Raw genomic sequence first — 115,343 nt, 5'->3', positions numbered from 1 at the left:
GCTCCTTTCATTGTTCAAAAACTACAAATTTACTCTCAGACAAGTTCCAAAAAGGACCTGCGTGTGAGCAGATCCTCTTCAACTGTACATCTTACCGCTTATTCTATTATTATACAGGCTCTGTCAATGTAACTTCCTGAACATCTCGTTCCTTCTTCATATCCGTGTCCTTGTACGTGAATTGGTATCTCCCAGATCCAAGTGTGACTTCAACATCGTCTCCAATGTTTTGAATATCCTGAACTCCACTTATCTGATCCAACGGGTTCCCTTGCTCCAGAACGATCTGTGAACCTGCTCCAGGAAGACGTACCGTACCTCTTGTGTTGGCAGGAATATGCACCCGAATCTCCATTTCACCCTCCGCCAGCCGTTGCCAGCTTGAAGCAACTTGACCATACATCGTCTCCAGACTCGCTTCTACCCAATCCAGTCCAGGTCCGGGTTGCGGCTCGATATGCACCATTCGGAATCCTGGCTGATGTTCATCGGACCGAATGCCAGCAACATAACGATACAACCATTCTCCAATCGCACCGTACGCATAGTGGTTAAATGAGTTCATATCAGCACTCCAGAGACTTCCATCCTCTTTGATCCCATCCCAATGTTCCCAGACAGTCGTTGCGCCTTGAGTCACCTGATATAGCCAGGATGGATAATCCTCTTGAAAAAGTAATGTATAAGCCAGGTCGTGAAGTCCCACATCACTCAGCACCGGATTTAGATAAGGTGTGCCCACGAAGCCTGTAGTAAGATGATTCCCCGCCTCTTTCACGAGTTTCGCCAATTGATCAACAGCACGAGTTCGGGCAGTGGCGTCCAGCAGCTCAAATTGGAGCGCAAGAACATGTGCTGTTTGCGTAGGAACAGCAATTTTGCCAGCTGGAGTCACGAATTCATTTCGAAACGCATGAACAATGTTTGTATGCAACTGCTTGTAATATTCTGCATCGTCTGTCTTTCCAAGTACCTCAGCCGCTTTTTGTGTTAACGAAACCGAATAGGCATAGAATGCAGTTGCCACATAATCCGTGTCCGTTGCGCCGACATAACTATCGGGCTTGGAGTCCAGTCCCAGCCAATCGCCAAAGTGGAATCCCGTGTTCCACAGGTACGGATTGTCACCCTGCGCGTGAATATACTCAACCCACCGCTTCATACTCTCATATTGTTCGGCCAGCAATCTGGCATCCCCATACATCTCATAGATGGTCCAAGGACAGATGACTGCTGCATCACCCCAAGCGGCGGAGGAATGACTGGTGTCTCCCCACCCTTCTGAGGTGGAACTTCTCAGATCCGGAACAAAGAATGGAATACCGCCATCTTCTCCCTGATCCGCTTCCAGATCCCGCAGCCATTTGGTGAAGAAGGGAGCCGTATTCATCAGGTAGGAGGACGTGCGGATAAACATCTGTGCATCCCCGGTCCATCCGAGCCGTTCATCCCTCTGTGGACAGTCTGTCGGCACATCAAGGAAATTCCCCTTTTGCCCCCACAATATATTGTGATGCAGTTGGTTCACCAGTGGACTGGAGCATGAGAACTGGCCTATTTGCTCCATATTCGAGTGCAGCACTATTCCGGTGAATTCATCCAGACAAACGTGTTCCGGGAAGCCAACCAGCTTCACATATCGGAACCCTTGGAACGTAAAATGCGGCTCAAATGTTTCCACTCCATCCCCCTTGCAAGTGTAGCGAATACACTGCTTGGCGGCGCGAAGATTATTGGTGTAGAAGTTGCCTTGATGATCCAATATCTCAGCATGGTGCAGCTCAACCGTCTGACCCTCCTTACCTTGAATGCTGAATCTCACCCATCCCACCATATTCTGCCCCATATCTATTACACGATCTCCCTGTGGGGTTGTTAACAAAGCGATTGGCTGTAGCTGTTCTACTTGGGTGACGGGTACGTTCTCCTGCGCAACGATGATATCTTTGGGATGATCCAGTACGTTCACAGGTGCCCAATTCGTCTGAGATGAATCCGACCAATCAGACTCCATTTGTGCATCATACGTCTCCCCCATATAGATGTCCGACATACGAATCGCACTAGGAGCAGCGGTCCAATCCCCACCAGATAAAATCCATTCCTCCGATCCATCTGCGTATTTCATATGCAGTTCCAGCAGCAATGCGGACGTTGAACCAAATATCTCCCGTTCTTTGTTCCAGCCGAGATACCCTCGGTACCAGCCATCACCCAGATAAGCGCCTAATATGTTCTGCCCATCCTGAAGTAGATGAGTTACATCATAGGTTTGATATTGTAATCGCTTACGATAAGAGGTCCAACCAGGTGTAAAATAATCTTCTCCTACTCTTGTGTTGTTCATATGCAACTCGTATAATCCAAGTGCTGTCACATATATTCTGGCAGACGTAACAGGTTGTTTCACATTAAACTGCTTGCGCATACGTGGGCATGACGTATCTCCATCATCTGATGGTTGAGCTGTGATCCATTCTGCTTGCCACTTGTTATGACTATCCTTAAGTCCCATCTCGAAATAAGCCGTTTCGGACCAGCCCGAATCACTTCCTGCATCATCCCATGCCTGAATTCGGTAGTTGTATCTCGTTCGCGGAGAAGGCTGAAAATGGTTTAATTCCACATGTATGGATTGATCCGTGCTTATCTTGCCAGAATCCCATGCAATCTCATCAAAATCTTCTGACAGGCAAAGCTGGATCTGGTATGCGGATTGCATGCAGTTTCGACGATCAGACTGCAACTGCCAGCTTAATCTCGGTGATTTGACATCAAGGCCTATCGGATTGATTCTATACTCACAGCGAAGGTGACTAACGTTGAACATTAGCAGATCGTCCTTTCCATCTTGGCTTCCCATTCGGGGTTACGATATAATTATATCGATCCTGTTGCCCTAAATACCCGGTAATCAGGACTATTTCATCCGGTGATTCAGCCATTTGTGCGAGGAGGTTGCTTGTGAATTCATCTGTACAACTCATGAAAAGCGAATACTTTCTGCATAATCATCTGCAACTTTTTGTCAATCGTTGCTCTGAAGATTTTGTGCTTCCTTTTCACGCACATGATTTTATTGAGTATAGTTATGTTGCCGAAGGAAAGGGCTTTCATCATATCGGTGAAGATGTCATTCCGGTGACAAAAGGGATGCTGTTTGTTATTCCTGTCGGCGTTCCTCATGTCTTTCGTCCTGTGAGTACAAACGTAACCGAACATCCGTTAATTCTATATAATTGCTTATTTAATGCTGAATTGATCAACACGCTGACAGCGATCATTCAGGAAAAAGAAATCATCCATCATCTGTTGGATCTGGCACAAAATCAAGTTCCTTATATATCCGTTGTGGATCACAACGATCGGATTGAAGAACTAATGGTGAAGATGTACCGTGAATCCTCCGTTCCCGGAATCGGTTCGTCTACCATGTTATACACCCTGGTGAGCCAGTTGGTATTGATGACCTACAGACAACTTTATCAAGAGGTTCAGGATGAAGCGATTCATTCCACTGATTTTGAGTACATTCTTCACTATCTCAAACAACACGTGAGCGACCGAATCCGAATATCTGATCTGGTACGTGTATCAGGCTGGAGCGAAAAGCAAATTGGACGAATGTTTCTTCGGCATACCGGACAGACCTTTAGCGCCCACCTGCAACATCTCCGTATACAAAAAAGCTGTGAACTGCTTAAGAGTTCACGGCACAAAGTCAGCCTGATTGCCGAGCTGGTCGGATATCGGGATATGGATTCATTCTATGCTGCATTCAAAAAAATAACAGGCGAAACACCTCTCGCCTATCGCAAAAAATCCAGAGCACAGCACTCTGGACAATAAGGCTTTCAGACACCAACAACCTGTAACACTTCATCTATGTATGCCTTGGCCTCTTTCCATGAAGACATCAAAGGAAAGTTGTATCGCTCACGCTCCTGTATATTCCATGGATGCGGGATACAGATGACCTTTTTGCCATCCTCATGCGCGGGAATCAAATTATGTGCCCCATCATCAATAAGCAAATCAAAAGCGAGCAGATTTTTTCTTTTGCATGTAATAAACTGTTCTGCGGTTATAAAAGGCATGTGCTGCTGAAGCCAGTTCCACTTCTCAACAACTGTTCTTGGTTCTGCTGCCGTCACAACAATAACATCATAAGCATCGTTCAGCTTTCGCATCTCATCTACAACATATTCGTCGTATAACTCCAATTCCTCGAACAGACCCGGCCGACCATAAAATACATCATGCGTGCTCTCTGGATGACGCAAATGGGATGTATCCCAATGAATCATATCCTCATAGCGCAACGGATGGGTCGGGAAGTTGAGGTTGTTGTGATATATAGCCCGCTTGACCAGATGACATATCGTGTCATCCATATCTACAGCAATTATAGGCTTCTTCATGGTTATCCCTCCCCCAATACGATCACAGTATACCATCAAGAATGTTATGTAGTCATCTTTTTTACCTTAAAATGCCAATAGCGTTGATGAGAATTCCACCTGATTATATTAAAAAGGCGCCCCGGCGCCGTAATACCAGCTACGTCCGGGGTGCCTATATAGGTTGATCTATTCCAAGTTCTCGCCATTTGAGGCAATGACTTTTTGGTACCAGCCAAAGCTTTTTTTCTTATACCGATTCAATGTGCCTTGTCCGTTGTCATCCTGATCCACGTAGATTACGCCATAACGCTTGGACATTTCTGAAGTGGATGCACTGATGATATCAATTGCTCCCCAGTTGGTATATCCCATCAGGTCCACACCATCCATAACGGCTTCTTTCATCTGTGTGATATGTTTTCTCAGATAATCAATACGGTAATCATCGTTGATGGAACCGTCTGCTTCAACGGTATCTTTGGCACCAAGGCCGTTCTCCACCACAAACAATGGCAGTTGATAACGATCATACAGCTCTTTCAGTGCAACGCGCAGACCGATTGGATCAAGCTGCCAGCCCCACTCCGTACGCTCCAGATTCGGGTTCTTAATCGTACTGTACAGGTTACCACCCGTCACTCCATACTCCTCTGGGTTCACTGCGGACACCAAGGATGTGTAATAACTGAACGAGATGAAATCAACCGTGTGCTCACGCAGGATCTGCTCATCTCCTGGTTCCATGGCAATCGTAATCCCGTTCTCTGCCCAGTACCGAGCCATGAACGTTGGATAACTACCACGAACTTGTACATCCGTATGCAGCAGGTTCAGCTGGTTATCAATCTGTGCTTGCAGTACATCCTCTGGCTTCGACGTCGCCGGGTAGTGAATCATACGTGCAAGCATACATCCAATCTGGAAGTTCGGGTTAATCTGACGTGCTTTCTCTGTCACCAGGCTGCTGGCTACAAATTGATGATGAAGTGCCTGATAAGAAGCCTGCATCGTGTTTTCAACCCGGTCTTCAATAATACCGCCGCCTGTGAATGGTTCAATAATCGTTGTGTTAATCTCATTAAACGTCAACCAGTATTTGACTTTGTCCTTGTATCGGTTCATCACGGTTTCCGCATATCTTACAAAATGTCCAATCACTTCACGGCCAGCCCAGCCGTTATATTTCAGAACAAGTGCCATAGGCATCTCATAATGCGAGAGGGTTACAAGTGGTTCGATATCGTATTTCCGGAGTTCATCGAACACTTCGTCATAGAAACGCAGTCCCTCTTCATTTGGCTCGGCATCATAACCGTTCGGGAAAATACGCGGCCAGTTGATGGACAGACGGAATGTCTTGAAGCCCAGCTCGGCGAACAGCGCAATATCCTCTTTGAAACGGTGGTAAAAATCAATCCCGTAACGCTTCGGATAACCTTCTGCACTGTGATGTGCCATCGCTTTCTCGACCGTTGCACTCGTAACATGCATCAGTTCTCTAAGGTTGGTATAATCCTTTTTTTCAAAATAAGGAACCATGTCGGCTGTCGACCATCCTTTGCCACCAGCGTCAAATCCACCTTCAGCCTGGTTAGCGGCAATAGCGCCGCCCCATAGAAAACCTTCTGGAAACCCTTGTCGATTAATCATCCGTATCTCTCCTTCTTTTGTTGATGTTATTAGTCCTAAGACGAACAGTTTAGATCTCAGCTTTCAATACGTCTTCACCGATCGTGATTTCGCCCAATTTCACAGGTAGAACCTGCTTGTAATCAGCCGTATTGGTAACAACCATAGCGGTTGTGATGTCGTATTCTTTTGCAATCTCGGCCAGTTCAAATGTGAGTAACTTGTCTCCAGCATGAACACGTGCTCCTGTAGTAACATGTGCATCAAAATACTGTCCACGCAACTTCACAGTGTTAATTCCAACATGAATCAACAATTCCATTCCGTTATCACTGCGGACAACGATCGCATGTTTTGTTTTGAACACATTCATGATGGTACCTGTCACTGGAGATACCAATTCGCCCACCGTTGGAACAAATGCCACACCTTTACCCATCAATTCATCACCAAACGTTGGATCGTTAACTTCTTTGAGCGGGATGGATTTACCTGTCATCGGTGCAACAGCTATTGCATCACTCGTTGGTGTTGGATCGCCCATGTCTTCCACGTTCACGGTTGCTGCATCGTTGGAAACAGCTTTCGCTGGTGCTGTAGAAGCACCAGGTGAGAATTGAGCTAACGCCTCTGCGTCTCCTTCTTCTTCCTTAATACCAAATATCGTAGACATGATTGCACCCACGATAAAGGCCAAAATCATACCCCCAAAGGAATACCAGAAGGTCTGTCCGATCAGGGAAGGAAGTCCTGGGAGACCACCGTTACCCGCAAGAACGTAAGCTTTCGCGCCAAAAGCAAGGGCGAATCCGCCACCCACTGCACTACCAATCATGGCTGCGGCAAATGGTTTTTTATACTTCATGTTAACCCCGTACATAGCCGGCTCCGTTACACCCATCAGAGCTGTGAAGCTCGTTGACAATGCCACGGTTTTAAGTTTTTTATCTTTCGCCCGGAAGAATACGCCGAGTGTTGCACCAGCCTGACCCATATTGGAGATAAAGGTCAATGGCAAGAATTTATCAAAGCCCAGTGTAGCGATATTACTCAGGATGATCGGCACAAGTGCATAGTGCATTCCTGTCATAATAATGAGCGCCATCGCGCCGCCAAGAACAATACCTGCAATCAATCCGCCTTCATTCAACAGCCAGTTGATACCGCCAGACAATCCGCTACCTACAAATGTACCCAATGGACCAATTGCAATCAGCGTTACCGGAACCATTACAAGCAAGGTAATCAGTGGCACAAGCAATAGCTTGAGCGCAGCAGGGATAACACGGTCAACCCATTTCTCAACATAGGACATCAACCATACTGCAAGAAGAATCGGGATAACCGATGAAGCATAACTTACTGCTGTAACCGGGATTCCCAAAAATCCAACCGATTCACCGCTAGATAACAATGCTGTCATGTCTGGATACATGAGTGCCGTACCTAGTGCAATCGCAACAAACGGGTTACTGCCGAATTTACGAGCAGCGCTGACTGCAATCAGTAAAGGCAGGTAGTGGAATACGCCGTCACCGATGGCTGAAAGAATACGATACGTATCCGTTCCGGCAGACATCCAACCTACGGACACGAATAGTGCAAGTAATCCTTTGAGCATACCTGCGGCAGTAATCGCTGGAAGCATTGGAGCAAAGACACCTGCGATTGTTTCAAAAATTTTCAGCACGACATTTTGTTTTTTATCCGACTTTGGCTCTTTGTTTTCTGCAGTTTGCTGGATTGCCGGATTTTCCTTCACCATAGCGTCGAATACTTTCGACACGTCATTACCGATAATGACCTGGAATTGATCACCGGAAACATTCGTTCCCATGACTTTATCCAATTTCTTGAGTGAGCCGTTATCAACTTTCTCGTTGTCTTTCAGATCAAAGCGCAAACGTGTGACGCAGTGATAAACTGAGTTAATATTGTTTGTTCCCCCAACGGCTTTAATGATTTCCTGCGCCGTTTCCTGATGTTTCATGATGTTTTCCTCCTCATTTTTCCAATAAAAAATACCCGAACGAATCTAGCGCATATTGATGGCGCCATCTCATTCGGGTATTGCCTGATTGAACAGTAACAAGCCCATAGGATATCCAGTTGTGATTTGATTCTATTGCGTGGACTTTTCGTCCCGCTTGGTTTTCATCAGACGTTCCAGATGGAGCGTTAGATATAACTGCTCAGAGTGAGTCATGTCATACTGATAGTTCTTATGGATAAAAGTCTCGATCTTGCCAATACATTTGAATGTCTCCGGATAGTTTTTCCGAACCACTTCATATAAATACTCCTCGGCATCATCATGTGAAGAATGGGTAATGACACGCTGACAGAAATATTTCAAATGGGTGATGAAGCGGAAATAGTTGACGCTATCTTCATCCAATTCGACGTTGAAGTGATATTTGATGATATTCATAATCTCCTGCAACAGCTGCATCAGATGAGTGACATCGTTCATGGAATCATTGACTTCCGCATTGATGAAATGTAAGGCAATATTACAGATTTCATCTTTGGGAAACTCAATATCCAGTCTTTCCTTCAGCAAGGTCAGTGCTTCTCTGGCCACATCATACTCCGCCTTATAGAAATGCTGAACTTCCCAAGAAAGTGGATTACGAGTAATCATTCCTTTTTCCAAGCGTTGAACGGCAAAGTGAATGTGATCAGACAGCGAGACATAGATCCCGTCACTGATGGTTTTGTTCAATTGCGTTCGTGCCAGTGTCACAATATCATCTGTTGCCTGCAGAATCTCAATCGGCACTTCAGCTACGATGGATTTGAATTTCTCATAAATCGATGCATCCTGAAGACGAAATATCTTCTCAATCCGCTCTTCATCAATCTCATCGCCTGCTTTGAACTTAAATCCGATACCCCGGCCGAGGATCAGTAGTTCCTGATTTTTGTCATCCACGGTACTGACAATATTGTTATTAAATATCTGTTTAATAATCATTATGGACCCACCTGGTTTTTTTTGAGGAATAAAAAAGGGCAAAACCAAAACAGAAATAATAAAATCATTTCCATAGTGGTTTTGCCCGCATTACCGGTAACAAGCCTCGGATCTAATTTATCATAACCTGAAAACGGTGTCAACAGGAAACCGATGTTTGGGTTATTATGTTTATGCAACATTTTACTTTTATGTTACATTAAATGATATGTAAGCATTATTTAGTATGGCCTAAACTAAACAGGAGGATTCATTTTGAAAAAAATCGTTTCAATGACTGTATTCATTGCTGCCATGTCACTCTTATTATCTGCGCCACTCACCTTGGCCGCAAACTCCAATGACCTCTCGTTGATTGAGAATCAAGAGTCTGCTGACCAGCTGGATCGGAAGACACAACAACTTTTAAGTGATGAACTAGTTAAACTCGTGGGGAAACAGAGCATTCAATTCACCACAATAGACAGATCATTTGATCCGTGGGTCATTAACGGAACTATTGATGGAACCGGGTTCGCCTATTTCACACAAACATACGATCCTGATACAAATCGTGTCGCGTCCACCCATATCATGTATGATAACGCTGATCTGAATAAAGTCATGGATAATGCGCTGCGCCTGAAGCTTGATGCCTTCTTAAAAACGTTTGAAGATGAAGATATCTTCATTAAAGGTGGTTTCTGGCGTTTCAAAGCCAATGATCCAGAACATGGACATTTACTTCAAAACTACTGGGTCATCTTTGGACCAAGTCAACAACTTTACATCGATGTGGACAAAGGTAATCAAATGTCGGCAATTCTGCAATATAAAATCGATGATTCCTATGCCTGGATGACAAACATAGCACGAAATTCACTCAAAACACTTGGAATACCCTCAGTAAAAGCTTTTGATTACACCTTATTTACCGTAGAAGGAAAAGATATGTTATGGCAGTATAGGGATGACGACAATCTAAATTACGTACATATCGGCAGCAAGACCGGAAAGGTATGGAAAGTCACCAACGAACTAGGTATCAACTGGAAAAATGATACTGATTTCAAAAAGTCTTTTGCCAAGCCCAAGCTCAGCAAAAACAAAGCACTATCCATTGCTGCACCTACAGTCAGATCTATATTTGATATTGAGCTAAAAGGTTATTCCGTTCGTATCCAAGAAAACGAATACACCTTTACAAAAAAAGGAGCCACAACGCTTATCGGTAAAATCAATACAAAAGGCGCATTTTATTCGTTTGAAGCCATTCCTTCAAAAGGGGTAAGAAACTAACTTACATAATAAAAAACAGGCGGCTTGAAGCGCCGATTTAAAATTGCATAAGAAATACTCCGCTTTATGACGACAGTAGATTTAATCTTGTCATCATAAAAGCGGAGCCGGTATCATCAATCTACGCTTGACGTGCTTATAAGGCAGCCCTCCTCTCGAAGGGCCTTTCATCATTGCTGGAACGTCACATTAATCTGTACAATCTCCGAACGACTACTAGTACGAATTGGAGGTCCCCAGAAGCCAAATCCTGAGGTTACGATGGAGTGCATAGAACCTTTTTGCAGATAACCCCAATCATTCTCGTAAATAGCCTGTGTGATGAACTGAGCCGGTGCAATTTGACCACGGTGGGTGTGACCGGATACCACCAGATCTACATTGTTCTGTTCCGCAATATCCAGATCATACGGCTGATGATCCATCATAAGTACCGGTTGGCTCAAGTCCGTATTTTGCATTAATGAAGCTACTTCTGCTCGATCCTTCTCTGTGCGATCTTTCCGACCAATGAGGGTGATCTTGTCATCCAAAACGATTTTGTCATCGTACAGAACTTGCATGTTGCTCTTCTCCAGCGCAGCAATCAGATCTTCAATCGGACCATCGAACTTATCGTGATTCCCGAGTGAAGCATAGACGCCGTATGGAGCCTGAATGTCACTGATAATATCGGCAATTCCGCTATTGAGGTACATATCCAGATTGTCATCAATAATATCTCCAGGATACAGCACCAGATCCGGCTTCAGTGCATTAATTTCCTCCACCATGCGTTTGGCATGTGCAGGGCCAGACAGAAGTCCGAAGTGCATATCGGCAGCCATGACAATGTTGAGCTTGTCTACACCTTCTACTTTTTTATCAATCTGGATATTATATGTTCTCACTACAGGGCTGTAGGCGTTGAAAATTCCGTAACCCAATGTGGACACTAACAGCACCAGCGTAACAACTCCCGCCCATTTCTGTGTGTGATGTCTTGGAATACGGGTTAATCTCAGCAACCACATCGTGAGGTGAACGACGGGCAGGATCAACAATAACAACGAGAAGATTGCCAGCCAGTAAGAACCGATGATACCGAGGAACGAAATGCTTCCAAATACCCGTGCCAGAATGAAGGAAATGGCAAGGAATACAAGTGCTATAATATAAAACCATCGAAATCTGGCGGACACAACTGGTTTCATCCAACTCCAACCGCTCCAGCCTATGTAGAACACTAATAAACCGTATACGACCAAAAACAATATCCCTGCTAATACAAACATGCCCGGTCTAACCTCCACGTCAATAAGTTGTATTCTGAATTTTCATCACGGACAACGGTCCGTCTGAACAAGTATAACGTAGTTGAAGGGTCAGATCATCTGTTTGCCAAACCCAGATTCGTACATTTTATTACAATTTGATGATATTCAAATTCGAACCATTAACGAGAAAAAGCATTCCCGCAGCCGCCCTGAATAGCTAAATTCAAGGACAACTGCAGGAATGCTATATTTTCTGAATTAAAATTACTCGTTTGTGTCCATCCACTGGAAGTGGAATGAACCTTCTTTGTCCACACGTTTGAATGTGTGAGCACCGAAGTAGTCACGTTGTGCTTGCAGCAAGTTTGCTGGCAAACGCTCTGTACGGTAGCTGTCGTAGTAAGAAAGAGCGCTGGAGAAGCCTGGTACCGGAATACCTTGTTTTACAGCAGCTGCTATAACTTCACGCCATGCACCTTGATAAGACTCAACGATGTTTTGGAAGTAAGGATCCAAAAGCAGGTTTTTCAGAGCTGCGTCCTTATCATAAGCTTCTTTGATATTTTGCAGGAATTGCGAACGGATGATACAGCCGCCACGGAAGATCATGGCAATGTTACCGTATTTCAGATCCCAGCCGTATTCATCGGAAGCTGCACGCATTTGTGCAAATCCTTGTGCATAGGATACGATTTTACTTGCAAACAATGCTTTACGCACGTTCTCGATGAACGCTTTTTTGTCGCCAGAGAATGCTTCAGTTGCTGGTCCACTTAGGATTTTGCTAGCTGCTACACGCTCGTCCTTCATCGCAGACAGGAAACGGGAGAATACGGATTCCGTAATCATGGACAATGGTACGCCGAGATCCAGCGCGCTTTGGCTTGTCCATTTACCTGTTCCTTTTTGTCCAGCCGCGTCCAGAATAACGTCAACCATTGGTTTACCCGTTTCAGGATCGTATTTGGAGAAGATATCTGCAGTGATTTCAATCAGGTAGCTGTCCAGCTCCCCTTGATTCCACTCAGTGAAGATCTCATGCAACTCTTCAACGGAAACGTTCAATACGGATTTGAGCAAGTGATAAGCTTCACCAATCAACTGCATATCTCCGTACTCGATACCGTTATGCACCATTTTCACATAGTGTCCGGCACCGTCTGGTCCGATATATGTGCTGCAAGCGTCATCGCCAACTTTAGCGGAGATCGCTGTCAGGATCGGTTCTACCAACTGATAAGCACTTTCCTGACCGCCTGGCATGATTGCCGGGCCTTTCAGTGCGCCTTCTTCACCACCGGATACACCTGCTCCGATGAATCGGAAACCTTTTTCTTCCAGTTCTTTACTGCGACGTTGTGTGTCAGGGAAGTAAGCATTACCTCCATCGATAATAATGTCGCCTTGATCTAGATGAGGAAGCAGTTGCTCGATCGTTGCATCTGTTGCTTTACCTGCTTGCACCATGATCAGAATTTTACGCGGAGACTCCAGGGATTCCACGAATTCTTCAATGGTGAACGCACCTGTCAGGTTTTTACCTTCAGCTTCTTTCAGAAGATCGTTCGTTTTCTCTGGGGAACGATTAAATACCGATACCGAGAAACCTTTACTTTCAATATTCAAAGCCAGGTTTTTACCCATTACTGCCAATCCAATAACACCAATCTGTTGTTTACTCATTATGTCCTCCCAATGCTCCATGATTTATATAGTTTTATAGAGGGTGTTCAAAAAGTCCGCTTTTGATTACGAAGAATGCCTAAAGGCATCATCAGCATCGAATATGGGATTCAGCCGAAATGTCCGTTGCTCACGTAGTTTCCTACGCTCCGCTACTCCATTTCTAGCTTCATTCCATCTTCTCGATACTGAAAACCGACCTTTTTGAACACGTATTTATTGTAAGTTGAAACGAATAAATGTTCAGTGATTATTGTACTGTTTTTTTCCAGTCAGCTGCAAATTTGTCCATACCTTGATCTGTCAGCGGGTGTTTGGAGATCTGTTCAATGACGGAGAATGGAACAGTAGCGATATGTGCTCCCGCCATTGCTACACGTGTAACGTGATCCGGATGTCTTACAGAAGCCGCAATAATCTGTGCATCCAGGTTATGTGTACGGAACAATTCAGCAATTTTGGTAACCAATTGTACGCCATCTTCGGAGATATCATCAAGACGACCCAGGAATGGAGATACATATGTTGCACCAGCACGAGCAGCCAGAAGCGCCTGGTTCACAGTGAAGATCAACGTTACGTTGGTTTTCACGCCTTTTTTGGTCAAGTAACGGCAAGCTTCAAGTCCTGCAAGTGTCATTGGCAATTTGATCGTAATGTTTTTGTCACTGTTGTTAATTTTGATCAATTCTTCTGCTTGCGCGATCATTTCTTCAGCAGTAAGGGCATCTGGTGTCACTTCCGCAGAAACGGACTCCACTTCAGGTACCAAACGCAAGATTTCTTCAATACGATCTTCGAATTTCACGCCTTCTTTGGCTACCAAAGATGGGTTTGTTGTTACGCCAGACAATACGCCGATTTTGTATGCTTTTTGGATATCTTCCACGTTAGCTGTATCGATAAAAAATTTCATGATTAAAATACCTCCAGATATATTTTTTATTTTGGTTTAGAGATTCGCATTAACCGCCAAGGGTATGCTATTTGTAACTACAGACTCCTGATCCGCCGGCTCATCAAACCACCAGTGGTGACCTTCTTCTTCAAGCATAACATCTGATTCAACCGGTCCATAGCTACCCGCAGGATACAGGTGAAGTGGCAACAGATTTTCCTGGAATGCATCCAGAATTGGCTGCACCCATGCCCATGACAATTCTACTTCATCCCAGTGGGCAAAGAAGGTTGGATCACCCAGCAAAGCATCACGAATCAGATTCTCGTAAGCTTCCGCAAGGTCACCTTTGTCCGGAGAAAGATCAATATGAACCGGTTTGAATTCACCTTTATTCTCAGGATCACTTGCATTCAGTTGCAGTGTCATGCTCTGATCCGGACTCATCTCAATGACGAGCAGGTTTGGTTTGGAACCCTTGTTTTTCAGCACATTTGTCTGTCCTGAAGGTTCTTTGAATTCAATCACGATACGTGTTGATTTCTCCTTCATTCTTTTACCCGTGCGAATGTAAAACGGAACACCACGCCAGAAGAAATCATCAATTTGCAATTTGGCAGCAATGAATGTGTCATTCATCGTGTTCTCCGCTACACCTGGTTCAGCAACATAAGCATTAACCGGTTTGCCTTGAATGTTGCCTGCCGCATACTGCCCACGGATGATGTTTGCGCCCACAGTTTGTTTTTGTAACGGCTGGATCGATTCCATGATGTGCTTTTTCTTCAATCCAACTTTTTCGGAAGTACTGTTGTAAGGAAGCTGAATCGCCATCATCATGAGCAATTGCAACATATGATTCTGGAACATGTCTCGCACAGCGCCTACATGATCATAATAGGATGCACGTTCTTCGACACCTACAGTCTCATTCGCCGTAATTTGCACATTGGAGATGTAACGATTGTTCCATAACGCCTTCATGATTGGGTTACTTTGATGCAACGTCTCCAGACGCTGTACCATCGGTTTGCCCAAATAGTGGTCAATCCGATAAATCTCTTCCTCCGTGAACGATTCGCTTAATTTGCGATTAAGGTCTCGGGCGGATTGCAGATCGTGACCAAATGGTTTCTCGATGACGAGACGCTTCCAGCCCTCTGTGGAACCCAGCCCACTTTGTTGAATATTCTCGGCAATCGGTTCGAAGAATTCCGGACCAACCGAGAGATAAAACAAGCGATTGGACGGAATGCCAAGCTCAGCTTCTCTTTGTTCAACTAATCCCAACAGCTTTATATAATCTTCCTTATGGCTTATATTCAATACACTGTAGCGAAAAGCTTTCACAAATGACTTCACAACTTCAGGATCAGCCTGGCGTCTGGAAAATTCATTAAGTGATTTTTCCACTTGTGCCTGAAAGAATTCATCAGACCACTCTCTACGCCCCAGACCAATCAATGAGAAGGTTTCAGGAAGCTTCTGCTCAAGATATAAGTTATATAAGGCAGGATATATTTTTCTTTTGGCTAAATCGCCAGTAGCACCAAATAAAACAATGGTAGTTGGTTCCATCTCACCGTTCTCCTTCCAAGTAACTCTGGTTTCTTTGTTGTAGTTACACTATAATACGTTTTATAGCTATACAAGTAATTAATATATTTCACAGGAGCTATAGACCACATCTATGACAACAAATTACGAACTATATAAAGTCTTTTATTGGGCCGCCAAAACGGGAAGTTTGACACAGGCTGCAAAAGCACTGTATATCACTCAACCCAGCGTCAGTCATGCCATTAAGCAATTGGAAGAGAGCTTTGGTCTTACCTTGTTTTATCGAAATTCTAAGGGTGTAGCGTTGACACAGGAAGGTGCCAGTCTATACTCCTATATTGAACAATCCCAGATTCTGATCTCACTTGCGGAAGAAAAAATGGCCGCACTGAAGAATCTCGACAATGGTGAACTCCGGATTGGTGGCAGTGACTCCCTGTTCAAGCATTACATGCTGGCATATCTAGAGGAATTCCACACCTTGTACCCTAACATCAAGCTGCATCTGAGTCATGGAACTACGCCGGAAGTCATCACCTTTCTAAAAGAAGGCAAGATCGATCTTGGTGTTGTTCGGATGCCCATTGTTGATCCACAGCTTGAAGTCAGAGAAAGTATTCAGTTGAAGGACTGTTTTGTAGCTGGGGAACGATATGCTCAGTTGAAGGGTAAAGTCATGACACTTGAGATGCTTCTGGAGCATCAACTGATCCTCTTCTCTCGGAACAGCCGGGTTCGGATGGCTATAACCGAGTTGTTTAACAGCTATAATTACACGTTGAAACCTGAGATTGAGGTTGGTAGCGTTGATCTGTTGATTGAGTTTGCGCGTCGAGGACTGGGGATTTCCTATGTCACACGTGAATTTATATCCAAAGAGCTGGAGGAAGGTTCTCTCTTCGAAATTCAGCTTGATGTCCCGCTCCCCCCTTCCCATGTGGGGATTATGACCAAACGCAATATGCCAATCTCTCTGGCTGCCAACCGGTTTATGGATCTCATTTTCAAATCCTGAGTGGTCACAATGTCAAAAGGTACAACAAAGAGCCCCACCATCCAGTCATGGATGATGAGGCTTTTTGGCCTGCATAAAAATTTGTGTTTATCTAACGATTAAAGACTCACCAGATAGGACGCGTCCAATATAAGGGCAACCTTACCATTACCGAGGATCGTTGCGCCAGATAGATGGTTCATCGCTCCCAGATACGTACCAAGCGTCTTAATAACGACTTCCTGATTTCCTATAATCTCATCTACTGCGTATGCTGCAATTTTGTCAACGGAACGCACGATCACCAGTGGAATGGTTTTGGATTTGCGGTCTGTTCGTGGATAGTTGAGCCTGTCGCACAGTCGGTGAAAAGGTACAATTCGTCCATGATTCAGAATCGCTTGTTGCCCCTGAATCATCTGAATATCCTCAGGTGAAATTCGAACAATCTCTGCGACGTTGTACATCGGCAAGATCAATACACGACCCGATACTTTGACTAACAGACCTTTAATAATTGCCAATGTAAGGGGTAGACGGATCGTAAACGTGGTGCCCACACCAACCTCTGTATCAATATCAATGATACCGTTGAGTCGTCCGATCTGACTACGCACGATGTCCATTCCAACGCCACGTCCTGATACTTCACTGACAGAAGAAGCCGTAGAGAAGCCAGGCTCAAATATGAGATGCACAGCTTCCTGTGTCGTTAGTCGCGCAGCCTGTTCCTCACTAATAATACCTTTGCCCAAAGCGGAAGCCTTGATCTTCTCACCATCGATGCCTTTGCCATCATCTGAATAACGAATGACGACATGATTTTCTTCGTGAAATGAGGTTAATGTAATACGTCCTTTGGACGGCTTACCGTTCTCCGCCCGAACCTCTGCATTTTCAATGCCATGATCAGCACTGTTGCGGATGAGATGGATCAGCGGGTCACTCAATTCTTCAATAATCATCCGGTCAAGCTCAGTCTCTCCACCTTGAATAACCAGTTCCAGATCCTTACCCAGCTTCTGTGATAGGTCACGAACCAATCTCGGGAAGCGACTGAATAGTTGATCAATAGGTAACATCCGTGTCTTCATTACACCTTCTTGGAGTTCCTTGATCACCCTGCCCATATGATCGGATACACCACTAATACTCCGGATTAGTGGTGAAGACTCCTTACGCGCACCCGATCCACTAAGATCTGCAAGGGATGTCTGATCAATTAACAGTTCACCGACCAAATTCATCAAATGGTCCAGACGTTCAACACTCACACGAACCGTAGGTTGAGCAGCTTTCACTTTCTCATCCGGGCCAGTTGTATTCACGGTAGGCAAGCTTTGTTTCGTTTGCTCTGTTTCAGAGATTAATTCAATTGGTGCAGACGTCGCTGCAACCTCATTGGATTCCAGCAGATATGGATCAATCTCCAGCATATGAATATCCGAGTCTGAAGACAGCTCTGCCTTAAGCTGCTGTGTGTCCTTTGACGTTGCTACGATGATGATGAACTGACCATAATGATCATCTTCATTCTGCGCGCCCGGTTGACTCTCCATGAGCGAAGTAGCGACAACCGTACCACAGATCTCCTCAATGCGTTGTCGTAAAATATGATATCTGGCCGCTTTCATCATGCACTTCTGCTCCAGCACGATATGAATGGACAATAACTGCTTGCCTGACACTATAGCCACCTGTGCCACAATCGATTCTGCTGGTTGCAATTGAGGTACTTTAAGTTGCCCAACTACTGCCGGGGTTTGAATTAAATCTTTTATTTCTCGTACTACTGCTCGAAAGTCTGCATAAGCTTCCCCACGGATGTACTGATCACGAAGCACCTTCATGGCGTCCAAAGAGCGAAACAACGTATCAATTAGCTCCGAAGTCATCTCCGGTTTTTTCTCCCGGACCCATTCAAGAGCATACTCCACTTCATGCGTGAGGTCGCTTAATTCACGGAAATCCATTGTGGATGCTGATCCCTTGATGGTATGGGCTGCCCGAAACAGCGTCTGAACCAGTTCTACAGAAGGCGAAAGCTCCAATGCCAATAAAGACTGATCCATACGTTCCAATTGATCATTCAGTTCTTCGATAAAGATGTCACGGTAGGCAGACAAATCCATCATTCGTATATACCTCCCTAACCGCCCAATATTTCGTCCAGTTTCAAAATGCCCACAAGCTTGTCTTCCTGTTGACCCACACCATGGAATAAACCTTCACGGTTACGACCATATCCGCCGGTTGGCGGATGTATTTCTGAATATGTGGTTACCTTGTTCACGCGATCCACGATCAAGCCAATATATTCCTCCTGATGTCGAACTACGATAATACGCGTCGCTCTGGTGTCCGGTTCATCCGGCATACCCAGCAGGTTACGCAGACTCATCACACATACAACCTTGCCACGCAGATTAACTACCCCTTTGATCTCTGGGCGACTGAATGGGATATCTGTAATGCTGAGCATTTTAATAATTTCGTGAATTTCTTCGATTCGAATGGCGCAGGTCTCTGCACCTACAGACAGCTCAATATATTGTTCCTTCTGAAGTGAAGACATCAATTCACCCTCAATTCAATGTGTTTTATTGGGTTTTGAAGGCAGCTGCCGAAATCGCCAGCTCTTCCGCCAGGTGTGCCAAAGACTGACAGGTTGCTGCAGTCTCTTCTGACGCAGCGGCGGATTCCTCACTGGAAGCCGAGATGGATTCAACAGAACTCATTACCTCCGCCGCTTGAGCTGCCTCTTCCTCACATGCAGCTGCAATTTCGTTTACTTTCTGAGAAGAGTTATTGACCATATCAATGATCTGATCAAACGCCTGCCCAGTCATGGAAGACTGCTCAACACTGGCTGCTACTGCCTGTACACTCTGTCTCGTGTTTTCCTGCATCGCTTTGATGATGGCTGTAATTTCTTTGGTCGCCTCACCACTTCGTTCTGCAAGCTTCCGGACTTCATCTGCGACTACGGCGAATCCTCGTCCTTGTTCTCCCGCACGTGCCGCTTCAATAGCAGCATTCAGCGCGAGCAGATTGGTCTGCTCAGCGATATCGTCAATCACTTCGATGATGTCACCAATTTTACGAGAATCATCTTCAAGCTTGGTCATTTTTGTATTAACAGCTTGCATACCTTCCAATGAAGTCTGTACAACAAGTCCACCTTCACGTGCAGTCTTCACGGTATCGTTGGACAACTCAGCAGCTTCTTCCGCACTTGCAGCGACAGAGTTAATGGCAAGCGAAAGCTCCTTGAACAATTCGGAGATGTTTCCTGCCTCACTGGATTGGCTTGTGCTGGTACTTGCAATTTCCTGTGTGCTAGCTGAGATCTGTTCCGAAGAAGCGGCAACACTTTGAGAGTTCATCACGATATTGTTGATTAACTCTTTCAGGTTGTCGACCATACGATTCAATGCCGCAGCCAGTTGACCCACTTCGTCTTTGCTAGAGATGTCTGATTTAAGGGTCAGATTTCCGTTGGCAACTTCCGTAGCTAGACCCAGCATGGCCATGAGTGGCTTCGAAATGGAGCGAGAGATGATGTATCCAATGAGGACACTGAAGAGTACGGATGCAACGACCATAACAATTGTTACTGCAAAGGAAGTTGTGTAGGCTTCTTCAGACTTCGTGTTAGCCTGATCTGCCAATGTTACATTGAGATCCACCAGGTCTGCGAGCGTTTTTACAACCTCATCACCCGGAGGTTTCAATGTTGATTTCAGGAATGTAATGAAAGCTGCATCATCATCTGATACCGCCATAGTGACGCCTTGATCATAAAGTTTCATATAGCTGGTATATTGGGTATCTAACTTACGAAGCAATTCCGCTTCTTCCGGGGTAGTAGCAAGAGGACGATACGTAGCAAGTCGCTCCTCCATGGATTGACGAATTGTAGCGATATTTTCCGTAACTCTGGTCTGTTCTGCTGCTACCGTTTCATAATTCAAATCTCGCACGTTAACTCGCAATCTCTGATAATCAACCTGAGCAGAGGACAGTTCCCTAACTGAGATCAGATTGTTGTTATACATCTCTTGCATTCGTTCATTTGTACTTCTCAATGTTACTACCGAGTAGACGCCAAGCGACGCGAGGATTATCGACACAATTAAAAATGCTGAGATAATCTTTGTTGCTGTTTTCAAGTTTCCAAACCACTTCATGTAATCTCCTCCTAGGCATCGTAGTGTCCAGTTATGTATATAACGCTTAGTAAACCCTTCTCTAGGTCGCGCTCCAGACAACTTACGATCTATTTCGACATAAATATATTAAAACTGAATAGGAAATTTTTATTTCTATAAATTTGCACTATTATGAATTTTTATTTCAGATATAAAGAAACTTCTTTTTAATATAATTTATACTTTTTACCTATTAAATTTCTTTTTCCACTTACATATATATGTATAATCTACATTCTGCATTGATTTGCAAATACATCTCCATACAAAATTTCATGTGATATGATCTTCTTATATTTACATAAGAAGTTGTATAGTTCTTACGTCTAACAAATATCATTTTCCATGCGTAAAAATTATGTATTTTGCTGCACACACTCAACATTTCAAGACTTAAGTCTAATAAATCCTTACTCATACTGAGTCCATTTTCCCATAAAAAAAACCAAACCCGAATTAACAAAGTTTGGTTTTGAAGCAAAAAAACACACTTTAAATTAACATAAAACCCGTTTAAAACTAATTACTTATGTGTTATATAACTGCTCCAGTTCCATCAAGCGGTCCTTAATCCTGTGCGGAATAATATCAAACAGATTATCCCACGTCATGAACATCTCCGGTTTTAGTAAATATTCTTCGAACTCCATGGTAGGTACAAACGCTTTGGTCTGCAGATAACGCTCCACCTGAGCATCGATCTGTTCGTTCGTTTCAAAATAATCTTGAAACAACTCATTCACAAGTAGCCCATCACATCCAGCTTCGGCACCTGCTGCACTATACAGGTTTGGCAATAACTCAAATACAACCGGAAGTGGTGAGAAAGCATGTTTGCCAGGCTGCGAGTACAGACATACATGATGTCCAACCACATTGACCCGTTCCTTCAACAATCCACGCAGCACTTTCCCATGAAAGCTGGCTTCACAGTCTACTACCTCTCCATCATGACCCACATAAACCCATACATGCTCCATTTCATACAGATGTCCAATCTCATAATCCCACCAGATTGCATATTCAATTACATATTGTACTGCCTCGGTCGGAAACTTTATGTCCCTTCTGAACGATGGTGAAGGCCCTGATTGATGCAACACAGAAATGCCAACAAAATCAGGATAAAAGGGTTCGGCTCTGTCAAACATCAAAATAGGTGCATAACTCATTGCAGTTTCAAGCGTATTCATTTCTGACATGTTCATTCATGAGTCCTCCGTTTTTTTTGGATGTTCATACTATACTAACAGAGATCGTAATACACTGACTCAGGCATTTTGAATTTTTATCATACGATCATTACATCTACACATCAAAAAGCCTGCAACTGTTATTCTCCAGTTACAGGCTGTGTACTTTGATAATGAATAAGGAATCTTGAATTAAGACTTCAGCTTACTGGATGGCGACACGGACGTCTCGGAAGGTGAAGTCGATTGATCAGAAACCTGCGTATCACACCCTATTGGAGGGCCCAGAATGGCATCATTTTTAATGGACGCAACAGCTCTCGCATATGCCTCTTCATCCAAACAGTACGCGCGGTGAGCCACCTCCGGCGGTGTAGCTGCCAAGAAATCCGCTCCAAACACAATATCAGGCGTTGGTTGATCAAAAATAGTTAATACATATACATCATCTGTCTCAGCGACAAACCAGTGAAACCAGCCTTTCGGAAATACCACAACCTGACCTGGTTTCAGACGATATGTCAATCGTTCACGCGTAAACGGATTGAAGACTGACGCTGTAACTTCACCGGTGATGACCACAACCATCTCCGTAACATTGGTGTGCCAGTGCGGCTGCACAATGATTCCTTTGCTTAAGTACACGTTGAAGAAACCATTTGCAATGGTCGGCAGCTGTTCTCCAAATAACTGGGTTACATAGTTGCGTGAATCCCTCTGATAATTGATAACCGCATTGGAATCGGCTGCCAGCGGAACATTCGGGGCTTGTAAAATCGGATTCATCATACGATCATTTCTCCTCCTTGGGCATACATCTCATTGTTGTACTGTATGCCGGAGAATAGAAAGATAATACCGTTGACACATGTTATATATTGTTTTTAATCCTGAACTTTAGGTTTCTTAGAATCATGTATAAACAAACTAGACTTGACCAGGGAATCTGCCTCCGGCTGCAATGCCTTGGGGTGATATGCGATCTATCTGGTTCATCTCATCATCCGTAAGCGAAACCTGTAGCGCTCCTAAGTTCTCGTGAACTCTTTCCAAGTTGCGAGTCCCCGGGATCGGAACGATATGTTCCCCCTTTCCAAGCAACCAGGCCAGAGCAAGTTGAGAGACCGTGCATCCTTTTTGCTTAGCCATCTCTTGGATCAATCCAACAACCTCCAAATTTTTCTGAAAGTTCTCACCTTGGAAACGCGGATAGTGGCGACGATAATCATCCTCCGGCAGATCGTCTATGGAACGGATCTGACCTGTCAGGAATCCCCGCCCCAATGGGCTGTATGGAACCAAGCCAATGTTCAATTCATGCAGGACAGACATAATCTCATCCTCAAGCTCTCGACTCCATAATGAATATTCGGTCTGCAACGCTGTAATCGGATGAACAGCATGTGCACGCCGAATGATCTCTACTGGCGCTTCGGACAAACCGATATATCGAATCTTCCCCTGTTGAACCAGATCGGCAAGCGTGCCTACCGTCTCTTCAATAGGTGTATTCGGATCAGGACGATGTTGATAATACAGATCGATATAATCCATTCCCAGGTTGTAGAGACTCGCATCTACTGATTTTTTGATGTAGGCTGGATCTCCCTTGGGGCCCTGCGTGTGTGTTATACCAAATTTGGTGGCAACGATTGCCTTGGATCTTCGACCTTGAAGCGCGCGTCCAAGCAGTTTTTCATTCCCTCCAAATCGCTGTTTTTCATACTCTCCATACAGATCCGCCGTATCAAACATGGTAACTCCTGCATCTAGCGCACCCTGAATGGTATGTACCGATTCGTCATTATCCGGCATCATCATCACACCCAGGCCGAGCGCAGATATTCGTAATTTATCATTTCCCAGTGTTCTTGTTTTGAGCATGAGGCTCCCTCTTTTCATCTTGAAATAGAAACGTTAACTAGATACGTATGAACTTGAGTTCATTCTATTTCACTCCCGAGACCCCAACCACACTCTGTTTATGCTAGTAAAGAAATTACTAGTTTGATTAACCTTCTATATGGCAACAGGAACGTAAATACAACAATGAATGCCTGATTGGCTGTTCAGATTATTCATGGAAAAGATATCGTATGCATGCACAACGCCATCTGCCCGATCCGTCGTTTCAAGCAGGACACGATTGACTTGTTTTAATTCAACTTGGTGCAGGTTCCAGATCGTTCGGAAGTCTACACTTTCTTCACTCAATTGTTTCACGATTCTGCTGAATTCGGGGTCACTCGGATACTTGTCATAATACGTACGGAATACGGCTACCGAGTGCCGCGCGAATTCCTCCCAGTTGTGCATACGCTCCCTGAGCGCTGGATCCAGAAATAAAATCCGCATCATTAGACGCTCGTTCACATTCATCGATGAGAAGTTGAAAAGGTTCGTATCAGCAGCTTCATTCCAGGCAAGTACCTCAGAACGTTCATTGGTAATAAAGGAAGGATGAGTCAACTGGCCAATAATGCTCTGCCACCCTGGCTCCAGTTGTGAATACGAAGCAAGGAATTCATGTTCCGTATTAGGGTCCCATAAGTCAAACAGATGACTCTTCTCTTCCAGGGTTAAACGGAGCGCATTCGCTATACTCTGCATCACTTCTCGTGAAGCCGCCAACTCCCTACCCTGTTCGAGCCACGTGTAATACGTTGCACTGACACCAGCCAATACCGCTACTTCTTCCCGCCGTAGACCGGGTGTTCTTCGCTGTCCATAAGATCCTGACAATCCAACCTGTTCCGGTTGAATGCGGCTTCTCCGTGATTTCAAAAACTCCCCCAGTTTTTTGTTACGGCTCATACTTGTATCCATAGACATCGTTCCTTTTTATAAAAGTATTCAAGCCTATTCGGCTCTATCCAAAATGGTAGTCTCTGAATGACTTTGATATAATTCATCTATTATGTGTTCTGCAGAATACTTGGTTTACAAGTAAGCTTAGCATCGATTGGTGCAGAACGAAAGGAGCATAAGATGATCCCCAATGTTGGAGATGTGTACTGCGTGTATGTCGAAAAATTACAACAATATACAGCCTGCCAGGTAACTGGACTGAATGAAACGGAGGGTAAAACTTCCGACACGCTTGCCTCCGTCCTTCAGTTGGATTGGACTGGTGATCAACTGCCTAATGAGATGCAGCTTCATCAGATGAAACCGCTGATCTGTAACTTCTATTTCTGGCATGATCGACTTGCTCATAGTTTCGTAAATGCTAATGTCCCTTCACAGTATGTGCTTGCAGGCAATATCCCTCCTCTCTACACCGAGGAAACAAATACGTATGGGGGAGGCTGGCCGATCGGAGAAAGTCTATATCTCCAGCGTGAATGGGAAGGTATCGATGCGATCCGAAGAGCGCAGTTCAAACAAGCTGCGAATGATGACAAAGACGTGATGGTTGGCGATCGTGTAATGCGGCGCAGTACGAGTACACTCCGCGATTTCAGCCCTAAATCTTCTGAAGATGTAGCCGAACTCGCAAAGCTTCCTTGTCTGACACATATTGAAATGGATGGATATACGGAATCGATCTTTTCATTTATAGAGGACAATCCGTTCATTAATGAACTTCATATCTTACATCATGGTCAAACGATGCTCGATATCAGCAAGAGTCACCTGACCAGACTTATTGTGGATGTCAGCGGGTTGAAGGAGTTAATTTTGAACACAAAGATGAAAAGTCTGAATTTCACAGGGGAGTTGTCTCCTGATCTGCGTATCGTGGCTTATGAAGACGGTAAATGCATCACTCTCAATGTTCCATCGGGCCTGCCACAGGTTACGGGTATCTCACGACTTGATGGTCTGTATATCAGAGATATCACGGAGCTCAATCTGGACCCACTTGTGCAGTATTATCCTGAGCTTTCAGAGTTGCGATTGTGGGGTAAACCCGGCAATGTATCCCATATAGAATCAATTCAGCATTTGGCAAATTTGCAAACCTTCACTACATATGACCTATTCGGCTTCAATGGTGGACAATTCCCTGATCCAGAACAACTTCCGAAATTGACTACGCTGTGGCTAACCAGCCTGCCTGCTGATGCAGCCAAATCGATCAAAACAAGATATAAAAAATTCGCTGCTACCGGACTTGATATGGAAATCACCAAAGCACGCAAACCCGAATGGCTTGCGGAGAACCTGAACAATCCGTTTCGGGATTGGGATGGGCGGGACCACATTAAGGCAGCTCACGCCAAAAAAGCAGCGCAATTGTACAAGCAGTGCTTGAAGGAAATCCGTCAGTTAAGTCAAGATTTTAACAATCAGGAAGCTCTGCACAAACAGCTCGTTCCCATGGTTGAGAACTACACACAGACCTTCAACAAGATGGATGCCAAGACCGGCTTTATTGAAACTGTTGAGCGGGAAGAGATTTATGTTGTTCTAACGGAGTTGCTGGATCAATTACAGCAGTATTTGGAACTGCGTCAAGATGATTGGGTTAAGGTTAATCACGAGGAATTATATGAGGTATTTGATCGTTTGAGGGATTTTTAGTTTACGTAAAAAGGGTCCTGTTATGAAAATGGCAGGACCCTTTTCTGCACCGCCGACCTCAAGTGTCGTAACTAACCAGATAATGATGAAGTTCCGTGTTATAACAGCCGATACTGTGCTCAATTAATCTGCCTTCTCCGTCGAAGGAGTTACGGAGGCGCTTAAGCACATACGTCCCCGGGGGGATCTTCAGTAGTTGGCATACCTCATGAGCTGCCGGCTCTACAAAGAAACGGTCTTTGAAGTTCTCCAGCAAAATGTTGTTCTCCTCCAATGAGTCATACAGCGATTGGATGTCTCCATTCATTTCTTCCATGCCTCCGCCGGGTAATGCAGCTGCTGCCAAGAAGTGTATCAGATGAATATAAGGTTGTCCGTTAAGAATGTAGAGCCTTTCAATCCGCTGGCAATACGGCCCGTAGCGACCATATTCCTCCGTTCCGGTATCATTGGTGAGTAAACGGGAATTCAGAACTTTCTTTTCCAGCTTATGGCCCTCTTCTACGAGCAGCTCCGTAAACCGTTTGCCCTTTGAGAGCTTCTGATGAGAGGTATTGCGCAACACAATTGTGCCAACACCACTTTTCTTCTGCACGTAACCTTCCTGCGACAGCTCTTGGACCGCACCGCGGACTGTCATTTTACTGACGCCAAATTCTTTCTCCAGCTGTGGTTCAGAGGGGATGATGCTTCCAAGAGGATATACCCCATGTAGAATCCGATCTTTGAGAATTTTTTGGATTTGCTGATATAAAGGACCTTGCTTGCGCTTCAGAGACACTCACTGTTCACTACCTTTCAACATCTGAGGGATGGTCCGACAGCGCGCGGAGCACCTCATTCTCGGTAAAAAGCGCTGTATCGCCTTGAGTGGTATGGGCCAGCATCGCTGCCGCCACTGCCATATTAACCGTATACTCGTGTGGGTATTGCTGCAATTCCCCATGGATGATGGTGCTAGCAAATACATCCCCTGCACCGATCCGGTCATACACTGGGAATATCAGCTTTCGGGAAAATACGAACGTACCTTGATGATAGATATATCCTGTCAAGGAATGCGTATGGTCCGCGTTAATCACACGGTGGGTTCCTGCTACCGTTCCGATTCCGAAGCGCTTTGCAACTTCAGGAATCGCTTGCTTCATCTGTGTTATTCTATCATATTCTCCGGTTCCGATGCCAAGAATACACTTTGCATCCTTCTCATTCATTAACACCAGATCTGACAGCCCCAGCAGTTCCTCATAATGCGGGCGGGCCTTGACATAACCATCTGTCCCCCATAACGCAGGACGGTAATTACAATCAAAAACAACCTTGCCCCCAGCACTCCTCACTTCCTCAGCAAGCCGTTTCATCTGCTTGCGCACGCCATCATTCATAGCCAGCGTAATGCCACATAAATGAAGAACATCGACTCGGGAGGCAAGATCTTTCATATCATAATTATCTGCCTCCGCGGTATTGAAACTGCTGCCCAGCCGGTCTGTGTAAGTAACTCTGCCAGGGCGGGCTCCAAAGCCATTCTCCAGAAAGTACATCCCAAGGTGTCTACCTCCCTGGCTAATAAGAGAGGTATCTACCCCCAGCTTGCGCAGATAAGCGATAGCCGCTTCGCCCACCGGAGTTTCCGGCAAAGTCGTAATAAGAGCACCGTTATGGCCGTATCTGGCTAATGCTGCCGTTACATTCACCCCGCTGCCGGAAAACGAATAATCCAGCCTGCTGCTCTGGACCAGTGTTTCGTAGCCCGGAACCTGCAGCCGCATCATCACTTCACCAAATGCAGCAACCCTAGGCATATCGGTCTACCAGCGATTTCATTGTTTCGAGCAGTCTGCGGACATCCTGTACGTTTGTACTCCCGGTCTGCGACTCAATAATTGAAGAATAGACATGTGGTATAACCTGAGGTACGCCTGCCTGTAGTGCAATCTCTAGAATGGGTCCAAAGTTGTCCAGATCGATTCCGCCTGTAGGCTCCAGAGCAAATCCCGCTTCTCCACAAGCCTTGGCAACAGCACGGTACTCCCCTTCCAGCTTCAACCCCTGCATCGGATAATATTTGAGCGCGTTCCCTCCCATGTCACGAACCAATGCAATGGCGGCATGAACCGGAACAATGGCCTGCGGAGTCGTTACTGAACTGATGGGGCCAGTCGATATATTTACATAACCTGGCTGACCGCACGGAGATACCAGGCAGTTAATCCAACTATCTTTAGGTCCCAGATTGGCACGGGTTGCCCCGACTGCCGGGAATACCTGATTGATATGGCTTCCCGGATAGCTGGCGACAATCTCCGCCACAATTGCAGCCTGACGGCTGTCTCCGGCCCCAAGTCCGATAGATACGGCATCTTGAATAGCCTGACCATATTCAGTCATGGCAACTACAGCTTCTTCCGACGTAGCATAATTTTTGGAGAGCACACCAATAAGTACATATCCTTCCGCAGCCTCGTACACATCCTTGGCGTTCCCGATACTCCCGGCCAGTACATTAATTGCGGCCCTATTCTTATACAGACACTGCTGAATATGACTCATTCTGGTTTACCTCCCACGATTTCATGTATTCTGCTGACGATGACCTGCAAATCATCTCCTTGCAGCGACCTTGGATCAATATCGAAATAACCCTGCTTGACGCCATAGTCTCGGGTATATACCGCAATTACACCTTCACGTAGCTGGTCATTCATTTTCTTCGCATCCACCCCAGCAAGAGAGGAATCAATCTGGACGCGCCCCCGGAAAATCGATCTGCCGGCTTCATCCTGCACGATGCGGACCGAAACACCAGGAAGTCTATCCAGTGCCTGAAGAGCCTTCAGCGTCTGCTTCTCTCGTTCACTATTATCGGCTTTGTCCTGGTATTCCTCTAGCGCTTGAAGTAACCCAAAAATGGTCTCTTTGCCAATCTTCATGCTGCGGCCAATCCCGTGTAGCTGTACCTTAAGCCACTCCACGTATTTCTTTTTACCGGCGACAATGCCGGAAGTAGGGCCTTCAATAGCTTTCGACCCGCTGTAAATGGCCAGATCCGAAAGTTGGATATATTTGTGCAGATCCTCTTCCGCTGCCGCATCAACAATCAGCGGCACCCCTCTTCGCTGTGCAACCTCCCAGGCCTCTTCCACAGAAATCATGTTCTTCTGGACAGCGTGATGGGATTTAACATAAAAAATGGCTGCAGTGTGTTCGCCGATTGCCTGATCGATATGCTCCTTGCGGCCTTCATTGGCGTATCCAACTTCCACTACCCGGCCGCCGCCAAGGAATATCATGGTTTCAACCGGCGCTCCATATTGCACATTATGGCCTTTTAGCATAATAATTTCATTTTTCAATATCGGCTCTTGGTGCAGACGAAGGCTGAGATGTGGATCTCCGGCAGTCACAATGGCTGCCACTGACAGTGCAATACCACTGGATGCGGAGTTCACCACAACCGCGCTTTCCGAACCAAGTAGCTGTGCAATATATTCTCCGGATTTGTTCACAAGATCCGCAATTTCCACGTACTGCTGTCCGCCCTGTTTCATCGCATCCATGACTGAATCCGTTGGTGCGGAAACGCCAAGGATGCTCATTCTTCCACTGGCATTAATAACACGCTTCAATCCATATTTAGCCTGTAATGAGTGACCCATTAGCATAAACTCCTTTAGCCTCAATATAGTATTGCGTGACCCGGACATCTCCTTCCGAGTCCTTAAGTTGCTTTTCGCCTGCTTCCAGAGAAAACAAAGTCAGGTTCGCCTGCTGTCCCACCCTAATCTGCCCGAGCTCCGGCTTACTGAGCCACTCCGCTGGACTTCTTGTAACCGCACGGATCACCTCTTCCAGACTGTAGCCGAGGTACAGAAATTTCGTCAGTACATTCGACATACTGTATACCGGACCATTCATACGGTTGCCTCGGTAAATGTCCGTACTGATTGTATTCAACGCAATGCCTGCAACCTTGGCCTGTTCTGCAATCCGGAAGGAGAAGCTCGCTGTGCCATGCCCCACATCCAGATGAACTCCCCGAGCAGCTGCATCCAGCAGTTCTTGCAGCGGTGTGCCGTCCGCATGAAACAGATTGTTGGACTTGCCGTTAAGATAATGGGTGATTACATCACCCGACTGTAGTAGCTCCAGCACATCAGAGATCGCGGGCGGAGCAGAACCGATGTGAACCATGAGCGGAAGTTTCGTTTCTTCCGAGAGTGTGCGTGCCAACTTGAGTGGCTGTATGCCGCTGTCTTTGACCACACTTTGGCTGATGCGGGCTTTCAGACCAACAATGAAATCAGGATAAGCCGCTGCTGCCTCCAGTACCTTGGCCCGGTCAATCCATTCCAGCTGCGACAGTTCATCCGTCCGTTCGAGCCCGATGCTTGAAATGTTCAACAGAGCAAATACTTGTGTAGCAGCCTGTAGTCTTGCGGTATAAAAAGCTCCAATTCGATCTGCACCGCAGCTTCCGGCATCTACAAGCGTTGTTACCCCCTGCTTCACACCAATTTCGTCGATATCATCGCCATAGGGATCAAGCTCCTGGACGGCATGCACATGCAGATCAATCCACCCACTGGACACATATAAACCTGAACAATCCAGCTCATTTTCTCCTTCAGCCTGGCCTGGCGGTGTAATGGCGGTGATGATCCCGTCCTGAATGGCGATATCCATAATTCGCCCGTCAACAAGCTGCAAATTGCGCAGCACATTCTCTGTGCCCACTCATCCCATCTCCTTTTTCAACCCCGGTTTACAGGCAAAATTCAAAAAATGATTCATGATATGAAATCTGTACTTCTAATTAGTTGAAAATAAGCCTGATGATCTACTTTATTCTAAAGATTATAATGTTATAATGTTTATACTAGCACAAGAGTAATCCAGAAGAGAACACTGATTTCTAATTCAAAAGTTTAATCCGAATATCCTAACACTGGAGGGACTGCTTCATGGCAAATTCGGCACTCAAGCCATCCTTGCTCAACAGATTCAAGCTCAGCTGGAATCATTTCAAATCAAGGCTTCTGCTGAAGTATGCCTTTTCTTACATTCTCATATTTCTTATCCCTCTGACAGGTGTAACTATTTTTGTATATGAAAACGCTGTCAAAGGATTGCGTGTAGAGATTGAACAATCAAATGTCAATCAGCTTAACCAGGTGAAGAGCACTATAGATAACCGTATGAATGAGCTTCAGGAAATAGCAGGAAGAATCGCCTATGACAAACACCTGACCCCTTATATGGTACAGCATCCCTATTACAGTTTGGAGGCGATTCAGGCGCTGGCCAATTACAAAGCTAGCAGCAGCATTGCAGAGGATCTGCTTCTCTATTTCCATAACGATGCCAACATCTATTCGTACCGCGGTCTGGCTAATCTTGACGTCACCTTTGATAGCCTCTATCAGTTCGAGCATTGGAATCCGGAAGAGTTGCGGCGGGACTTGAATGAAACTAGGCAGCCCCTGGTCCGTCCCGCTGAGAACGTGAAGGTTAATTCCCGAGTGGAGTCGATGCTCGTCATGCTTGTGCCCGTTAAACCTAATGACCCGTTTCCATATGGGACCGTTGTTTATTTAATGAAAGAATCCAACCTTACCGGGGTCATGGATTCGATTTTGAGTGATTTTTCAGGAAGCAGTTATATTTTCAGTCCCTCCGGAGAGGTGTTGACCGCAAATAGCCATGGCATCAGCCTTCCCCAGGACGAAATTGAGAATTTAGCTACACTTGAGCCCGGTATTCATAATTTGAAGATGGATGGAGAACAATACTCCGTTGTTTCAGTCCAATCTGAAGAAAATGGCTGGACCTATGTGACCACGATGCCAAGCTTCCAATTTTTCAGCCGTGTCGCCCATGTCCAAACCCTCATCCTGATCGTCTTCTGTATTACCGTCATTACCGGCATAGCTGCTGCGCTGTTGTTAGCCAAACGGCAGTACCATCCGATCAGGGATTTGATGGACAAGATGAAAGGCAGCGGCGATGATGCTCCCAAGCTCCGCAATGAATGGGAATGGATACGCCAGACCCTCCACAATTACAGTGTGAAAATTGATTTTCAGGAGCCCTTTGTCCGCAATCAGTGTATGCTACTGTTACTCAAGCACGGCAAGCCGGATGATCCGGAGATCGAACAAATGATCCTTAGCGCAGGATTTAGGCATCCTCAAGGACAAGGTCTCTATTTCTCAGCTATTCTGTCCTGGGATGATACTATGCCCGGCGGCAAGTCCTGGCAGGAACGCCATCTGTTGCAGGGAATACTCAGCAATGTATGTCTTCCCGGTACCGGTGCTCAAATCTTCGGTGTAGAATTCTCGGTCAAGGATCAGTTTGCCCTGATTATTTCACTTCCCGGTGATGCGGACAAGCCGATTCAAAGCCAATTGGAGCAGGTCATTGAAGCCATTCAAACGTTAATCCGCGAGCACTCTCAGCTATCTCTAAGTATCGGTGTCGGCATGGCCTACAGAGACTTAGCCCGTCTTAACCAATCCTTCATTGAAGCCGCTGCAGCTCTGGAGCACCGGATCATCCGGCGCAGCGGTCAGGTCACTTATTTCGAGCAGCTTGCAGAGCTGAACCCTTCTGCTTCCGAGAGCTTCTGGATTCCACGCAAATCCATGCTGAAACTGGAGCAGAGTCTAAAGCAGGGCAACGAATCAGTAGCTGTCCAAATGATTGCCGATACCATTCATACGATCAAAGACGAGCCGTTGCAAGTTCATCTACTGCGCTGCATCTGTTTTGATCTGCTGAACACTTTTCTACGCACCGCCTCCGAGCTTGGTATGAACGAAGTGTTCGCTAATATGCCGGAATTAACTTCCTTCGAAACACTTGAAGAGCTGGAATGTCGTTTGCTCAGTCTGGCCGCTGACATTTGCGCGCAGGTGGAGCTGAATACAAAGACAAGTGAGTCTACATTAATGGATGACGTTCTGACTTACGTGGATCAACAGTTTGCAGACTACACACTCAGTCTAGAGCATGTGGCGCTTAAGTTTGCCATTTCAACTTCTTATTTAAGCCGGAGCTTCAAAGAGAAGACCGGCAGCAATTTCTCACAATATATCTGGCAGCGTCGTGTGGATGAAGTCATGCGACTGCTGGAGAATACTAGCGCGCCGCTCAAAGAAATTATCGAACAGGTCGGTTATATGGATGCGCCAAATTTCATCCGCAAGTTCAAAAAAGAGATCGGTCTGACGCCAGGGCAGTATCGCAAGGAACATGCCTTGAGAAGGCTTACTACGAAAAGGCCTGTTTAAGTTGGTGGAGCTTGCACCCTTTCTGTTCTACATTTTTATATTTGAAGATACAGCTTCATTTTATAGTTTATTTTGCTGCTGCCCTTCCTGGAGGATGTGCTCTACCAGCTCATCCAGAGGAACTGTTGCTAGGGCAATCGCCGTATCTGTTACCCCGTAATAGATATAGAGCAGTCCATCTTTGACCACATTTCCGGTCGGGAAGATGACATTGGGGATCTGGAACCCAAATTTCTCATAATACGTCTCTGGCTCCATAATAAAATGATGCGTCCGGGCAATGATTTTCTCCGGCTGCTCCAAATCCAGCAGCATGGCCCCCACACGGTAGACGATGTCCTCATCGACGCCATGATAGAGCACCAGCCAGCCCTTGTCCGTACGTACCGGGGGCGTAGAGCCACCAATCTTCCGCGATTCCCAGGAAAGGTTCTGGGCGGTAGCTAGCAGCTTGGGTTCTTCCCAGTTCACGAGATCCTCGGAGTAGGTAATCCACATCGCCGCCTTATCCGTACCGTAGGCTTCTCCCACATATTCCTCGGGGCGGCGCAGCAGTACAAATTTGCCGCCTATTTTCTCGGGGAACAGAATGTTGTCCCGGTCATTAATATCAAGAGGTGTCGTGTCCGCCACATACTCCCAATCCAGCAGATTATCTGATTTCAAAATGGAGGACCGGGTTAGCCAATGTCCCTCCTCGTCCCCCCACCCATCCGGATATTTCGGAATAGAGCGAAGGGGGACACCTGCCCCGGTAGGATAGTAACTCATAGCACAGGGGCGAAGGGCGTAGTTCAGATAAAAGGTCCCGTCAATTTTGACAATCCGTGGGTCCTGTACACTACCATAAGGGAATCCCAGCATGTCCGGCGTCACAATTGGCTCATCTTTCACGTGGGTAAAGTTCACCCCGTCTTCACTCTCTAGCAGCCCTAAGTAATTTTTGCATGGAGTTAGGGAACCAGCGGCGCGCTCAATCATATAAAAGTTGTCGTTATCGATGATAACTGCAGGGTTGAAAACCGTAACCTTGCGCCATTCATAGTTGCCCGGGACGACAATGGGATTATTCGGATGTCTCGTGATTTGCATGTCTAATCCTCCTGCATTTATGTTCAGGAACACGTTTTATGCTTATATCTCATTTTTTACAGCAAATTTCTGCGCATGGACCTGGTTAGTTGGATTTCCAGCGATCATAGGCAGCCTGGTTGATTTCAACCATACGCTCTCCACCCATTTTTTTGACGGTCGCCACATAATTGTCCCAGCCCGTAAGTGGCTCGGCTCCGGTGATGAATTTCGCCTCCATCTGATTCACATATGTCTTCAAATCAGAATTCAGGCTACTGATTTCGGTCTGCTCTTCCACGGTAAGGAACAGAGTTGGAAACGGAATCCGTGCGCCTTTATCGAGAAGCTTCTGCTTGGTCTCCTGCTCTACCCAGAGGTCAAAGTCTGTCTTCAGCCCCTTAGAAATATCATCCATGGACAGGGTTGGAGCGGGAATACCGTAGTTAGGTGTCAGCGTTGCCCGATAATCTTCCATTTCCTTGCCGTCTGGTACCGGTAAGTACTGTTTGACCCGGTTCTCTTTATCGGTGTATTCCCAGAGAATGCCCTCTGGACCTTTATTAAAGAACATGGCACCTTCATAAGAATAGAGATAATCCACCCAGCGTATAGAGGCTTCCGGCGCAGGATTACTCTGCGTGATCGCAAAAGCACCGCTGGTAATACCCCTGTTCTTTGCAATCGCTGGAGCAGCAACTGATTCACTGTGGACAGGTGCAAACATCGGATCTGCCGTCGAAGGCTCTCCACCTTTGCTCATGTAGGCATGCCAGTCCGAAAAGAGGGCAATTTGATTATTCTGTGCTTTGGCCTTCTTTTGCTCCGCTGTTTGTGAGAAGCTCTCATGATCCAGCAGATCTTCAGACCACAGGCGGTTCATATAGGTCAGATATTCCTTGTAACCTTCTTCAAGTGGTGTATAATGCACCTTGTCCGCATCGTCCACATAAATTTCTTCTTCATAAATGCCGAAGGCACCAAGCAGCCATGTACGGATATCGCGGAGGTTCGCAGCAGGTGTTGTCACCGAAGAAATCGGAATTTCATCGGCTATGCGATTGCCGTTGGGATCTTCCTCTTTCACTCGTTTCAGATAGATATACAACTCCTCTGTCGTTTCGGGAAGTTTGTCGATATTGAGTGCCTTCAGGAAATCCCCGTTATACCACATCGGATTGCGGTACCAGTGCTGGCTAAGTTCTACTACGGGCAAGGAATAGATATGCCCATCCGGTGCAGTAATCGATTTGCGGACATCCGGATTCTCTTCCAGCAGCGCCTTGAAATTCGGAGCGTACTCTTCAATCAGATCCTCCAGTGGAATGAGGATCCCCTGCTCTCCATAATTCATCTGCTCTGCAGTAGTCAAACCGGCGGCATAGAGGATATCCGGGTAATCCCCACTGGCAAGCACCAGATTTTTCTTGGTTTCGAAGCTATCCTTCGGTGCGTTCTTGTATTCCAGCGTAATACCGGTCTTCTCCTGCATCTGCTGAAGCACCGCCATGTTCTCCCAGTTCTGAATCCCTACATCTGGCGCCATAAGCGACAGAGTAACGGGTTCATTAACAATCGGAAAACCTTCATTGTTCACAGCGACTTTTCCGAGATTGTTGTTTGCTTCACCTTCGTTTGAATTGCTGCAGCCTGCCAGTAGTGTAAGAACTAAAGCCGAAGATAGCAGAATTTTCCATGGTTTACCTGTGGTCGGCATTCATAATTCCTCCCTTGTTATCATCACATTTTAACTGTTTAGCCTTTAACAGAGCCGATCATGACCCCTTGGACAAAGTAACGCTGCAGGAACGGATAGATTGCCACGATGGGCAGTGTGGAGACCACAATGACTCCATATTTAATCAGCGATGCCGTTTCTGCCTTATTATTCATGGCGGTCGCCACCTCGCCGTTGATTGATGAGCCTGTGGTTTCGGCCGTCATTTCCTGAAGGACAAGGATCTGACGCAGAACCATCTGCAGCGGATACTTCGCTTCATCATTTAAATAGATCAAGGACGGGAAGTAGCTGTTCCAGTGGCTCACCCCATAGAACAGGGCCATAACGGCTACAATCGGTGCCGACAGCGGTAGAACAATGCGAATGAACAGCTTTAGATTTGTGCAGCCGTCTATGTGCGCTGCTTCCTGTAGTTCTTTTGGGATGGTCGTCTGGAAAAAGGTGCGGGCCACGACGATATTCCAGACCGAAGCGGCCACAGGCAGAATCAATGCCCACATGCTGTTCATGAGTCCAAGGTTCTTGACCAGCAGATACGTCGGCACAATTCCGCCGCTGAAAAACATCGTGAACAGAATGAGGCCCATGAACAACTGGCGCCCGACAAAATCAGATCTGCTGAGCGCATACGAGGCCGGCAGAGTGACGGCGAGATTGAGTAGAGTCCCCAACACAGTGTAAATAATTGTGTTCCAGTAACCACTCCATATCTTTGGGTTCTCAAACACAAGCTTGTAGCCGTCCAGTGTTACATTCTTCGGAAACAACCACATTGCTCCCGAATTGACGTCCTGCGGTGAACTAATTGAAGCGCTGAGAATATAGATGAGCGGATAGAGAACAACCAGCAGTGTAAGACCTAAATAAATATAAGTGCTGATCAGAAAAAGCTTGTCCCCCCTGGATTCTTTCATCGCAGTAACCATAGACTTCAACTCCTTTCTACCAAAGGCTGTTCTCACTGGTGCGTTTGGCGATCTGGTTGACCGTAACAAGTAAAATAACGTTAACTACCGAGTTGAATAATCCCACGGCCGTTGAGAAGCTATACTGGGCGTTCACCAGACCGGCGCGGTATACATAGGTGGATATTACATCGGAAGCTTCCATATTGAGTGAATTCTGCAGCAGCAAAATCTTCTCGAAGCCAAGGCCCAGTATATTACCAATATTTAAGATCAGCATGATCGTAATTGTGGGTAATATCGTCGGCAGATTGATATGCAGCACCCGTTTCATTCGGCTTGCTCCATCCATAATGGCCGCTTCGTGGAGCTGGGGATCTACGCCTGACAGAGCCGCGAGATAAATAATGGTTCCCCATCCGGTGCTCTGCCAGACGCCGGAAAATACATATACTGTCTTAAACCATGCGGGATCAGTCAGAAATTGTGCTGGTTCAAGACCAATGAGTTCGATGAACCGGACAATCATTCCGCTGGAAGGTGATAAAAAGGTAATGATCATACCTGCCATGACAACTACAGAAATGAAATGGGGTGCATAGGTCACCGTCTGGACCGATTTCTTGAACGGGCCGTTGCGGACTTCATTAAAGGCCAACGCCAGAATGATAGGCAGCGGAAATCCGATGGCAAGTTCATAGAAGCTGATACTGAATGTGTTCCAGAGCAGATCCCAGAAAAAATAAGAATTGAAGAACCGTTCAAAATGCTCAAAACCAACCCATTCGCTGCCTGTAATTCCTTTCGAAGGTACGAAATTCTTAAAAGCAATCTGAATGCCGTACATCGGACCATAATGAAAAACAAGGAAATACAACAACACGGGAAGCATGAACAGATATAGTTCCCAATTTTTCCAAATTCTTTTGCCAAGGGAATTCCTCTTCAATGAAGGATTTACGGATATTACAGTGTGACTCTCCTTCACTCTCCCACTCCTTTCTATGTCTTTTTCATTAGATACGATGATGTTGCTGCTTTGCGTTCTTGCTGACCCCTTTTTGGTAACGCTTACAGTTCGAAGTATAGTGAAACTAAGATGACACAGTAAATATGTAGCTTCTGCATTGTCATGTTTAGGATGTGTAAAACCGCGCTACTGCGGTACTTTCCGTTCAGCCCTGATGAAGATGGTTGCAGAAGGAGCAAGGCTGTAAATATGTGAATTACGAACCTCTCTTCACGCTGCAAAAGATACATATTGTGATCACAAGCAGGAATGCAAACATTTGCTACGTCAATGCTCTCCACAAAACAACCTGAGGACCTTGACTCCATTGGCGAAGTTACTTTGTTACGAACAGATCAAACTGACGAAACAAATTCAGAATGTCCTCCTCTCTCCGCATGCTTTCTGAAAAAGAAACGAGACCTTCTGCTTTGATTCGGATCTCTTGACCTCTCCATTCAATTCCTGATTAGTAACTGAACAATATTCTGATAAAAAAAGCTGTTGCGGGGGGACACTACGTCACAATCTATAATGAAAAAAATATGATAGAAGGAGTGTTCATTATGTCTGAGAACCATGCAAAGGAACAGTATAAAATACTGTTGATCGCATTACTAACGCAATCAGCTTTTCTATTTATTGGATTTATTTTTATTGGTTTTTTTAAGTGGGGAGGAATATTACCATTTATAGCTTCCTTATTCATGCCAAACGAGATTAGTATATTATCCGCAATCATCATCGGTCTTATTTTTAGTTTTTTTATTACTACGATTGTTCTATTTACATTTATCAGAACAAGAGCAGAACTCCCTAAAACCGAGGGATCAGATATGATTAAAAAAATAATGATCAGACCACGTGGTATAGCTTTAACGGCGATAGGTGGTATATTTGAAGAATTCTTTTTTAGAGGTGTCCTGATCGGATTATTTATTGGATATTCTTTGTTCCTGGATTGGCTCGTCATTCTAATAAGCACTTTTCTATTTTGGATAATACATGTTCCTCAATATAAAGGAGCTACGGGTAGGGATAAAATAAAAAAAAGCCGCTATCTGAGCGACTTTCAATGGAACAATATTATTGTATCCTGCCAGTATGTTTGTATTGTTTCATCAACTTCATTATATCCAAATATCATTGACTGCTGTTAATTCCGACTCGGTTTCCCCAGTATTTACTACTCCCCTGGGCTCTATCATCATGATATGACATTCCTGGTGTGCAAACGTTTTGTGTTCGACTCCTCTCGGTACAATGAACATCTCTCCTTCGGAAATCTTTACTTGGCCATCGCGGAAATAGACAAACATCTCCCCTTTGATCACGATAAACACCTCATCGGTATCTTGATGATCGTGCCATACAAAATCCCCTTCGATTTTAACCAATTTAAACTGATAGTCATTCATTTCACCAATAACTTTCGGAGACCAATGTTCATTGAACTTAGATAATTTCTCATTAAAATTAATAGGTTGGTAACTCATATTAAACACTCCTTTTTATTGAGGCTTTAAGGCTTTAGTCTATTGATTCAAAATAAGCATAAATAATTCATGGATAAGCGGCGGTTCATCAAATCCGTTGAGGGATTGAAACGGTTCGTTCATTCACTATATTTCCTGTATTTAGTGTAGTTTTTGGTTCGATTAATAATAAATGGACCTCATCTTCAGCAATTGGCTGATGTTCAATACCTTTAGGTATAATCACAAACTCTCCTTCGTTAACAGCTATTTCACCGTCTCTCAAACGGATGAGTAGTCTCCCTTTCCATACAAAGAACATTTCGTCCTCATGATCATGGTGATGCCAAATGAATTCTCCCTTTATCTTCACCATTTTTACGTAAGAATCATTCAACTCTCCACTTATTCTGGGATTAAAATAATCATGGATTCGCATAAATTTATCTTGTATATTGATCTTTGAAATCATGAGATCCCCTCCTCATTATCCGATAACGAGATCATCAACCCATTGGCAATGGTGTTAATCCCTCTGATTCATTAAGTTTACATCCTATGATGCATCACGTAAAATTAAATAAAAGTATATAGATCATCATAATATGTGATGCAAAAGGAGAGGGCTGTTTTGGATATTAGGTCTTTGGAAGTGTTTAAGGCAGTAGCCATTGAACAAAGCATCACCAAGGCTGCTGAGAAATTGAATTATGTACAGTCCAACGTTACTGCACGAATACAACGTCTTGAGCAAGAATTGGGCGTTCCTCTGTTATATCGATATCATAAGAAGGTATCCTTAACTCCTGCAGGACGTGAGCTTTTGCCGCATGTAAACAAGTTGCTTTATGATTTCGAGGAAGCGATTGAGGCAGTTAAGCTTTTATCTGCCCCGCGGGGAACCTTGCGAATTGGAGCTATGGAGTCAACTGCTTCTACACGATTGCCATTGATCTTCACACAATATCACAAGAAATTTCCACAAGTAGAATTAAGCTTATATATGGCACCTACCGTAGATCAAGTAAGTACCATTCTCGAATATAAGGTAGACGGTGCATTTGTGGATGGACCAATTCTTCATCCAGAGATTGTTGAATACCCTGTCTTTGAAGAATCTCTAGTTTTGATTACGAGTTTCTCTCCCAAGCCCTTTCAATTAGAATCGATTTTACATGAACCACTGCTTTCGTCTTTCGCCCATTGCATCTATTTGGGACGTTGGCAGCGATGGCTAGAGGATAATGGTTATGCTTCTATGAAGGTCATGGAATACGGCACACTAGAGGGTGTCCTTAAATGTGTCGAGCACGGGCTAGGAGTCACTGTTTTACCCGTGTCTATGGTTGAATCACGCATACAGCAGGGGAAAATTAGCTGTCATCCATTACCGGAATCGTATGGAAAAGTGCCCACGGTGTTTATAAGACGACGTGACTCGTATATGACAAGTGCTCTCTCACAATTTATGGAGCTGGTGGGCATAACTAATCTGTGATTTATTTCCATATACTCACTAGCATGTTTGGTGTGAGCCTTTCTCCGTCAGAATTGTCGCAGCCGCACCTGCGGCCTCGCCCCCTGTAACGTAAATTCCATAATCTAATCCATCTGCGACTTCATTATCAAGGGTAAACGCAAAAACGGAACGAAGCATGCTGATACCCTGCTTCGTTCCGCCCATCTTTTTATCTTCGTCCCATTTCGTTAGTGAACATGCTCTAATCTAAAGCAACCCTTTATTGAATGGAAAAAACTTCTTTTTTCAATAATTCTTCTGGCGTCTGCCCTATCACATCACTGTGAAAATAATCGCGTATAACACCATCATGAAGATAGTTGGCGATCGACACCATAATCATCCCTTGATCCAGTGCCAGATAAGCTTTTGCAAGTTCTCCCGTTTCAACATTGACTGAGTCATAGAACCCATATTTGCCAAACATTTTGAAGTTCTTTAAAGCTTTAATGTTCTTTCGAACAGCTTCAGGGGCATAATCCAGGGCAAGGAATGTTGCGTGTGCTGTTACCGTTGCTCCGTCTCTTTTTCCTTTATGACCATACCGGGCATAAGAGCTTCAAACATACTGCCTCCCCAGCTTGGCACGAACTTTTTGTCCTTGTATACATAACTTCCTTCAAACACATCCACTCCATCGTACTTAACGGATTTGCCTTGAGGAATCTGAGCTTGCCAATCCCATTCTTGAGGTAATGTGCGATACATCTTCCACCAATGATCTTGGGGAACATCACCTTTCCCAATGGCAATATAGCTGCCTACACGTGGTTCCGTATAAAACATTCCATAATGGTGGTCCGTCAGCGCGCCTTTAGCCACATCATAACCTCCGCGGAATTGGCCGACTTCAGGATCATATAGCGGAGTATAATTCATATTTTTAACCAGCTTGCTTGTTTCCCCATGAAGTTCTTCATAGGCTTGCCCAACAACAATTAAACCAGCGGATAACCAGCCATTATCGACTTGGGAAATAAATTGTCCCCAATCTTTCTTCACTGAACCGTCATCCGTGTTATACCAGTTATAAAATAGGCCGTTCCACTTTTCTAACTTTTCGAGGGAATGTATAGTCGTTTGCAGGCGTTGTACAGCTTCTTTCTTTGAAATAATGCCCAATTGTTGCGCTGAAACGGTGCTCATCATATACATTGCGATGTTTGTGGGCGAGGTACGTTTAGCTTCTTCTATCCCGTTTTCAGTATGCCGTACTTCATCATAAGTCAAGCCAGTGTTCTGATCCGTATAGTCCTCAAAAAACGTATAAGTTTTGTATGCAATCGCTTTCAATTCTGCTCGAAATCCATTGTTTGAGTCACCTGCTGAAGCCATAGGAGTTAAAGCTAGATTAGCTAACAGACAAAAAGTTAAAATGAAGCTGAATCGTTTTACTTTTTTCATAATTATCTCCCTTCAAATGGATTCGAAACGTTTCGTGTATATGTTATCATAAATTTCCCATTTCCGTAAACAGGAAATAAAACGCTTACAAATATTGATTATATTATGGATCATTTATAAATATAAATTCGAAACGTTTCATTATTGAACCTCATCTAGGCAGCACACGCAGGATTATATGACGTATTTGATCGTTTGAGGGACTTTTAGATTCTAAATTGAGGAGATAAAAGCCTGACTCCATAGGAATCTCAGGCTTAATCCTTTCTCGTATCCATTCTGAACCGTTTTAAGTTGCTTACATCGAAAATCGCATTTTACATGCTTGCTTTGACATAATAATGTAGCGCTGGTTGAGCCCTACCTCGGGAGTATGCTAAGATAATGGACACCTATTTCTACAAAATCCTATAACAAATCAACCGCACAGAAAGGACACTATGAATTCTTCATCACTGTCATCCAAATTAGAACATATCATTCCACCGCTGGATTTGCGAAGCTGCCTCGTCAGCGTACGCGGTGAGATCCTGTATGAACACTACCGCAACCAAGAGGCTGCGACTGATATTGCAAAAATCAATTCATGTACCAAGAGTGTGCTATCCGCACTCATCTGTATAGCAATGGATAAAGGCTTGTTGCCAGAGGCATCAGCCCCAATCTCCACCTTTTTCCCACAGTTGACATCTGATCCTGACCCGCGCAAACCAGCGATCACACTGGAACAACTGCTTACCATGACAGCCGGATTCAACTGGGACGAGTTCGGCGGGCAGAATTCATTCCCTCGCATGACCCGCACCGATCATTGGGTAGATTTTGCGTTGGAACAACGCCTAAGCCATGTACCAGGTACATACATGGAATACAACTCCGGAGTATCACAGATCCTATCCGCCATCCTGATGCAAAATGCAGGTATGAACGTAGCCGAGTTCGCGGAACGTAATCTTTTTGGCCAGCTGGGAATTAAGGATTATGAATGGGAAAGCGACCCTCAAGGTGTACATACTGGCGGATTCGGTCTTAAGATGTTACCCGTAGATCTGCTGAAATTCGGTCAGCTGTTTCTACAGCAAGGTATTTGGGAGGGTGAGTCTCTCATTTCAAGTGATCTCGTATCCCGTTCTACGCAGCCTTTCATTACGGTCACTCCACCAAATCACGGCAGTTATGCTTGGCATTGGTGGGTGGATGTTTATCCAAATGAAAAGTCTGCCGCTGAAGATATTGCTTCTGTAGACGACAAACCCAATCTCCATTATTATTACGCGCGAGGATTTGGTGGTCAGTATGTATATATTGTCCCCGAGCTCGAACTTGTTACGGTGTTAACCAATGACAAACGAAAGAAAGAGAAACCTCCGCTGGATGTTTTCCCTCGGTTAATCGCCCCTGAGCTATGGAAAATGTTATAAACGCAAGCAGTCCTTTTATCCTTTTTGACCAATGAACCCCCAACCTTGTGGCCATAACCTGACCATTGGTTGAGGGTTTATTTGTCATGCCAAAGCTTCTTCGATGGCAATCGTTATTGGATACGGACCAGACTCTAGATTAGAGATCACAACCAGTTGCAGATCATAGTTCGGATACACGGAAGACATGAACGACACCCCTGGATCAAACCCCATGACATGAAATTTAAAAATCTCTTCCCCCTTGTGGTCAATCCAGATCCCCTGCCCATAGTACTCTTCATCCTCTTGATGGACATGTGGAGTTAATAACTGACGTGTTGTCTCTGCATTCAACAATTGGTGACCCAGCAAAGCATCCCAGAATCGAATCATGTCTGGTGCCGTAACATAGGCCCCGCCATCTGATCCACCTTTGACTGGGATGGAGAATATATTGGTGTTCCAGGAGCCATCTTCATGATCGATATACCCTAAGGCTGTGTTGCGCGGAAGCTGATCTGTTACGAAATAACCGGAGTCCTTCATGCCACACCTTTTGAAAATGTGCTCTTCCATATAATCTGTAAACGACCGTCCTGAATGCTGTTCTACGATAAGCCCCAGCACAATGAAACCCGCATTGTTGTAGTGAAAACGTTCACCCGGAGCAAACTTCATTGGCATATGCTGAAACATGGGCAGAAAGTCACTTAATCGCCGCATCGCGTAAACCGGTCTGTCTTTCCACAATGCTGAAAAGTCTTCCATCACATCTTCATCGAAATAATCCGGAATGCCTGACGTGTGTGTTAACAACTGCTGGATGGTAATCCCTTCGTCCCACAGTGGAAACTCCACATCCAACACATCGTTCAGCTTGGAATAAGCAGATAACTTACCCGCTTCAATTAGTTGGCATATACTCACTGCCGTGAAGATCTTACATCCTGATGCAATTCCAAAGCGTGTATCCACCTGATTGGCAAGCTCTTCACTACGATTCGCATAACCACGTTTCATATTCAAAAGGGTTTTCCCGGCTTGCTGGAGTAATACAACACCCGAAAAATTCACACGTTCCATGACTTCTTCTACTTTTGTTGTCAGCTCTAATACATTCAACATTTTGTTGTTCACCTACTTGTCTATGTATTCATTACATTCTCATTCTTAATTCTTCGTCATCTCCTGCATACCTGCCAAATTTGCATAAAAAGAAGGATTACTCCCTTATAAAAGGAAATAACCCTTCTTCCTACAACGTAAGATTAAGTTGGACAAAGTGTGCTCAAATGCTGTTCAATCACTTGTTCCATTCGTTTTGCTGTAAGTCTATCTGGCTGCATTAACATATGAATGGCGAGTCCATCCACAAGAGCATATAACTTCTCGATCTCCATCTCGGCATCCAGATCAGGATGTGTCACACCTTGCTTCTGCAACTCCTGTATTACCCATTGAACCGACCGATACATCCCTTGATGCATCTGATCACTTAACTTTTTTAATTCCGGATACACCAATAATTTGGCTGTAAACGTAAACCAAACCTCCATTTCCATGATTCTGTCTTCGTCCAACGGGAGAAATTGCAAGAGCAGATTCTTCATATCCTGCAATACAGATCCACTCATCTGTAACGCCTCCACCCTTTTCTGTACCCGTTCTGCAAAAAGATTCATGCAAAAGGTGAACAATTCGGCCTGTGTGCCAAAATAATGCCGCATGGACCCTACGGATAGTCCCGCTTCCTTCGCTATATTCCGAACTGTAGCATGCTCCAATCCGTGCACTTGAATAACCCGAATTGCTGCATCAGCAACGATTTTCCTTTGAGCTTCATGATCTACGATTTTTGGCATGACAACATTATACACCAAACTTCTCTTTTAGTAATACACTGTGCTATAATACTTTTTAATACATTGTACTAAATAAAAAACAGCTGTAGGAGAGGAATTCATAAGATCATGCATACAACTATCCCCGCCTCAAAACGTAAGAAATTCAGTGTTCTCACCTTCATAGTAAGGATATTCTGCACAATGCTACTCCTGTTCGTTGCAGCATTTCTTTACGAGTGTTTTGCTTCGTCGCAGGCCAAAAAGGACTTTCCACCTCCAGGTACGTTAGTTCAAGTCGGCGGTTACCAACTACACATTCATAAACAAGGCAATGGTTCACCGACCATACTCATGGAGGCTGGAAGTGGTGAAACCAGTTTGTCGTGGAGAGACATTCCTGTGGAACTAGCCCAACATGCAACGGTTGTCACGTATGATCGTGCAGGATATGCTTGGAGTGAATCTGCACCCACAGAACGTACAGGTGCAAATATCGTCAAAGATTTACATGCAGCTCTGGAGAAAGAGAATATCCGCGGCCCTTACATTATGGTAGGTCATTCCCTTGGGGGTATGTATGCTAGACTCTTTGCACAGACCTATACAAATGAGGTTCAGAGCCTTGTCCTCATTGATGCGAGACCTGAGGATGATGAACGGAATACAAAGGCTCTGTTGGAACAGGCTCAGTTTCAGGGAAACCCACCTGCCTCCTTGTTATCTTTACTGAAGGTATCTGGAGCTTTCAGATTATTTCCAGACTTTATGCTTGATGGTCTGGTTGCCAAGCAAGATCGGGATACCTTTGTTAATGTGATTGCTACCCCTTCCTATTTTCACGCCAAAGAAGAAGAAGCCCTCCACGCCCATTCAACAGAAGATGCCATTCGTGGCCAACGTCTTGGATCAATCCCTGTACGTATCATTGCACGCGGACGTCCTCAAGACTATGCTAGTGCAGGGATTTCGGTTGACATTGGGCAGAAGCTCGAATCCATATGGCAATCGGGGCAACGGAACATGTTGAATATATCGAAGGATAGTCAGCTCATTGTGGCCACCCGCAGTGGGCATATGATTATTCACGATGAACCTGAACTGGTTGTGAAAACAATCCTTGAGCTAATCTCTGATAAGTAGAGATATTTTTCTTCAGAACATCCTGCGCTCGATCCAATGTTAAAGGGCTGTTCCGATAGCCACGTGTATGACTTGGAACAGCCCTTTAAGCAATATACCTTAAGATTAGATCGAATGAGTTCGGCCTTAAGAAAACATACGTTAGCGTAACGCTTGCAGGTCTGACTCAGGACTTCCTGCACTCTTCTTCATTTCACGGGGAGACCTCGAATTAATCAGATAATACAAAGTGGCGTAAATTGTAGTAATAAACGTGCCAAAAAACAGGCAAAACGCCAGAGACGGGCGGCTTACACTTTCGTGCATCAGCTCAATCAGCGTCTCGCGATTCGTCAGTGCATCCCAACTATTCAGTCGATATACACGTCCAAGCAATACCCCATAACTCCCCAAAGCACAGCCAGCCAGTACAAAGATCCAGGATGCCCAGCGTCCAATTCGGTGATAGATCACTTCCTGAAGCTGATACATTGACAGGAAGCCAAGCAAGAGTCCAGTCCAGACAAACATTAATACAACACTCAAGTCGTACCAATATGTGTAGTCCACTCCGTTCCCACCATAATACCGGGAACTTCTCGCTGTCAGATGAATCAAATCCGTAACAATATAAGAAGAGTTCGGGAAAAATAATAACCACAGCAACCCACTTGCAACTGCAAGCCATACGGCACCTTTCCATTTCACATCACTTAAAAGATAGGCTGCATAAGAGAACACAAAAGGAATCCAGCCCAAGAACAGATTCCAGATCAGGAAGCGGAAATAACGCTGATCCAGCCAATCTGCGGCTACATAGTACAAGCCAAGTGTTACTGCAGTGACCACACTAAGGAAAATAAATATGCGAATATAATTCAGTTTTCTCAATGATTCTGACCTCACTTGATAAAATTCAATTAATTTCGAAAATATTGGATGATTTCTTCCTTATTCTTTTCAACACGTAAATTCAATCCACGTTTATCCTTTAATCCATACTGCTGTAATTCATGGCCTGGATCAAGCACCAACGGTTTAGTCGCCACATCAACCAGCAAGTCCATCGTCAATTGATAGGTTTCCCGTATCTTGTCCATCGGCAGAGAAGATTCATACCGTTTAATCAACTCAATCAGACGTTCAGCGTACACGAGACGAACCATACTGTCTGCACTCTTCAATTGTCTTGAAGCAAATGCTGTAATGGCCTTAATTATACTGGGTTCTGTCCGATGTTTGGCAATCAACGCAAGTTCATCCACCGCATCCCAATTCATGATAGACAGCTCGGAACTTAATTGTTGAATTCGCTCTCCTATCCATTGTTCCTCTAACTCTTGGGGTACGACCCATCGCTTATAGTCCGCATACACGCCTTCTCGATGCATCTGTATAGCGCTCCCGTAATGTTTGACGAACAAATCCTTTGCTACACCCCAATCGGTCTCTTCCATCTTAGCCACCACCATGCCTATTCCTATTTGTGCGTATACTCCTAACACATTACATAAGTTTACTACTCTCTAAGCATACTATAGAAGTTGAACTATACATTTGCACGAGAACGTAGAGGACAGAAAGAACCTGAAGAAGTGAAGCGTTCGCTAAAAGCTTTCTACAAGAAAGCTACTTCGGAAGCATAAGCTTATCACCGGATTTTCACCTTTGTAAATTGAATTAAAAATCTGGGGATAACAGCGATCGGAAGGTTGTTCTGTCATCGGAGTGGCAAGTGTAAATATTCTTTCGTTCAACTTATATAGAATCATACCATTTACCAAAGGAGAATCAAATTTACAATGAATCCAAATTCCATGAACCCTCAGAATGTAGTACAACCCACATTGAATGCTAATCCAAATGTCACCCCTAACATGAATCATGGCGGCCATGAGATGTTCGACGTGCACGAGATTCTGTCCTCCAGCATTAACGTGCTGGATCAATACATGATCTTTCGTACATTTGTACAGAGCCAGGAACTGATTGGCATTCTGGACCGGCAATACAACTTCATATTATCCCAGTACAATCTGACAGCAGAGTGTTTTGCATCCGGACAGAAGCCTCATCAAGAGACAGCTACCTATATGATCCCCAACATGGTACCACCGGTATATGGCCTTAAGCCATCAGCACCGAAAAAACCAAACCAGAGCTTGGCCGATGTAAAGGATGCCGGGATCAGCGGTCATATGCTGGGACTGATCAAATCACATGCGAGTCTGCTCGGCATGTCCTGTAGCGAGATCACAAATGGGACGGTTCGCCGAGTCATCGCTTCTCAGATCCAGCATTTTATCGAGATGGCCTATGAAATTTTCATGTTCCAGAATAAAAACGCCTATTACCAAGTACCTCAACTCACCCCAAGTGATACACAGCAGATGCTTCAGGCATACATTCCAGCAACCGGAGCACCTCAGATGCCTAATAGCAATAAACCACTTCATTAATTAGAAAATAAAGTCCAAATACCTAGAACAGTCTCTTTAACCCTTTCGGGTCTAAGGGGCTGTTCTTTAATTATGTAATCTTTTTCCTACTGAAGACACTTGATTCGCTTACCAGAAACTGGTTTAATCAAAGACAGAACTTACATATTCAACATACGGATCATACATATAAAATACGGTGAAATGCGGTTATAAGAAAATTCAAATGACTTTTCTTCATTAATGGGGAGGTATACAAATGAGATGGAAGCAACCTGTTAAACTTGGTTTACTGGCTATGGCTCTTGGCTGTACTGCCATTGGCTCAACACTGACGACCTCAACAACACTGGCTGCACCTGTCCCCGCTTCCAAAGCGGTGTATCATCAATTCCAAACCTATCGAACAGAAGCAGTGAAGTCCACAGAAAGTCTGATTAAAGCACGTAAATACCTGATGAATCATATCGATAAAGCCAGCCCTTGGCAGGCCACACTAATGACGCTGCAATTGGAGAACATGCAGAACGTAAAGCTGGCTGATGTGGATCACCAAATGTATACGGAACAATTTCAACAGGCCATATCTCAAGCCCATGAACAACTTGGTTACGAACAGAAGATTACATATAGTCGTCTGCTCAAAGAAATTAAAGATCCGAAAGCGAAGAAACTTCTGCAGGAAGCATCTGATCTCGGGTTCAAACTGGAAACCAGTGAAGGCTTGTATTACCCCATCATCAATTATGAGATATACCAAAAGTTCAAGCCTTTTGTAAAGGCTGATATTGCTGCGTACATTGATATTATGGCTACCGAGTCCAACCAAATGACGACTTCAGATGGTGGCATTATCATCTCCTGGAATGAATTAATTCAGCGTACATTGGAGAAAGAAGCCTTTTTGAACAATTTTCCGAATTCCAATCGTACATCTGCAGTGAAGCAGTGGATATCTGTGGATTACCTGTTTTACGGAAGTGACAACACGCCTGCATATGATTGGTTCACTGACGACGAAGAAATTCGCACCATAGACCCTGAGGTGAAAAAGGCTTACGAGAAAGCTTTGGCTAAGCGGGAGCCCAATACAGAGAGTGTTATTCTGGACACTATGGAAAAGATTTTGCTGCTCCTCAATCAGAACAATGATGAGCTTACACCTGAAGTCAGAGCAATCATCGAAAATGTTCAACAACAATTTGCTCCGGAGTAATTGGATGCTGAATATCAAAATGTAAATGCCAAAAAAGCGGCAGTCCTCGAGACAGAGGTTGCCGCTTTTAAGTTTACATTTCAACTCCTTACGTTTGGATCAAAGAGTTGAAGTGTATATTGATGTAAGTTTGTTCGGATTTACGACGAGATACACGCCCTCAATCCGCTCTCCAGAAGCGTCCAACTCCAAACAGAGTACCTCGGACAATTGTCCTTCTTTCATCAACGCAAGTTGAAGCTCACCATTGATCCACATGGGTACCCATTCTCTTTCACGCAATCGCGTAAGGACTCGCCGTGAGGTCAGAAGTGCAAGCACACCTTTGTGCACGTTCATTGTTCTCATAACCGTATGCACAACGCCACCGCCATCTGCTGTAAATACAGGCTGATCTGCCAGTAACTCCAGCATGGCAGAGACGTCATAACGAAGGAAAGCCGATGTAAAACGGCTCAGCAATTCACCTTTAGCTATCATATCTGCATCACTTTGCTCGATCGGCGGAAGTCTTTCAGGCAAGTTCCGTCTGGCGCGGCTAAAGATTTGACGGCAGTTACTCTCCGTTTTGCCCAGCCAATCCGCTATTTCGGAATAATCATATCGGAACGCTTCACGAAGTACAAAAACAGCGCGTTCCATGGGTGATAGACGCTCCAACATGACCAGATAGGCATAGGAGATCAGTTCTTTTTTCTCCATCGTTTCCTCTGGCATGTTCGACTCTTCACTGTCACCCATCGGCTCTGGCAACCACTCACCAACATAACTTTCCCGCTGATTACGGGCGGAATTTAGCAGATTCAAGCTTCGGTTCACAACCAATCTGGCGATGTAGGACTTGGGATTACGAATATCCTGAGCAGACGTGCTCTGAATCCCCGCAAAGCAATCTTGCACAATATCTTCAGCTTCTACCACACTGCCCAGCATGCGGTAAGCTATTGAAAATGCATATTTTTTATAACGAATATACAACTCACCAACATCCAGAGAAGACACATCTGGCTCATTGGCGTGGAGATTGGAATTCATAAGAATGGCCCCCTCTGGCATGGTGCATGTATTTTATTTAAAGCAACCCGGATACATCCCTGTTGTAATCGCAATCCGGTTCCAATTGTTAATCGTGTTAATGGCCAGGATCAGATCCACCAGTTCGGATTCACTGAAATGTTCACGAACCTTATCGTACAACGCAAGTGGTACACCGTGTTCCGAGATTCGGGTCACCGCTTCAGCCAGCTCCAGCATAACACGTTCTTGATCCGTGAAGAAAGCCACTTCACGCCACACACTCAGCAATAAAATATGATCCGCATAATCTCCCAGTTTCATCAGATCTTTGGCATGCATATCGAGACAAAAGGCGCAGCCATTGATCTGGGACACGCGGATTTTTAACAACTCATACAATACTTTATTTTCAAATTGGCCGGATATATATTGCTCCATTGCCATCATCGCTTTAAAAGCACCTGGACTAGCTACTCTGTAATTCGTTCTTAAATTCATTTTTCATTCGCCTCCGTCATTTGGTTTACATACTGAAGACAAACGACGGCCGGAATCTGTGACATTCTTTGCGAAAATCTTTTTATACCCACAAGAATGGTTGCTCAACTAACGAATATTCACACTGCAAATTCTGATGGCAGGACAACCTCCATGGAGTTGATAATCAGTAATGGAAAGAAATAACATACTGAATGTCTGTCCTCATTCTATAAAATTAACATCTAACGTAAGAAAAATCCGCGTTTTTCCGTATCTATGTACGTTTTTTACTGATCTGTTTGTGATTTCAACCAAAAGTAGGTTGGATATATTGATACTTTGACCAAAGGAGTAGTAACATACGGCTAACCAAGTTAACTTTTCTAACACAAAAAGAGAATCGTTTATTCATATCGGCAAGGAGTGTTTCCTATGATAACTTCCAATGCAAACCGTAATGTGACGTCCGAATTGCCTAGAGGCTGTACGTTCACCGCTGAAGACTGGCATGTTTTATCCCAATATTGGTATCCGATAGCCCAAGCAACCGAAGTAACAGACAAACCACTTGCTGCTCAATTACTCGATGTGAAGCTGGTTCTCTATCGCAGTAATGATCAGGTTGTGGTAGCCAAGGATCTTTGTTTTCACCGCGGGGCTCCACTTAGCAAAGGCTGGGTAGAAAATGGCGAGATTGTCTGCCCTTATCACGGTTTTCGATATAATTGCGAAGGCAAATGTACCGCCGTACCTGCGCACCCAAGTTCCAAGATCTCGCCTAAGCTCAAACTTATCGTGTACCCGGCAGTTGAACGTTATGGCTTAATATGGACTACACTGGCAGGAATGGAAGAACAGATCCCCTCCTTCCCTGGTTGGGATGATCCGGATTATATCAATATTTTGCCACCCAACTTTGACATTGCTGGTTCCTCTGGACGACAAATGGAGGGTTTCCTGGATGTATCCCATTTTGCCTATGTGCATACCGAAACGTTTGGTGACCGAAACAACACAGAAGTCCCCCAATACAAAGTGAAACGCGAAGGTAATGAGTTACTGGCCGAGTATTGGAGTACGGTGAGTAACTATGGCAAAGGGCAAGATCTTGTTGCACCTGAAGGTTTCCAATGGTTGCGCGAGTTTCGAGTGTTCCCACCTTTTGCGGCCTCTCTTACGGTACATTTCCCAGGAGGCGACAAGCTGAATATTCTGAATTGTGCTTCACCGATCTCTGCCCGTTATACACGTCTATTCTGTCCAATCACACGCAACTTTGACAAAGACGCTCCGATTGAAGACACAATCAAGTTCAACTTGCAGATATTTGAAGAAGACCGCGAGATGGTCGAGTCACAGAAACCGGAGGATCTGCCCCTTGATCTGCATGCCGAAGCCCATATTCCCGCTGACCGTACTTCGATTGCTTATCGTCAATTATTAACGGAGCTTGGCTTGGGACGAAATTACACATCGTAAATTAAATCATATAAATACTAGGGTGTGTCTTCAACCTCAGGCAATCTATCGATGATGGATCTCAGCGCCTAAAAAGTCTTGAAGTACTATCCTGCGGTCTCTGGGGAATGGGTTGAAAATTTTCTTAGGAACTCAGGACATCTTATTTGGCCTCTAGGTCCTCATTTAAAATTGTAAGGAACATCAGACACTTTACTTCCCAAAATCCCCCGATAAAAACACTTCATACGGCTGTTTATTCTGATATAACGTGTCTCAGATTCTTTAGATTTCTGAGCACGCCTCAAATCCTTGATTAAGACGCCTACGATTCGTTAGCACTCCATGCTTCGGACACGTTCAGGTATGTATCGGCTTTCAGCAGGTTTGAAGACACCTTTAATCAACAAAAGAAGCGTTCTTTTGCGAACGCTTCTTTTGCTATACCTAATTTAACTGAAATACCTATGTGTATTAGATAACCTCAGCAAATAAAGTTCATCTTTCCTCTTGATTATTAGTATTCACAGGAAGCTATCTATAATACGGACAGCCCGGCTCATGGATAATACGTGGATCAACCCAAGTGCCCCAGTACGGAAGACGGTTCACGTAAGGTTGCATGTTTGGCTGTGTGTTGGGTTGCATGTTTGGTTGCATGTTTGGTTGCATGTTTGGCTGTACATTGGGTTGTACATTAGGCATTACGTAAGGCTGATGATTCACATTTGGAGCACTGTTAGAGGCGGGAGCAGTTGAAGTTTGGCAATCTGCCGGCGGGCCAATGATCACTGTTTTTTGGATCGGAGCCAGCGCTTCTTGAACTTTTTTCTCGTCCAGACAGTACGTATAAGCCAAAAGTTTTGCAGGTGTAAGACGTAAGGTGTCTGAGCCAAATATCGCCTCAGGAACAGGAGCATCAAAAACTGCCAGTAAGTGTGTATGATCTGCAGTAGCCACTTCATAGTGCCACCAGCCTTGAGGAACGTTAGCCACCTGCCCCGGAGTAATCGGGAAATGAAGCAGCTCGTTGGTAAACGGATTAATGAGGGAAACAACTGCCGCACCGCTGATGCAGTATACCAACTCCGTTGCATTCTGATGCGTATGTGGTTCAACCACATTGCCCGTGTTGAGGAAAATATCCAGTAAAGAAGCATTGCCCAGTGTGTTTAACTGCTTGATGGAAAGAGAGTTAATATAGTTGTTCTCATCCTTCTTGAATAACGGGTTATTGCTCAAATCGTAAGTAAATTCGGTGGTTGGTAAAGTGTAATCCATGTATGAGGTTGCCAAAATAAAACGCCTGCCCTTCGCTCTCGGTTTAGGTCATAACCTATATGCCAGCTTATGCCCAGCGCCCAGATACGTGACATTTCCACCAATTTTCATCCCATAACAAATATCCCTGACTCGGACATCCCGAGCAGGGCTCTATTCATTACATGTTCTTTTTCATTTCCCAGACTTCTTCCCAATGTGTACCAAATGGAATATTCATTAAGTCTACATACTCCAGCCAGTGCATTCTTGTGACAACATCCGGAGTTCCCTCAATCAGTGCATTCGTTACCAGTAAAGCACGCAGATTCTTCAGTTTTTCCAGCTCCGGAGGGAGTTCACGTATACCAGAATATACTATCTCCAGATACTTCAGTTCACTTAATTCACCAATCTCAGGCGGGATGCAATTTAGTCCCAATTCAGATTGTGGTCTGGGCCTCCAACCAGGTACAGATTCAAAAGGGCTGCCACAATAAATTCTTAACTCTTGAAGTTGCTTGAGTTTCCCGATCTCTGCCGGAAGACGCTCCAGATCCAGCGTTGTAATGACCAATCTTTCCAATGAAGTCAGTTCGAAAAGACTTGCAGGGAGCGAGTACAGATTCTGCTCAAAAATCGTCAGCTCCTTCAAGTGCTTCAACTCCCGAATTCGTTCGGGAAGCTCACTTAAACCGTGTAAGCTGATATCCAGCTTATCGGTCTGATGCCTGATCGCATCGTCCAGAAGATGATCAATTTCCTTATGACGGTCCAATTCAAAGAACAACCCCGGAATCCGCTCCATAAGTTCACTCGCTTCTTTGTATGTAATCCTCATGCCGTACATATGTTCATGGGCAACAGAGAAAAAATAATCATTTCCGTCTTCTGTTATAAAACAAAGATCGTCCGGCAATGCCGGGTAACACCAATCATGAAAACGATTAGCTTCTTCTTTGAGCACTTGACCCGATTCCGGTGTACAGCGATATGTATAATAGGTGCCTTCGGAATAATAGGCTCCGCTTTTCAGCATCATCTCTTCCATCGTAGCACGTTCCACAAGATAGGGTTTCAATCTCTCTAACACACGAAACACTTCCGGTATCTCGTTCTCTTCGTACCTTTGTCTATCAACCAGCATAAACCGGTCTGTCTTCTCGATCAATTCGTCAATCAACAGTTCATAGGCCGTTCCTTTTGGATCCGTGTGAAAAGCTACGGCTACCATATGTTCACCCCTCATGGCACTATATTCATTAATCTTTAATCTGTTGTATCATCTGAAACCACTGTGGCATAGGCTGATATCATCAATCCAGTTATTGGAGGCTTGTTACATGGCATACGGCCCTGGTTCAGTATCATCCCCGCAACCTGCGGGTTATCCTTACCCTTATTATCCACCACCGCCACCGTACCCGTACCCTTATCCCTATCCATACCCGCCCATCGTTCCTGTTCCACTGCCATATCCGATCGGTGGTCCTTGGTGGCATGGTGGATATCCCGGCGGTGGTTACCCCGGTGGACACCCTGGTCATTTCCCGGGAGGTGGCTATCCCGGTGGACCTCACGGAGGTGGACCTGGCGGTCCGGGTGGTCCAGGTGGACATGGAGGATCTCCAGGCGGCGGAGGATTTCACGGACATCGTTTCTTCCAGTGGTAATCATTAGACTTATTCAAAGTACTTGTTCAGATAAAGGAGCTGCTTCGGCAGCTTCTTTATTATTAAGGAATTATCTAATCGTTCAGGATTTAATACGTGATCTCATCCATCATCTTCAGATTACAGTTCGACATGCTGAGGAGAACCGTGAAGGTAGGTGTAAGGTAATAAACAAAGTCTGGATCGTGCACGTACATGATAATCTGCCCATACGTCCCTTCCTCCGTTGGATCGAAATCGAGCATCAGATACAGTGAACCTCCCGCAATCGTTGCAAAAGGAATCCATGGTTTATGGAACAGGTATGGCTTGATCTCCAGGTCCAACTGGCTAATCTCTTCGGCAGAATAATACTCTTCAAGCTTCTCATCTACTTCACAGAAGTATTGTTTGGTCTCTCGAATCTCTTCCAATGACATCAGATAAAAAGGTGTACAACGCCCACCCTCGGCATCACCTGGGTACAGCACATGTAACCCGTAACCACTGCCATCTTTGCTTTGGTAAAAGGTACGAAAATCGCCAGGCAGCCGGACGCCATACTCCTTTTCGAATAGATCCAAACTTTCCTCGGATGCACCTTCCCGATGTTGATATTCTTCGAACAATTGCCGAATCTCTTGATCCTGTATTCTCTCATCTAACAAGTGATTCAGCTCGTCCATTAACACGTTTAATGATACATTCCGCTCCACGCTGACCACACCTCCCTATCTCAGCCCTTCTCTTCTTGTAGATATTGATGATATTCCCAAAATGCTTCTTCCTCTCCGCCGCCTTCAATCAGAACCATGACTGCATAAGATAACAAATTAAGCCATTGTTCCATCAACGCCACCTGTTCGTCCGAGATGAGGTTGTTGCTGCGAAGCATACCCTCAGGTTCAACGGCCCAGGCGCGTGCCATATGAGTAATTCCCCATAGACATGCCATGACTTCCCGATCCAGTGAAGGCCGTGCAAGTTCTGATGCCAGTACCCGCAGTATCTCCATCAACTCATGAAAATTCTCCTCAATTAAATGGCCACGAAAGGGCCGCAGACTGCCAATAAAACCGTTCTCCATCTTGGGATGACTCAGATCATCATAGGAAAAAGCATGACATTTTAATAACATTACTGCCTCTTCACGTTCCATTCCTTCACCCCTAACTAGGTCAAAATGCTAACTCACCAGCACAGAGGTTCTTCTCCACACCACAACACATATCGCTCCAGCTCACGAAGAGTGCCTGTACCAATCCCGTACTCGTCCATTTCTTTGGAACGAAGATCGAGCACATGCAGCATGCCACCATACGTGCCAACTGCAAGTTTGGACTGTTCCGGCGATACGGCGAGAGAATAGATGGTACTTCCTACAAAATGACGCCATACTTCCTCACCCTCGCCATTCACACAATACAGATAACCATATGCATCCCCAAACACCATTCCCGCCTCTATTTCCACCGCTGCATACACTCGTGCATTCTCATCCATGACCGGCCAATCTTCCTTCGTTTCGTTACCTGCGATAGATTCCAGCGGAACCTGTATCGTTACCCCGTTATAGAAATGACATGCGTTAAACCAGACGGTTTGGTTATCACTGGTGAATGCTGCATAATGAGGGTAGCTCGATTCTGGATAGAGAGAGTATGTCTTGTTCAGTTGGCGGTCCATCACCATATGATTGCTCCCTTGGCTACCATATGCTATCCATCGACCATCCCGGGATACCGCTGCATGTCCCATGTCTAACTGTGTATCCTCTAGCTCATACTCTTCGATCTCTGCCAGATCGGGATGAAGCAAGGTCACCTGAGCCTGTGTGACGAGATATATCCCGTATCGTGAATGGATGAGTAGTGCTTTGCCTTCATCCATAGGTATAAGTCCTTCAAGTGTCCATTCGGGATGCTCACAATCCGCAAGTGATTCAATCCGAGGTAAGGAAGACTGTATCCGGGATTGAATATCTTCCCAACGATATGTCGCTATCTCCTGTCCTTCCAACCTGCGATCTGGCTGACGAATAATACGAATCCCTTCCGGTCCTGCAAGCGCATAGTCCAATCCGTCTGATGAGCAACCTGCAAAAGTATACGGAGAAATCAACTGCCATCCGTGCTGATCCATCGTATAGATCTGACCATTCTCCGTGAAGATACCCGTATTACACACACACGTCTCTTCGTTCAGATAACCTACAACATTGACCGCTTGCATGGAAGCCTGAAACGCCTCGCTCAATGGCCACGTCGCTGCTGGCAACTCACGTCGAAGCACCTCCAAGTCACCGTGGAGATTGGCCTGTCTCACCATATGGAATACTTCAGTACTCATATCGCTCCTGGAATCGTCCTTCAGCTCGGATTCATCTGGTTGCTCTCCCTCCATGCCTTTCCGTACAAATGCATTGACATCCCTTGCATAACGCTTGCCTTCATTACGCCATTGTTCCGCGATGTCCTCTTTTAACCAACTCATAGGTTCTCCTCCACTCTAGCCCTATTCATATGCCGTACAATGATGTGCCTGCAAAAACAGACTGATATCGTTATCTGTCGCCTCCTCCGCACCGTTTTTTTCTTCATAGAACAGGGCAACTTCTCTCCCATTTGCATAGTTAAAACGTACATATCCTCCCATCGACGCCATAAACAGCTTGCACATGTACTCATTCTCCAACACAGCGTCCCACTTAAATTCCGTTTTGCATGTATCGGCCAGTTCCTTCATGGAGCTTCCCTGTCCCGTCCCTGTAAAATGATAAAATGCGTGCTTACGCAGCTCATTCCACGGTTCAAAATAAAGTGGCGTTATCGGTTTATCCTGATGGTAATACCCACAATAGATCCGGTCCAGCGTTACGCCAAATTCAGTCTTCGGGCATGCCCATAAGGTGATATGTTCATTATGACGCGGTAGCCACAACAGCCCCTCAACTTCCGGATGAACAGCAAGGAAATCTCCATCTACAGAACTGCCGATGGTGATGCACTGCGCAAGTTGATGCTGACATATAGGCGATTCATCCGTATGTATCCAAAAATCATATTCAACAAAAGGCTTCAGCACTTCCGTGTCCGGTCTTTGCACATTCATCCAGCCTGTGTAGGTGCCTTCCCCGTATTGTTCAATCCAGGTACGGTATGACAAAGGTAGCGAGATGGCGTGTTGTTGTTCAAAGTGATCCATTTCCTCTGCTGGAACCGGCTTAAGTGCACGGGATACGATATACATTTGTCGACATCTCCCATCTCAGTTTGGTTCATTCGTATACAGATCTAAGCCAGTTCTTCCTGTACAATGTCAGTCCATACCCCTTTACGATTCAGAATACGAATGGCGAACGCATCATATCCATCACGTTTGACCTGATCAAAATCCATGCGCTCTCCCGTAATCAGTTCATACGTACCATGCTCATCTACATCTTCGCCAAACTCATCATCCCAAGGCACATTGTAGTAGGCCGTCAACTCTACCTCAAAGATGTCCTCTCCTTCAACATCCAGATAAGGGCGAAGTGGTCTGTCATGTAGTGCTTCTTCCGAATAAGTCTCACATAACATGGCATCATATCCGTGCTTAGCGGCATCAATGATCAGGTAGCGTTCACCCGTGACGGTATGCTCCGCATATACAAGAAGCGGTGTCGAATCATGCCAGGTAATCAGATCATCATCCGTCAAGTCACCATAATAAAAAATATGGAATTTATCATGACCATCACTCGTTTGAAGTTTGCCTTTCCACTCCACTTCCTCGGACTTTATGTCCTCTTCCTTCTTTGTTAAACCTTCCAGATAAGCAGGTCCGTGTTGCACACCATACGCATTCATCATCTCGCCTCCGATTTGTTCATTCGAATGGTAACCACTTTGTGTTCCTCATCCACCGTCAGTTTCACATCAATGTTAAGCTTGTCGCGAAATAACGCCGTAATATTGATATACGGATCGCGGGCAGCTTCGCTACTACCGCCACTATTACGGCTCATTCCCTGATGAATGATGGACTTCACCAATTCGTTATCCGCTTTGCCGGTATTATCGTAGGTGTAGATCACCTGCCCATCCTGATCATACAGATTTAAGACCGTTGTAAAATCATTGGCGTTCTCATACTTTCTTTCAGTCTGCACATAGTTGTGATCCGTATGTTGATAGTTTACAGTACCATCCAGATACGGATTGTCCCCACCGGGCTTCACTTCATATTCCCGATAGGCCAGATTAAACAGGTATTGGAGATGACTCATGTCGATCCGGTAATAAAACTGACGGTTATCCTCTTGTTTATCCATCGCTGCAAAACTGTTAATAAGCGGCCAAGCCCCATAGGACTCACCATTAACATCAACCGCGAGAGCATAGTCAGATAAGACTGTCTCTTTTTGAAATATGCCATAAGTCTGTAAAATAAAATAAGCCGGAATCATCAACATCCCCAGAATGATTGCAAAAATACTAAGTTTAAATCGTAGTTTCATGTCTTCTCTCCCTTGCAGCTTTAACGCTTCATCTTATCTTTCAGTCTCATCCAGTCTTATGCTGAAGCTTGGACAGTGTACGCACAACCATATCCCTGTTCTTCGCATCCTTAATATAAGCCGGAATACTATGTGAAGCTGTTCTTAAAGGCATATTTACAGGTTTCTCACGCAGATCTGCGGAAACATAAGCAATGAGATAATTCAGGTGCTCCCGATTCACAGCCCATATGATTTTTCCTCTGAACTCATCCAGGAAGTATAGTTCCAACCCGAATACAGGATCTTTCCCTGCACGAATCTCGGAAAAACACCTTCCGTATGTCGATTTGGCATGTAATTCAACCTGATTAACAGCACCACAATGCGGACATTCCACATGCGTTGATCGGTGAGAAGTCTTCTTCCCGTCTGTGACTTCCACGTTAAACCAACGTTCACATACAGCACAATTCCCCTTGGCCTTATATTGATACACCGGTTCTTCAAGCGCTTGAGCGTAACAATCGAAACATTTCCATCCCAGTTGATCTTTACCTTGTTCAATAGATGCGTGTCCTCCGCATTTTGGACATTTCACATCAACCCGCTCGCCCCGACGAAGTACCGAATAGAAACTGTACTTATACGCACCTTCATCTTCGAAACGTTTCATTCCGTATCCACCTTTCTTCTGAAACTACGATATACACGGCGTCAAAATACTCAACATTTACCAATCCATCTCTCTAAAATTATATGAAACTCCGTTCCTCAGCACAAGAATTGAAGGCAGATTGTTGGAAATACCTCTAATACGACATACCCAAGTGTGTGCCTCATCACACCCGTCCCCACCTCAATAACGTAATCTATAACTAAATAACTACTGAAATGAAAGAAAACCTGCTTTTTAGATTGTGAAAAACATCACTTGATTGAAGGTTGTGCAACTATGTTTTCCTTACTGAATGTATATAAATGGTCACTCGTATTCGCCATATTTACAGCAACTCTCTCTCACTGTAGTACAACCGATACGGTTAAACCTGTTAACCACGATGAAGTCTCCCTCTCTGCGGTCAGTCAACCCCCGGTGGACCCGATCATTCGCAGAGAAGGTACTACGGTATATATTGAAATGACGGCTCAGGTTACAGATATCGAAATCTCCGAAGGCGTAATCTACAACGCTTGGACATTTAATGGTACCGTTCCCGGACCCGTCCTACGAGTGACCGAGGGAGATACCTTGGTGTTCACGTTGAAGAATAAAGATTCCAGCCTGCCTCACTCCATGGATTTTCACGCTGTACATGCTGCTCCAAGCAGAAAATTTATTGATGTTATGCCAGGCGAGGAAGGCACCTTCACTTACCCAACCTCCTCACCCGGTGTATTCATGTATCACTGTGGAACCAAACCGGTCCTTGCCCATATCGCGAACGGGATGTACGGCATGATTATTGTGGAACCCAAGGCTGGGTACCCTTCTGATCACTTGGTAGTTCGTGAGTATATCCTTGTTCAGAGTGAATGGTATAAGGAGCACGACTACGAAGCTTTTTTGAACGGAGAACCGGATTATGTCGTATTTAACGGCAATGACTATGGATTAGTAAAACATCCCCTGCTAGCCAAAGTAGGAGATACGGTTCGGATCTATGTCAGTAATGCTGGACCCAATGAAGTCTCATCCTTCCACGTTGTAGGTACAATTATGGACCGTGTGTATACCGATGGAAATCCACGCAACATCCAGTATGGAATACAGACCGTCATGCTTCCCGCAAGTGGTGGAGCTGTCGTAGAGTTTACCGTGACCGAAGAAGGTGATTATGCGATTGTAACCCATCAGTTCAACCATGTAGCCAAAGGAGCTGCCGCTGTTCTGCGTGTGACCAAGGATGGTACTGATCATGGTGCAACTGCCATGTCTCACTGAGACATGGCAATAGATAATGGCTATACCCATTCTGAACAATTTCGAGGTGATGAAACGATGATCTGTGAGCACGAAGCCAATGATGCCTGTTTCTCCAAAGTATCTCTGTTCCAGCATCTAGATCCATCCGAAGCTGAATTGTTGATCTCCCTTTTGCATACCCACAAATATAACAAAGGTGAAGTTGTCGTCCATGAGGGCGAACGCTCAGATACGCTTTACGTGGTTCATCAGGGATGTGTGAAGTTATCCAAATACAATGAAAGTGGCAAGGAACATATTATGCGGTTTCTGTTTCCCGGAGATTTCTTCGGACAAGATTCACTGTTACACCAAAAACCACATGCTGCAAACGCTGAAGTTCTGGAGCCTTCGGCCATCTGCTCCATCAACAAACATGACTTCGACCAGTTGCTTGAACATGATCCAAAGCTTGCTTATCATTTCCTGCTTGCCATTTCCAATCTTCTCCGTGAAACTGATGAATGGAACAGCTCGCTTAGTGCGATGACAACGGAACAGAAGATTGCCAAGCTGCTGTTGTTCTTCCATACCCAGAATCATGCAAAACATGAGATCCGCTTGCCTGTTTTCAAAAAAGATATGGCTCTATTGCTTGGTATCACACCAGAGACGCTTAGTCGTAAACTCGCCATGATGCAAACTCAGGGACTTCTTCAGGTTACAGGGAACTGCATTCTTATTCTTCAACTGGAACAGCTTAGGGAAAGAATTGAACCGCCTGCCCGAATTCAATAAATTAGGTAAGGAAAATTGCGAATGCGGAGGAAGCTGTTTTGGCAAAAAAAGAGTATCCGATCAGAAGCCACTCTGTTCGGATACTCTTTTTATATAAATTCAACTCAGATTTACACAAAAACGGAAAGGACAGAAATAAGCTGAGGAAGCGAAGCGTGCGCCTTAAAGCTTTCTGAAAGAAAGCTGCATCGAAAGCTTATTCTCTCATCTACAGATCGAGCAACAGCGACACAAGCAATCCCATGGATGCAATCAAACCCACTACAGGCCCACCCTCTTCAAAGGCCTCCGGCATCATCGTTGAGCAGATCATGGCAATGATTCCACCACCTGCAAATGCACCAATCGCTGCACCCATCTCCTCTGGAAGCTGTTCCAGAAACAGATATCCGCCCAGTGCTGCAAGCGCGGAGATCAACAGTACACTCATCCACATCAATATGATTTTGCCACGACTGTACTTGCCTTGTAGTCCAACCGTACTAGACAGACCTTCAGGAATGTTGCTGACAAAGATTGATACTACCAGAACCACACTGACACCGTTTCCGGCCAGCAAGCTGGCTCCAAGCATGATGGATTCCGGGATAGCATCCATTACCGTGCCTGCAAAGATTCCAAGCCCGCTTTGATTCGAGTCTCCCGACTTTGCCGATCGTTTACGCCCCGCCCCTCCCTTTGCAGAAACGAGCAGGTCAAACAGGGTGTACACGACAGCACCCGCCGTAAATCCAATGGCTGTAGGTATAATTCCTCCATCATTCAGCGCATCTCCGAGAAGTTCAAAGGTCGCTGCACCAATTAATGTTCCTGTCCCAAAAGCCATAATCCAACCAATAACTCGTTTGGGAATCTTCAGAAACAATGCTGCGAGTGCGCCAATGACTACCGCTGAGGCAGAGATGCCGCCCCACATGAATGCAGTCCACATCCGGGCCGACCCCTCTCTTGTTCAATCATATTCTATCATTCCATTAACCCTGGTTGAGCAATCAAAAACAGTGATATGGCTTTACGGTGATCTATATCACCTGATGTGTTCAAAAATCACGCTATGATACAATGATGTCGTCGTTCAGAAATATGAACACAGAGAGGAGAGATTCTCATGAGTAGGGTAAACAAAGATACAACAGCGGAGTTTCTACAACAGTTTCCCATCTTCCAGGACCTTAGCCCCGAGGAATTAAAGCAAGTCGAAGATATCGCCATTTCCAGAAGCATTCAGAAGAAATCAGTTATTTTCAGCGAAGGAAGCGAAAAGGAAGCTGTCTTTTTCATCCGTACGGGCATTGTAAAGGCCTATAAAACCGATGAGAACGGGCATGAACAGATCGTCTCTTTCCTCAAAACAGGAGATATGTTTCCACACACCGGCTTTTTTAATGCGTACCCTTACCCGGCTACCGCAGAAGCCATTACCCCTACCGTACTACTAGCCATACCTGTCCGACTTTTCGAACGATTAATGCTGAGCACACCTTCCATTGCGATCAAAATTATGCGTGTACTCGGTGACAAAATAAGAGAATTACAGGATAAATTGCAGGTGCTTTCTGGTCAGGATGTACGCAATCGTGTGCTTTCCTTCCTCCTTATGCTCGCAGAGCAGCACGGACAGACACATGGAGACCAAGTTATCATCAACCTGCCCATGACACATCAGGAGTTTGCCAATTCCATTGGTACAACAAGAGAAACAGCAAATCGGCTTTTAAACCAGCTTACAAAAGAGAATTTGCTCGAAGTGGATCGCAACCGGATTATCATTCATGATTTGCAAGCTTTGAAGCAACAAAGGGATGCGTGACCACCCTGTCTGTACTCCTAACTATACTGTTTTCTCTCCCCTGCTCTTACACTAAACTGTGTGTGCACAAAGAGACCTTAACACTCGTAATCCATGTTAAGGTCTCTTTGTATATACACAATTCCCTATACATGTGTCCATCTACTGTGCGTTTGGACTTATTCATGTCCCTCTTTCCATACAGAGAATTCATTCAAATAAGGCGAGTCTATGACATTAAATAAGGTGTGAGCAGGCTCACACAGCCCTATCCTCACGTTTTCTATAATCAAATTGTACCACCACACTATCCCTATTTGGAGGAATGACACATGAACACATACACAGCAACCATTAATGCCACGGAGTATCCACCGCATTTGAAACATAAAGTTATTTTCGAAACGTTTGATCAGTTGCAACCACAGGAATCCATGCTGCTCATTAACGATCACGATCCAAAACCCCTTCGATTCCAGTTCCAGTCCACACATCCCGATGGCTTCAACTGGGAGTATATTGAGCAAGGCCCTACAACCTTCCAGGTCAAAATCAGCAAATTATAGATTGGAGCTGGCCCGCTATGGCGCACGTTGAAATCATTGACGATACTAAACTTCGCATCACGCTGCGGCTGGAAGACGCCACAACCATGGTTCAAACGGCGCAGCGGGAGCAAGCGGAATATGCGCAAGAGATTATCACCATTTACGAAAAAATGCCTGTATTCGAATATACTCATTTCTGTTTTTACGCCTATGACAGTGCAAGACTTTTTGAGCGTGTGCTCGGGATGGACCCAAAAGCCTATCTGTCCTTCTCCCTCGATGCGCCGGAGTCATTCTTCTATGCGCTGTACGGTGGAATGGCCGCCCTGTATGAATCATCTCTGCAGTTGGTACAACAGGCGAATGTAGCTAGTGCAGGATCGGATGTGAACGCACATGTCTCCATCTGATGTCCATATTGTTGAATTGGATGTGCGTCCTCATCTGAGTAAAAAGTTGGAGCCGTTTCAACTGATCATGGACACGGTCAAAGGCCTTCAGCATGAAGATGTATTTGTACTACACGCTCCATTCAAACCAACGCCCCTGCTCGGTATTCTCAAGCTGAAAGGATACTCCAGCACATCGGAACGAAAAGGTTCAGATCACTGGGTTACCACGTTTGTGCACAAAAAAAATAAAACCGGTGACAAAGCATTATCTTCAATAGTTTTATCTGGATCGGAAGTCGATTCTGAGCCCGGTTCAGACGAAGAATCAGCTTCATGCAAAGGCCATCCAGAGGAGCAAGCTGTTGCGATTGAAAACTTTGAATCCCTACAGGCGCCCACCGTGATACTGGACAATCGCGGATTGGAACCGCCACAACCCATGATGCGAACACTTGCCGCACTGGAACGTTGCAAACCTGGGGAAGTCGTACTGATTCATAATGACCGTGTGCCAGTCTTCTTGATTGAAGAGTTAAATAATCTCGGTTGCCCCTTCACGGTTGAGGATCAAGCTGATGGTACGGCCAAAGTGAGAATTGAAAAAGGGTAAGGAGGCAAAAGCCATGTCCAGGTTGCCGTTTCTTTTTATCATCACGGGCATCTTTGGATTTGTAATGTATCACGCATTCTCCCTGCTCTCCCTGACAGGCTGGCTTGGTGATGAACTCAGAGGACCCGAAGGCTGGTTTCATGTCCATCTGTTTGTGCTCGGGTGGGCAACCATGCTGGCTATGGGTGCCGTTTATCAGTTGATACACGTTATTTTGCAATCCAATATCTATAGTCTGTTCCTCGGTTATTGTCATTACTTCTTGTTCACGACTGGAATAACGGGCATGTTATACGGCTTCATTCGGGCAGATGTCAGCTGGATTGCCGCTTCTGCCACACTTGCACTATCGGGCATATTATTCTTTGGCTGGAACATGACCGTCACCCTTTTCCGAGCTTCACAATGGAACCCTGTGACGATTAGCGCCGCCTGCGCCTGTCTTTATCTTGTGTTAACCGGGTTATCCGGCATGCTGATGGGGTTGAATTTTGCCTTTGGTGATTGGAACGGTCTACATGAACGCTTATTCGGCGCACATATCTGGATGGGTACACTCGGCTGGTTTGGCATGTTGATTACCGGATTCAGTTACAAAATGCTTCCGATGTTCTACTTGTCCCACGATTATTCCATTCGACTGCAAAAAGTGGTCTTGGTTCTGTGGAATGCAGCTGTAGTTACAGGCGTTGTCGCATTTCTGACTGGGTTGAAGGGAGGCTTACTCTGGTTTGCGCTCTTGCTTCTAACCGCAACCCTTCTCTTCTATGTGTATCACTTGGAGCAAATTCAGGAGAAACGGCACAAAAGTAACCCAGGTCCGGGCATTCGCTGGTCTGTGTATGTAAGCCGTGCGTTGGCTGTATATGCTGTTGCCCTATTGATCTATTCTGCACAAGGGATCGACCTGCTGCTCCATCCGCGTGTTGTTCTGCTGTCTGGATGGGTATATCTCGGGGGTTGGGTGCCTCTCACCATACTTGGCTATGCCTCCAAAATCGTGCCTTTTCTGTGGTGGACCCACAAATACGGTAAGCAAGCAGGCAGACCCGGAACACCGCTGATGGCAAGTATGCTGAGTGAACGCGATGTGAATTGGGGTATGCTCGCTATGGTCGCTGGAAGCCTTCTGCTTGTCAGTGGAATTCTGATTAATCTGGCAGAGGTCATGATGGTTGGAGGAACGATATTATCTATCGTATCCATCGTTTATATCGCAAATATAGCTTTGGTATTCAGACGTTAATGTTAATAAAATGGACTGGAGAGTGAACAGGATGGAACAAACCACGCATTTGCTTGAATGTCTCAAGGAAGTATATGATCCTGAATTAGGTGTTAATATCGTTGACCTAGGTCTGGTATATGAAGTAAGGGAAGAGCCTGAACGGGTATATATACGGATGACGCTGACGACACCAGGTTGTCCGTTACACGATACGATTGTTGGTGCAGTGAAATGGGTTTTGCAGGAAAATACAAATAAGACCGATATTGATGTACAAGTGGTGTGGGAGCCACAATGGTCTCCACAGCTGATGTCGAATGAAGCCAAAGAAATGCTGGGATACTACTAGGCAGAATGAACAGTGACGGATGAATGAACAAATTGCTGTCGGAATACGAAAAAGCGTACTTAAGATCTGATACTCTCAGACCCAGGTATGCTTTTTGTTTGCTATGAGAACCACACTTGGTCAAGGCACTTTTGAATAAAAAATAAATAAGGAAACTCCAGAATAGAGTTTCCCTTATATTAGTGCCGATCAGTGAATCATTATATCGATTCCTTGATATTAGATGTTAGATGTCCTTTGCATAGGATGCTGCTGGCACTTTGTTTAACACCACGAACAAACGAACTTCCTGATCTCCTGAATTATGGAATGCGAACTCCACCTCACCGCCGCAATGGATCACATCCTCTTGTTTCACCGCTTGTTCTTTTCCATCCAGAATAAGTGTGCCTGTGCCTTCGACTACCAGTAAAATAACGTCTGTGCCCGGATGTTTATGAACGGGAAGCTGCTGTCCTGGCAGAAAATGAAGGACAAAGGTCACCCCACCACCTTGTTGGAATAAAACCCTTTTTGTAAAACGGTCCTCACTGAATGCTTTTGCTTCTTGCAATGACGTAATACTCATGTAATCGTCCTCCTCGATAATATCATCTGTTGATGCATTCATCTTAACGCAAGAAAGCCCGCGTTTCCTTGATCTGAATCAAGAAAATGCGGGCCATGAACAGATCATGGTCGATCCATATAATTATTCGTTTTCTGAATGTTTACACCATCATTTTGCGCAGAGAAGATATATATCTGGAACGGATAACAAAGAAATAAAACGTCTGTGCAAGCAGAAACGCACCAAATACAGTCAACACCGGAACCGTATAATTCGTAATTCCGAATTCAGACAGGAATGGCTTAACCACTACCAACGTTTCAATGATAGCTACCCCAATTGGTAAAAAGAACAGAATGGCAATCTGAACGGTGGATGATCGTTTCATCTCGTTGAAACTGAGACCCATTTTCGAAAGAGAATACACCATTTTCCCATCTGCTTCAAGATCGGTATGCAGTCTGAAATACAAAAAGCTTGCGGAAGAGATGGAGAAGATTAATCCGATAAATATGCCGAGAAAGGTAAAGAGTGCTGTACCCTGTCTGTATCTCTCAAAATCTCCATATCGAGTGGTCAGAAAGCCGGAGTAATTCTCATCCGAAGAAGCATTATCGCTTCGAATGGTATCTGCGGACAACAGAAGCTGATCGCTAACCATGGCTTCCGAGGAGTGCCGGTCAGGTACAGCATGACCCCATGCCGGAATCTGATAAAGAACTTTGCCAGATAACCTATTTGCATTGATATGTTGTGTGATCTCTTCAAACTCCTCATCTGGGAGAACGACTACACCTGTAGAATAGATCAAGGTTGCGAACCGTGGTTCTACATCCGTAGCTGTAACTCTTGCTTGCAATGAGCCATCCTCCAGATTCAGAGTCAAGGTGTCTCCTTCCGCATAATTGCGAAACCTGTTTCGATCGATCTGATCCTGATCCTTCTCATTACGGGAATCTACGAACAATACTGAGTCTGAATCCAATTGGAATGTCTTTTTTCCCAGGATTGTATTCAACCGGTTGTAGTGACTGAGGGGCATAACCGAGACAGCACTCTGATCCGCATCAGACCAGAAGTACTCCAGATACACTTGCTGATAATCCAAGCCTGCGGCTTGAAGTCTCGAATCAACGGCGCTCATATCCAATTGATCCGAAGGAGTGTACACATTGTATATGACTGGAAAATCGTTATTGGTAAACTGCTCCCGGTTCTCCTGATCTAGTGACAAAATTACAACTGCACTCATTGAAGCAATCGCAATCACCACGGTCACCATAAAGAGCATGCGGGCATTATCCTTCATTTTGTAACTCATCTCTGAGATCCATAACAGACGTGTACCATGCCATACCGTTTTACGATTACGCTTCAATAAACGAATGATGAGCACGGAAAGTTGTGAATAGAAAAAATACGTCCCGGCTATCCCTGTTACTGCTGCAAGCATGATTGTTCCGCCATTTAACCCGTTACGGAGTACCACAAAACCTACTGTAAGTAATGCAAAACCCAGAAGTGAGAAGAACCATGAAGCTTTGGGCTCTTTTTTAGGTTTGTTGGTTCCCGTCAAAAGTTCTAACGTCCGTTTGTTTCCGATAAAAAGTAATGTGAAGAGTGAAATGCAGAAGAATAATATCAAAAAGGCTCCTACTGTAATCAGAATGGCTTTGATCGGAAAATAAAAGGGCAGATCATCCATGCCAATAAAACGAGTAGTTAACATCAGAAACAGCTTCGACAACAACATGCCCCCGCCTATACCAACAATAATGGACAAACAGCCGATCAACATGTTTTCCAAAATGACCAATTTCCGAATCTGTGCGGGCTCTGCACCAAGTATGGTCAGAATACCAAACTCTTTGTTCCGTGATTTGAGAAAAGCACTGATAGAATACATGACAAAGAAAAATGCAAACACATACACGATAATTGAAGCGATCTGCATCCCGGTAGCAGTTGTGTCACCCATCGGCAACTCTTTCACATACGGATGATAGATGAACACCGCATAAGCGAAGAAAATCATGACCATAAACACACTGCTAAGAAAAAAAGCAATATACGCTCGCCCATTCCGGCGAATATTGTTAAACGCGAACTGAGGAAAGCTCATGTGAATTCCCTCCCCAGAAGGATAAAGTATCAATGATCCGCTGGAAAAACGTCTGTCGATTATCTCCGCGGTGCACCTCGGCTGCCAGTTTTCCGTCCTTGATGAACACGATGCGGTTACAATAACTTGCCGCAAGTGGGTCATGTGTGACCAACATAATGGTCGTTTTCTCCTGCTGGTTAATCTGTTCAAGTGACTCCATGACCGCTTGGGATGACGTAGAATCCAGGGCACCGGTTGGTTCATCCGCCAAAACAATCGAAGGCATATTAATCATGGATCTTGCAATGGCTGTGCGCTGTCGCTGTCCGCCCGAGATTTCGTAAACTCGTTTATCCAAAATGTGATCAATGCCAAGCCTGGTTGTAATACGATGAAGTCTGCTCTCCATCTCCTTCAGTTTGACCTTGTCCAGTGTCAATGGGAGTACAATATTCTCAGCAACCGTTAGCGTGTCCAACAGATTGAAATCCTGAAAGACAAATCCGAGTTCCCGACGCCGGAACATGGCAAGTTCCTTCTTTTTCATATCAAACGGATTCATGCCATTAATCAGAACCTTGCCTGAGCTGGGTTCATCAATGGTGGAAACCATGTTTAACAATGTAGTTTTTCCACTGCCCGACGGGCCCATAATACCCACAAACTCACCTTGTTTGATTGTCAGATGAATATCACTAAGGGCTTGAGTTTGCACTTTACCCTGATATACTTTGCTCAGTGCCGATACTTTTAACATTTCCATGTGTATTCCCCTCCGAATCTTTCATTCTATATACGTTATTTCTATTCTTATCCTAACGGACCTCCCGTAACGGTGCTATCGAATTACCTTAAACTTCCCTTACAGCGCGTTTAAGGTTCTGTTCCCCTGCCTCCTCTATCACACTCCTATGCATTAAAAAAAGCACCTCGCCCATGGGCAAAGCGCTCTTCACTTCGGATATTTCGATTGAACCCAGCTGAATCTGACCAATGTTCCCTCATTCGGCTCCGAAAACAACTCCACACGATTATCCAGTCGGGCACTGATCTCACGAACCAGATATAATCCCATTCCCGTGGATTCGTGGTATTGTCTGCCCCGTTCCCCTGTAAAATAGGGATTGAACACACGATGAATATCCTCCGATGAGATGCCGATTCCCTCATCCTGAATATCCAGGATTGTACGCTCTTCCAGCTTATAGCCGGTAATAATGACTTTTTTGCCTGATTTGCTATCGGAATAGTTCACGGCATTGGTCAGGATCTGGGTGAACATGAACCGCAGCCACTTGGAGTCACTGTAGATCTGAAGATCTTCCTCTATACGGATATCCGGCGTAATGCCTCTGCGTATAAACAAGCGTCGGTTCTCTGCAATGCTGCTTCGAAGCACCTCATGCAGGGACAGCAGCTCCACACGAAAATCCCCTTCAAACTGTTCAAGCCTTGATGAATGCAAGACCATTTCAAGTCCTTTGCGCATTTTATCCAGCTCATCTTGAATGCTACCAGCCGTCTTATCTTCCACATCTTCTAAGGTCAGTTGAATAATAGACAACGGTGTCTTCATCTGATGAACCCAGCGATTCATGAATACCACCTGCTGCTCCTTGCTAGTACGTAACTGACCTATCTCGTTCTGCCGATTACGCTCCAGTTCATGTAACAATTGCTGGACGGCCTCCGCCACAACCGAATTTCCAAGCGTTTGAAAGGGCTCGTTTACCAGTTTACGTGGTTGTTCAAGGAGATGATAATATGCTCGTAGCTGGAAGTAACGTATGATCAGATAGACCATCAGCACAACGGTACTGATCAGCATGCCATAAAGGACAATCTTCATCGGACGGCCCTCACCAGAGAGCCAATACACACATGGAACCAGCAACATCTGCAGCACATAAAATCCAACTAACATCTGGTGGTCTTTCAGGAAAAGTCTCATTTCCCTTTCCCTTTCCCTTTCCCTTGTGAGGACGAATCCAGATCCAACACACGATAACCCGCTCCGCGAACCGTCTCCAAAATCTCTTCTGCACCCAGCTCCTTCAACTTCCGGCGAACACGTGTAATATATACATTCAACGTATTATCATCAATAAAATGTTGATCTTCCCACATCTGTTCAAGTAATTTTTCCCGGCTGACCACTCGCCCTGCCTTCGCCATCAGCGCTTCCACCAGTATGGCTTCCTTCTGTGTCAGCTCTGTTAAGCGTTCATCATATTCCAATACGAATCGCTCAGGATAAAGGATCATCGGACCGTTCTTCACCTTTACCTCCTGCTGCACAGCAGCGTAAGAACCATAGGCTCTGCGCAGCTGACTGCGGACTTTGGCAAGAACGACTTCATATTGAAAAGGTTTTGTAATATAATCATCCGCCCCATGCTCCAACGCCATAATCTGATCCATACCACTATCCCGAGCGGATATGAATAAAATGGGACATATGGAATGTGTGCGTATCTGTCTGCACCAATAATAGCCATCGTATTGAGGCAAGTTCACATCCATCAGCACCAGATCCGGTTCCATCTTCACAAATTCATCCAGTACATGACGAAAATCATCTGTGACCTGTACCTGGAATCCATTTCGGGTCAGATAAGCCGCCAGCAATCCTGCTAGCTTGGCATCATCTTCAACCAACAATATTGACTGCATCGTTAACCCTCTTTCCGTTTCCTGACGTCAATGTATCACATCTAGTTACCCATTCTAGTCGGAAACGGTTTGGAAATAAAGGGTCAGACTACGAGACGCCCCCTCTTCTCTGCCAACCCAATAATAGCTTCTACCCCTGAGTTAAACTCAAGAAAGTCCTGCTCAACCCCATCGCTGAATATAACACCATCCTCTGGCATCTGGGATACAATGTGCAATGGTTGCTTTGAATGAATCTGTCCAAACACCAGATTGGCTGCTGTCGTCCGGCTCGGGAACGGTTCACGTACTGAAAAATATAAGTACGGCGCATCCCAGTTAAAATGATTCAACTCCTGCCTGCTTCCATGAATGGATGCGGATGCTGTAGCGACCTCAGCTTCGGAATTCATGTTCTGCCATGCCGCCGATCTTACAATGCCGGTAGCTCCCGCCAGCACACTTTTGAACCAGCCAGTCGATCCCATGCCTGTGGAGACAATGATGCCACTGGAAGATTGTTGTTCTGCGGATGAACCCAAACGCACTTCATAACGAGCCGATACATGTGTCTTCCGACCAATGAACAGATCGTTCACACCATATAGATACTGTCCATCATTGAGTTCCACTTTGGCGAGAGTGACTTCTTTCAAGGTTCGTTGCTTTCGAATGACATCTGGAACAATGAAGCTGAGATCCTCCACGGTAAAAGGTAATAATACCCCATCCCACCGCATCGGGTCCGGGTTCACACCAATGAGCGGCTGCTCGGTTACGTATTTGAGGGTGTTGGCTACAAGCCCATCCTGTCCGACCACAACCACGATATCCTGCTCTCCAAAGATAAAATTGGGTACATGTTCCCGATCAATCGTCTGTACACGACCCAACTGTCCCAGTTGCTGCTGTGCCTGCTGCACAGATAGCCGATAACGACGGTCTTCCTCCATATAATCACTGAAGTCTGCGCCCAGACGTTCAATATAGAACTGAGCTTGCTGTACCGTGTTATATCGAACCACCAGCTCTTCCAGTCTGGTCCGGCGTTTCACCAGAATCAGTTTATGTTCGCTCATTCGATCATCTGCCGCAGGCTGCTGACGTACAGATTTCCCTGCCTGCTCTGCTTGCTCTCTTCTTCCTAATCTCATCTCGCTCGACCTCCCTGATCTCTGCCCGGCGCGGGAGACATTAATCCCTGCAACAGATCCGGCGAGATATTAAGCTGTCCGATCTTGCCTGCATTTTCAGCCAGTTCCTGGAACGCGAGTGCGATCAGCTTATCGGAATTCATACCCATGTTTGCCATCGCTTGCAGTACATTTGGCTGTACATTTTGCAACGAATTCATCACGGCAGCAATCTCATACGCTTTGGCATCCGCTTCCGCATTGTGATTGGCAATGGTTAACTCAATCAGCTGCTGCTTACGTTCCTCCATCGCTGTATTGAACTGAAGCTGCTCCTGCTCCATCTCATTTTGTTTCTGTTTCACCGAGCGCTCAGCCTGCAATTGGGTCTCGCGAATTTGCTGTTTCTTTGTCTCTACGGCAATTTCGGTGTTCAGTTCGTTCTCTTTCACTCGTCTTTCCTGTTCAATAGATGCATTACGACGCACATAGAGCGCTTCATCTGCCTGACGTAAAATCTCTTCCCGCGCTTGGGCTTCCAATGCACGCATCGTTTCTTTATTAGGCAGAATGGCTAGGATGGATAGACTCATTAGCTCAACGCCCAGTTTCTCCAACTCTTCACTTTGTACAACTTCGCGTTTCATGCTGCTCGCCAGCCGTTCACTGGATTGAATGGCCTCCTTCAGCGGCATTTGCTCCAGATGTTTCTTGGTTAATACTTTCGCTGTGGTGATCACCCGTTGGTCCAGCTTGCCGGGGTCGTCGGAAATATACCGATTTTTGCGCAAATTGTACGTGTAATTCAGACTCTGGGTTATTTTCAAATAATCCACTATGCGATAGCTTAGCTGCCCTTGCACAGTAACCGTCTGATAGTCCGCTGTAATCTCTTCGAACATGAATGGTACATCCACCGAGGACACGGGTAGAACCACTACCGATGTGGTCGGCTCATAATAATAAAAGGACAATCCGACACCTTGACGTTGTATCTCACCATTTTTCACTTTCATGACATACTCACTGGGTTGAAATTTCGCAAATCGGAATCCAAACATGGCTCATTCCCCATTTCTTAATATTGTCGTTTTGATATTATCGAAATGATAACAAAAGAAAATGATATTGTCAATACGACATTAACAAATTGTTCATATGCCTATTTAGAGAAAACAGTAAAGTCTGATCCTCTCTTTTTTTTTCGCAAAATAAAGAGACCGAATCCCATGATTCGATCTCTTTACCTGCTTTGTTATTTTCTATTCATGCGTACTGATGATGCCACCAGACATTCTTCGTAATCAAAAGCGGACTTTTTGAAATATCTCTAATACAGTTGTTCCATCAGTCTCGCGATTGCAACAGCACCCTGTGCACGGTTCGCTGTTTCTTTCGGAGCAAACGTGCCATCAGGCATGCCGTTCAGCAGTCCAAGTTGTTGCATCGAAGCTACAGCTTCTTTTGCATACCCGGCGATCTCGGCGTTGTCTACAAATAAAGTATTTCCTTGTGCAGCATTGTTCGCATCCTGATCACGTTGCACAACCTGCAGTGCTCTGTTCAGCATAACGGCCATATCTTCTCGCGAAATACGTTCATTCGCTCCAAAGCTTCCATCCGCCCGGCCTTGAATAATGTTCATTTCAATGCCAAGTCGTACTGAATCGGCATACCACTGCCCTTCCTTCACATCTGTTGGGATTGAGATAGATGGATCGGGCTGGCGTACATCACCAATACCTTTAATAATCATTTGCAAAAATTGTGCTCTGGTCAGTTCACCTTGCGGGGCAAAACGTGTTGCACTCATCCCCGTAATAATTCCCTTACCGTATAGGTTCTGCACTTCTTGGAGAGCCCAATTGTAATTTTGCAGATCATGTAATGGTACTTCAACTTCTGCAATGACATAACTGCCCGATTCCAGCGGTTTGAACGCCATCGTCTTTGTCTTGTCATCGTACTTAGAATACGTAACAGGTTTCATTTCACCACTTGGAGATACGGAATGTACAACCATAACTACATCATTCTTTTTAGGTTGCTCCACATTGGATAGAGCAACTTCAACCGCTCTGTTTGTCCATTGCAATGGCTTATTGTTCATTAACAAACTTACATCAACAATCGCATGATTACCGATCACTGCTTTTTGAGATGTGGACAATGTATCTGTCGATCCTTTTGCCACTACGATGTCGAACGTTCCCGCAGTCTCCGCAATGGTTAGCGGGAGTGATTTTAGAGGAACACGAACGGTAGTTTGTCCTACGACTACATCCAGGGATTTCACTTCCTCGGAACGAATCCATGCTGCCAGTTGACTTGCAGCCAACTGGAATGTGACTGTCTTGGCTGTGTCGGGTACATCTGCAAGCAGTTTCAACGTACGATTTCCTGCATCCATGGATTGCAGTGCCTGAGTTAATTGAGATGCATCCGGACGAATAGAATACTTGTCATCCCCGGTTGCTGTTCCTTTTACCGTTATTAGACCCTTCGCTGGCGGATTACCAGGTTCAGTCGGTGTTGTTACAGCCGGATTCCCCGTTGAAGGGGCTGTTCCCGGGTTGGACGGTTGTGACGGTTCACTTGGTTGGGATGGCTGGCCAGGGCCAGGTGTTACATCTTGACGTACAAGTTTACTCACAGCATCTTGTAACGCACGATCCGCATTGCTCACATCATGCGTTGAAGATTCAACATCCAGAATGAATGCCTTCGCTTCAGAAAGCGCCTTACTGAACACATTCCAGCTTGAAGTCGTGTATTCGGTTTGCTTTAATTTCTCAGCGGTATCTACCGTAGCTTGCAGTGCAGATTTGTCCGCCGGGAACGTACCGTAAGCTTCAAATTCCATGAATCCTACCCATGTGGGACCTGTTTTAATTGTTACTCGAATATAACGTCCCTCCGTGCCTTCTGGAAGTACATGGCTGGGTGCAGTTGATACAACAACATCACTTGTGGTGTCCACTACTTTCACAAAATTTTTGTTATCATTGGACACTTCGATCGTATATTTGATGCCACCACTCCACATCGACATCTCGATCTTGCGCAGGTTTGCGACTTTCCCCAAATCCACTTGCCACCAGCTATCCTTACTCTGGTCTGTTCCCCATGAAGTGTTCGGATTGTTGTCAATTGCACCTTCAGGAGAGTTGGCTTGATTGCCTCCTGTCCCTGCACTACTTGAAGCTGTTGCCGTTTTGCCCGTTGTTAAAGCCTCCAGAGAGACTAGACTAGTAAAGGCTTGTTTCAACGTATTCAGTGCTGAATTCACCTCAGATTGGACAACAGCATTGTTATCTCGGACCTGAATCGCTGCCTGCAAAGACTGTTCCAATACAGACCAGCTCCGGCGTGTATAGGAAGATTTAGTCTGCTGCTGCATTTGTTGAATGTACTGGTGCAGTTGTGTTTTGTCCACATTGGATAGACCATCAATGGCATCATGCAAACGTTTAACCGCTGTATTCGCATCCGTCTGTGTCGCTCTAGGATCATTCAAGACCTGCTCAGCGCCTTCCAGCGCTTTGGTCAATACCGCCCAAGTGGCCGCAGACCAGTCAGTCTGCTGATACGTGCGCGCTTCCGCTATTTTAGCTCTGAGCTCGTCAAGCTGCGGGGCGATAACTTGCATCTGCTGCATCACACGTTCCAATGCTGTTGTCGCTGCATCTGTATCTGCTTGAGTCACCCCACCCGGCGTGTATGCCTGTTGGTATACATCTTTCGCTGCCGAGATTGCCGGAGCCAGAGTCACCCAGCTTTCCGGAGTAAAATCAGTCTGTACCAATGATATGGCTCGTGTAAGTGCCGCATCCAGTTGCTGGCGGTCTGCGGGCAGAAGACTCAATCCACGTTTGTACACATCAAGGGACCATAATGCTCTGCCTTCATACGAATGCCCGCCGTTAGCCGGAAATTCATCGTAGTCAAACATCGCTTGGTTCTCCCAAGCATTCCCTTCGGATGCAATCCAGCCTACACCGGCCGGAATCCACGCCGGCTCCCAGTAGAAGAAACCTGCACCATGATTATTCGGCACGTTCGCAATCATGTCCATAATGCCAGCGATGGCATCATATTGACCTTGAACGGTTGCGGGGAAGTCTGCTCCCCCTACATGAAGCGCTTCGTCCGATCCGATGATATTTCCATGAGCGTCCCCGTTCTTGTAGGAAAACGGATAGGACGTTTCAGCGATAATAACATCTTTGCCAAACTCGGCTGACACTTCATTCATCGTTTTCTGTACATCCGCAAACGTCCCATGCCAGAACGGGTAATACGACAGTCCGATAATGTCATAGTCCAGTCCGCCATCACTTAACTCTTTAAAGTACCATCTGAACGTATCCGCCTTGCCGCCTTCAGCCAGATGGATCATAATCTTCACCTTATCCGCGTTATCGGTGATCTCTCCTTCTACTGCACGTACAGCATCAACTCCGCTTTTTAGCAATGCAACATTTTGCTCGAAATCCACGTCACTGCTCAAGCCGTTCAACACACCACTGTTAATCTCGTTACCGATCTGTACCATATCAGGCATAGCGTCTTCGGCTTTCATCTCACTTACAACTTCAACCGTATAGTCGTATACGGCCTGCTTCAACTCTTCGGGGGAAAGACCTTCCCAAGCTTTGGGACGAAGCTGCTGACCCGGGTGCGCCCACTCGTCCGAGTAATGGAAATCAAGCAGGATCTTCATACCTTTTTGCTTCACTCGCTTGGCCAAACGAATGACATCTTCCTTATCATTGTATCCCCCTGATTTCTGTGGATCATTCCACAGACGAAGACGCACATAATTGACACCGCGATCCTTGAGAATATCAAGCAAATCACGCTCTGTACCGTTGCTGTCCACGTATTTTCCGCCTTTGTCCTCAATGGCAGTCAACGTGGAAATATCAACACCTCTAACATAGTCTGCACGATATCCCTCAACGATCACCTTAGCTTTAAGCTGAGGTTCTGGAGGCGCACCATATACAACTCCTGTTACCGTAAATTCGCCTGCAGAGGCGTATTGCATAGGGTCGATATGATCCCAAGTCACAGGTACCATTCCCGATTTTTCATTCTGAAACTGTGCCTTTACCTCGTTGGGCAGAATTGGCGCACTTCTGGTCACCGTTCTCACTTCGATCTCATCATATCCTTTAATATTGGCTGGTTCAGTTCCTTCTGCTTCTCCCCACACTTTGAACTCCAATATTTCCGGCCAAACTCCCTCACCCTTGTAAAAGGAGATGTTCAGTCTGATGTATCGTACATCATTCTGCTGAAACGTCAGATCAGCGATCTGTTTGGGATCGGAATTTTCACTTTGATCAACAACTTTGGTCCATGCCTGCTGGTCAGCAGACGTTTCTACCATATATTTCACAACCGTGTTTTCTCTCCACGTTATTTCCGCTCCGGACAGATTGTAGTCTTCACCCAGATCAATCATTGCCCACTGTGGTTGTTCGGAGGTAACTCCCGCCGTAGCAGTCCAATGCGTGTCACTTTTACCATCAACCAAGTGCTCCTTTTTACTCTCCCACTCCAAATATTCTGTGCTTACCGAAACCGCCTTGTTAAGTGCCACGTTCACTTTTGCATCTTCTGCAGCCGCTGGACGAACCATCAACCCCAGATCACAGAATAGCATCAGTAATACCAGACACCCGCTTATGTACCTTTTGTTCACTCTTGATCTCCCCCTTTTTGTGTTTGATTGTGCATGGATCAATGAATGTTATGAATCCTCCTCATTGTAAGCGCTTAATAGTGATAGGCGACACGGCATAATCCAAAGGAAACAGCAGTTATTTTAACAATATGATCCTGTGACAGTTACATTTGAGCTATATTAATCACACTATTTTGCAAAAGAAACAAAAAAATCTGTCCGTCTACCGTAAGGCAGAACAGAACAGATTTTCAGGTATATGATCATTGTTACACTTATTTGGAAAGTTTCAATTCAAGTTGTACCTGGATATCATTTTCAGTTGAGAGCACAACGGAGTGTGGATTTTCCATTCCGAAATCTTCGAATGTTACCATGGATGTTGCCGACAACAATACTGCATTATTCTCATAAGCAGCTTTTGCGTCAAAAGTTACTTCTTTTTCAATACCTTTAACCGTAATCGTACCATTCATTTTGATATCAACCGTTTGACCGACAGGCCATTCCGCAGGTACCCCTTCAAATGAAGTCGCTGTAAAAGTTGCCTGTGGATACGTAGCAATGTCGAAGAAATCCGCTTGCTTCACGTGACCATCACGCTGTCCATTCCCGGAATCAATGCCGTCCATCTCGATCTGTCCTTCTGCCTTCATCTGAGAAGCATCATCTACATTAATTGTCCAATTCCCTTTTACCTGCTCGTCCACAAAATTAACCGTCTCCTGTGAAGTGGTTACGGAGAAGTATACTTTGGAACCTTCGCTGATGTTCCAGTCTCCGTTCAGTTGCTCTGCTCCTACAGTTTCATTGGCTACAGCCGTTCCTGTGCTATCTACAGTTGTTGTGGAAGTTGCTGTGCTGGCAGGAAGCACCTGTTCAATCTCCACGTTGTTCCCCAAGTAGCTATTTGCGAGATAGTAACCACCGCCACCGATTACAGCAACCGCCGCCACACCTGTAATAAGCCATGCTTTTGCTTTCTTGTTCATCTGTATGTTTCCTCCAGTATATTATTGTTTAAGTTGCTTGTTGGAGTGAATCATATCAATTGAATGTGTCAGGAAGAAGTCAAGATAAGACAAGTCCCATATTTTTTTCAAATCCGTAATACAGGATTGGCTTTACGCTCTAGCTCATGTAAAATCAGTACAAGTTTACTCAGCGAAAGGAGAACGCTTTTCTTGAAATCCATACTTATCGTCGAGGATGAGCAAGCTATTGCACGAGTACTGGCTGCTTATCTGAGAAAAGCAGAATTTGAAGTTCATCATGCAGCAGATGGACCGACTGCACTTACCCTTTTTGATACCGTAACGCCTTCCCTGGTATTACTTGATGTGATGCTGCCAGGAATGGATGGATGGGATCTGCTGCGGATTATTCGTGAAAAAAGTGCTTGTCCCGTGATCATGCTAACTGCACTGGATGACATTTCAGACCGCCTCAACGGACTAAATGCCGGTGCTGACGATTATATGAGCAAACCTTTTGTACCGGAAGAAGTGGTCGCCAGAGTTAATGCGGTGTTGCGCCGTAATCCACATTGGACCTCTGGTGGCGAAGAGAAGCGTTCCTTTGGAAATCTCGTCATTGATCTTGCTGCCAAGCAGGTGCTGCTGAACGGTGCAGAGGTTGCACTCACACCTCGTGACCTGTCGTTGCTGTTCTTCCTGTCCGATTATCCGAATCGTACGTTTACCAGGGATCACCTTATTGAACAGGTATGGGGGATGGACTATGATGGCAGTGACCGTGCTGTGGATCTATCGATTAAACGACTACGTCAAGCCCTCTCCCACTGGTCTGCAGAGACGGGAGAAATTCGGACGTTGCGAGGAATGGGGTATCAATTTTGGATCGCCAACTGAAACAGAAAAAAAACAAACGGACGATATCCATTCTGTCACACTGGACACTGCGATATTTTCTCATTTTGTGCATTGGTTTCACGATTATTGCGGCAGGGGCACTCTACTGGATTCGAACAACTTCCATTGAGAAAAGCCTCAAAACCGCAGAACTGCTTGGTCTGGAGATTGCCGATCATGTGACCAGTGAAAATAATATGCTTCGGGTTCCACCCGATCTTGATAGACTGGTAACCAAGCGAGAGAAACTATTTAATACAGATCATTATTTTTGTGTCATGATCTTGGACAATAACAATCAATTGATCTTTTCCCAGCCTAAAATGGAACAAAAAGATGTGCATTATCGACTGTCAGACGACTATCTTGAACCGCGAAACAACAAATATGCAGGTGTAACGGTCAACATATCCGAAGGCGATCAAACCTTGGGCAAAGTGTGGGTCATGCAGTCCAAACAATCCATTACATTTGGTCCAGAGACCATATGGCTCGTGGCTCTAATCCTCGGAGGACTAATCCTCTGTGGATGGTTTACAATCTATCTCCTGTCCAATAAGTTATCCAGACCCATTCGTCAGGTCGCCTATGCCGCTGAGCAGATTCGAGGTGGCAATTATGATGTGAGCCTTGACTTGAATACACGAGAACGTGAGATCAATGAACTTGTAAATTCATTTCGAGATATGGCGACTCGTCTCCGACAACTTGAAGAATGGCGTACACTTTCGCTGGCAGGGGTAAGTCATGAACTCAAGACACCGGTAACTTCCATCAAGGGGCTCGTTATGGCAGTACGTGACGATGTCGTGAGTCCACAGGAAGGAAAAGAATTTTTGGATATCGCTTTGAAGGAATCTGAACGCATGGAGCGAATGGTCGCAGATTTGCTTGACTATAACGCCATGGCTGCAGGAAGTGTTGCCGTTCGCAAGGAACGGACGGATCTGAAACTGTTGGTCGGTGAGATCATCTATCAGTGGAAGATTGCGTATGAGGACAAAATGCCAGAGGTTCAGCTGCACGCACCTCCAATTAACTTCTTTACCATGGGGGATGCTCTCCGCATTCAGCAGATCATTGTCAATTTGCTCAATAACGCACTTCATGCCACAGCTCCTGCACAAAAGGCTGTCTTCGATATTTATCTAAGTACTGAAGAACAGATGCTGTACGTTGATGTCAAGGACAACGGCACAGGCATCGCAGCTGAAGAACAACCCAAAATCTTCGAACGCTTCTATCGTGGAGAACTCAAAAAACGTCGTAACCGCGGCCTGGGACTAGGATTAACATATAGTCGGCTACTCGCTCAGGAACAGGGCGGTGAACTGACACTTGTCTCCAGCAGCCCGGAAGGGAGCATGTTCAGATTAAGTCTGCCACGCTGGACTGCAACGCAAGAAGCCATGAATACAGAAAAAGCATACGGAGCAGCCGTTAAAGTGTAACGCAACATGCTAACATGGCAGATAGCCCAGGATTCCATTCAGGAGACTGGGCTATTTCAGCGTTGTTCCTTGTTGCTTTATCCAAACTATCCAAAATAGAAGCAGTCAACACTCTAAGACACGTGGCTTGTATTCATCATAAGCATCCGAGATCAGTTGCTTATGAAGTGTACTACTGGCAATGATCGCTTTCCGCTTTGCTTTCAAAACGATCTGCTCTATATCCGCATAACTGCACCCTGCCAAGCGTTCACATATGTAATCTTCCAGCCGGGTCTCCTGTTCAAATGCTCCCACCAACTTGCTGATATACAATCTGCGACTTGAATCATCAGGCATACCATAGGTCATCTTCGTATCAAAACGCCGCCAGATGGCATGATCCAGTTGGGTCTCCAGATTCGTTGCAGCCACCAGTATGCTGTCCCCATCAAATTCGTCCAGACACTGCAATAACGTATTGACGACACGAGCCATCTCTTTCACTTCATCATTGCTCTCACGTGTCCGGCCTATGGCATCAAATTCATCCAGAAATAACACACAGGGATTCATTCGTGTATATTCGAATAACTTGCGTACGTTACTCCCCGTCTCCCCAAGATGGCTATGTATGATCGCATCTAATCTCACCAGTACCAGTGGCAGATCAAGACGCTCCGCCAGATGTGATGCCGTTAATGTTTTTCCCGTGCCGGGAGGCCCGAACATGACCATTTTGTTGGGGATTGATACATCATGCTCTCTGAACCTCTCTTTCATGCCCAGAATGGTGATAAATTCATTAATGATGCGTTCATTTTCAGCGGAAAATACAATATGCTGGGCTTTGCGTCTACACTCTTTTGGGGTGTAAAAAGCAGCCATATCGATCCCTTTTGCTCGGGGAATCCGGTTCATATGGTTTATTTTGCTCATGTATACATATGCTCCTTCATTTATAGTGTCAGTCCGTGATTCAAGTTATATAAGTTGAACTAATGAATATTTACACTGACCACTTCGATGACAGAACAACCTTCCGATCGCTGTTATCGTGTAAATGTTTAGTTCAATTTATATAGAACCACTTAGACCTTTAATCGTAATTATTACTATTAAATAATAACATACTACTGTCTTTATGCAAATATAACCACAGCACGTACACTATTTTGCCACAGAAGGAAGTCATTTGGTTGCAAGCTTCAATAAAATTTGCTATTCTAATTATGCATCGTTGTGTATAATGCAAAAAAGCCCTCCAAAATTTCGTGAGAGCAAAAATTTTCCAGGTTCGCAAGCGGCAACTTGTTGTATCTGGTTTCTTTATACCAACGAATGTAATCCAATTAAAGTGAGGTTATCAATCATGGCAAAAGACGTATTGTGTGAAGTTAATTCCTGTCGTCACTGGGCTCAAGAAAACAAATGTAACGCTTCTTCGATCTACATCGTGAGTCACAGTAACAAAGAAGCAAGTCAGTCTGCTGAAACAGACTGTAAGACTTTTGAAGTGAAATAAGTAATTTGATGTAATCGACTTAAAGGAGCCTTTACCGGTTCCTTTTTTCTTTGTCTATTGTAACAAGAATGATAATTATTATCAAGCCCTATTCTGTAAAAATGCTTCTCACCTCTTAAATGCACATTGGACAGATCACCTACGTACACTACGTAAGAAGTCAGTCTGCCCATGAACGATTAGAACCAAGAGGTGAATAACAATGCCTGTTAAAAGTGGCACACAGTATCGAGAACGAATTGATGCACAGTCCGTCCCTTGCTGGTACAAAGGTAAACTTATTACTGGAAAACGCTCTGAACATGTAGCATTTGCTGGCTTAATGGAGACTCAGATGTACATGTATGATCTGCAATCCGATCCTCAATTTGCGGAAAAGATGACGTATGCCTCCCCGGCAGACGGCAAACCTGTGGGCATATCCTTCCTGCCTCCAACGAGTGCCGATGACCTCCGTAAACGACGGGAAGGGATGAATATCTGGGCAAATGTCCATCATGGCTTTCTTGGTCGCTCACCCGATTACATGAATACAGCCATAATGTCCTTTTACACAGGTGCCGATCTCCTGAACGAATTATCTCCCCAATATGCAGATAATCTCAAGAATTATTATGCCTACTGCCGTGATCATGATATTACGCTATCCCATGCCTTCATTCAGCCATATGCCAGCAAAATCTCAGGGCAATTGGATGCCACTGAGGATGCTATTGCCGCAAAGGTCGTAGATCGCACCGAGGAAGGCCTCATTATTAGCGGAGCATTTATGATGGCTACACAAGCTGCCACTTCGGATGAGATTTTTGTCTATCCGTCACCTTCTCCTGCCCCATTTGATGACGAAAATCCATTTGCATTCTCTTTTGCTGTCCCCAATGATCTGCCAGGAATCAGTCTGGTATGCAGGGATACTTACGCAGCCGAATCTCACACCAACTATCCTCTGAGTTCCAGATATGAAGAAATGGACAATATCGTCATCTTTGACCGGGTGCTTGTTCCGCATGAACGAATATTTTTTGCAGGAAGTGAGGAAATGTCCTCACGTCTCTTCAGTGGTAGCAACTTTCATATTCACGCAGGTCATCAGGTATTGTGTCGTTATATTGCCAAGACGGAATTTGTTCTCGGTACAATCCAGCTTCTCACGGATACACTGGATCTGAATACGGAAGCACATGTTATAGAGAAATCTGCACGTGTGTTCGCAGGTCTTGAATCGTTAAAAGCATTGGCCTTGGCCGCGGAGGCAGGTGCAATACCAGACGGACGAGGATTTGTATTACCTGCACCCAAACCATTAATGGCAGCCAATCTCCTTTTTCCGAAACTTTATCCTGAGATGATTGAAATTCTGCAACTCTTGGGTTCGAGCGGGGTGATTATGATCCCTCAGGAAGAAGAGTTTCAATCCGATATCGCTCCGTCACTGAATATATATCTGAAAGGGAACGATATGGCTTCTCACGAACGCAACGCTCTGTTTCGCCTGATCTGGGAGCTTGGGGCTGGATCATTCGGGGGCAGGCAGACCCAATTCGAACGATTCTTTTTTGGCAATGTCCTTACGGTGTCCAATCGATTGTTCTCCGTCTACAACAAGGATCAGACGAATCGTCAGCTCGTTCGTGATTTTCTGTCCAACACCAGCAAATAAGAGAACTAATGAATCATTTTTTTATACCAGATGGTCATAGACCGTCATCAGTTCAGAGGCTGGTCTGCTTGCATCCATATCCCGCAATGCAGGCTGGTCTCCGTAACCGATATGGAAGACCCCCAGCACCTTCTCTTCACTTGTCAAACCCATCAAATTCATAAACACAGGATGTTGTTGATAATCATTGATCTTCCAGACAGCATTCAAACCCTGTTCCGCAGCCAGAATACTAAAACGTTTACTCCAGGCTTTGGCCGGCAGAAGATCATCCTCACGGGCATTTCTAGGCGCCACGACAACCAGATGGGTAGGGATTGCTTCCGTGTATTGATATGTAGCCCAATCGCCGTAGCGATCAGCCAGATGGGGTGGATAGCTCTGTCTGACCGCTTCCAGATATAGCTGTCGCCCTTCGCCTGCAAACAACATAAATCTCCAAGGTTCTGAACTCATCACATATAATGAAGGATCTGCTTCATCAAGCAACTTTCGTATAACCGACTGGGGTACTGGCAACGGACTGAATTCGCAAGTTCCTGCACGTCTCTTGCCGCTGCTTATATCTGGACTTAGACCGGTAGACATGGCAACTTCCCCTCCTCTATCTGCATGATATATCGTTATCCTTCAATCGCCTTCACATCAACCATGTTTTCTTCGGTTCAACGGCTTCCGTTTTCCAGCGATCTACCTCTTCGTGTATGCGCGCCTTATCACGCGTCGTAAACTGTTCTGACTCCACCACTTCAGCTTGCGGCATGCTGTCACGTATCAAGCGAATGTAGTCCATGGAACGTATCAGAGACTGGCGTCCAGGGATGTACCTAATTTTGCGTCCTTCCAACAAGCAGTATATCTCGATCATACCCGGTAATTTTCCGAAGGCCTCCCAGCAGAATACACTGACCATATGCTGAAACGCTTCAACTACGTTTGGATCGTGGACAACCATATATTTCTGAATAAGCAGCGAATCCCAGCCTTCTGGTTGCCAGGCCGCCTGAAATATCATCGATAAATGCATGGATAATGAAGGTAACTCCGTTCTCCACTGTTCAAAAAGAATGGCTGGATGTTTCAGATCATCGTTCATTGCAATGGCAAGTGACAATTCATCCGTGATCTTGTTCTTCACATCCCAGTAATGGAGAACAGATTCAAAACCATCGGTCTTTCTGGGCCACCACTTCTCAAGTAAATACTGTACAGGTACTTCTTTGCGAACATCGGGGTCGAGACTATAAAAGGCATTGACCGCATGGCTCACCGCATATTGTACACGGTGCCTCCATTGCAGTGGAGGACGCTGCTCAGACACTGGTTCAGGGCGGATGAATCGGTGTGGGCTGCGCAGCATTTCTTCCAATCTGTAATCTTCGAGCAGACGTCCGGGAAGGTCATTCCTTCCGACCGGCATCGCTGTCTGAACATTATGTCTTAACATGATCTTTAGGATACCTGTAATCCGGCAGCAGCGAAGCGTTTGCCAAAGTCACGGCATGTTTCTTTCTCCTGCTCAAGCGGACTGTATTCAATTTTCAACATCTCTGGAGATACCTCCGCCCCACGCTCTTGCAGCTTGGCAGCCGCGAGATCAACTGCACCGCAGAACTGCTCATACGAGGTGTCACCACTACCAAACACCGCAGCTCTCTTACCGCTCAAGTCTAGTTCATCCAGCTCCTCATAGAAATCAAGGAATTCATCTGGCAACTCCCCGTCTCCCCAGGTGTACACACCGATCATGAATCCGTCATAGTCCAATACATCAGATGCATTACAATCCGTTACGGATTTCAGGTCTGCCTCGTGGCCTCCCTGTGTAATTCCTTCCACAATCAGTTCTGCAATTTCTTCTGTATTTCCTGTCATGCTCGCATAAGCCACTAACAATTTAGCCATCTATTTTTCCCTCACTTTAATTTGATCATGTTATATTCTCTCTATGAAGAAAGAATGAATTTTGGATTAACAAAATCATATGTGATAATGATTATCATTGTCAAATTAAATTTTTGGTTATCTTTGTTTTTCAGTATATGGCACACCTTGGATTTCAACACAGCTAAAATACCTCACCCTTTTAAGGTCAGATGTAATACCTTCCTCCAATGATCCCGTCCCCCAACTGGCGTACAAGCCCTTTTTTGTTGTACAATAGTATCCAAATGACTTTTGAAGGATGGATAAATCATTATGTACGTAGCTAAGAATTGGAAGGACTATGAAGTAATCGATACAGGAGGCGGCGAGAAACTGGAGCGTTGGGGAGATGTGATTTTACGCAGACCCGATCCACAGATTATTTGGCCCCTTGAGCAAGAAACCAATGAATGGCGGCAAGTGCACGGTCACTATCATCGCAGCTCTTCCGGTGGCGGTAACTGGGATATGAAAAAGCCCATTCCCGAGCGCTGGACGATCGGATACGAAAACCTGAAATTCCACATTAAACCTACCAGCTTTAAGCACACTGGCCTGTTCCCTGAACAAGCCGCCAACTGGAGCTGGATGATGGATAAAATCTCCAATGCAGGACGCCCTATTTCTGTCTTGAACCTGTTTGCCTATACAGGCGGAGCAACGGTAGCTGCTGCTTACGCAGGCGCTTCTGTTGTGCATGTGGATGCTGCTAAAGGCATGGTTCAATGGGCCAAGGAAAATGTTCAATTATCCGGACTGGCTGATCGCCCTGTTCGTTTTATTACAGATGATGTATTCAAATTTGTACAACGGGAACAACGTCGTGGAAATCGTTACGACGCCATTATTATGGACCCTCCTTCTTATGGCCGAGGCCCTAATGGAGAGACATGGAAACTGGAAGAGAACCTATATCCTTTCTTGAAGTCATGTATGACGATCTTGTCGGATAATCCATTATTCATGCTGGTTAACTCCTACACTACGGGCATTTCCTCTACGGTTCTGCGCAACATGTTGACCATGACGATGTCTGCTCAGTACGGTGGTGACATTACTGCAGGTGAAATTGGTCTGCCAATCACACGTAGTGGTCTTGATCTGCCTTGTGGTATTCTGGGCCGTTGGGAGTCTTAATCATGTCAGAACATCGGCATGATCACGATGCAATTCCGATTCTGTTCGAAGACAACCATCTGTTAGGCATTACGAAACCGGTCAATGTACCTACCCAGGAAGATTCATCAGGTGATCCGGATTTGCTTACATTGCTGAAGCAGGATCTGAAAGAACGATACAATAAACCTGGCAATGTTTATCTCGGGTTAGTACACCGACTTGATCGTCCTGTTGGAGGGGCAATGATTTTTGCCAAGACTTCTAAGGCAGCTTCGAGATTGTCCGAGACTGTGCGGGGACGTCATTTCCGTAAAATATATGTGGCTGTTGTACATGGCAAGTTGCCTGCACAACAGGGAACGTTAAAACACACGCTGCTGAAAGATGCACGCACAAATACCGTTACTGTTGTGCCTAAAGGCACGGCTGGCGGTAAGGATGCCATTCTGGATTATCAGGTCATTGGTGAGACGGACCGTTACAGCCTTGTTCATATCGAACTGCACACCGGCAGATCTCATCAGATTCGGGTGCAAATGAAAGAAATTGGCTGCCCTCTGTACGGGGATCAGAAGTACGGTGCAAGCGTGAATAAACCCGGGCAACAGATCGCTCTCTGGTCTGCGATTGCAGCTTTTCCTCATCCAGTTACCAAGGAAGAAGTTATTCTGCAATCTTTGCCTGCAAGAGAATTCCCCTGGGCAGAATGGCCAGCTGCTGTGTACCAAAAAGCTTTTGGACAACCTCAATAAATACGTGTTCAAAAAGACTGGTTTTCAGTAACGAGAAGATGGGATCACAAGCATTTTTATCGAACAACCTCTATAAATGCACAGGATCAGGTTAGATCTGTCCATATCACGTGTCGTTCAGATTCTGTATCTGAACGACACGTTTTTTCATATTTTCAGCTATATACCTAAGATACAGAAAGGAGACATCATGATGACCCCGTTTACCAAACAAGTCGTTGCGATCATCGCGGCGATTCCCGAAGGTAAAGTGATGACGTACGGTCAGATTGCAGCCCATGCCGGAAGTCCAAGAGCCGCGAGACAAGTCGTACGTATTCTGCACTCGATGAGCCGCAAGGAACGTCTGCCCTGGCACCGTGTCGTCAACGCAAAAGGCGAAATCTCCATACCGGACGAACACTCGCGCATGATGCAGGAAACAGAACTGATTAGCGAAGGTGTGGAGTTTCAGCTGAACGGAACCATTAATCTTCAACGGTTCGGTCATGAGCCGGATCCTGTATTTCTTATTGATCCAACGATCCAGCCCGAATAATAAGATTACTCTCCTCATATTGCGCACACCAAAAAAAAGAGAACTCAGGCAGTTAGGGTTACCCCATTTCAACTGCTAGAGTTCTCTTTTTTTGTTTTTTCTGATATTCGTTATGCTGTAGCCGTCGCTTTTTCCTGTTCTACAGTAACAGGCTCAACAGCTGGTTTTGTTTTCCGAATAAAGAACGCCATGATCAAAGCAACCACGGTCATTCCGGTAGCCACGATGAATGCATAGTTAACACCGTAAATTGTTGCATCTGCGGTAGCAGCTAACATCGCTGTCTTATTATTAGGGTCAACTTGGCCCGCAGCCACTGCATCCGCCAGATGTGTTTTGAGCTTGCTACTCATGATGGTAACGAGAATGGCTGTACCGATCGCACCGGCAACAGTACGCAATGTGTTGGACATCGCTGTACCATGCGCGTTCAGACGCTGAGGCAGTTGATTCAGACCTGCTGTCTGGATCGGCATCATCAGCATCGACATACCGAACATACGAGCCGTATATATAAACATCATGTAGCCGTACGTAGTATCGATTGCCAGGCGACTAAGTCCCCAAGTAGTAATTGCCGTAATGGCAAGACCTGCAACCGATAGCCAGCGTGCGCCCACTTTATCAAATATGCGACCTGTAATTGGAGACATAATCCCCATCAATATCGCACCAGGCATCATCAGAAGTCCTGATTCAATTGGTGAGAATCCACGAATGTTTTGCAAGAAAATAGGGAGCAGGATCATACCTGCAAACATCGCCATTGTCACGAGCATATTGATAATCGTGGTTAATGTATACATGTTGTATTTGAAAATACGGAACTCAAGGAGCGGATGATCTGTTGTCAGTTGACGAATAACGAACAGAATCAGGGATATCGCACCTACAACGAGACATCCAATGACAATTGCACTGCCCCATCCATCGGTACCCGCATCACTGAATCCGTAGAGCAAACTACCAAAACCTAGTGTAGATAAAATAACGCCTGGATAATCCAGTTTAGGTCTGGATTGACGTGTTACGTTTTTGACAAAAGCAATACCAATTGCCGTTGCAATAATAGAAAATGGCAAGATGATGTAGAACAACAATCTCCAGGAATAATGCTCAACCACATAACCTGAAAGTGTAGGCCCAATCGCAGGAGCCAGAATCATCGCAATCCCCATGGTTCCCATGGCCTGACCGCGTTTCTCAATCGGGAAGATGGTCAGGAATACAACGGTCATGAGAGGCATCAGGATACCTGCACCTGCCGCTTGAATGACACGACCTACCATCAGAATGGTGAAGGTTGGACTAAGACCACAGACTAATGTACCTATGGTAAATAGAGTCATGGCTGTAATAAAAATTTGACGCGTTGAGAATTTGGCAATCAGATATGCCGTAACCGGAATCAGTACACCGTTGACGAGCATATAACCCGTAGTTAACCATTGGGCTTTGTTTGCATTGATCGCGAGGTCTTCCATGATTTTAGGAAGCGCTACGTTCATCAGGGTTTGGTTCAGGAATGCCACAAAGGCACCAATTAACAATGCCGCTACAATCGGGCCTTTCTTGATGTTGTCCATCGCTGAGGATGGAGCTGCAGCAGTAGTCGTACTCATATGTTGTTCATCTCTCTTCCTTCTAACTTTTCAATCATTTGACTATGAATTCTAAGTAGGTGCTCAAGGTCTTCCTTCGATATATCCAGAATGGGTGACACTCTTTCCATCCACAAATGGTGCGTTTCCTGTTGGGCCTGTTCCCCTTTGTCCGTAATCTGAAGCTTAACGGATCGGCGGTCAGCATCTGAACGTGTCCGAACGATATACTCGCCTTTGACCAGTCGCTCCACAACAGCGCTCATGGAACTGCTGCCCATATGGCATAGCTCAGCCACTTCATTGATGCCAATGGAAGGACGCTCCCTCAGAATGGATAACACCATAAACTGGATCGAAGTCAGCTCGATCTCCTTGTTTTCATTCCAAAATGCTCGAAAAAGCATTTGATTCACTTGGCGGAACGAATTAATAATATAGAATACTTCATACGTATCAGTCATTGATTCACCCTTTTACTTTTGGAATATAATATTTCGTACACGAAATATCAGGGGAACAATTATTTATTATAACAAAAATATTTACATAGTCAACTCTTTACATATGAATTCGCAAAAATAATATTAGGACATACTAACTGTGTTACCCCCATGCCTTTACCCAACTAATCTGGACACAGTGTGTATCATATGTAATTTGTAAATAAAATAACCATAGGGCTCCTGCAAGAAACGAGCAGGCACTCCTATGGTTATTCAGAAGAATCAGCATGGTATCATACCGAAGTAGATAAGGCAGGCTCTTTGGTTTTGGGTGTTGTCATTTTGCCTAACAGATATACCAGCAATTGTTGATTGTGCATCGAAATGTTACTGAGAACAGAGTTCATGAATTCATTACGGATGGTGATTCCCCGCTCTGTCTCCATTCTTCCTTTCTCAGACAGAGATACCCACACAATGCGTCGATCCTGATTATCCCGATTCCTGCGAATCAGATCATTTTTCTCCATCCGATCGAGCAGCATGGTTACGGCAGCTGGCGTAGTCGACAGATAAGGAATCAGATCCGAAGGTTTCATCTTCTGATGATCTTCGAGTACCTCCAGAACAGCCAGCTGAGCCTCCGTTAATGAGGGTGCCAGCTCTTGATCCATATGCAATTTATAATCTTTCGTTAACCTGGACCAGCACTTGGCAAAATCGGAATTATACATCTTCCATCGCTCCTCTCTGCAACCGGTTATCACTTCACCTGCTTAAGTTTTCGCGCTCCAAAGCCGCATTCCTGCTGCTTTTTTTCAATTTCCTAGCGATCGACCGTAATCGACGAAGGTTGTTAAACTTCGCATGGATGACCTCTTCTAATCCGCCTTCGAACAACAAAAAAAGACTCTTCGCATGACAGGATTAGCTGTTCCGCGAAAAGTCTCGTTTGTTTGTTTTTATGAAGATGATGCTGGTTGATTCTCATTGAAGTCCCTCAGAAGTTCAACGATCTCGTCCTGTTTATCCACAGGAACAATCAGTTTGCCAATATGTTTGCGCTCAGTAATCGGAACACCTTCCGAAGAGATCTGATGCACTTGGCCTTCCTTAGTCATTACAGTGATCTTACGTTGCTCTTTGCAATAAAACGCTCCAACAATACGGCTGCCATTCGGTTTCACACGTTTACCTTCTTTGAACTCGAATGTGGCAAGCCCCTTGCCTCCACGGCTCTGGACAGCATAATCCAGGAGTAATGAACGTTTACCATATCCCAGATCGGACAACACGGCAACTTCACCTTCATCTCCTTCTACCCATAGAGCGGATACAACTTCATCTGTATCTCTCAACTGAATACCACGAACACCACCGGATACACGTCCCATTGGATTGACCTCATCCTCTCGGAAACGAATCGCCATGGCTTCTTTTGTAATCAGCATAATATCTTGAGCGCCTGTACTTAGATGTACAGATAACACTTCATCGTCCTTGCCCACTTTACAAGCCGCAACTGCACCGGAACGCTTGGTAACGTAATCCTTCAGCTCCGTTCGTTTCACCTGTCCTCTTCGCGTAACGAAGACCAGACTGTGATTTGGCTCTTCAAAGGATTTCACAGCAAGCACACTTGCAATACGGTCATCTTTCGCAAGGGGAATCACATTCACAATGGCCGTGCCTGGATCTTTCCACTTGAATTCAGGTACCTGATGAACAGGTAACAGGAAATACTGACCTTTCCTCGTAAAGACAAGCAAGTTCTCAAGCGTGTTTACTTCCAGAACCTGAGCGATATAATCGCCATCTTTTACTCCACTTCCGCTCCGTTCACCACCAGAACGTGTAAAGGACTGCATGCCTGTACGTTTCACATATCCCTCTTTGGATAACGTAACAAATACATCTTCCGCGTTCACAAGTACTTCGAGATTAACCTTGAGTTCTTCCACTTCACCCTGGATCGCAGAACGACGGTCTATGCCGTATTTCTCACGAATCTCCATCAATTCCTTGCGGATGACTCCGATGAGCTTGCGGTCACTATCCAGAATGGATCGTAATTGCGCAATCTTTTTCATCAGCTCACCAAGTTCCTTCTCCAGAGAGTTAATCTCCAGATTTGTCAAACGGTACAATTGCAAAGTAAGGATGGAATCCGCTTGACGTTCCGTGAATCCAAACATCCACATCAGGTTATTCTGAGCATCCTGCCGGTTCTTCGAAGCTTTGATCGCTGCAATGACCTCATCAAGGATGTTAAGAGCTTTAACCAAGCCCTCCAGCACATGTGCACGGTCTTCCGCTTTCTCCAGCTCAAACCGGGTACGGAATGTAACAACTTCCCGCTGGTGGGCAATGTAAGCCTCCAGAATTGATTTCAATCCCATTTGTTGTGGTGCTTTATTCACAATCGCAACCATATTGAAGTTATAGGTGACCTGCAGGTCGGTTTTCTTCAGCAAATAAGCCAAAATACCTTGTGCGTCCGCTTCTTTTTTCAACTCAACCACGATTCGCAGACCTTCACGTCCGCTCTCATCACGCACTTCGGCAATACCTTCAACCTTCTTCTCAAGTCGGATGTTCTCCATCGCTGTAACCAGACGAGACTTCACGACCTGATAAGGAATTTCGGTAATGACGATCTGCTGTTTGCCACCACGCATATTTTCAATCTCGGTTTTGGACCGGATATAGATCCGTCCCTTACCTGTGCGATAGGCATCCAGAATGCCGTCACCGCCCATAATCAATCCGCCTGTTGGAAAGTCTGGCCCCTTCATAAACATCATGATCTCGTCCAGCTCAATTGACGGTTTCTCCATCACAGCGATCGAAGCATCAATGACTTCACGCAAATTGTGTGGAGGAATCTCCGTTGCAAATCCGGAGGAAATACCGCTGACACCATTAACCAGCAAGTTCGGATAACGGGATGGCAATACAACCGGTTCTTTGGCCGTATTATCAAAATTATCCTTAAACAGAACCGTCCGTTTCTCGATATCGCGAAGCATCTCCATCGCGATGGGCGACAAACGGGCCTCCGTATACCGCATCGCCGCTGCCGGGTCATCATCCTGTGATCCCCAGTTACCATGACCGTCCACGAGCATATGGCCCATTTTCCATGGCTGAGCCATCCGCACCATGCCCTCATAGATGGATGAGTCACCATGTGGATGATAATTACCCATTACGTCCCCAACGGTTTTGGCAGACTTGCGGTAAGTCTTGTCAGGCGTATTACCTGAATCGTACATGGCGTACAGAATACGCCGTTGTACTGGCTTCAACCCATCCCGGACATCCGGAATGGCTCGATCCTGAATAATATATTTGGAGTAGCGACCGAAACGGTCCCCAACGACCTCTTCGAGAAAGGCCGGCATAAATTGTTCTGATGGACTCATTCCAAGCACCTTCTATTCTTCGTACTCTGTAAAGTCGACGTTCTCTACAATCCAGCGTTTCCGCGGATCAACCTTATCACCCATGAGCGTAGATACACGACGTTCTGCTTTTGCTGCATCAACAATCTGTACCTTCAGCATCGCACGAGTTTCCGGATTCATTGTTGTCTCCCACAGTTGATCCGGGTTCATTTCACCTAGTCCTTTATAACGTTGAAGCTCAACATTATTACCGAATTCCTTCATATAATTCGCCAGTTCTTCATCCGTCCATGCATATCGAACACTCGCGAGCTTACCAGACTTACGAGTAAGTTTGTATAATGGCGGCTGAGCAATATATACTTTGCCTGCATCAATTAAAGGCTTCATATAACGATAAAAGAAGGTCAACAGTAGCACCTGAATATGTGCGCCATCCGTATCCGCATCGGTCATAATGATAATTTTGGAATAATTGCTGTCTTCAACTGCAAATTCGGTTCCTATGCCCGCACCGATCGCTGCTGTAATCGCACGGTATTCTTCATTTTTGAGAATGTCGGCCAGCTTCGATTTTTCCGGATTGAGCGGTTTTCCCTTGAGGGGCAAAATAGCCTGAATCTTCGAGTCGCGTCCCTGTTTGGCAGAACCACCTGCGGAATCCCCTTCGACAATAAATAACTCATTGCGGGTAAAATCCTTTGATTGCGCCGGCGTCAGTTTGCCGTTCAGGTTGGAACTTTCACTGCGTTTCTTGCCTGTACGCATATCATCACGTGCTTTGCGAGCTGCTTCTCTGGCTCTGGAGGCTTGAACCGCTTTGCGAATTAACGTTTGAGCTACCTGCGGGTTTTCTTCCAGAAACCTTTGAATATTCTCGGACACGACCGAATCCACTGCACTTCGAGCGGAAGCGCTGCCGAGCTGATCCTTTGTCTGACCCACGAACTCAACATCTGACATTTTGACACTGATGACGGCCATCATACCTTCACGCAGGTCATTACCTTCGAGGTTTTTGTCTTTTTCCTTAATCATGCTGGTACGCCGTGCGTAATCATTCATTACACGGGTATACGCAGCCCTGAATCCGGTCTCATGAGTACCGCCACCCCGAGTAGGGATCGAGTTCACGAACGAAGCCAGTGTTTCCGTATAACCCGCGTTATACTGGATTGCCACTTCGACTTCAATGTCATCCTTCTCCGCATAGAAGTGAATAACATCATGCAACACATCTTTATTTTCGTTCAGAAAAGCAACAAACTGGCTTGCTCCGCCTTCATACATGTATTCATCCTGATTGCCCGAACGTTCGTCCTTGAGCACAATTCTCAGACCTGAATTCAGAAAAGCAATCTCCTGGAGGCGTTCTGCCAATGTATCATAATTAAATTGAATGCCGTTCTGGAACACCCGAATATCCGGTTTAAATGTAACTTTTGTACCTGTCCGATTGGTATTGCCCAACACTTCGAGACCGGAGACCGGTTCACCGACATGTTCAATCCCTTTTTTGTCCTTCCAATACTCGAATCGCTGACGATGAATCTTGCCATCACGGAAAATCTCGACTTCAAGCCACTCGGACAATGCGTTTGTAACTGACGCACCTACACCGTGCAAACCGCCTGATTTTTTGTATCCTGATCCACCGAACTTTCCGCCTGCGTGCAAAATCGTAAACACGACCTGGGGAGTAGGAATCCCTGTTTTATGTATACCTGTCGGAATTCCCCTTCCGTTATCCTGAACCGTAATAGAACCGTCCTTATGCAGCGTGATATCGATTTTGGAGCAGAATTTGGCGAGATGTTCGTCGACAGCGTTGTCGACAATTTCCCATACCAAATGATGTAGACCCGAAGTGCTGGTGCTGCCGATGTACATCCCCGGCCGTTTCCGTACCGCTACCAACCCTTCAAGTACTTGAATGTCGTCCGCGTCGTAGCCTGAAGACCCCTGTCCTCCGCCTGTCGATCCTGCCGACATATCGATTTGCTCGACCATTCATGCTCCCCCTTCTTAACTTGCAACTAAAAAAATGCCTAAAATGCAAACAGATGTTTTCTTATCCTTGTCCATTTTAATTCAAGATATCCCGTTTCGTAAAGACAAGGAATGACACAATGAGTGAAGCAATGCCCCAAACACTAAGCACAATAAGGGAAAAACCTAAATTCATACCCTCGATTGGAGGTAATCCGCCAGACAAATAATTCGGAAGTTCGAGGTTAACCATGAACAGATACTTCGCTGTCTGCCAGGATGCAGCCATACTGGTCAAGATTGTTCCTGCAATCAGAGCGGCCATCATGATAACGATACTTGCAGCTGTACTTCGCACAAGTACGGATACCATAAATGCAAGCATAGCCACAATTACACTCACAAACCAGATCAGTCCTGCCTGCATAAGCATATACAGCCACTGGTCTACAGCATGCACTGCCGACATATCGACATCTGTTCCCACAACTTTGAATCCTGTGAAGATTGGCATGTTGAAGCCTTTGTAACCAAAGACCGCACCCGATATGACATAACATATAATGTAGGCTGATACCACTATGATTGAAACAAACATAATCAGCGTAATTAATTTACTCAGAAGCACTTTCCAGCGTCTAACCGGACGCGTTAAAAGCATTTTAATCGTACCTGTCGTACGTTCACCTGAAACAAGATCTGAAGCAATAGCCATGATTAACAGTGGAATAAACAATCCAACTGCGTTGTTCATGAACTCCCGTGTAAAGGTAACACCACCCGGTTCTTTGGGATTGATGTCATTTTCGAGATAATACTGCATCTGTTGGATATATACTGTTCTATATTTTTTGTACTCTTCAGGTACCCGATCGCTACCGAGCGAATTTTGATTGTCTGTGATGGCCTGTTGCAGTTCAAGCCGCCAATCGCCACCAAACTTGTCGCGATTATTCTCCGCAGATTTCATCTGGGCATACGTAAACATTGGTACGAGGACCGCAAGTACAATAAATATAATATAAAGCCGTTTTTTCTTCACCATCTTAATCGTTTCATTACGGATCAGCGGCATGATATTACTCAATGGATTCACCTTCTGTCATTTTTAAGAATAGTTGTTCAAGCGTAGGCTGAATTCGCTGTACCCCTTCAACCTGTATACCAGCTTGAACCATCTGCTGCACCAGATCAGGGATTCGATCTTCATGCATCTCGGCAACCACAGCGTTTGGACCAAGGCCCGCAACAATGGTATCATCCATCACATCCGCAGGTCGACTTACCAGAGCAATGCCTGCATCCAGTAACATCTTTTTGCCTTGCTCCAGTGGTGAAACATGCCATATAGCCAACTTGGAATGATCTTCTATCAGTTCGCTTACACCTCCAACGGCAAGCACACGCCCAGCACTGATAATCGCTACTCTGTCACAGAGAAGCTGGATCTCACTTAACAAGTGACTGCTGACAAATACAGCCATACCTTCACTGGCAAGTTGCTTAATAAAGACACGAAGTTCCTTAATGCCTTTTGGATCAAGGCCATTCGTCGGTTCATCCAGAATGAGCAGACGCGGTCGCCCGAGCAGCGCTTGTGCAATACCAAGCCGTTGACGCATGCCCAATGAGTATGTTCTGACTTTATCGTGAATCCGCTGATCCAGACGCACAATATCCACAACTTCCTGAATGCGCTCGTTGTCCACACCTGGTTGCATGCGGGCAAAATGCTCCAGGTTCTCCCACCCTGTCAGATATGTATATACCTCCGGATTTTCAACAATGGAGCCTACATACTTCAAAGCACGCTCAGGGTCCCGATTCACATCATAACCACAGACTTTAATTTTTCCTTCTGTCGGTTTGATCAGATCCACCAGCATCCGTATCGTTGTTGTTTTTCCGGCACCATTGGGACCGAGAAATCCAAAGATTTCACCAGGTTTTACGTCAAATGTAACGTCCTTAATGATCCACTTGCGTCCGATCCGCTTCTTCAGATGCTGTACAGACAAGACGGAATCATACTGCTTCTCTGCCATTTAATTTCCGCTCCCTTCTGTCGGTGTATCTGCCTGGAATTCCTGTGTGATCCGAACTGCAATTTGCTCATAACCTTGTCCGTTGGGATGGAAATGATCTGAAGAGAGATACTCCCCCAGATGATTTTCAAATAAATCGAATGTAGGGACCAGTGTCATCTTGTCCTCATTGTTCAAAATAGCCAGAGCAGCATCGTTCCATGCAGCAACCACTGCATTACCCGGCTTCTCCAGTTCCTTCACATCGCCAAATGGATTGTACAGCCCTATGTACGCAATCTGTGCATCGGGATTAATTTCTTTGACTTTCTTCAATATCTCTTGAAGGCGCTTCGACGTTTCCGGCAAAGCCGCTGCCAGCTGCTCTGCTGTTGGCGGATCTTCCCCCTGTAGAACTTGTCCTCCCTGGAACAGATCATTCGCGCCGATCGAGAGCAAAATAAAATTGGACTGCTGCAGGACGTATCGCACGCCTTGCTCATCGAGTTTTTCCAATAAAGCATCCGTTCTCAAACCGTTTACACCCAGATTATTAAGAACCTGAACGTCATATCCTTTATCTTTAAGCAGGTTCCCTGCACGTCTCACAAAACCGAGTCCTTCATCATCCCCCGTACCTCTTGCCAGGGAATCGCCGATGACAGCCATCCGAATCTTGCCATCTTCCACTACAGCCGGTTCTCCTCCTTTATCCTTAGATGGAGCAGTTGCCTCTTGGCCTGTAGTTAACGCTGAATCTCCCTCGGGGAAAATCACGTCTTTTATGGCGTATCCAAATCCAAATAACAACAACAAGGTTGCCAAGATGGATACTGTACTGACGGTTCTCCAGATCCATGGTGCTGAATCAAGGCTTTTTTTCTTTTTCATCATCACATCTCCGCTCATGTACACCAATCCGGGTGCTTAATAATTTATAATGACTTTACATTAAGGCGTGTCTGAAAATCCGCTTCCTTCGGAGTTTTCAGACACGCCCTGATGATGCTATTCCTAAATAACATAAATGTTCTGTCGTTAATTTGCAAATTTTGGCGCTATATTCGCAGAATTCATTTTCCTTATGTCATTTTACGGAAAAAAGGTTATACCATACACAGATTTGAACTGTGTGCTGGCATAACCTTGTGGAAAAGAAATTCATACTTTCTTCATTATAAATCGATTATTTACCGATAAACTCTTGTGCCCAGTATCCGTTGTAGAAACCTACACCGATATGCGTAAAGTTTTTGCTCAGAATATTGGCACGGTGACCTTCACTATTCATCCAAGCTGTAACCACTTCCTGTGGTGTTTTTTGTCCTTGGGCAATGTTCTCACCTGCATAGCTGTAAGTTACTCCGAATTGTTTCATCATATCAAACGGAGAACCATACGTAGGTGACTGGTGATCAAAATAGTTGTTGTTGCTCATATCTTTTACTTTAGCAACAGCCACTTTGTCCAGAAGTGCATCTGAAGACAGAGCGTTCAGACCTGCTTTAGCACGCTCAGCGTTCACAAGTTTTACAACTTGAGTAGCAAAGTCGGATTGTGTGCTTTCGCTACCATTATTACTTGTATTGTTACCTGTATTACCTGTGTTTGAAGGATCTTTAGCCGGAGTAGTTTCCGGTTTTTCTTCTTGAGCTGGTTGTGTTGGTTTAGTCGGTTGCTCAGGCTTAGTTGTAGGCTCAGCAGGTTTTGTTGTTGGTTGAGTTGGTTTTGTTGTCGGCTCAGCAGGTTTCGTTGTTTGATCAGGCTGCGTAGCAGGCTTCTCTACAATTTGCCCCTCGGATACGGTGTATCCATTTTGTTTGAGCCATTTCTCAATATAAGCTTTCAAGCTGTCTGTACTTGTAATTTTGTACGTTGTGATAGTCTTATATGTTGAATCTGCAGCAGACGCGGAAGCAGGAAGCATTACCCCTACGGCCAGTACGGCTGTCAGACTACTCGTTACGACAGTTTTCATCCATTTCTTTTTCAAATTCATTCATCTCCTTAAGATTAGTTATTACAACTTTGTAATTAATACTCTAGCAGTATATCAATTCAACAGGAGATTGTGAACCTATAAAATATGGAAAAGTAACTTTTTTGTCATTTTTTAGAATGTTACAGATTTGTCTGAGAGCTTATCCTGTAAGGCTCTATCCCCGTTGACAAAAGCACAAAAAAAAGACATTCGGACTAAAAATGCTAGTCGAATGTCGCTTCACCATCTATTTATCATTCACCACACCAGAATGTGCAGATCAGGATATCATGAGAATTTCCATGCAATAGAAGAAACTTTTTTTATACTATAGAAGAACTTTACTGAACCGATAGCCTCTCTTCTGAAAACCAATGTGCTCATAAAAAGAGTACGTTGTTGAAGTCACTTCACGGTTAGCACCCGTGACAAACAGTTGTTTACCACCTTGCTGTCTGCCCCAATCTTCGGCACGAGCCATCAGACGACGGCCAATCCCACCACCACGATGTTCTTGACCTACAATCAGGGAAGTAATTTGTGCGGCAGGTTCTGGATAGGCATGACTTTGCACACATTGCAAGCCAATCACACCAATAATTTGTTCATCCACTTCGGCAACAAGCATGCATGCGTTTGGATTGGTTTCCAAACATTCAATGCGTTCTTTCATGACATTGGTTGTTGTCGGATAGCTGACCTCTCGCATCAGTCCCGTTACCGCTTCAGCATCTCGCAGCTCACACTCTCGGATCATCAGTACAGGGGCCTCAACATTATTGGACATGATTTACCTCCACTTTCAGCATATTAGCGGCTTGCACCGCTGTTTTACGAGCTTCTTCCACATCTTGGCCAGCACTTAAGGCTACAGCCATTCGGCGTCCTACTTTGGTCTCAGGTTTGCCAAATACACGAATCTGAGTACGAGGAATAGCCAGTGCTTCTTCTATCCCGCCTACAGTAAAGTCAGATGTTTCATCATTAGCCTTCAGCGTTGCTGAAGCTCCCGGTGTCAACAGATGTACACCTGTGACCGGAAAACCAAGAATTGCACGTACATGCAGCGCAAACTCGGAACTGTCTTGCGTCACCATTGTAACCATTCCTGTGTCATGTGGACGAGGCGATACCTCGCTGAACACAACACCATCCGGAGTCAGGAACAATTCCACTCCAAACAGTCCATAACCGCCAAGTTCATCCGTGACGGATTTGGCAATATGACAAGCCTGCTCCCATTGTTCAGGAGTCATTGCATGAGGTTGCCAGGATTCGACATAATCCCCATCCTTCTGAATGTGGCCGATCGGAGGACAGAATACGGTGCCAGATACAGACCTAACGGTAAGTAATGTAATCTCACTGTCAAATTGCACAAAGCTCTCCACGATAACACGAACAGATTTGCCACGTGCTCCCGAAAGAGCAATGTTCCAGCAATCCTCCACGTCGCCCGGTGTACGGCATACACTCTGCCCTTTGCCGGAAGAACTCATCAATGGTTTAATGACACAAGGTGTGCCAAGCTCACGTACGGCTTCCTGAAGTTGTTCCAGGTTGTCCGCAAAAAGGTAGTCAGCTGTCGGAAGTTTCAATTGTTCGGCTGCAAGCCGACGGATGCCTTCGCGATCCATCGTTAAACGTGCAGCTCGGGCAGTAGGTACTACACAAAATCCCTCTTCCTCAAGCTCCAGTAAAGCTTCTGTTGCAATAGCTTCAATCTCAGGTACGATGTAATGAGGTTTTTCTTTACGGATCAATTGTTTCAAAGCTTCGGCATCCAGCATGTCGATGCAGTAAGACCGGTGCGCGACCTGCATTGCAGGTGCGTTCTCATAACGATCAACAGCGATCGTCTCTACTCCCAGTCGTTGGGCCTCAATAACGACCTCTTTTCCCAATTCTCCACTGCCTAGTAGCAGCATTTTTTTGGCTTGAGCCGTAAAAGGAGCACCCCACATGTTCTTTCCAATCCTCCCAAAGAGAAATCTTCTATATCTGTCTCTCTATTTTCGGGGTTTTGGTTAAAGATTGCAAGAGTACTCCCTATTTTTCTTGTGAATTTTACAAGATTTTTTGTGTTTTTTCGATCAAATTTTACAATTACCGCTTACAGATTCGATACTCCTTCCATTCCTCCCAAAATTAAGGAAATGTTAAAAGATCAGACTTTAATACTCCAACGAATCGAAATACACAAACAAATCCCAAGTTTAAAGACTTGGAATTTGTCGATTTTTTTCTCTGAAGATTTCATTATGGGAAGAAACATAAGCCATCTGGGGTGCGTCTGGCGTCATATATTGTTTCGCACTATTAACTGCCACGATCGCATCATTGAAGGCACCTGCAATGAGTCTAACTTTGCTCTCGTGGGTCGCACAGTCCCCTGCTGCAAAAACACCCGGAAGACTCGTCTGTGCATGGTGGCTCATTAGAACCATTCCATCGTCCATTTCTAAGCCACAACTGGCAAGATCACTTAAATTGCTTTTATATCCATGACTAATGACGACTTCATCCACTTCCAACACTACATTGTCCTGACTTTTCATATGCGTGATCACAACCTGCTGGATTCGATTTCCATTATTATGAAGCTGCGTGATGCTGTATGGTGTTCTCACATCCGTTATATTGTTCATCTCACTGACATTTCGTTCCATCGCGCGGAACTCATTATTCCGGTGGATTACAACTACACTGCGAGCAAGTTGAGCAAGTTCAATTGCCCAGTCTACAGCACTGTTGCCTCCACCCGAAATGAGTACACGCTTCCCAGCGAAATGTTCTGGATTTTGCACGGTGTAATGAAGGTTCTCTTGCTCATATTCAATCGGCTCCTGAAGCTCCAGCTTCTGAATCTCTGCGATACCGCGGCCTACTGCAACAATGATCGTGCGCGTATGGTGTATCTCCCCTTCAGCGGTATACATACTCCATATTCCGTTATCCAGTCGGGAAAACCTTTCTACCTGGCAATTCAATACAACCGTTGGATTAAACGTATTTGCTTGCTGAACAAGCCATTCGATCAACTTCGAACATTTCATAGGTGGCAGGCCACCAACATCCCAAATTGTTTTTTCCGCATAGGTATGCAGAAAACCACCAAGTTGGTCCTTCCCTTCAATGATTTTGACTTTCATATCACGCATCCCTGCATAAAAAGCCGCATACATGCCAGCAGGGCCGCCTCCAATGATGGTTACATCATAGATATCCTCTTCATTCATTTTAAACACACCTTGTTTATTTAGTTATGAATTCGAGATACAAGTAACATTCCCAGTTTGTTTTATTTGTTTTTTGCTTCAAAAGCAGCAACAATATCATCAATGACATATTCATCGGCAAGTGGAGACATTCCCAGATTGAACCATTCCTTGCCACCCACCATGTAGACGTGGTCCTGCTTGACTGCTTTCAGATTTTTCCATAACGATGAAGATAACATTTCTTCAAATTTCTTTTTAATTTCCGGATTAGTCTCATCATCCAGCTGTACGATCAGATGATCTGCGTCGTATTCAGGCAGTACTTCCAAGGATACGGACATGGCCGTTTGATCTTTCGGGAAATTAGGAAGTGGATTCATTCCCAATCGTTTGTGGACAAAGTTTCCTCGGTCAAGGTTCTCCCCATGAAGTACGATTTCTTTTTCCATCACTCTAATGTAGAGAACAGTCTCCTCACCAATCAGCTTATCCAATTTGGCAGCAGCTACCTTCTCCTTATCCACCAAATCCTGGATCACCTTTTCTGCCTGTTCTTCTTTGTCCAAAACTTTGGCCATATCCCGCAGTTCATCGCGCCAATCATCACGCTGTGGCAAAAGTACGGTAGGTGCAATCAGAGTAAGCTGATCATAGTCCTTTTTGGACCACCAGTCAGGAGCGATAATTAAATCCGGAGCTGCCTCCATGAGGGCTTCAAAGTTAGGCGTTCTTCCTATTCCCATTTTCATCGTGTTTGCAAATGGCTCTTGCAAGTAAGAAGGAAAATCCTCATGGTAGTTCTGTACAGCAATGGGTACGATGCCAAGTGAATATAAAAATTCTGGATATACAACGGACAAACCAACTATTTTTTGTGGGTTCACCGGAATTTCAACTTCTCCCATTTCCGTGTTCACTTTTTTCACCTGACTGGCTTCTGTTGTTGAAGAATTGGCGGAACCCGCTTCTTGTCCCTTGCTCGAGGATGCTTCTTTGCCTGCTGCACCACAAGCCGAAATAACGAGCATCAACATCATTGTGCATATTACGGTTAACCATCTGAATCTCATTCTGTATGTACCCCCTATAGGTCATTAATATATGACAATGTCTAATCAATAATAATTATCATTATCACTACGATATAGGAGTAGTATAATAAAATATGTTCAGGCATGATATTGACTATTCAGACTTTTTGCTATGGACGATCTTGCCATAACTTTAATATTTCATCCAACATAAGCTCATGGGTAAACGCAGTGTAGTCCAGCAGGACGCTCGACAACAGGATATCCATTCTGCCATCCTGTACTGCTAACAACTCAAGCCATTCTTCAGACTTACGCACAGCAGACCATGTCTGCCTGGATGTCTCATCATCACCCACAATCAGTAATATTCTTTCAACGTTGAGAACAGATAGTTCCTTAATGGTCGCTGTTCCCCGTTCCCAATAAGTCTCAACTCCTTCAGGACCCTCCATTTGCATATCAACGTAAAAAACGGAAGCAATGCTCCTTGGGCCTAACATCTGCAACGCTTCACCATGAACTTTGAGTACAACCAGTTTGTCTTTTCGTATGAAATCTGCAAGCTGATCCTTAATGATCTTTACCTTCTCTTCATATCTTTGAAGCCATACCTCTGCAATATCCGACCTGTCCAAAAAGCTTGCAACATATCTCAAATGTTCTCTCCAATCGCCTTTTCCCCACGGGAGGTCACACACTGGAGCAATGGATTGTAGCTGACTTTGCAGAGACTCAGACTCCGTCCCAATCGTAATAATATAATCAGGTTTAACTAATCGAAGCTGTTCCAGCCAGGTGGTCTCACTCTCTGCTAGTGGCATAACTTTGTCCGTTTCATATTTACGTCTATAATAGTATGTCCACGGATGACTTGCCGGCGCGGCACATGGAATGATCTGCAAAGCAAGCAGTATACCAATGCTCAAAGAATGAAGTGCAGCAATTTTTTGTTTGCTATTACGTATAAACGCTGCTGGTGGAATGCCAGAGATTTGTTTGAATTTACGCCGGAAATACGTCTCATCCTGATAACCCACGTACGATGCCACATCCTTGAGTCGATAACTGTGATCATTTCTCATTAAGATCTGGGCTTGTTTGATTCGATATAGCGTTAAATAGTCCACTGGACTGTAACCATACCTTTTCTTGAATAAACGCATGAAGTGTCGAGGGCTCATTCGTGCCACATTTGCTAATTCCTCAATGGTTAATCTCTTTGAATAATTCTGCTCCATGTAGCCTTTGACATGTTCAATTGGTGAAGCCAGATCCGTCTTTTCGGCACAGGCCACGTCATAAAACATGGTATACAAAAGTTCCTGAAAACGAATCTGACCATAGTACCTTTGCAAACCATCCTTCTTCAACGTGTGGTGGTAAATCATCTGACAGATCACGCCAACAGCAACGGGCGAAGATGAGCTGACCCCGCCATTCACTTCATTACGTAAAAGTTGCTTCATCATATCAAGGGCTGTTCCACCCTCCTGCTCCAGTGCGTACATGACATCAAAACTCATGTGATACACGCCTCGTTCATCCAACGAATGCACATTTGCCTCAACCAGTTGCCCCGGGAAGCCTACATACAGTCCGCCCGCCTTCAATTCGATGAAACTGCCATCGATCTTTAACCACCCTTGTCCACTGGCTACAAATAATAACATGTATGTTTCAATGAAGTGTTTCCTCAGAAGCCACTCCGTCGCAGGGTCACTCGTATAGTTCACGTGAAGGAGCCTAAAATTCATATGATCCAGGTGATCCAAATGCTTTGAATTTATTTCGTTGTTGTCCATCTGCATTGATCTCCCTCCAGCCATGAACGATTGTATTGATTTCATTCTTCAAAAATATAACATACCACACTAATGAATAAAAAAAACACTTCGGCTATCCTCTAACCTGTCTTCAATGAATAAGATACACTTATTATTGAAAGATCAGGCTAAAGAACGCCAGAGTGTTATAAGTTCAGATGTGTTCAGACGCTTCACAGGCGTCCGAAGGTTTCATCACAAAAATCTGTATTGAGCTTCTATTAATCCATTATACACGCCTTGTTTTTGGATAAGCTGCTCATGGTTACCCTCTTCTTTAATTTCACCATGATCCAGGACGATAATGTTATCTGCATTCCGGATGGTTGAGAGACGGTGAGCGACCATAAAGGACGTTCTTCCCTGCAACAGCACCTTCAACGCTTCCTGGATTTTAAGCTCTGTCTCCGTATCAATGCTGGCTGTAGCTTCATCCAGAATCAGTATACGTGGATCAGCAAGCAGCGCACGGGCAAAGGATAACAATTGTCGCTGTCCCATGGATAATACGTTCCCGCGTTCCTCTACTTCGGTATCATATCCGCCAGGCAGCTTCATGATGAACTCATGTGCATTGACTGCTTTGGCTGCGTCCTCCACCTCTTCATTCGTTGCATCCAGTCGTCCAAATCGGATATTGTCACGAATCGTACCCGAGAAGATGAAGGTATCCTGTAATACAATGCTGATCTGGCTGCGTAAACTCTCTACCGTTACATCCCGCACATCCTGTCCGTCAATGGTGAGACGTCCGCCAGATATATCATAGAAACGACTGATCAGATTGATGATCGTACTTTTACCTGAGCCCGTATGACCAACAAGTGCAATCGATTGTCCCGCAGCCGCCGAGAAGCTGATTCCTTTCAGCGCCTGTCTGCCCTTCTCGTATTCGAACACAACATTTTCGAATGCGATATCTCCTTTAATAGAAGGAAGTGGCTTGGCACCTGGTTTATCCGCAATACTTGGTTTTTCATCCATGAATTCGAAGATACGCTCCGATGATGCCATCGCAACCAGCAACTGATTGTACATCTGTCCCAGACGGTTGATTGGGTCCCAGAAGTTGCCGACATAGTTGGCAAAAGCAACAAGTAATCCCACAGTCAATTGACCTTCCTGAATCAGATAAGCACCAAACCAGAAAAGGATTAATGTACCGAATCCGCCGGTAATCTCAATCAGCGGTCCAAAGCCCTGGTTCATCGCTGATGCTCTATCCCATGACTTTTTGCTGGACAGGTTCATGTTGTCAAAGTATTTCATGTTCTCTTTTTCCTGGGTATAGGCCTGAGTCACTCGAATTCCTTGAATGGATTCATTCAAGTGGGAGTTAATCCGAGAGTTCTTCATGCGCACATCCTGCCAAGCACGACGGATCAGCACCCGCAGTTTGGTCGAGATGATAAACATGATTGGCACCGTAATGATTACGGCAAGGCCCAGTTTCCAGTTAATCAACAGCAAGATCACAATGATCCCGAGCAGCTGTACGCAGTCGATCATGACGTTAACTGCACCGTTCGTGAATAGATCCTGAAGGGAGTTAATATCATTCGTAACACGTACCAGTACGGAACCGGCCGGCCTTTTGTCAAAAAAGTTAAAGGACAGCTTCTGGATATGCTTGAACAGATCCGAGCGAAGATCATAAATAACGCGCTGTCCGATAATGTTTGTCAGTTTGATCCGGTACGTATTGGCAGCCCATTGAATGAGATACAACACAAATATGGAGCCTGCGATAAGATACAGCATAGTCATACTTGGCAACCCTGTTGCCGGTGCGATGGCCCGGTCAATTGCCAGACTGATCAGAAACGGTACGGACAATTTCGTAATGGTACCCAAGATCATCATTAGAATAACAAGTGGTAACAGTTGTTTCGCATAAGGTTTCATGTATGCAAATAAACGTCCGAACTCTTTCCAGTTAAACGGTTTTTCAATAATTTCATCATCCTGATACACAAATCGTTCATTCAGTTTCTTCTCAGAGGCCCCTTTGGCCTCGCGCCTGTCTGCTATCGTTTCGGCACTCATGAATTCACCTGCTCCCCAGCCTCCCGCTTACCGCGGGCAATATAATCTGCATATTGAATTTTATAAACATCCTGATATGGTCCAGGCACTTCAATGAGTTCGGTATGTTTGCCACGTTGTACCACGCGGCCTTCATCGAGCACCAGAATCTCATCTGCATGTCGTAGTGAAGAAATACGGTGTGCAATAATAAATGTCGTTCTGCCGCGCATAACTTCCTGGAAACCGGATTGAATCTCGTGTTCTGTCTCCATGTCCACGGCGCTTGTTGCGTCATCAAGTACCAGAATTTTCGGATTTTTCAGCAAAGCCCTTGCGATCGCAATCCGCTGTTTCTGTCCACCCGATAAACCCATACCGCGCTCACCAACCACCGTGTCATATCCGTCCGGGAATTCCATAATGAAGTCATGAGCCTTGGCCAGCTTGGCTGCACGGATGATCTGATCCATGGTGACGTTCTTAAGCCCGTAGGAAATATTATTACGAATGCTGGATGAGAACAGGAATGTTTCCTGGAAAACAGAAGCGATCTGACTCCGCAAACTGCGAATGCCTATATCTTTGATGTTTTTGCCATCCAGCTTGATTGTTCCCGAGTTCACGTTATAGGCACGCATCAGAAGCTGAATGATGGTCGATTTACCAGACCCTGTCCCCCCGAGGAAACCGATTACAGAACCGGGTGCAGCATCAAAATTAATATCGGTTACCGCTGGCATTTTGTTGCCGTAGGCAAAGGTAACGGATTCAAATGTCACATGGCCGTTCACCTGGTCTGCCTCCACAATGACCGGATCTTGCGTTTCTTCCACGTCCACTGGCGTATTGAGCAGTTCGAGCACCCGCTCACCTGAAGCTTTGGATTGCGTATAGTTGTTGATATGGAACCCAAGGTTCCACATTGGACCGATTATGTACCAGATCAAACTGAAAAAGGCAACGAGTTCACCGAGTGTCAGCGTCTTCTGTATAACCATTCTTCCACCAATCACAAGCAACAGCACGATACTCACCGAAGCAAGAATCTCCATGATCGGAAAATAACGACTCCACAATGTTGCAGCATGAATCTGATTTGTCTTGTAACGTTCATTACGTGTAGAGAATTTCTCCACTTCATAAGGCTCACGTGCAAAGGATTTTACCGTACGTACGCCAGTGATATTCTCCTGTACCGCTGTTGTCAGTGAACTGAGCGCCAGCCGCATCTCCTGAAACGCAGGGTGAATTTTGGATTCGAATCTCAGCGCAACGAAGGCAAGTAATGGGATGCATATGAGTGTGAACAGTGTAAGCTGCCAACTCATGGTCATCATCATGATTGCGCCGAATACGACCATCAAAACCATGTTGAGAATCTGGGCGAAACCAAATCCGATAAAGTTACGGATGGCTTCCAAATCTCCCGTGAGGCGGGACATCAGATCACCTGTCTTGGCCGTATCATAATAACGGAAGGATAAAAATTGAAGCTTTTCATAACATGCGTTACGAAGTCTGTACGCCAGGAAGTTACCCAAGCGTCCTCCAAAAAAGCCATGTAAAAACTGCATTCCCGCTTTCAAAATAACTACACCTAACACTGTCAAGGCAATTATGGGAACGTCTTCAAAAGTTCGCGGAACAATAATGTCATCAATCAGTATCCTCAGCATATACGGATACACCAACCCAAGTGCGGTTGCTAAGGCGAGGAACAAGATTGATACAAATAAATACGTTCGCTTTTCCCAAAAAAAGATTTGCAGTTGCCTAAGAACATCCATGTTTCTCCTCCTCTTATGTCGTTCAAAAATACTATGAACATTTATGAAGTTTATCACCGTACCCCATTCGCGGCAAAGCGAATAACAGACCATATTCTGCCTGCTTTCAGCTTATTGACGCATTAACGAAGGTAAATACCCACCTTTCAATCAAATGTTTGAATATTCTCTTTATTTCAGGTTGTTCGTACCAAAAAAAGGCTCCCTATATGCCTTTTCGGCAGGGGCCTTTTTGGGTTGATTTTCGCAACATTTTCAATGTGTTGCTGTATCATTCATTTTGTTTTACAAAGACTTCCAGAGAATACGTGTTATTCCGCGATTTTAACTGCGTTCAATCTGTTCCAGTTGGTTAGACAAGCTGGTCCATTGCTCGGCCGGAATTCCGCTCTCCAACGTATCTTGAATTCCACTCACCGCCTCATCCAAACGTTCTTCCAACTGACGCGATTGGTGTTGCAATGATTGACAAAGCTGGTTGTCATAAAACTGAATCAGCTTGTCTTGTGCAGCAGGAAGAACTTCAATGATCATCTGTTTGAGGACAGGATCAAGTGCCTCTTGTAATCGCTGACGTCCATCTCCTTCGAAGAACTGTTTCGGATTGCGGAAATAATTCAAATAGCTTTTCCATCCTGACGGTTCTTCCAGACGAACTTCTTCAAGCACAGGTGTACTCCAGCGTTCGTTCAGTGGCAGTGACACATCCACGCCCCCTGATAACTGTCTCACCTCATCTATACAATCCGTAACTTGCTTCATCAGCCAGGTCTGACCTGCCTGTTCAAGTCTGAGGGTGGTAGCAAGCAGTTCCTGCTCCAGTTCAATGGCAATCATACGTAACAGTTCACGTCCACAGGCTGCAAAAGCCGTCTTCAGATTGCCCCGATCCTCCCGAAGTACGGATGGATGGAATGCTTCTGCCATGAATAAACCAAGGCGATAGGCAAGTCGCTGCCGCACATGGAAGAGTAGTTCTGCTGTTTCCTGTGACAATTCTTCCTTCATGGATCGCTCTGCAAGTAGCTGTATGCGCTGGCGTGACTGTCCCTGAATAGTCTCCAGTTCATCCCGCCGCTGCTGCAAAGCTTCCTCCCCTTGAGCCGCATCCTCCGCACGCTTCTTCAGCCGCTGAATGACACGTGCCATCTCTTCGGAAGCGCCACCTACGGCAAGATCGGCTAATTCTCTGCCCGCAAATTGGTTGAACTCTTCCTCAAAACGGATAAAACCGGATTGCTCCAGCAGCTTCGAATCACCTGCCATCTTGCCTTCCATCGCCAGTATACTGGATACCGGGAAGAGTCGTGGTGCCCGAATTCCATTACTGCGCAGTTGGGTGCTCACATGATCGAGAACCTGCTCCAGTTCTTCCTCAGAGGAAGATAGATCACTGGCATTCACAACAAAGAACATCTGATCCATGGCAGAACTATCCTTAACACGTCCCAACTGATTCAGGAACTGGCGATCTCCTTGTGAGAAAGCATGGTTGTAATACGTTACAAAAATGAGGGCATCCGCATTCTTCATATAATTGAAGGTTACACCCGTATGACGAGCATTCACGGAGTCCGCTCCTGGTGTGTCTACCAATACAATGCCTTGTTCAGTTACATCGCAACTGTAGTAGAGATCGATACTGTCTACAAAACAGGACTTCTTCTCGTTTGCGACAAAGTTACGATAACCGTCCAGATCCACCAGCACATCCTGCCCTAGCTGGTCCGCTGTTTCTTCCCAACCAGCTGCCGCTGCCTGCAAAAAGCTGTAATGCGGGCGCCCCGCCGGATGTACATCCTGTGGCGATAGGGAACGTACTCGCTTCTGCCACTCCGCTCCAGGCTCACCCAGTCCGAGCAATCGGAAGGAATAGGCGAGATCTTCCTTGAAGGCGTCACGGGTCTTCATGCGGACCCGGGCTGTTCCATGCTCCGCGCCCCCGGCAGGAGCCATAATCCGGTTAATCGCCGCTGTTGTTGGATGCGGCGAGACGGGTAGTACAGCTTCGCCCAGCAACGCGTTGGCGAAGGAG

103 protein-coding genes and 1 pseudogene (1 of these 104 cut by a window edge) are annotated in these 115,343 nt (G+C 45.2%); 28 read left to right on the top strand and 76 right to left on the bottom strand.

Annotation, left to right across the window (positions count from 1 at the left end; translation table 11 throughout):
* Positions 1 to 109: 109 nt before the first annotated feature.
* Positions 110 to 2,830 carry an alpha-L-rhamnosidase gene (locus BLS69_RS05425; protein WP_091029174.1) on the bottom strand — a complete coding sequence of 907 codons (2,721 nt, stop codon included), beginning with the start codon at positions 2,828 to 2,830 and terminating at the stop codon, positions 110 to 112.
* 134 nt (positions 2,831 to 2,964) lie between these two features.
* Between BLS69_RS05425 and BLS69_RS05420 the strand changes: the two genes are divergently transcribed.
* Positions 2,965 to 3,849: an AraC family transcriptional regulator gene (locus BLS69_RS05420; RefSeq protein WP_091029172.1), complete on the top strand. Its 885-nt coding sequence runs from the start codon at positions 2,965 to 2,967 to the stop codon at positions 3,847 to 3,849.
* 5 nt (positions 3,850 to 3,854) lie between these two features.
* Here the strand turns inward: BLS69_RS05420 and BLS69_RS05415 are convergent, their stop codons facing one another.
* From BLS69_RS05415 to licT, 4 genes are all read right to left on the bottom strand, one after another.
* Entirely contained in the window at positions 3,855 to 4,421 is a 567-nt protein-coding gene (locus BLS69_RS05415; RefSeq protein ID WP_047843459.1) for a 5' nucleotidase, NT5C type, read from the bottom strand.
* A 168-nt stretch (positions 4,422 to 4,589) separates the two neighbouring features.
* On the bottom strand, positions 4,590 to 6,053 hold the full coding sequence (locus BLS69_RS05410; RefSeq protein WP_017687861.1) for a glycoside hydrolase family 1 protein: 1,464 nt from the start codon (positions 6,051 to 6,053) through the stop codon (positions 4,590 to 4,592).
* Between the two features lie 49 nt (positions 6,054 to 6,102).
* Complete coding sequence (locus BLS69_RS05405) at positions 6,103 to 8,022, bottom strand: beta-glucoside-specific PTS transporter subunit IIABC (protein WP_091029170.1); 1,920 nt, start codon at positions 8,020 to 8,022, stop codon at positions 6,103 to 6,105.
* A gap of 132 nt (positions 8,023 to 8,154) precedes the next feature.
* Positions 8,155 to 9,009: a BglG family transcription antiterminator LicT gene (licT, locus tag BLS69_RS05400; protein WP_091029168.1), complete on the bottom strand. Its 855-nt coding sequence runs from the start codon at positions 9,007 to 9,009 to the stop codon at positions 8,155 to 8,157.
* A 255-nt stretch (positions 9,010 to 9,264) separates the two neighbouring features.
* Here licT and BLS69_RS05395 point away from each other — a divergent pair, with 255 nt between their 5' ends.
* On the top strand, positions 9,265 to 10,287 hold the full coding sequence (locus tag BLS69_RS05395; protein WP_091029165.1) for a hypothetical protein: 1,023 nt from the start codon (positions 9,265 to 9,267) through the stop codon (positions 10,285 to 10,287).
* 170 nt (positions 10,288 to 10,457) lie between these two features.
* Here the strand turns inward: BLS69_RS05395 and BLS69_RS05390 are convergent, their stop codons facing one another.
* The 4 genes from BLS69_RS05390 to zwf all read right to left on the bottom strand — a co-directional run bounded on the left by BLS69_RS05390 (position 10,458) and on the right by zwf (position 15,702).
* Entirely contained in the window at positions 10,458 to 11,561 is a 1,104-nt protein-coding gene (locus tag BLS69_RS05390; RefSeq protein WP_091029161.1) for a metallophosphoesterase, read from the bottom strand.
* 246 nt (positions 11,562 to 11,807) lie between these two features.
* Positions 11,808 to 13,226, bottom strand: a complete 1,419-nt coding sequence (gene gndA, locus BLS69_RS05385) for an NADP-dependent phosphogluconate dehydrogenase (RefSeq protein ID WP_091029159.1) — start codon at positions 13,224 to 13,226, stop codon at positions 11,808 to 11,810.
* Positions 13,227 to 13,476: 250 nt separating this feature from the next.
* On the bottom strand, positions 13,477 to 14,142 hold the full coding sequence (gene fsa / locus BLS69_RS05380) for a fructose-6-phosphate aldolase (protein WP_062835043.1): 666 nt from the start codon (positions 14,140 to 14,142) through the stop codon (positions 13,477 to 13,479).
* Positions 14,143 to 14,178: 36 nt separating this feature from the next.
* A complete protein-coding gene (gene zwf / locus BLS69_RS05375) occupies positions 14,179 to 15,702 on the bottom strand; it encodes a glucose-6-phosphate dehydrogenase (RefSeq protein WP_091029157.1) in 1,524 nt (507 codons plus the stop codon).
* Positions 15,703 to 15,814: 112 nt separating this feature from the next.
* Between zwf and BLS69_RS05370 the strand changes: the two genes are divergently transcribed.
* Complete coding sequence (locus BLS69_RS05370; RefSeq protein ID WP_036672843.1) at positions 15,815 to 16,699, top strand: LysR family transcriptional regulator; 885 nt, start codon at positions 15,815 to 15,817, stop codon at positions 16,697 to 16,699.
* 98 nt (positions 16,700 to 16,797) lie between these two features.
* On the opposite strand, the gene BLS69_RS05365 is transcribed toward BLS69_RS05370, so the two are convergent.
* The 7 genes from BLS69_RS05365 to BLS69_RS05335 all read right to left on the bottom strand — a co-directional run bounded on the left by BLS69_RS05365 (position 16,798) and on the right by BLS69_RS05335 (position 24,908).
* Positions 16,798 to 18,813, bottom strand: coding sequence for a chemotaxis protein CheA (locus tag BLS69_RS05365; RefSeq protein WP_091029154.1), 2,016 nt, complete (start codon positions 18,811 to 18,813; stop codon positions 16,798 to 16,800).
* A gap of 14 nt (positions 18,814 to 18,827) precedes the next feature.
* Positions 18,828 to 19,253: a chemotaxis protein CheW gene (locus BLS69_RS05360; RefSeq protein WP_017687852.1), complete on the bottom strand. Its 426-nt coding sequence runs from the start codon at positions 19,251 to 19,253 to the stop codon at positions 18,828 to 18,830.
* 25 nt (positions 19,254 to 19,278) lie between these two features.
* Entirely contained in the window at positions 19,279 to 20,868 is a 1,590-nt protein-coding gene (locus BLS69_RS05355) for a methyl-accepting chemotaxis protein (RefSeq protein ID WP_091029152.1), read from the bottom strand.
* 548 nt (positions 20,869 to 21,416) lie between these two features.
* The gene (locus tag BLS69_RS05350) at positions 21,417 to 22,097 is read right to left on the bottom strand and encodes a hypothetical protein (RefSeq protein WP_091029150.1); all 681 of its coding nucleotides are present in this window, start codon (positions 22,095 to 22,097) and stop codon (positions 21,417 to 21,419) included.
* 177 nt (positions 22,098 to 22,274) lie between these two features.
* On the bottom strand, positions 22,275 to 22,871 hold the full coding sequence (locus BLS69_RS05345; RefSeq protein ID WP_091029148.1) for a cupin domain-containing protein: 597 nt from the start codon (positions 22,869 to 22,871) through the stop codon (positions 22,275 to 22,277).
* Between the two features lie 138 nt (positions 22,872 to 23,009).
* Positions 23,010 to 23,966 carry an aldo/keto reductase gene (locus tag BLS69_RS05340; RefSeq protein WP_256332228.1) on the bottom strand — a complete coding sequence of 319 codons (957 nt, stop codon included), beginning with the start codon at positions 23,964 to 23,966 and terminating at the stop codon, positions 23,010 to 23,012.
* A gap of 135 nt (positions 23,967 to 24,101) precedes the next feature.
* On the bottom strand, positions 24,102 to 24,908 hold the full coding sequence (locus BLS69_RS05335) for a helix-turn-helix transcriptional regulator (protein ID WP_256332227.1): 807 nt from the start codon (positions 24,906 to 24,908) through the stop codon (positions 24,102 to 24,104).
* Between the two features lie 162 nt (positions 24,909 to 25,070).
* Here BLS69_RS05335 and BLS69_RS05330 point away from each other — a divergent pair, with 162 nt between their 5' ends.
* A complete protein-coding gene (locus tag BLS69_RS05330) occupies positions 25,071 to 26,609 on the top strand; it encodes a hypothetical protein (RefSeq protein WP_091029140.1) in 1,539 nt (512 codons plus the stop codon).
* A 58-nt stretch (positions 26,610 to 26,667) separates the two neighbouring features.
* Here the strand turns inward: BLS69_RS05330 and BLS69_RS05325 are convergent, their stop codons facing one another.
* The 5 genes from BLS69_RS05325 to BLS69_RS05305 are packed head-to-tail and all read right to left on the bottom strand — an operon-like array spanning position 26,668 to position 31,295.
* Positions 26,668 to 27,390 (bottom strand): GntR family transcriptional regulator, encoded by a 723-nt coding sequence (locus tag BLS69_RS05325; RefSeq protein ID WP_091029137.1) that lies wholly within the window; start codon positions 27,388 to 27,390, stop codon positions 26,668 to 26,670.
* A gap of 10 nt (positions 27,391 to 27,400) precedes the next feature.
* Positions 27,401 to 28,414 carry a sugar kinase gene (locus tag BLS69_RS05320; protein WP_091029135.1) on the bottom strand — a complete coding sequence of 338 codons (1,014 nt, stop codon included), beginning with the start codon at positions 28,412 to 28,414 and terminating at the stop codon, positions 27,401 to 27,403.
* On the bottom strand, positions 28,407 to 29,162 hold the full coding sequence (locus BLS69_RS05315; RefSeq protein ID WP_091029133.1) for a 2-dehydro-3-deoxy-phosphogluconate aldolase: 756 nt from the start codon (positions 29,160 to 29,162) through the stop codon (positions 28,407 to 28,409). Before BLS69_RS05315 ends, BLS69_RS05320 begins: the two co-directional genes overlap by 8 nt.
* Entirely contained in the window at positions 29,159 to 30,268 is a 1,110-nt protein-coding gene (locus BLS69_RS05310; RefSeq protein ID WP_091029131.1) for a DgaE family pyridoxal phosphate-dependent ammonia lyase, read from the bottom strand. Before BLS69_RS05310 ends, BLS69_RS05315 begins: the two co-directional genes overlap by 4 nt.
* Positions 30,246 to 31,295: an amidohydrolase/deacetylase family metallohydrolase gene (locus tag BLS69_RS05305; protein ID WP_256332333.1), complete on the bottom strand. Its 1,050-nt coding sequence runs from the start codon at positions 31,293 to 31,295 to the stop codon at positions 30,246 to 30,248. The genes BLS69_RS05310 and BLS69_RS05305 overlap by 23 nt, the downstream gene beginning before the upstream one ends.
* A gap of 278 nt (positions 31,296 to 31,573) precedes the next feature.
* Here BLS69_RS05305 and BLS69_RS05300 point away from each other — a divergent pair, with 278 nt between their 5' ends.
* The gene (locus BLS69_RS05300; RefSeq protein ID WP_091029126.1) at positions 31,574 to 33,904 is read left to right on the top strand and encodes a helix-turn-helix domain-containing protein; all 2,331 of its coding nucleotides are present in this window, start codon (positions 31,574 to 31,576) and stop codon (positions 33,902 to 33,904) included.
* A gap of 60 nt (positions 33,905 to 33,964) precedes the next feature.
* On the opposite strand, the gene BLS69_RS05295 is transcribed toward BLS69_RS05300, so the two are convergent.
* The 4 genes from BLS69_RS05295 to BLS69_RS05280 form a co-directional block, all read right to left on the bottom strand.
* A complete protein-coding gene (locus tag BLS69_RS05295; protein WP_091029123.1) occupies positions 33,965 to 34,996 on the bottom strand; it encodes a glycoside hydrolase family 130 protein in 1,032 nt (343 codons plus the stop codon).
* 85 nt (positions 34,997 to 35,081) lie between these two features.
* On the bottom strand, positions 35,082 to 36,692 hold the full coding sequence (locus BLS69_RS05290) for an extracellular solute-binding protein (RefSeq protein ID WP_091029120.1): 1,611 nt from the start codon (positions 36,690 to 36,692) through the stop codon (positions 35,082 to 35,084).
* Positions 36,693 to 36,730: 38 nt separating this feature from the next.
* Positions 36,731 to 37,642, bottom strand: a complete 912-nt coding sequence (locus tag BLS69_RS05285) for a carbohydrate ABC transporter permease (protein ID WP_091029118.1) — start codon at positions 37,640 to 37,642, stop codon at positions 36,731 to 36,733.
* Between the two features lie 16 nt (positions 37,643 to 37,658).
* A complete protein-coding gene (locus tag BLS69_RS05280; RefSeq protein WP_371129061.1) occupies positions 37,659 to 38,588 on the bottom strand; it encodes an ABC transporter permease in 930 nt (309 codons plus the stop codon).
* 608 nt (positions 38,589 to 39,196) lie between these two features.
* Between BLS69_RS05280 and BLS69_RS05275 the strand changes: the two genes are divergently transcribed.
* On the top strand, positions 39,197 to 39,790 hold the full coding sequence (locus BLS69_RS05275; RefSeq protein ID WP_176872602.1) for a CPBP family intramembrane glutamic endopeptidase: 594 nt from the start codon (positions 39,197 to 39,199) through the stop codon (positions 39,788 to 39,790).
* Here the strand turns inward: BLS69_RS05275 and BLS69_RS05270 are convergent.
* Together BLS69_RS05270 and BLS69_RS05265 are read right to left on the bottom strand one after the other, a co-directional pair.
* Positions 39,761 to 40,126 carry a cupin domain-containing protein gene (locus BLS69_RS05270; protein WP_091029112.1) on the bottom strand — a complete coding sequence of 122 codons (366 nt, stop codon included), beginning with the start codon at positions 40,124 to 40,126 and terminating at the stop codon, positions 39,761 to 39,763. The genes BLS69_RS05275 and BLS69_RS05270 overlap by 30 nt on opposite strands.
* A gap of 88 nt (positions 40,127 to 40,214) precedes the next feature.
* On the bottom strand, positions 40,215 to 40,577 hold the full coding sequence (locus BLS69_RS05265) for a cupin domain-containing protein (RefSeq protein WP_091029110.1): 363 nt from the start codon (positions 40,575 to 40,577) through the stop codon (positions 40,215 to 40,217).
* Between the two features lie 159 nt (positions 40,578 to 40,736).
* On the opposite strand from BLS69_RS05265, the gene BLS69_RS05260 reads away from it, so the two are divergent.
* Positions 40,737 to 41,603, top strand: coding sequence for a LysR family transcriptional regulator (locus BLS69_RS05260; RefSeq protein WP_091029107.1), 867 nt, complete (start codon positions 40,737 to 40,739; stop codon positions 41,601 to 41,603).
* A gap of 18 nt (positions 41,604 to 41,621) precedes the next feature.
* Here the strand turns inward: BLS69_RS05260 and BLS69_RS32070 are convergent, their stop codons facing one another.
* From BLS69_RS32070 to BLS69_RS05255, 3 genes and pseudogenes are all read right to left on the bottom strand, one after another.
* On the bottom strand, positions 41,622 to 41,789 hold the full coding sequence (locus BLS69_RS32070; RefSeq protein WP_165980208.1) for a hypothetical protein: 168 nt from the start codon (positions 41,787 to 41,789) through the stop codon (positions 41,622 to 41,624).
* A gap of 55 nt (positions 41,790 to 41,844) precedes the next feature.
* A pseudogene (locus BLS69_RS32520) lies at positions 41,845 to 42,117 on the bottom strand (glucoamylase family protein); the annotation flags it as partial.
* A 14-nt stretch (positions 42,118 to 42,131) separates the two neighbouring features.
* The gene (locus BLS69_RS05255) at positions 42,132 to 43,028 is read right to left on the bottom strand and encodes a DUF3131 domain-containing protein (RefSeq protein WP_256332226.1); all 897 of its coding nucleotides are present in this window, start codon (positions 43,026 to 43,028) and stop codon (positions 42,132 to 42,134) included.
* Positions 43,029 to 43,468: 440 nt separating this feature from the next.
* On the opposite strand from BLS69_RS05255, the gene BLS69_RS05250 reads away from it, so the two are divergent.
* Positions 43,469 to 44,449 carry a serine hydrolase domain-containing protein gene (locus tag BLS69_RS05250; protein ID WP_091029106.1) on the top strand — a complete coding sequence of 327 codons (981 nt, stop codon included), beginning with the start codon at positions 43,469 to 43,471 and terminating at the stop codon, positions 44,447 to 44,449.
* Between the two features lie 84 nt (positions 44,450 to 44,533).
* On the opposite strand, the gene BLS69_RS05245 is transcribed toward BLS69_RS05250, so the two are convergent.
* Together BLS69_RS05245 and BLS69_RS05240 are read right to left on the bottom strand one after the other, a co-directional pair.
* A complete protein-coding gene (locus tag BLS69_RS05245) occupies positions 44,534 to 45,556 on the bottom strand; it encodes a serine hydrolase domain-containing protein (RefSeq protein WP_091029103.1) in 1,023 nt (340 codons plus the stop codon).
* A 143-nt stretch (positions 45,557 to 45,699) separates the two neighbouring features.
* Positions 45,700 to 46,293, bottom strand: a complete 594-nt coding sequence (locus BLS69_RS05240; RefSeq protein ID WP_176872600.1) for a TetR/AcrR family transcriptional regulator — start codon at positions 46,291 to 46,293, stop codon at positions 45,700 to 45,702.
* A gap of 183 nt (positions 46,294 to 46,476) precedes the next feature.
* On the opposite strand from BLS69_RS05240, the gene BLS69_RS05235 reads away from it, so the two are divergent.
* A complete protein-coding gene (locus BLS69_RS05235) occupies positions 46,477 to 47,415 on the top strand; it encodes an alpha/beta fold hydrolase (RefSeq protein ID WP_091029098.1) in 939 nt (312 codons plus the stop codon).
* A 141-nt stretch (positions 47,416 to 47,556) separates the two neighbouring features.
* Here BLS69_RS05235 and BLS69_RS05230 read toward each other — a convergent pair whose 3' ends face one another.
* Together BLS69_RS05230 and BLS69_RS05225 are read right to left on the bottom strand one after the other, a co-directional pair.
* Complete coding sequence (locus BLS69_RS05230; protein WP_091029096.1) at positions 47,557 to 48,285, bottom strand: DUF1361 domain-containing protein; 729 nt, start codon at positions 48,283 to 48,285, stop codon at positions 47,557 to 47,559.
* A 29-nt stretch (positions 48,286 to 48,314) separates the two neighbouring features.
* Complete coding sequence (locus BLS69_RS05225) at positions 48,315 to 48,860, bottom strand: hypothetical protein (RefSeq protein ID WP_143023554.1); 546 nt, start codon at positions 48,858 to 48,860, stop codon at positions 48,315 to 48,317.
* Between the two features lie 351 nt (positions 48,861 to 49,211).
* Between BLS69_RS05225 and BLS69_RS05220 the strand changes: the two genes are divergently transcribed.
* Together BLS69_RS05220 and BLS69_RS05215 are read left to right on the top strand one after the other, a co-directional pair.
* Positions 49,212 to 49,853: a spore coat protein gene (locus BLS69_RS05220; RefSeq protein ID WP_371129060.1), complete on the top strand. Its 642-nt coding sequence runs from the start codon at positions 49,212 to 49,214 to the stop codon at positions 49,851 to 49,853.
* A gap of 238 nt (positions 49,854 to 50,091) precedes the next feature.
* Complete coding sequence (locus BLS69_RS05215) at positions 50,092 to 51,048, top strand: hypothetical protein (protein ID WP_091029089.1); 957 nt, start codon at positions 50,092 to 50,094, stop codon at positions 51,046 to 51,048.
* 99 nt (positions 51,049 to 51,147) lie between these two features.
* Here BLS69_RS05215 and BLS69_RS05210 read toward each other — a convergent pair whose 3' ends face one another.
* Positions 51,148 to 52,083, bottom strand: a complete 936-nt coding sequence (locus BLS69_RS05210) for a sigma-70 family RNA polymerase sigma factor (RefSeq protein ID WP_091029086.1) — start codon at positions 52,081 to 52,083, stop codon at positions 51,148 to 51,150.
* A 33-nt stretch (positions 52,084 to 52,116) separates the two neighbouring features.
* On the bottom strand, positions 52,117 to 52,563 hold the full coding sequence (locus BLS69_RS05205) for a carboxymuconolactone decarboxylase family protein (protein WP_091029083.1): 447 nt from the start codon (positions 52,561 to 52,563) through the stop codon (positions 52,117 to 52,119).
* A 414-nt stretch (positions 52,564 to 52,977) separates the two neighbouring features.
* Between BLS69_RS05205 and BLS69_RS05200 the strand changes: the two genes are divergently transcribed.
* Complete coding sequence (locus BLS69_RS05200) at positions 52,978 to 54,024, top strand: aromatic ring-hydroxylating oxygenase subunit alpha (RefSeq protein ID WP_091029081.1); 1,047 nt, start codon at positions 52,978 to 52,980, stop codon at positions 54,022 to 54,024.
* A 513-nt stretch (positions 54,025 to 54,537) separates the two neighbouring features.
* Here BLS69_RS05200 and BLS69_RS05195 read toward each other — a convergent pair.
* Together BLS69_RS05195 and BLS69_RS05190 are read right to left on the bottom strand one after the other, a co-directional pair.
* Entirely contained in the window at positions 54,538 to 55,299 is a 762-nt protein-coding gene (locus BLS69_RS05195) for a cupin domain-containing protein (protein ID WP_091029078.1), read from the bottom strand.
* A 145-nt stretch (positions 55,300 to 55,444) separates the two neighbouring features.
* Positions 55,445 to 56,497 (bottom strand): leucine-rich repeat domain-containing protein, encoded by a 1,053-nt coding sequence (locus BLS69_RS05190; protein ID WP_091029076.1) that lies wholly within the window; start codon positions 56,495 to 56,497, stop codon positions 55,445 to 55,447.
* 109 nt (positions 56,498 to 56,606) lie between these two features.
* On the opposite strand from BLS69_RS05190, the gene BLS69_RS05185 reads away from it, so the two are divergent.
* Positions 56,607 to 56,936, top strand: coding sequence for a hypothetical protein (locus BLS69_RS05185; RefSeq protein ID WP_176872598.1), 330 nt, complete (start codon positions 56,607 to 56,609; stop codon positions 56,934 to 56,936).
* 89 nt (positions 56,937 to 57,025) lie between these two features.
* Here BLS69_RS05185 and BLS69_RS05180 read toward each other — a convergent pair whose 3' ends face one another.
* From BLS69_RS05180 to BLS69_RS05150, 7 genes are read right to left on the bottom strand one after another with little or no spacing between them, the layout of a single operon-like run.
* Positions 57,026 to 57,631, bottom strand: a complete 606-nt coding sequence (locus tag BLS69_RS05180; protein ID WP_240768049.1) for an SMI1/KNR4 family protein — start codon at positions 57,629 to 57,631, stop codon at positions 57,026 to 57,028.
* Positions 57,632 to 57,651: 20 nt separating this feature from the next.
* Positions 57,652 to 58,074: a hypothetical protein gene (locus BLS69_RS05175; protein ID WP_091029071.1), complete on the bottom strand. Its 423-nt coding sequence runs from the start codon at positions 58,072 to 58,074 to the stop codon at positions 57,652 to 57,654.
* 32 nt (positions 58,075 to 58,106) lie between these two features.
* Positions 58,107 to 59,408, bottom strand: coding sequence for a hypothetical protein (locus BLS69_RS05170; protein WP_091029069.1), 1,302 nt, complete (start codon positions 59,406 to 59,408; stop codon positions 58,107 to 58,109).
* A 21-nt stretch (positions 59,409 to 59,429) separates the two neighbouring features.
* Entirely contained in the window at positions 59,430 to 60,164 is a 735-nt protein-coding gene (locus tag BLS69_RS05165; protein WP_091029067.1) for a hypothetical protein, read from the bottom strand.
* A gap of 44 nt (positions 60,165 to 60,208) precedes the next feature.
* Positions 60,209 to 60,769, bottom strand: coding sequence for a hypothetical protein (locus BLS69_RS05160; protein WP_091029065.1), 561 nt, complete (start codon positions 60,767 to 60,769; stop codon positions 60,209 to 60,211).
* A complete protein-coding gene (locus BLS69_RS05155) occupies positions 60,766 to 61,416 on the bottom strand; it encodes a hypothetical protein (RefSeq protein WP_091029063.1) in 651 nt (216 codons plus the stop codon). Before BLS69_RS05155 ends, BLS69_RS05160 begins: the two co-directional genes overlap by 4 nt.
* A 46-nt stretch (positions 61,417 to 61,462) precedes the next feature.
* On the bottom strand, positions 61,463 to 62,071 hold the full coding sequence (locus tag BLS69_RS05150; protein ID WP_091029062.1) for a hypothetical protein: 609 nt from the start codon (positions 62,069 to 62,071) through the stop codon (positions 61,463 to 61,465).
* Between the two features lie 279 nt (positions 62,072 to 62,350).
* Between BLS69_RS05150 and BLS69_RS05145 the strand changes: the two genes are divergently transcribed.
* Together BLS69_RS05145 and BLS69_RS05140 are read left to right on the top strand one after the other, a co-directional pair.
* Positions 62,351 to 63,340 (top strand): multicopper oxidase domain-containing protein, encoded by a 990-nt coding sequence (locus BLS69_RS05145; protein WP_091029060.1) that lies wholly within the window; start codon positions 62,351 to 62,353, stop codon positions 63,338 to 63,340.
* A gap of 57 nt (positions 63,341 to 63,397) precedes the next feature.
* Complete coding sequence (locus BLS69_RS05140; RefSeq protein WP_176872596.1) at positions 63,398 to 64,099, top strand: Crp/Fnr family transcriptional regulator; 702 nt, start codon at positions 63,398 to 63,400, stop codon at positions 64,097 to 64,099.
* A gap of 208 nt (positions 64,100 to 64,307) precedes the next feature.
* On the opposite strand, the gene BLS69_RS05135 is transcribed toward BLS69_RS05140, so the two are convergent.
* Entirely contained in the window at positions 64,308 to 65,030 is a 723-nt protein-coding gene (locus BLS69_RS05135) for a ZIP family metal transporter (RefSeq protein WP_091029055.1), read from the bottom strand.
* Positions 65,031 to 65,207: 177 nt separating this feature from the next.
* On the opposite strand from BLS69_RS05135, the gene BLS69_RS05130 reads away from it, so the two are divergent.
* The 6 genes from BLS69_RS05130 (at position 65,208) to BLS69_RS05105 (ending at position 69,015) form a co-directional block, all read left to right on the top strand.
* The gene (locus tag BLS69_RS05130; RefSeq protein ID WP_091029053.1) at positions 65,208 to 65,909 is read left to right on the top strand and encodes a Crp/Fnr family transcriptional regulator; all 702 of its coding nucleotides are present in this window, start codon (positions 65,208 to 65,210) and stop codon (positions 65,907 to 65,909) included.
* A gap of 311 nt (positions 65,910 to 66,220) precedes the next feature.
* On the top strand, positions 66,221 to 66,454 hold the full coding sequence (locus BLS69_RS05125; RefSeq protein ID WP_091029052.1) for a DUF2249 domain-containing protein: 234 nt from the start codon (positions 66,221 to 66,223) through the stop codon (positions 66,452 to 66,454).
* Between the two features lie 17 nt (positions 66,455 to 66,471).
* Entirely contained in the window at positions 66,472 to 66,846 is a 375-nt protein-coding gene (locus BLS69_RS05120; protein ID WP_091029050.1) for a hypothetical protein, read from the top strand.
* Entirely contained in the window at positions 66,833 to 67,438 is a 606-nt protein-coding gene (locus BLS69_RS05115; protein WP_091029049.1) for a DUF2249 domain-containing protein, read from the top strand. The genes BLS69_RS05120 and BLS69_RS05115 overlap by 14 nt, the downstream gene beginning before the upstream one ends.
* Before the next feature lie 13 nt (positions 67,439 to 67,451).
* Positions 67,452 to 68,684 (top strand): YceK/YidQ family lipoprotein, encoded by a 1,233-nt coding sequence (locus tag BLS69_RS05110; protein ID WP_091029047.1) that lies wholly within the window; start codon positions 67,452 to 67,454, stop codon positions 68,682 to 68,684.
* Positions 68,685 to 68,715: 31 nt separating this feature from the next.
* Positions 68,716 to 69,015: a metal-sulfur cluster assembly factor gene (locus tag BLS69_RS05105; protein ID WP_091029045.1), complete on the top strand. Its 300-nt coding sequence runs from the start codon at positions 68,716 to 68,718 to the stop codon at positions 69,013 to 69,015.
* Positions 69,016 to 69,241: 226 nt separating this feature from the next.
* On the opposite strand, the gene BLS69_RS05100 is transcribed toward BLS69_RS05105, so the two are convergent.
* From BLS69_RS05100 to BLS69_RS05060, 9 genes are all read right to left on the bottom strand, one after another.
* Entirely contained in the window at positions 69,242 to 69,583 is a 342-nt protein-coding gene (locus BLS69_RS05100) for a cupin domain-containing protein (RefSeq protein WP_091029044.1), read from the bottom strand.
* A gap of 142 nt (positions 69,584 to 69,725) precedes the next feature.
* Complete coding sequence (locus tag BLS69_RS05095; RefSeq protein ID WP_091029042.1) at positions 69,726 to 71,687, bottom strand: ABC transporter permease; 1,962 nt, start codon at positions 71,685 to 71,687, stop codon at positions 69,726 to 69,728.
* Positions 71,662 to 72,432 (bottom strand): ABC transporter ATP-binding protein, encoded by a 771-nt coding sequence (locus tag BLS69_RS05090; protein WP_091029040.1) that lies wholly within the window; start codon positions 72,430 to 72,432, stop codon positions 71,662 to 71,664. The genes BLS69_RS05095 and BLS69_RS05090 overlap by 26 nt, the downstream gene beginning before the upstream one ends.
* Before the next feature lie 189 nt (positions 72,433 to 72,621).
* On the bottom strand, positions 72,622 to 73,620 hold the full coding sequence (locus BLS69_RS05085) for a sensor histidine kinase (protein WP_091029039.1): 999 nt from the start codon (positions 73,618 to 73,620) through the stop codon (positions 72,622 to 72,624).
* Positions 73,617 to 74,342 (bottom strand): response regulator transcription factor, encoded by a 726-nt coding sequence (locus tag BLS69_RS05080; protein ID WP_091029037.1) that lies wholly within the window; start codon positions 74,340 to 74,342, stop codon positions 73,617 to 73,619. Before BLS69_RS05080 ends, BLS69_RS05085 begins: the two co-directional genes overlap by 4 nt.
* Positions 74,343 to 74,425: 83 nt before the next feature.
* Positions 74,426 to 75,400: a diacylglycerol kinase catalytic domain-containing protein gene (locus BLS69_RS05075; RefSeq protein ID WP_091034836.1), complete on the bottom strand. Its 975-nt coding sequence runs from the start codon at positions 75,398 to 75,400 to the stop codon at positions 74,426 to 74,428.
* A 71-nt stretch (positions 75,401 to 75,471) separates the two neighbouring features.
* A complete protein-coding gene (locus BLS69_RS05070; RefSeq protein ID WP_091029036.1) occupies positions 75,472 to 76,515 on the bottom strand; it encodes an SPFH domain-containing protein in 1,044 nt (347 codons plus the stop codon).
* Between the two features lie 269 nt (positions 76,516 to 76,784).
* On the bottom strand, positions 76,785 to 81,164 hold the full coding sequence (locus BLS69_RS05065; RefSeq protein WP_091029034.1) for a glycosyl hydrolase 53 family protein: 4,380 nt from the start codon (positions 81,162 to 81,164) through the stop codon (positions 76,785 to 76,787).
* A 257-nt stretch (positions 81,165 to 81,421) separates the two neighbouring features.
* Positions 81,422 to 82,138 carry a YceI family protein gene (locus BLS69_RS05060; protein WP_091029033.1) on the bottom strand — a complete coding sequence of 239 codons (717 nt, stop codon included), beginning with the start codon at positions 82,136 to 82,138 and terminating at the stop codon, positions 81,422 to 81,424.
* A gap of 192 nt (positions 82,139 to 82,330) precedes the next feature.
* On the opposite strand from BLS69_RS05060, the gene BLS69_RS05055 reads away from it, so the two are divergent.
* Positions 82,331 to 83,017 carry a response regulator transcription factor gene (locus BLS69_RS05055; protein WP_091029031.1) on the top strand — a complete coding sequence of 229 codons (687 nt, stop codon included), beginning with the start codon at positions 82,331 to 82,333 and terminating at the stop codon, positions 83,015 to 83,017.
* Positions 83,002 to 84,468: a HAMP domain-containing sensor histidine kinase gene (locus BLS69_RS05050; protein WP_091029030.1), complete on the top strand. Its 1,467-nt coding sequence runs from the start codon at positions 83,002 to 83,004 to the stop codon at positions 84,466 to 84,468. The genes BLS69_RS05055 and BLS69_RS05050 overlap by 16 nt, the downstream gene beginning before the upstream one ends.
* 105 nt (positions 84,469 to 84,573) lie before the next feature.
* Here BLS69_RS05050 and BLS69_RS05045 read toward each other — a convergent pair whose 3' ends face one another.
* Complete coding sequence (locus BLS69_RS05045) at positions 84,574 to 85,386, bottom strand: AAA family ATPase (RefSeq protein WP_091029028.1); 813 nt, start codon at positions 85,384 to 85,386, stop codon at positions 84,574 to 84,576.
* A gap of 433 nt (positions 85,387 to 85,819) precedes the next feature.
* Between BLS69_RS05045 and BLS69_RS05040 the strand changes: the two genes are divergently transcribed.
* Both BLS69_RS05040 and BLS69_RS05035 read left to right on the top strand, forming a co-directional pair.
* The gene (locus BLS69_RS05040; RefSeq protein WP_076209985.1) at positions 85,820 to 85,972 is read left to right on the top strand and encodes a DUF1540 domain-containing protein; all 153 of its coding nucleotides are present in this window, start codon (positions 85,820 to 85,822) and stop codon (positions 85,970 to 85,972) included.
* 202 nt (positions 85,973 to 86,174) lie between these two features.
* Positions 86,175 to 87,632, top strand: coding sequence for a 4-hydroxyphenylacetate 3-hydroxylase family protein (locus tag BLS69_RS05035; RefSeq protein ID WP_091029026.1), 1,458 nt, complete (start codon positions 86,175 to 86,177; stop codon positions 87,630 to 87,632).
* Between the two features lie 21 nt (positions 87,633 to 87,653).
* Here the strand turns inward: BLS69_RS05035 and BLS69_RS05030 are convergent, their stop codons facing one another.
* Genes BLS69_RS05030 through BLS69_RS05020 form a run of 3 tightly spaced genes read right to left on the bottom strand, consistent with a single transcriptional unit; the run spans position 87,654 to position 89,537 of the window.
* The gene (locus BLS69_RS05030; RefSeq protein WP_091029025.1) at positions 87,654 to 88,220 is read right to left on the bottom strand and encodes a nitroreductase family protein; all 567 of its coding nucleotides are present in this window, start codon (positions 88,218 to 88,220) and stop codon (positions 87,654 to 87,656) included.
* Positions 88,221 to 88,272: 52 nt separating this feature from the next.
* A complete protein-coding gene (locus tag BLS69_RS05025) occupies positions 88,273 to 89,079 on the bottom strand; it encodes a hypothetical protein (RefSeq protein WP_091029022.1) in 807 nt (268 codons plus the stop codon).
* 5 nt (positions 89,080 to 89,084) lie between these two features.
* On the bottom strand, positions 89,085 to 89,537 hold the full coding sequence (locus BLS69_RS05020) for a flavodoxin (protein ID WP_017687802.1): 453 nt from the start codon (positions 89,535 to 89,537) through the stop codon (positions 89,085 to 89,087).
* Between the two features lie 294 nt (positions 89,538 to 89,831).
* On the opposite strand from BLS69_RS05020, the gene BLS69_RS05015 reads away from it, so the two are divergent.
* The 3 genes from BLS69_RS05015 (at position 89,832) to BLS69_RS05005 (ending at position 91,967) form a co-directional block, all read left to right on the top strand.
* Entirely contained in the window at positions 89,832 to 90,695 is an 864-nt protein-coding gene (locus tag BLS69_RS05015; RefSeq protein WP_017687801.1) for a class I SAM-dependent methyltransferase, read from the top strand.
* A gap of 2 nt (positions 90,696 to 90,697) precedes the next feature.
* Positions 90,698 to 91,429 carry an RluA family pseudouridine synthase gene (locus tag BLS69_RS05010; RefSeq protein WP_091029021.1) on the top strand — a complete coding sequence of 244 codons (732 nt, stop codon included), beginning with the start codon at positions 90,698 to 90,700 and terminating at the stop codon, positions 91,427 to 91,429.
* Positions 91,430 to 91,622: 193 nt separating this feature from the next.
* Complete coding sequence (locus tag BLS69_RS05005; RefSeq protein WP_091029017.1) at positions 91,623 to 91,967, top strand: MGMT family protein; 345 nt, start codon at positions 91,623 to 91,625, stop codon at positions 91,965 to 91,967.
* 110 nt (positions 91,968 to 92,077) lie between these two features.
* Here the strand turns inward: BLS69_RS05005 and BLS69_RS05000 are convergent, their stop codons facing one another.
* The 17 genes from BLS69_RS05000 to BLS69_RS04920 all read right to left on the bottom strand — a co-directional run.
* Positions 92,078 to 93,589, bottom strand: a complete 1,512-nt coding sequence (locus tag BLS69_RS05000; protein ID WP_091029016.1) for a DHA2 family efflux MFS transporter permease subunit — start codon at positions 93,587 to 93,589, stop codon at positions 92,078 to 92,080.
* Positions 93,586 to 94,032, bottom strand: a complete 447-nt coding sequence (locus BLS69_RS04995; protein ID WP_036613308.1) for a MarR family winged helix-turn-helix transcriptional regulator — start codon at positions 94,030 to 94,032, stop codon at positions 93,586 to 93,588. The genes BLS69_RS05000 and BLS69_RS04995 overlap by 4 nt, the downstream gene beginning before the upstream one ends.
* 275 nt (positions 94,033 to 94,307) lie before the next feature.
* Complete coding sequence (locus tag BLS69_RS04990; protein ID WP_036613306.1) at positions 94,308 to 94,748, bottom strand: MarR family winged helix-turn-helix transcriptional regulator; 441 nt, start codon at positions 94,746 to 94,748, stop codon at positions 94,308 to 94,310.
* A gap of 228 nt (positions 94,749 to 94,976) precedes the next feature.
* Positions 94,977 to 97,439: a DNA gyrase subunit A gene (gene gyrA / locus BLS69_RS04985; protein WP_091029014.1), complete on the bottom strand. Its 2,463-nt coding sequence runs from the start codon at positions 97,437 to 97,439 to the stop codon at positions 94,977 to 94,979.
* A gap of 12 nt (positions 97,440 to 97,451) precedes the next feature.
* Entirely contained in the window at positions 97,452 to 99,431 is a 1,980-nt protein-coding gene (gene parE / locus BLS69_RS04980; RefSeq protein ID WP_091029012.1) for a DNA topoisomerase IV subunit B, read from the bottom strand.
* 76 nt (positions 99,432 to 99,507) lie between these two features.
* A complete protein-coding gene (locus BLS69_RS04975; protein ID WP_036613298.1) occupies positions 99,508 to 100,497 on the bottom strand; it encodes an ABC transporter permease in 990 nt (329 codons plus the stop codon).
* A complete protein-coding gene (locus tag BLS69_RS04970) occupies positions 100,490 to 101,455 on the bottom strand; it encodes an ABC transporter ATP-binding protein (RefSeq protein WP_091029011.1) in 966 nt (321 codons plus the stop codon). The genes BLS69_RS04975 and BLS69_RS04970 overlap by 8 nt, the downstream gene beginning before the upstream one ends.
* A complete protein-coding gene (locus BLS69_RS04965) occupies positions 101,456 to 102,328 on the bottom strand; it encodes a GDSL-type esterase/lipase family protein (RefSeq protein ID WP_371129033.1) in 873 nt (290 codons plus the stop codon).
* Positions 102,329 to 102,620: 292 nt separating this feature from the next.
* Positions 102,621 to 103,427: a CAP domain-containing protein gene (locus BLS69_RS04960; RefSeq protein ID WP_091029008.1), complete on the bottom strand. Its 807-nt coding sequence runs from the start codon at positions 103,425 to 103,427 to the stop codon at positions 102,621 to 102,623.
* A 316-nt stretch (positions 103,428 to 103,743) separates the two neighbouring features.
* Positions 103,744 to 104,202: a GNAT family N-acetyltransferase gene (locus tag BLS69_RS04955; protein ID WP_017687788.1), complete on the bottom strand. Its 459-nt coding sequence runs from the start codon at positions 104,200 to 104,202 to the stop codon at positions 103,744 to 103,746.
* A complete protein-coding gene (purT, locus tag BLS69_RS04950) occupies positions 104,192 to 105,379 on the bottom strand; it encodes a formate-dependent phosphoribosylglycinamide formyltransferase (RefSeq protein WP_091029007.1) in 1,188 nt (395 codons plus the stop codon). Before purT ends, BLS69_RS04955 begins: the two co-directional genes overlap by 11 nt.
* Before the next feature lie 252 nt (positions 105,380 to 105,631).
* Positions 105,632 to 106,654, bottom strand: a complete 1,023-nt coding sequence (locus BLS69_RS04945; RefSeq protein ID WP_091029006.1) for an NAD(P)/FAD-dependent oxidoreductase — start codon at positions 106,652 to 106,654, stop codon at positions 105,632 to 105,634.
* A gap of 62 nt (positions 106,655 to 106,716) precedes the next feature.
* A complete protein-coding gene (locus tag BLS69_RS04940; RefSeq protein WP_091029004.1) occupies positions 106,717 to 107,706 on the bottom strand; it encodes an ABC transporter substrate-binding protein in 990 nt (329 codons plus the stop codon).
* Positions 107,707 to 107,837: 131 nt separating this feature from the next.
* Complete coding sequence (locus tag BLS69_RS04935) at positions 107,838 to 109,478, bottom strand: AraC family transcriptional regulator (protein ID WP_176872594.1); 1,641 nt, start codon at positions 109,476 to 109,478, stop codon at positions 107,838 to 107,840.
* Between the two features lie 210 nt (positions 109,479 to 109,688).
* Entirely contained in the window at positions 109,689 to 111,539 is a 1,851-nt protein-coding gene (locus BLS69_RS04930) for an ABC transporter ATP-binding protein (protein WP_091017941.1), read from the bottom strand.
* Complete coding sequence (locus BLS69_RS04925; RefSeq protein WP_091029001.1) at positions 111,536 to 113,308, bottom strand: ABC transporter ATP-binding protein; 1,773 nt, start codon at positions 113,306 to 113,308, stop codon at positions 111,536 to 111,538. The genes BLS69_RS04930 and BLS69_RS04925 overlap by 4 nt, the downstream gene beginning before the upstream one ends.
* A gap of 324 nt (positions 113,309 to 113,632) precedes the next feature.
* Positions 113,633 to 115,343, bottom strand: partial view of a dynamin family protein gene (locus BLS69_RS04920; RefSeq protein WP_091029000.1) — the 3' end only. It continues 1,976 nt past the right edge of the window; 1,711 of the gene's 3,687 nt are visible here — the last part of the coding sequence; its start codon lies beyond the right edge, outside the window; it ends in the stop codon at positions 113,633 to 113,635.

Source organism: Paenibacillus sp. CF095, from assembly GCF_900101225.1.
In the GTDB taxonomy this organism is placed as follows: Bacteria; Bacillota; Bacilli; order Paenibacillales; family Paenibacillaceae; genus Paenibacillus.
Note: the sequence above shows the minus strand (reverse complement) of the source record. Positions and strands in the feature narration are given on the sequence as shown.

Excerpts from the sequence above, each read along its gene's own strand:
- BLS69_RS05425 (WP_091029174.1), bottom strand. The coding sequence starts at position 2,830 with ATGTTCAACGTTAGTCACCTTCGCTGTGAGTATAGAATCAATCCGATA.
- BLS69_RS05415 (WP_047843459.1), bottom strand. The coding sequence starts at position 4,421 with ATGAAGAAGCCTATAATTGCTGTAGATATGGATGACACGATATGTCAT.
- BLS69_RS05410 (WP_017687861.1), bottom strand. The coding sequence starts at position 6,053 with ATGATTAATCGACAAGGGTTTCCAGAAGGTTTTCTATGGGGCGGCGCT.
- BLS69_RS05405 (WP_091029170.1), bottom strand. The coding sequence starts at position 8,022 with ATGAAACATCAGGAAACGGCGCAGGAAATCATTAAAGCCGTTGGGGGA.
- licT (WP_091029168.1), bottom strand. The coding sequence starts at position 9,009 with ATGATTATTAAACAGATATTTAATAACAATATTGTCAGTACCGTGGAT.
- BLS69_RS05390 (WP_091029161.1), bottom strand. The coding sequence starts at position 11,561 with ATGTTTGTATTAGCAGGGATATTGTTTTTGGTCGTATACGGTTTATTA.
- gndA (WP_091029159.1), bottom strand. The coding sequence starts at position 13,226 with ATGAGTAAACAACAGATTGGTGTTATTGGATTGGCAGTAATGGGTAAA.
- fsa (WP_062835043.1), bottom strand. The coding sequence starts at position 14,142 with ATGAAATTTTTTATCGATACAGCTAACGTGGAAGATATCCAAAAAGCA.
- zwf (WP_091029157.1), bottom strand. The coding sequence starts at position 15,702 with ATGGAACCAACTACCATTGTTTTATTTGGTGCTACTGGCGATTTAGCC.
- BLS69_RS05370 (WP_036672843.1), top strand. The coding sequence starts at position 15,815 with ATGACAACAAATTACGAACTATATAAAGTCTTTTATTGGGCCGCCAAA.
- BLS69_RS05365 (WP_091029154.1), bottom strand. The coding sequence starts at position 18,813 with ATGATGGATTTGTCTGCCTACCGTGACATCTTTATCGAAGAACTGAAT.
- BLS69_RS05360 (WP_017687852.1), bottom strand. The coding sequence starts at position 19,253 with ATGTCTTCACTTCAGAAGGAACAATATATTGAGCTGTCTGTAGGTGCA.
- BLS69_RS05355 (WP_091029152.1), bottom strand. The coding sequence starts at position 20,868 with ATGAAGTGGTTTGGAAACTTGAAAACAGCAACAAAGATTATCTCAGCA.
- BLS69_RS05350 (WP_091029150.1), bottom strand. The coding sequence starts at position 22,097 with ATGAACATGTCAGAAATGAATACGCTTGAAACTGCAATGAGTTATGCA.
- BLS69_RS05345 (WP_091029148.1), bottom strand. The coding sequence starts at position 22,871 with ATGATGAATCCGATTTTACAAGCCCCGAATGTTCCGCTGGCAGCCGAT.
- BLS69_RS05340 (WP_256332228.1), bottom strand. The coding sequence starts at position 23,966 with ATGCTCAAAACAAGAACACTGGGAAATGATAAATTACGAATATCTGCG.
- BLS69_RS05335 (WP_256332227.1), bottom strand. The coding sequence starts at position 24,908 with ATGGATACAAGTATGAGCCGTAACAAAAAACTGGGGGAGTTTTTGAAA.
- BLS69_RS05330 (WP_091029140.1), top strand. The coding sequence starts at position 25,071 with ATGATCCCCAATGTTGGAGATGTGTACTGCGTGTATGTCGAAAAATTA.
- BLS69_RS05320 (WP_091029135.1), bottom strand. The coding sequence starts at position 28,414 with ATGCCTAGGGTTGCTGCATTTGGTGAAGTGATGATGCGGCTGCAGGTT.
- BLS69_RS05315 (WP_091029133.1), bottom strand. The coding sequence starts at position 29,162 with ATGAGTCATATTCAGCAGTGTCTGTATAAGAATAGGGCCGCAATTAAT.
- BLS69_RS05310 (WP_091029131.1), bottom strand. The coding sequence starts at position 30,268 with ATGGGTCACTCATTACAGGCTAAATATGGATTGAAGCGTGTTATTAAT.
- BLS69_RS05305 (WP_256332333.1), bottom strand. The coding sequence starts at position 31,295 with ATGGATATCGCCATTCAGGACGGGATCATCACCGCCATTACACCGCCA.
- BLS69_RS05300 (WP_091029126.1), top strand. The coding sequence starts at position 31,574 with ATGGCAAATTCGGCACTCAAGCCATCCTTGCTCAACAGATTCAAGCTC.
- BLS69_RS05295 (WP_091029123.1), bottom strand. The coding sequence starts at position 34,996 with ATGCAAATCACGAGACATCCGAATAATCCCATTGTCGTCCCGGGCAAC.
- BLS69_RS05290 (WP_091029120.1), bottom strand. The coding sequence starts at position 36,692 with ATGCCGACCACAGGTAAACCATGGAAAATTCTGCTATCTTCGGCTTTA.
- BLS69_RS05285 (WP_091029118.1), bottom strand. The coding sequence starts at position 37,642 with ATGGTTACTGCGATGAAAGAATCCAGGGGGGACAAGCTTTTTCTGATC.
- BLS69_RS05275 (WP_176872602.1), top strand. The coding sequence starts at position 39,197 with ATGTCTGAGAACCATGCAAAGGAACAGTATAAAATACTGTTGATCGCA.
- BLS69_RS05270 (WP_091029112.1), bottom strand. The coding sequence starts at position 40,126 with ATGAGTTACCAACCTATTAATTTTAATGAGAAATTATCTAAGTTCAAT.
- BLS69_RS05265 (WP_091029110.1), bottom strand. The coding sequence starts at position 40,577 with ATGATTTCAAAGATCAATATACAAGATAAATTTATGCGAATCCATGAT.
- BLS69_RS32070 (WP_165980208.1), bottom strand. The coding sequence starts at position 41,789 with ATGGGCGGAACGAAGCAGGGTATCAGCATGCTTCGTTCCGTTTTTGCG.
- BLS69_RS05255 (WP_256332226.1), bottom strand. The coding sequence starts at position 43,028 with ATGAAAAAAGTAAAACGATTCAGCTTCATTTTAACTTTTTGTCTGTTA.
- BLS69_RS05250 (WP_091029106.1), top strand. The coding sequence starts at position 43,469 with ATGAATTCTTCATCACTGTCATCCAAATTAGAACATATCATTCCACCG.
- BLS69_RS05245 (WP_091029103.1), bottom strand. The coding sequence starts at position 45,556 with ATGTTGAATGTATTAGAGCTGACAACAAAAGTAGAAGAAGTCATGGAA.
- BLS69_RS05240 (WP_176872600.1), bottom strand. The coding sequence starts at position 46,293 with ATGCCAAAAATCGTAGATCATGAAGCTCAAAGGAAAATCGTTGCTGAT.
- BLS69_RS05235 (WP_091029098.1), top strand. The coding sequence starts at position 46,477 with ATGCTACTCCTGTTCGTTGCAGCATTTCTTTACGAGTGTTTTGCTTCG.
- BLS69_RS05220 (WP_371129060.1), top strand. The coding sequence starts at position 49,212 with ATGAACCCTCAGAATGTAGTACAACCCACATTGAATGCTAATCCAAAT.
- BLS69_RS05215 (WP_091029089.1), top strand. The coding sequence starts at position 50,092 with ATGAGATGGAAGCAACCTGTTAAACTTGGTTTACTGGCTATGGCTCTT.
- BLS69_RS05210 (WP_091029086.1), bottom strand. The coding sequence starts at position 52,083 with ATGAATTCCAATCTCCACGCCAATGAGCCAGATGTGTCTTCTCTGGAT.
- BLS69_RS05205 (WP_091029083.1), bottom strand. The coding sequence starts at position 52,563 with ATGAATTTAAGAACGAATTACAGAGTAGCTAGTCCAGGTGCTTTTAAA.
- BLS69_RS05200 (WP_091029081.1), top strand. The coding sequence starts at position 52,978 with ATGATAACTTCCAATGCAAACCGTAATGTGACGTCCGAATTGCCTAGA.
- BLS69_RS05190 (WP_091029076.1), bottom strand. The coding sequence starts at position 56,497 with ATGGTAGCCGTAGCTTTTCACACGGATCCAAAAGGAACGGCCTATGAA.
- BLS69_RS05185 (WP_176872598.1), top strand. The coding sequence starts at position 56,607 with ATGGCATACGGCCCTGGTTCAGTATCATCCCCGCAACCTGCGGGTTAT.
- BLS69_RS05175 (WP_091029071.1), bottom strand. The coding sequence starts at position 58,074 with ATGGAACGTGAAGAGGCAGTAATGTTATTAAAATGTCATGCTTTTTCC.
- BLS69_RS05170 (WP_091029069.1), bottom strand. The coding sequence starts at position 59,408 with ATGAGTTGGTTAAAAGAGGACATCGCGGAACAATGGCGTAATGAAGGC.
- BLS69_RS05165 (WP_091029067.1), bottom strand. The coding sequence starts at position 60,164 with ATGTATATCGTATCCCGTGCACTTAAGCCGGTTCCAGCAGAGGAAATG.
- BLS69_RS05160 (WP_091029065.1), bottom strand. The coding sequence starts at position 60,769 with ATGATGAATGCGTATGGTGTGCAACACGGACCTGCTTATCTGGAAGGT.
- BLS69_RS05155 (WP_091029063.1), bottom strand. The coding sequence starts at position 61,416 with ATGAAACTACGATTTAAACTTAGTATTTTTGCAATCATTCTGGGGATG.
- BLS69_RS05150 (WP_091029062.1), bottom strand. The coding sequence starts at position 62,071 with ATGAAACGTTTCGAAGATGAAGGTGCGTATAAGTACAGTTTCTATTCG.
- BLS69_RS05145 (WP_091029060.1), top strand. The coding sequence starts at position 62,351 with ATGTTTTCCTTACTGAATGTATATAAATGGTCACTCGTATTCGCCATA.
- BLS69_RS05140 (WP_176872596.1), top strand. The coding sequence starts at position 63,398 with ATGATCTGTGAGCACGAAGCCAATGATGCCTGTTTCTCCAAAGTATCT.
- BLS69_RS05135 (WP_091029055.1), bottom strand. The coding sequence starts at position 65,030 with ATGTGGACTGCATTCATGTGGGGCGGCATCTCTGCCTCAGCGGTAGTC.
- BLS69_RS05130 (WP_091029053.1), top strand. The coding sequence starts at position 65,208 with ATGAGTAGGGTAAACAAAGATACAACAGCGGAGTTTCTACAACAGTTT.
- BLS69_RS05125 (WP_091029052.1), top strand. The coding sequence starts at position 66,221 with ATGAACACATACACAGCAACCATTAATGCCACGGAGTATCCACCGCAT.
- BLS69_RS05120 (WP_091029050.1), top strand. The coding sequence starts at position 66,472 with ATGGCGCACGTTGAAATCATTGACGATACTAAACTTCGCATCACGCTG.
- BLS69_RS05115 (WP_091029049.1), top strand. The coding sequence starts at position 66,833 with ATGTCTCCATCTGATGTCCATATTGTTGAATTGGATGTGCGTCCTCAT.
- BLS69_RS05110 (WP_091029047.1), top strand. The coding sequence starts at position 67,452 with ATGTCCAGGTTGCCGTTTCTTTTTATCATCACGGGCATCTTTGGATTT.
- BLS69_RS05105 (WP_091029045.1), top strand. The coding sequence starts at position 68,716 with ATGGAACAAACCACGCATTTGCTTGAATGTCTCAAGGAAGTATATGAT.
- BLS69_RS05100 (WP_091029044.1), bottom strand. The coding sequence starts at position 69,583 with ATGAGTATTACGTCATTGCAAGAAGCAAAAGCATTCAGTGAGGACCGT.
- BLS69_RS05095 (WP_091029042.1), bottom strand. The coding sequence starts at position 71,687 with ATGAGCTTTCCTCAGTTCGCGTTTAACAATATTCGCCGGAATGGGCGA.
- BLS69_RS05090 (WP_091029040.1), bottom strand. The coding sequence starts at position 72,432 with ATGGAAATGTTAAAAGTATCGGCACTGAGCAAAGTATATCAGGGTAAA.
- BLS69_RS05085 (WP_091029039.1), bottom strand. The coding sequence starts at position 73,620 with ATGAGACTTTTCCTGAAAGACCACCAGATGTTAGTTGGATTTTATGTG.
- BLS69_RS05080 (WP_091029037.1), bottom strand. The coding sequence starts at position 74,342 with ATGCAGTCAATATTGTTGGTTGAAGATGATGCCAAGCTAGCAGGATTG.
- BLS69_RS05075 (WP_091034836.1), bottom strand. The coding sequence starts at position 75,400 with ATGAGCGAACATAAACTGATTCTGGTGAAACGCCGGACCAGACTGGAA.
- BLS69_RS05070 (WP_091029036.1), bottom strand. The coding sequence starts at position 76,515 with ATGTTTGGATTCCGATTTGCGAAATTTCAACCCAGTGAGTATGTCATG.
- BLS69_RS05060 (WP_091029033.1), bottom strand. The coding sequence starts at position 82,138 with ATGAACAAGAAAGCAAAAGCATGGCTTATTACAGGTGTGGCGGCGGTT.
- BLS69_RS05045 (WP_091029028.1), bottom strand. The coding sequence starts at position 85,386 with ATGAGCAAAATAAACCATATGAACCGGATTCCCCGAGCAAAAGGGATC.
- BLS69_RS05040 (WP_076209985.1), top strand. The coding sequence starts at position 85,820 with ATGGCAAAAGACGTATTGTGTGAAGTTAATTCCTGTCGTCACTGGGCT.
- BLS69_RS05035 (WP_091029026.1), top strand. The coding sequence starts at position 86,175 with ATGCCTGTTAAAAGTGGCACACAGTATCGAGAACGAATTGATGCACAG.
- BLS69_RS05030 (WP_091029025.1), bottom strand. The coding sequence starts at position 88,220 with ATGTCTACCGGTCTAAGTCCAGATATAAGCAGCGGCAAGAGACGTGCA.
- BLS69_RS05025 (WP_091029022.1), bottom strand. The coding sequence starts at position 89,079 with ATGTTAAGACATAATGTTCAGACAGCGATGCCGGTCGGAAGGAATGAC.
- BLS69_RS05020 (WP_017687802.1), bottom strand. The coding sequence starts at position 89,537 with ATGGCTAAATTGTTAGTGGCTTATGCGAGCATGACAGGAAATACAGAA.
- BLS69_RS05015 (WP_017687801.1), top strand. The coding sequence starts at position 89,832 with ATGTACGTAGCTAAGAATTGGAAGGACTATGAAGTAATCGATACAGGA.
- BLS69_RS05010 (WP_091029021.1), top strand. The coding sequence starts at position 90,698 with ATGTCAGAACATCGGCATGATCACGATGCAATTCCGATTCTGTTCGAA.
- BLS69_RS05005 (WP_091029017.1), top strand. The coding sequence starts at position 91,623 with ATGACCCCGTTTACCAAACAAGTCGTTGCGATCATCGCGGCGATTCCC.
- BLS69_RS05000 (WP_091029016.1), bottom strand. The coding sequence starts at position 93,589 with ATGAGTACGACTACTGCTGCAGCTCCATCCTCAGCGATGGACAACATC.
- BLS69_RS04995 (WP_036613308.1), bottom strand. The coding sequence starts at position 94,032 with ATGACTGATACGTATGAAGTATTCTATATTATTAATTCGTTCCGCCAA.
- BLS69_RS04990 (WP_036613306.1), bottom strand. The coding sequence starts at position 94,748 with ATGTATAATTCCGATTTTGCCAAGTGCTGGTCCAGGTTAACGAAAGAT.
- gyrA (WP_091029014.1), bottom strand. The coding sequence starts at position 97,439 with ATGAGTCCATCAGAACAATTTATGCCGGCCTTTCTCGAAGAGGTCGTT.
- parE (WP_091029012.1), bottom strand. The coding sequence starts at position 99,431 with ATGGTCGAGCAAATCGATATGTCGGCAGGATCGACAGGCGGAGGACAG.
- BLS69_RS04970 (WP_091029011.1), bottom strand. The coding sequence starts at position 101,455 with ATGGCAGAGAAGCAGTATGATTCCGTCTTGTCTGTACAGCATCTGAAG.
- BLS69_RS04965 (WP_371129033.1), bottom strand. The coding sequence starts at position 102,328 with ATGATGAAAAAGAAAAAAAGCCTTGATTCAGCACCATGGATCTGGAGA.
- BLS69_RS04955 (WP_017687788.1), bottom strand. The coding sequence starts at position 104,202 with ATGTCCAATAATGTTGAGGCCCCTGTACTGATGATCCGAGAGTGTGAG.
- purT (WP_091029007.1), bottom strand. The coding sequence starts at position 105,379 with ATGTGGGGTGCTCCTTTTACGGCTCAAGCCAAAAAAATGCTGCTACTA.
- BLS69_RS04945 (WP_091029006.1), bottom strand. The coding sequence starts at position 106,654 with ATGAATGAAGAGGATATCTATGATGTAACCATCATTGGAGGCGGCCCT.
- BLS69_RS04940 (WP_091029004.1), bottom strand. The coding sequence starts at position 107,706 with ATGAGATTCAGATGGTTAACCGTAATATGCACAATGATGTTGATGCTC.
- BLS69_RS04935 (WP_176872594.1), bottom strand. The coding sequence starts at position 109,478 with ATGCAGATGGACAACAACGAAATAAATTCAAAGCATTTGGATCACCTG.
- BLS69_RS04930 (WP_091017941.1), bottom strand. The coding sequence starts at position 111,539 with ATGAGTGCCGAAACGATAGCAGACAGGCGCGAGGCCAAAGGGGCCTCT.
- BLS69_RS04925 (WP_091029001.1), bottom strand. The coding sequence starts at position 113,308 with ATGGATGTTCTTAGGCAACTGCAAATCTTTTTTTGGGAAAAGCGAACG.